Annotated in this window: 113 protein-coding genes, 1 tRNA gene, 1 other RNA gene and 1 riboswitch (2 of these 116 running past the window's edge); of the genes, 58 read left to right on the top strand and 57 right to left on the bottom strand. The window is 64.9% G+C overall.

The window, feature by feature from the left end; genetic code table 11:
- From GLR48_RS10110 to mgtE, 4 genes are all read right to left on the bottom strand, one after another.
- Positions 1-653, bottom strand: the 5' portion of a protein-coding gene (locus tag GLR48_RS10110) for a DMT family transporter (protein WP_237061137.1). 274 nt of this gene lie to the left of the window's left edge; the window shows 653 of its 927 coding nt (coding positions 1-653); it begins with the start codon at positions 651-653; its stop codon lies off the left edge, out of view.
- Positions 650-1,468 (bottom strand): TIGR00282 family metallophosphoesterase, encoded by an 819-nt coding sequence (locus tag GLR48_RS10105; RefSeq protein ID WP_237061136.1) that lies wholly within the window; start codon positions 1,466-1,468, stop codon positions 650-652. Before GLR48_RS10105 ends, GLR48_RS10110 begins: the two co-directional genes overlap by 4 nt.
- A gap of 73 nt (positions 1,469-1,541) precedes the next feature.
- Positions 1,542-2,102 carry a 5-formyltetrahydrofolate cyclo-ligase gene (locus GLR48_RS10100; RefSeq protein WP_237061135.1) on the bottom strand — a complete coding sequence of 187 codons (561 nt, stop codon included), beginning with the start codon at positions 2,100-2,102 and terminating at the stop codon, positions 1,542-1,544.
- On the bottom strand, positions 2,090-3,484 hold the full coding sequence (mgtE, locus tag GLR48_RS10095) for a magnesium transporter (RefSeq protein ID WP_237061134.1): 1,395 nt from the start codon (positions 3,482-3,484) through the stop codon (positions 2,090-2,092). The genes GLR48_RS10100 and mgtE overlap by 13 nt, the downstream gene beginning before the upstream one ends.
- Positions 3,485-3,589: 105 nt before the next feature.
- On the opposite strand from mgtE, the gene guaD reads away from it, so the two are divergent.
- Complete coding sequence (gene guaD / locus GLR48_RS10090) at positions 3,590-4,879, top strand: guanine deaminase (RefSeq protein WP_237061133.1); 1,290 nt, start codon at positions 3,590-3,592, stop codon at positions 4,877-4,879.
- Here the strand turns inward: guaD and GLR48_RS10085 are convergent.
- The 4 genes from GLR48_RS10085 to GLR48_RS10070 form a co-directional block, all read right to left on the bottom strand.
- Entirely contained in the window at positions 4,876-5,433 is a 558-nt protein-coding gene (locus GLR48_RS10085) for a CAP domain-containing protein (RefSeq protein WP_237061132.1), read from the bottom strand. The two genes, guaD and GLR48_RS10085, sit on opposite strands and share 4 nt — an antisense overlap.
- A 42-nt stretch (positions 5,434-5,475) precedes the next feature.
- A complete protein-coding gene (locus tag GLR48_RS10080; RefSeq protein WP_237061131.1) occupies positions 5,476-6,810 on the bottom strand; it encodes an 8-oxoguanine deaminase in 1,335 nt (444 codons plus the stop codon).
- The gene (locus GLR48_RS10075) at positions 6,803-7,633 is read right to left on the bottom strand and encodes an inositol monophosphatase family protein (protein WP_237061130.1); all 831 of its coding nucleotides are present in this window, start codon (positions 7,631-7,633) and stop codon (positions 6,803-6,805) included. The genes GLR48_RS10080 and GLR48_RS10075 overlap by 8 nt, the downstream gene beginning before the upstream one ends.
- Before the next feature lie 104 nt (positions 7,634-7,737).
- Positions 7,738-8,109 (bottom strand): helix-turn-helix domain-containing protein, encoded by a 372-nt coding sequence (locus GLR48_RS10070; RefSeq protein WP_237061129.1) that lies wholly within the window; start codon positions 8,107-8,109, stop codon positions 7,738-7,740.
- Between the two features lie 302 nt (positions 8,110-8,411).
- On the opposite strand from GLR48_RS10070, the gene GLR48_RS10065 reads away from it, so the two are divergent.
- From GLR48_RS10065 to GLR48_RS25930, 3 genes are all read left to right on the top strand, one after another.
- A complete protein-coding gene (locus tag GLR48_RS10065) occupies positions 8,412-9,383 on the top strand; it encodes an NADPH:quinone oxidoreductase family protein (protein ID WP_237061128.1) in 972 nt (323 codons plus the stop codon).
- A gap of 135 nt (positions 9,384-9,518) precedes the next feature.
- The gene (locus tag GLR48_RS10060) at positions 9,519-10,289 is read left to right on the top strand and encodes a Bax inhibitor-1/YccA family protein (protein WP_237061127.1); all 771 of its coding nucleotides are present in this window, start codon (positions 9,519-9,521) and stop codon (positions 10,287-10,289) included.
- Between the two features lie 279 nt (positions 10,290-10,568).
- Entirely contained in the window at positions 10,569-11,750 is a 1,182-nt protein-coding gene (locus tag GLR48_RS25930) for a GGDEF domain-containing protein (protein WP_237061126.1), read from the top strand.
- A 298-nt stretch (positions 11,751-12,048) separates the two neighbouring features.
- Here the strand turns inward: GLR48_RS25930 and rpmG are convergent, their stop codons facing one another.
- The 7 genes from rpmG to gatC all read right to left on the bottom strand — a co-directional run bounded on the left by rpmG (position 12,049) and on the right by gatC (position 16,442).
- Positions 12,049-12,216: a 50S ribosomal protein L33 gene (gene rpmG / locus GLR48_RS10050; RefSeq protein ID WP_072857731.1), complete on the bottom strand. Its 168-nt coding sequence runs from the start codon at positions 12,214-12,216 to the stop codon at positions 12,049-12,051.
- A gap of 293 nt (positions 12,217-12,509) precedes the next feature.
- The gene (locus GLR48_RS10045; protein ID WP_237061125.1) at positions 12,510-12,668 is read right to left on the bottom strand and encodes a hypothetical protein; all 159 of its coding nucleotides are present in this window, start codon (positions 12,666-12,668) and stop codon (positions 12,510-12,512) included.
- Between the two features lie 88 nt (positions 12,669-12,756).
- Positions 12,757-13,173, bottom strand: an RNA gene (rnpB, locus tag GLR48_RS10040) — RNase P RNA component class A.
- Between the two features lie 12 nt (positions 13,174-13,185).
- A complete protein-coding gene (locus GLR48_RS10035; RefSeq protein ID WP_237064507.1) occupies positions 13,186-13,809 on the bottom strand; it encodes an N-acetylmuramoyl-L-alanine amidase in 624 nt (207 codons plus the stop codon).
- A gap of 59 nt (positions 13,810-13,868) precedes the next feature.
- A complete protein-coding gene (locus GLR48_RS10030) occupies positions 13,869-14,642 on the bottom strand; it encodes a hypothetical protein (protein ID WP_237061124.1) in 774 nt (257 codons plus the stop codon).
- 31 nt (positions 14,643-14,673) lie between these two features.
- Positions 14,674-16,155, bottom strand: a complete 1,482-nt coding sequence (gatA, locus tag GLR48_RS10025; RefSeq protein WP_237061123.1) for an Asp-tRNA(Asn)/Glu-tRNA(Gln) amidotransferase subunit GatA — start codon at positions 16,153-16,155, stop codon at positions 14,674-14,676.
- Positions 16,155-16,442, bottom strand: a complete 288-nt coding sequence (gatC, locus tag GLR48_RS10020) for an Asp-tRNA(Asn)/Glu-tRNA(Gln) amidotransferase subunit GatC (RefSeq protein WP_237061122.1) — start codon at positions 16,440-16,442, stop codon at positions 16,155-16,157. Before gatC ends, gatA begins: the two co-directional genes overlap by 1 nt.
- A gap of 181 nt (positions 16,443-16,623) precedes the next feature.
- On the opposite strand from gatC, the gene lysM reads away from it, so the two are divergent.
- Both lysM and GLR48_RS10010 read left to right on the top strand, forming a co-directional pair.
- Positions 16,624-17,064, top strand: a complete 441-nt coding sequence (gene lysM, locus GLR48_RS10015) for a peptidoglycan-binding protein LysM (RefSeq protein ID WP_237061121.1) — start codon at positions 16,624-16,626, stop codon at positions 17,062-17,064.
- Between the two features lie 72 nt (positions 17,065-17,136).
- Entirely contained in the window at positions 17,137-17,826 is a 690-nt protein-coding gene (locus GLR48_RS10010) for a metal-dependent hydrolase (protein WP_237061120.1), read from the top strand.
- A 26-nt stretch (positions 17,827-17,852) separates the two neighbouring features.
- Here the strand turns inward: GLR48_RS10010 and GLR48_RS10005 are convergent, their stop codons facing one another.
- The gene (locus GLR48_RS10005; RefSeq protein WP_237061119.1) at positions 17,853-18,299 is read right to left on the bottom strand and encodes a nucleoside deaminase; all 447 of its coding nucleotides are present in this window, start codon (positions 18,297-18,299) and stop codon (positions 17,853-17,855) included.
- Positions 18,300-18,363: 64 nt separating this feature from the next.
- Between GLR48_RS10005 and GLR48_RS10000 the strand changes: the two genes are divergently transcribed.
- From GLR48_RS10000 to GLR48_RS09945, 12 genes are all read left to right on the top strand, one after another.
- A complete protein-coding gene (locus tag GLR48_RS10000; protein WP_237061118.1) occupies positions 18,364-19,221 on the top strand; it encodes a pseudouridine synthase in 858 nt (285 codons plus the stop codon).
- 91 nt (positions 19,222-19,312) lie between these two features.
- Positions 19,313-19,519 carry a hypothetical protein gene (locus tag GLR48_RS09995; RefSeq protein WP_237061117.1) on the top strand — a complete coding sequence of 69 codons (207 nt, stop codon included), beginning with the start codon at positions 19,313-19,315 and terminating at the stop codon, positions 19,517-19,519.
- Positions 19,519-20,385: a 5-bromo-4-chloroindolyl phosphate hydrolysis family protein gene (locus tag GLR48_RS09990; RefSeq protein WP_237061116.1), complete on the top strand. Its 867-nt coding sequence runs from the start codon at positions 19,519-19,521 to the stop codon at positions 20,383-20,385. The genes GLR48_RS09995 and GLR48_RS09990 overlap by 1 nt, the downstream gene beginning before the upstream one ends.
- Before the next feature lie 9 nt (positions 20,386-20,394).
- Complete coding sequence (locus GLR48_RS09985) at positions 20,395-21,564, top strand: toxic anion resistance protein (RefSeq protein ID WP_237061115.1); 1,170 nt, start codon at positions 20,395-20,397, stop codon at positions 21,562-21,564.
- A gap of 3 nt (positions 21,565-21,567) precedes the next feature.
- Complete coding sequence (locus tag GLR48_RS09980) at positions 21,568-22,533, top strand: DUF2927 domain-containing protein (protein ID WP_237061114.1); 966 nt, start codon at positions 21,568-21,570, stop codon at positions 22,531-22,533.
- Between the two features lie 20 nt (positions 22,534-22,553).
- Positions 22,554-23,663 (top strand): SPFH domain-containing protein, encoded by a 1,110-nt coding sequence (locus tag GLR48_RS09975; protein ID WP_237061113.1) that lies wholly within the window; start codon positions 22,554-22,556, stop codon positions 23,661-23,663.
- A 75-nt stretch (positions 23,664-23,738) separates the two neighbouring features.
- A complete protein-coding gene (locus tag GLR48_RS09970) occupies positions 23,739-24,227 on the top strand; it encodes a cytochrome b (protein ID WP_237061112.1) in 489 nt (162 codons plus the stop codon).
- A 119-nt stretch (positions 24,228-24,346) separates the two neighbouring features.
- Positions 24,347-25,444 (top strand): TFIIB-type zinc finger domain-containing protein, encoded by a 1,098-nt coding sequence (locus GLR48_RS09965; RefSeq protein ID WP_237061111.1) that lies wholly within the window; start codon positions 24,347-24,349, stop codon positions 25,442-25,444.
- 12 nt (positions 25,445-25,456) lie between these two features.
- Entirely contained in the window at positions 25,457-26,362 is a 906-nt protein-coding gene (locus tag GLR48_RS09960; RefSeq protein WP_237061110.1) for a carbohydrate kinase family protein, read from the top strand.
- Position 26,363: 1 nt separating this feature from the next.
- Entirely contained in the window at positions 26,364-26,801 is a 438-nt protein-coding gene (dtd, locus tag GLR48_RS09955; protein WP_237061109.1) for a D-aminoacyl-tRNA deacylase, read from the top strand.
- Between the two features lie 60 nt (positions 26,802-26,861).
- Complete coding sequence (locus GLR48_RS09950) at positions 26,862-28,025, top strand: alpha-hydroxy acid oxidase (RefSeq protein WP_237061108.1); 1,164 nt, start codon at positions 26,862-26,864, stop codon at positions 28,023-28,025.
- Positions 28,026-28,193: 168 nt separating this feature from the next.
- The gene (locus GLR48_RS09945; RefSeq protein WP_237061107.1) at positions 28,194-30,077 is read left to right on the top strand and encodes an alpha-amylase family glycosyl hydrolase; all 1,884 of its coding nucleotides are present in this window, start codon (positions 28,194-28,196) and stop codon (positions 30,075-30,077) included.
- On the opposite strand, the gene GLR48_RS09940 is transcribed toward GLR48_RS09945, so the two are convergent.
- Entirely contained in the window at positions 30,074-30,697 is a 624-nt protein-coding gene (locus GLR48_RS09940) for a YdeI/OmpD-associated family protein (protein ID WP_237061106.1), read from the bottom strand. The two genes, GLR48_RS09945 and GLR48_RS09940, sit on opposite strands and share 4 nt — an antisense overlap.
- Positions 30,698-30,859: 162 nt before the next feature.
- Between GLR48_RS09940 and GLR48_RS09935 the strand changes: the two genes are divergently transcribed.
- From GLR48_RS09935 to GLR48_RS09915, 5 genes are all read left to right on the top strand, one after another.
- Positions 30,860-31,522, top strand: a complete 663-nt coding sequence (locus tag GLR48_RS09935) for a 50S ribosomal protein L25/general stress protein Ctc (protein WP_237061105.1) — start codon at positions 30,860-30,862, stop codon at positions 31,520-31,522.
- A 108-nt stretch (positions 31,523-31,630) separates the two neighbouring features.
- Entirely contained in the window at positions 31,631-32,308 is a 678-nt protein-coding gene (gene pth, locus GLR48_RS09930) for an aminoacyl-tRNA hydrolase (protein ID WP_237061104.1), read from the top strand.
- Positions 32,308-33,342, top strand: a complete 1,035-nt coding sequence (locus tag GLR48_RS09925) for a DUF2332 domain-containing protein (RefSeq protein ID WP_237064506.1) — start codon at positions 32,308-32,310, stop codon at positions 33,340-33,342. Before pth ends, GLR48_RS09925 begins: the two co-directional genes overlap by 1 nt.
- 38 nt (positions 33,343-33,380) lie before the next feature.
- Positions 33,381-33,755, top strand: coding sequence for a DUF2237 family protein (locus tag GLR48_RS09920; RefSeq protein ID WP_237061103.1), 375 nt, complete (start codon positions 33,381-33,383; stop codon positions 33,753-33,755).
- Positions 33,752-34,411: a DUF4893 domain-containing protein gene (locus tag GLR48_RS09915; protein WP_237061102.1), complete on the top strand. Its 660-nt coding sequence runs from the start codon at positions 33,752-33,754 to the stop codon at positions 34,409-34,411. The genes GLR48_RS09920 and GLR48_RS09915 overlap by 4 nt, the downstream gene beginning before the upstream one ends.
- A gap of 26 nt (positions 34,412-34,437) precedes the next feature.
- Here the strand turns inward: GLR48_RS09915 and trpB are convergent, their stop codons facing one another.
- From trpB to miaB, 19 genes are all read right to left on the bottom strand, one after another.
- Complete coding sequence (gene trpB, locus GLR48_RS09910) at positions 34,438-35,664, bottom strand: tryptophan synthase subunit beta (RefSeq protein WP_237061101.1); 1,227 nt, start codon at positions 35,662-35,664, stop codon at positions 34,438-34,440.
- 64 nt (positions 35,665-35,728) lie between these two features.
- On the bottom strand, positions 35,729-36,370 hold the full coding sequence (locus GLR48_RS09905; protein WP_237061100.1) for a phosphoribosylanthranilate isomerase: 642 nt from the start codon (positions 36,368-36,370) through the stop codon (positions 35,729-35,731).
- Between the two features lie 3 nt (positions 36,371-36,373).
- Positions 36,374-36,742, bottom strand: coding sequence for a LapA family protein (locus tag GLR48_RS09900; protein ID WP_237061099.1), 369 nt, complete (start codon positions 36,740-36,742; stop codon positions 36,374-36,376).
- A 36-nt stretch (positions 36,743-36,778) separates the two neighbouring features.
- Entirely contained in the window at positions 36,779-37,060 is a 282-nt protein-coding gene (gene ihfB / locus GLR48_RS09895) for an integration host factor subunit beta (protein WP_237061098.1), read from the bottom strand.
- A 297-nt stretch (positions 37,061-37,357) separates the two neighbouring features.
- Entirely contained in the window at positions 37,358-39,037 is a 1,680-nt protein-coding gene (gene rpsA / locus GLR48_RS09890) for a 30S ribosomal protein S1 (RefSeq protein ID WP_272911391.1), read from the bottom strand.
- Between the two features lie 214 nt (positions 39,038-39,251).
- On the bottom strand, positions 39,252-39,884 hold the full coding sequence (locus GLR48_RS09885) for an NAD(P)H-dependent oxidoreductase (protein WP_237061096.1): 633 nt from the start codon (positions 39,882-39,884) through the stop codon (positions 39,252-39,254).
- 152 nt (positions 39,885-40,036) lie between these two features.
- Positions 40,037-40,555 (bottom strand): glutathione peroxidase, encoded by a 519-nt coding sequence (locus tag GLR48_RS09880; RefSeq protein ID WP_442915781.1) that lies wholly within the window; start codon positions 40,553-40,555, stop codon positions 40,037-40,039.
- A 176-nt stretch (positions 40,556-40,731) separates the two neighbouring features.
- Complete coding sequence (locus GLR48_RS09875) at positions 40,732-41,340, bottom strand: (d)CMP kinase (RefSeq protein WP_237061095.1); 609 nt, start codon at positions 41,338-41,340, stop codon at positions 40,732-40,734.
- Positions 41,337-42,689 (bottom strand): 3-phosphoshikimate 1-carboxyvinyltransferase, encoded by a 1,353-nt coding sequence (gene aroA / locus GLR48_RS09870; RefSeq protein ID WP_237061094.1) that lies wholly within the window; start codon positions 42,687-42,689, stop codon positions 41,337-41,339. Before aroA ends, GLR48_RS09875 begins: the two co-directional genes overlap by 4 nt.
- A gap of 121 nt (positions 42,690-42,810) precedes the next feature.
- On the bottom strand, positions 42,811-43,527 hold the full coding sequence (gene trmB, locus GLR48_RS09865; protein ID WP_237061093.1) for a tRNA (guanine(46)-N(7))-methyltransferase TrmB: 717 nt from the start codon (positions 43,525-43,527) through the stop codon (positions 42,811-42,813).
- A gap of 99 nt (positions 43,528-43,626) precedes the next feature.
- On the bottom strand, positions 43,627-44,808 hold the full coding sequence (gene metK, locus GLR48_RS09860; protein ID WP_237061092.1) for a methionine adenosyltransferase: 1,182 nt from the start codon (positions 44,806-44,808) through the stop codon (positions 43,627-43,629).
- 7 nt (positions 44,809-44,815) lie between these two features.
- A riboswitch (SAM-SAH riboswitch) is annotated at positions 44,816-44,866 on the bottom strand.
- Between the two features lie 32 nt (positions 44,867-44,898).
- On the bottom strand, positions 44,899-46,389 hold the full coding sequence (gene lnt, locus GLR48_RS09855) for an apolipoprotein N-acyltransferase (protein WP_237061091.1): 1,491 nt from the start codon (positions 46,387-46,389) through the stop codon (positions 44,899-44,901).
- Positions 46,390-46,410: 21 nt separating this feature from the next.
- Complete coding sequence (locus GLR48_RS09850) at positions 46,411-47,304, bottom strand: hemolysin family protein (protein ID WP_237061090.1); 894 nt, start codon at positions 47,302-47,304, stop codon at positions 46,411-46,413.
- A 31-nt stretch (positions 47,305-47,335) separates the two neighbouring features.
- The gene (gene ybeY / locus GLR48_RS09845) at positions 47,336-47,827 is read right to left on the bottom strand and encodes an rRNA maturation RNase YbeY (protein WP_237061089.1); all 492 of its coding nucleotides are present in this window, start codon (positions 47,825-47,827) and stop codon (positions 47,336-47,338) included.
- A complete protein-coding gene (locus tag GLR48_RS09840; RefSeq protein WP_237061088.1) occupies positions 47,824-48,627 on the bottom strand; it encodes an ORF6N domain-containing protein in 804 nt (267 codons plus the stop codon). The genes ybeY and GLR48_RS09840 overlap by 4 nt, the downstream gene beginning before the upstream one ends.
- Entirely contained in the window at positions 48,624-49,637 is a 1,014-nt protein-coding gene (locus GLR48_RS09835; RefSeq protein WP_237061087.1) for a PhoH family protein, read from the bottom strand. Before GLR48_RS09835 ends, GLR48_RS09840 begins: the two co-directional genes overlap by 4 nt.
- Positions 49,638-49,782: 145 nt before the next feature.
- On the bottom strand, positions 49,783-50,109 hold the full coding sequence (locus tag GLR48_RS09830) for a hypothetical protein (RefSeq protein WP_237061086.1): 327 nt from the start codon (positions 50,107-50,109) through the stop codon (positions 49,783-49,785).
- 12 nt (positions 50,110-50,121) lie between these two features.
- Positions 50,122-50,622 carry an OmpA family protein gene (locus GLR48_RS09825; RefSeq protein ID WP_237064499.1) on the bottom strand — a complete coding sequence of 167 codons (501 nt, stop codon included), beginning with the start codon at positions 50,620-50,622 and terminating at the stop codon, positions 50,122-50,124.
- Between the two features lie 259 nt (positions 50,623-50,881).
- The gene (miaB, locus tag GLR48_RS09820) at positions 50,882-52,192 is read right to left on the bottom strand and encodes a tRNA (N6-isopentenyl adenosine(37)-C2)-methylthiotransferase MiaB (protein WP_237061085.1); all 1,311 of its coding nucleotides are present in this window, start codon (positions 52,190-52,192) and stop codon (positions 50,882-50,884) included.
- Between the two features lie 118 nt (positions 52,193-52,310).
- Here miaB and GLR48_RS09815 point away from each other — a divergent pair, with 118 nt between their 5' ends.
- A complete protein-coding gene (locus GLR48_RS09815; protein ID WP_237064497.1) occupies positions 52,311-53,174 on the top strand; it encodes a hypothetical protein in 864 nt (287 codons plus the stop codon).
- 66 nt (positions 53,175-53,240) lie between these two features.
- Here GLR48_RS09815 and GLR48_RS09810 read toward each other — a convergent pair whose 3' ends face one another.
- Both GLR48_RS09810 and irrA read right to left on the bottom strand, forming a co-directional pair.
- Positions 53,241-53,774: an REP-associated tyrosine transposase gene (locus tag GLR48_RS09810; protein ID WP_237061084.1), complete on the bottom strand. Its 534-nt coding sequence runs from the start codon at positions 53,772-53,774 to the stop codon at positions 53,241-53,243.
- A 74-nt stretch (positions 53,775-53,848) separates the two neighbouring features.
- On the bottom strand, positions 53,849-54,283 hold the full coding sequence (irrA, locus tag GLR48_RS09805; RefSeq protein ID WP_272911390.1) for an iron response transcriptional regulator IrrA: 435 nt from the start codon (positions 54,281-54,283) through the stop codon (positions 53,849-53,851).
- Between the two features lie 176 nt (positions 54,284-54,459).
- Between irrA and fabA the strand changes: the two genes are divergently transcribed.
- The 3 genes from fabA to GLR48_RS09790 all read left to right on the top strand — a co-directional run bounded on the left by fabA (position 54,460) and on the right by GLR48_RS09790 (position 57,216).
- Positions 54,460-54,969: a bifunctional 3-hydroxydecanoyl-ACP dehydratase/trans-2-decenoyl-ACP isomerase gene (fabA, locus tag GLR48_RS09800; protein ID WP_237061083.1), complete on the top strand. Its 510-nt coding sequence runs from the start codon at positions 54,460-54,462 to the stop codon at positions 54,967-54,969.
- 226 nt (positions 54,970-55,195) lie between these two features.
- Entirely contained in the window at positions 55,196-56,425 is a 1,230-nt protein-coding gene (locus tag GLR48_RS09795) for a beta-ketoacyl synthase N-terminal-like domain-containing protein (RefSeq protein ID WP_237061082.1), read from the top strand.
- A 5-nt stretch (positions 56,426-56,430) separates the two neighbouring features.
- Positions 56,431-57,216, top strand: a complete 786-nt coding sequence (locus GLR48_RS09790) for an enoyl-ACP reductase FabI (protein ID WP_237061081.1) — start codon at positions 56,431-56,433, stop codon at positions 57,214-57,216.
- Positions 57,217-57,527: 311 nt separating this feature from the next.
- On the opposite strand, the gene GLR48_RS09785 is transcribed toward GLR48_RS09790, so the two are convergent.
- Both GLR48_RS09785 and GLR48_RS09780 read right to left on the bottom strand, forming a co-directional pair.
- A complete protein-coding gene (locus GLR48_RS09785; protein WP_237061080.1) occupies positions 57,528-57,710 on the bottom strand; it encodes a hypothetical protein in 183 nt (60 codons plus the stop codon).
- A gap of 50 nt (positions 57,711-57,760) precedes the next feature.
- Positions 57,761-58,195 carry an FKBP-type peptidyl-prolyl cis-trans isomerase gene (locus GLR48_RS09780; RefSeq protein WP_237061079.1) on the bottom strand — a complete coding sequence of 145 codons (435 nt, stop codon included), beginning with the start codon at positions 58,193-58,195 and terminating at the stop codon, positions 57,761-57,763.
- A 119-nt stretch (positions 58,196-58,314) separates the two neighbouring features.
- Here GLR48_RS09780 and GLR48_RS09775 point away from each other — a divergent pair, with 119 nt between their 5' ends.
- The 6 genes from GLR48_RS09775 (at position 58,315) to GLR48_RS09750 (ending at position 64,078) form a co-directional block, all read left to right on the top strand.
- Entirely contained in the window at positions 58,315-58,992 is a 678-nt protein-coding gene (locus GLR48_RS09775) for a haloacid dehalogenase type II (RefSeq protein WP_237061078.1), read from the top strand.
- Positions 58,992-59,807, top strand: a complete 816-nt coding sequence (locus tag GLR48_RS09770; RefSeq protein ID WP_237061077.1) for an alpha/beta fold hydrolase — start codon at positions 58,992-58,994, stop codon at positions 59,805-59,807. Before GLR48_RS09775 ends, GLR48_RS09770 begins: the two co-directional genes overlap by 1 nt.
- Positions 59,804-60,772, top strand: a complete 969-nt coding sequence (locus tag GLR48_RS09765; RefSeq protein ID WP_237061076.1) for a threonine ammonia-lyase — start codon at positions 59,804-59,806, stop codon at positions 60,770-60,772. Before GLR48_RS09770 ends, GLR48_RS09765 begins: the two co-directional genes overlap by 4 nt.
- 146 nt (positions 60,773-60,918) lie before the next feature.
- On the top strand, positions 60,919-61,722 hold the full coding sequence (pcaD, locus tag GLR48_RS09760; protein WP_237061075.1) for a 3-oxoadipate enol-lactonase: 804 nt from the start codon (positions 60,919-60,921) through the stop codon (positions 61,720-61,722).
- Between the two features lies 1 nt (position 61,723).
- Complete coding sequence (locus GLR48_RS09755; RefSeq protein ID WP_237061074.1) at positions 61,724-62,932, top strand: TCR/Tet family MFS transporter; 1,209 nt, start codon at positions 61,724-61,726, stop codon at positions 62,930-62,932.
- Between the two features lie 63 nt (positions 62,933-62,995).
- Positions 62,996-64,078, top strand: a complete 1,083-nt coding sequence (locus GLR48_RS09750) for a zinc-binding dehydrogenase (protein ID WP_237061073.1) — start codon at positions 62,996-62,998, stop codon at positions 64,076-64,078.
- 307 nt (positions 64,079-64,385) lie between these two features.
- Here GLR48_RS09750 and GLR48_RS09745 read toward each other — a convergent pair whose 3' ends face one another.
- From GLR48_RS09745 to GLR48_RS09735, 3 genes are all read right to left on the bottom strand, one after another.
- Positions 64,386-64,790, bottom strand: a complete 405-nt coding sequence (locus tag GLR48_RS09745; RefSeq protein WP_237061072.1) for a (R)-mandelonitrile lyase — start codon at positions 64,788-64,790, stop codon at positions 64,386-64,388.
- A 534-nt stretch (positions 64,791-65,324) separates the two neighbouring features.
- Complete coding sequence (locus tag GLR48_RS09740; RefSeq protein ID WP_237061071.1) at positions 65,325-67,460, bottom strand: S41 family peptidase; 2,136 nt, start codon at positions 67,458-67,460, stop codon at positions 65,325-65,327.
- Between the two features lie 13 nt (positions 67,461-67,473).
- Entirely contained in the window at positions 67,474-68,154 is a 681-nt protein-coding gene (locus GLR48_RS09735; RefSeq protein WP_237061070.1) for an iron-containing redox enzyme family protein, read from the bottom strand.
- Positions 68,155-68,350: 196 nt separating this feature from the next.
- On the opposite strand from GLR48_RS09735, the gene GLR48_RS09730 reads away from it, so the two are divergent.
- Together GLR48_RS09730 and GLR48_RS09725 are read left to right on the top strand one after the other, a co-directional pair.
- Positions 68,351-68,545 (top strand): hypothetical protein, encoded by a 195-nt coding sequence (locus GLR48_RS09730; protein WP_237061069.1) that lies wholly within the window; start codon positions 68,351-68,353, stop codon positions 68,543-68,545.
- A gap of 95 nt (positions 68,546-68,640) precedes the next feature.
- The gene (locus GLR48_RS09725; RefSeq protein WP_237061068.1) at positions 68,641-71,307 is read left to right on the top strand and encodes an ATP-binding protein; all 2,667 of its coding nucleotides are present in this window, start codon (positions 68,641-68,643) and stop codon (positions 71,305-71,307) included.
- Positions 71,308-71,407: 100 nt separating this feature from the next.
- On the opposite strand, the gene GLR48_RS09720 is transcribed toward GLR48_RS09725, so the two are convergent.
- A tRNA-Arg gene (locus GLR48_RS09720) sits at positions 71,408-71,484 on the bottom strand.
- Between the two features lie 264 nt (positions 71,485-71,748).
- On the opposite strand from GLR48_RS09720, the gene GLR48_RS09715 reads away from it, so the two are divergent.
- The 7 genes from GLR48_RS09715 to GLR48_RS09685 all read left to right on the top strand — a co-directional run bounded on the left by GLR48_RS09715 (position 71,749) and on the right by GLR48_RS09685 (position 82,240).
- On the top strand, positions 71,749-72,597 hold the full coding sequence (locus tag GLR48_RS09715; protein ID WP_237061067.1) for a putative selenate ABC transporter substrate-binding protein: 849 nt from the start codon (positions 71,749-71,751) through the stop codon (positions 72,595-72,597).
- Complete coding sequence (locus tag GLR48_RS09710; RefSeq protein WP_237061066.1) at positions 72,597-73,256, top strand: ATP-binding cassette domain-containing protein; 660 nt, start codon at positions 72,597-72,599, stop codon at positions 73,254-73,256. Before GLR48_RS09715 ends, GLR48_RS09710 begins: the two co-directional genes overlap by 1 nt.
- Positions 73,253-74,725 (top strand): PhnE/PtxC family ABC transporter permease, encoded by a 1,473-nt coding sequence (locus GLR48_RS09705; RefSeq protein WP_237061065.1) that lies wholly within the window; start codon positions 73,253-73,255, stop codon positions 74,723-74,725. The genes GLR48_RS09710 and GLR48_RS09705 overlap by 4 nt, the downstream gene beginning before the upstream one ends.
- Before the next feature lie 257 nt (positions 74,726-74,982).
- A complete protein-coding gene (katG, locus tag GLR48_RS09700; RefSeq protein WP_237061064.1) occupies positions 74,983-77,274 on the top strand; it encodes a catalase/peroxidase HPI in 2,292 nt (763 codons plus the stop codon).
- A 587-nt stretch (positions 77,275-77,861) separates the two neighbouring features.
- A complete protein-coding gene (locus GLR48_RS09695) occupies positions 77,862-79,124 on the top strand; it encodes an aromatic ring-hydroxylating oxygenase subunit alpha (RefSeq protein ID WP_237061063.1) in 1,263 nt (420 codons plus the stop codon).
- Positions 79,121-80,173 (top strand): flavin reductase family protein, encoded by a 1,053-nt coding sequence (locus tag GLR48_RS09690; RefSeq protein ID WP_237061062.1) that lies wholly within the window; start codon positions 79,121-79,123, stop codon positions 80,171-80,173. The genes GLR48_RS09695 and GLR48_RS09690 overlap by 4 nt, the downstream gene beginning before the upstream one ends.
- Before the next feature lie 9 nt (positions 80,174-80,182).
- On the top strand, positions 80,183-82,240 hold the full coding sequence (locus GLR48_RS09685) for an NADH:flavin oxidoreductase (protein ID WP_237061061.1): 2,058 nt from the start codon (positions 80,183-80,185) through the stop codon (positions 82,238-82,240).
- Positions 82,241-82,322: 82 nt separating this feature from the next.
- On the opposite strand, the gene GLR48_RS09680 is transcribed toward GLR48_RS09685, so the two are convergent.
- Positions 82,323-82,691: a response regulator gene (locus GLR48_RS09680; RefSeq protein ID WP_237061060.1), complete on the bottom strand. Its 369-nt coding sequence runs from the start codon at positions 82,689-82,691 to the stop codon at positions 82,323-82,325.
- Positions 82,691-86,203 (bottom strand): chemotaxis protein CheB, encoded by a 3,513-nt coding sequence (locus tag GLR48_RS09675; RefSeq protein ID WP_237061059.1) that lies wholly within the window; start codon positions 86,201-86,203, stop codon positions 82,691-82,693. The genes GLR48_RS09680 and GLR48_RS09675 overlap by 1 nt, the downstream gene beginning before the upstream one ends.
- A gap of 634 nt (positions 86,204-86,837) precedes the next feature.
- Here GLR48_RS09675 and GLR48_RS09670 point away from each other — a divergent pair.
- Complete coding sequence (locus GLR48_RS09670; protein WP_442915835.1) at positions 86,838-87,122, top strand: ArsR/SmtB family transcription factor; 285 nt, start codon at positions 86,838-86,840, stop codon at positions 87,120-87,122.
- Between the two features lie 88 nt (positions 87,123-87,210).
- Here GLR48_RS09670 and GLR48_RS09665 read toward each other — a convergent pair whose 3' ends face one another.
- From GLR48_RS09665 to GLR48_RS09650, 4 genes are all read right to left on the bottom strand, one after another.
- Positions 87,211-88,581, bottom strand: coding sequence for a glutamate--cysteine ligase (locus tag GLR48_RS09665; protein WP_237061058.1), 1,371 nt, complete (start codon positions 88,579-88,581; stop codon positions 87,211-87,213).
- 60 nt (positions 88,582-88,641) lie between these two features.
- Positions 88,642-89,160 carry a hypothetical protein gene (locus GLR48_RS09660; protein WP_237061057.1) on the bottom strand — a complete coding sequence of 173 codons (519 nt, stop codon included), beginning with the start codon at positions 89,158-89,160 and terminating at the stop codon, positions 88,642-88,644.
- Positions 89,153-89,983, bottom strand: coding sequence for a GNAT family N-acetyltransferase (locus tag GLR48_RS09655; RefSeq protein ID WP_237061056.1), 831 nt, complete (start codon positions 89,981-89,983; stop codon positions 89,153-89,155). The genes GLR48_RS09660 and GLR48_RS09655 overlap by 8 nt, the downstream gene beginning before the upstream one ends.
- A gap of 64 nt (positions 89,984-90,047) precedes the next feature.
- A complete protein-coding gene (locus tag GLR48_RS09650) occupies positions 90,048-90,764 on the bottom strand; it encodes a 16S rRNA (uracil(1498)-N(3))-methyltransferase (RefSeq protein ID WP_237061055.1) in 717 nt (238 codons plus the stop codon).
- An 11-nt stretch (positions 90,765-90,775) separates the two neighbouring features.
- Here GLR48_RS09650 and ubiA point away from each other — a divergent pair, with 11 nt between their 5' ends.
- The 4 genes from ubiA (at position 90,776) to GLR48_RS09630 (ending at position 94,870) form a co-directional block, all read left to right on the top strand.
- Positions 90,776-91,762, top strand: a complete 987-nt coding sequence (gene ubiA, locus GLR48_RS09645) for a 4-hydroxybenzoate octaprenyltransferase (RefSeq protein ID WP_237061054.1) — start codon at positions 90,776-90,778, stop codon at positions 91,760-91,762.
- A 69-nt stretch (positions 91,763-91,831) separates the two neighbouring features.
- Positions 91,832-93,724, top strand: a complete 1,893-nt coding sequence (locus GLR48_RS09640) for an OmpA family protein (protein ID WP_237061053.1) — start codon at positions 91,832-91,834, stop codon at positions 93,722-93,724.
- A gap of 18 nt (positions 93,725-93,742) precedes the next feature.
- A complete protein-coding gene (locus GLR48_RS09635) occupies positions 93,743-94,069 on the top strand; it encodes a hypothetical protein (protein ID WP_237061052.1) in 327 nt (108 codons plus the stop codon).
- Between the two features lie 126 nt (positions 94,070-94,195).
- Entirely contained in the window at positions 94,196-94,870 is a 675-nt protein-coding gene (locus GLR48_RS09630; RefSeq protein ID WP_237061051.1) for a type 1 glutamine amidotransferase domain-containing protein, read from the top strand.
- A gap of 71 nt (positions 94,871-94,941) precedes the next feature.
- Here the strand turns inward: GLR48_RS09630 and GLR48_RS09625 are convergent, their stop codons facing one another.
- From GLR48_RS09625 to GLR48_RS09615, 3 genes are all read right to left on the bottom strand, one after another.
- Entirely contained in the window at positions 94,942-95,325 is a 384-nt protein-coding gene (locus GLR48_RS09625; RefSeq protein ID WP_237061050.1) for a hypothetical protein, read from the bottom strand.
- 209 nt (positions 95,326-95,534) lie between these two features.
- Positions 95,535-96,485 carry a cation diffusion facilitator family transporter gene (locus GLR48_RS09620; protein WP_237061049.1) on the bottom strand — a complete coding sequence of 317 codons (951 nt, stop codon included), beginning with the start codon at positions 96,483-96,485 and terminating at the stop codon, positions 95,535-95,537.
- Positions 96,486-96,531: 46 nt separating this feature from the next.
- Positions 96,532-97,500 (bottom strand): L-threonylcarbamoyladenylate synthase, encoded by a 969-nt coding sequence (locus tag GLR48_RS09615; protein ID WP_237061048.1) that lies wholly within the window; start codon positions 97,498-97,500, stop codon positions 96,532-96,534.
- A gap of 80 nt (positions 97,501-97,580) precedes the next feature.
- Here GLR48_RS09615 and GLR48_RS09610 point away from each other — a divergent pair, with 80 nt between their 5' ends.
- From GLR48_RS09610 to GLR48_RS09590, 5 genes are all read left to right on the top strand, one after another.
- Positions 97,581-99,284: an acyl-CoA dehydrogenase gene (locus GLR48_RS09610; RefSeq protein ID WP_237061047.1), complete on the top strand. Its 1,704-nt coding sequence runs from the start codon at positions 97,581-97,583 to the stop codon at positions 99,282-99,284.
- A 184-nt stretch (positions 99,285-99,468) separates the two neighbouring features.
- The gene (locus GLR48_RS09605; protein ID WP_237061046.1) at positions 99,469-100,494 is read left to right on the top strand and encodes an MBL fold metallo-hydrolase; all 1,026 of its coding nucleotides are present in this window, start codon (positions 99,469-99,471) and stop codon (positions 100,492-100,494) included.
- Between the two features lie 35 nt (positions 100,495-100,529).
- Positions 100,530-101,909, top strand: coding sequence for an HD-GYP domain-containing protein (locus GLR48_RS09600; RefSeq protein ID WP_237061045.1), 1,380 nt, complete (start codon positions 100,530-100,532; stop codon positions 101,907-101,909).
- A gap of 85 nt (positions 101,910-101,994) precedes the next feature.
- Positions 101,995-102,129: an aa3-type cytochrome c oxidase subunit IV gene (locus tag GLR48_RS09595; RefSeq protein ID WP_237061044.1), complete on the top strand. Its 135-nt coding sequence runs from the start codon at positions 101,995-101,997 to the stop codon at positions 102,127-102,129.
- Entirely contained in the window at positions 102,129-102,743 is a 615-nt protein-coding gene (locus GLR48_RS09590; protein ID WP_272911388.1) for a hypothetical protein, read from the top strand. Before GLR48_RS09595 ends, GLR48_RS09590 begins: the two co-directional genes overlap by 1 nt.
- Before the next feature lie 58 nt (positions 102,744-102,801).
- On the opposite strand, the gene GLR48_RS09585 is transcribed toward GLR48_RS09590, so the two are convergent.
- Both GLR48_RS09585 and GLR48_RS09580 read right to left on the bottom strand, forming a co-directional pair.
- Positions 102,802-103,137, bottom strand: a complete 336-nt coding sequence (locus GLR48_RS09585) for an AzlD domain-containing protein (protein ID WP_237061043.1) — start codon at positions 103,135-103,137, stop codon at positions 102,802-102,804.
- Positions 103,134-103,829, bottom strand: a complete 696-nt coding sequence (locus GLR48_RS09580) for an AzlC family ABC transporter permease (RefSeq protein ID WP_237061042.1) — start codon at positions 103,827-103,829, stop codon at positions 103,134-103,136. The genes GLR48_RS09585 and GLR48_RS09580 overlap by 4 nt, the downstream gene beginning before the upstream one ends.
- 62 nt (positions 103,830-103,891) lie before the next feature.
- On the opposite strand from GLR48_RS09580, the gene GLR48_RS09575 reads away from it, so the two are divergent.
- The 5 genes from GLR48_RS09575 to GLR48_RS09555 all read left to right on the top strand — a co-directional run bounded on the left by GLR48_RS09575 (position 103,892) and on the right by GLR48_RS09555 (position 108,567).
- Complete coding sequence (locus GLR48_RS09575) at positions 103,892-104,770, top strand: formate dehydrogenase accessory sulfurtransferase FdhD (protein ID WP_237061041.1); 879 nt, start codon at positions 103,892-103,894, stop codon at positions 104,768-104,770.
- Between the two features lie 46 nt (positions 104,771-104,816).
- Positions 104,817-105,398 carry a molybdenum cofactor guanylyltransferase MobA gene (gene mobA, locus GLR48_RS09570; protein WP_237061040.1) on the top strand — a complete coding sequence of 194 codons (582 nt, stop codon included), beginning with the start codon at positions 104,817-104,819 and terminating at the stop codon, positions 105,396-105,398.
- A complete protein-coding gene (gene mobB / locus GLR48_RS09565) occupies positions 105,395-105,898 on the top strand; it encodes a molybdopterin-guanine dinucleotide biosynthesis protein B (protein WP_237061039.1) in 504 nt (167 codons plus the stop codon). Before mobA ends, mobB begins: the two co-directional genes overlap by 4 nt.
- A gap of 405 nt (positions 105,899-106,303) precedes the next feature.
- A complete protein-coding gene (locus tag GLR48_RS09560; protein WP_336886617.1) occupies positions 106,304-107,992 on the top strand; it encodes a molybdenum cofactor synthesis domain-containing protein in 1,689 nt (562 codons plus the stop codon).
- Positions 107,989-108,567 carry a GNAT family N-acetyltransferase gene (locus GLR48_RS09555; RefSeq protein WP_237061038.1) on the top strand — a complete coding sequence of 193 codons (579 nt, stop codon included), beginning with the start codon at positions 107,989-107,991 and terminating at the stop codon, positions 108,565-108,567. The genes GLR48_RS09560 and GLR48_RS09555 overlap by 4 nt, the downstream gene beginning before the upstream one ends.
- Before the next feature lie 87 nt (positions 108,568-108,654).
- Here the strand turns inward: GLR48_RS09555 and mbfA are convergent, their stop codons facing one another.
- Positions 108,655-109,632, bottom strand: a complete 978-nt coding sequence (gene mbfA / locus GLR48_RS09550) for an iron exporter MbfA (protein WP_237061037.1) — start codon at positions 109,630-109,632, stop codon at positions 108,655-108,657.
- A gap of 59 nt (positions 109,633-109,691) precedes the next feature.
- Positions 109,692-110,444: an NYN domain-containing protein gene (locus tag GLR48_RS09545; RefSeq protein WP_237061036.1), complete on the bottom strand. Its 753-nt coding sequence runs from the start codon at positions 110,442-110,444 to the stop codon at positions 109,692-109,694.
- A gap of 511 nt (positions 110,445-110,955) precedes the next feature.
- Here GLR48_RS09545 and GLR48_RS09540 point away from each other — a divergent pair.
- A protein-coding gene (locus tag GLR48_RS09540; RefSeq protein ID WP_237061035.1) for a sensor domain-containing protein crosses the window boundary here: on the top strand, positions 110,956-113,188 show its 5' portion. It continues 263 nt past the right edge of the window; 2,233 of the gene's 2,496 nt are visible here — the first part of the coding sequence; its start codon is at positions 110,956-110,958; its stop codon lies beyond the right edge, outside the window.

Raw genomic sequence — 113,188 nt, 5'->3', positions numbered from 1 at the left:
TCCTGTACCACGAAGGGCGGGCGCGGGACGAAGAACTGGCCGGTGGCCAGTGCCAGCGGCCCGGCGATCAGCACCCCGGCCAGACTGGCGCCGAAGAGGACCTGCAACGGGTCAAGGCCAGCCGTCCCCCAGCGCGCGACGCCGTTCGCCTCGATGGCGTAGCAGAAGGGCGCGACCAGCGCGAGCGGCAGGATCGCGACCATCGCCCGGTCCGGCATCGCAGCCTCTGGCAGCGCGATCAGGGCGACGCCCGACAGTCCCAACACCAGACCGGCCAGCCGTGCCATCGAAAACCTGTCGTTGCCCAGCATGAGCGCGATCGGAAAGGCAAACATCGGGACCGACGCAATGGCGATGGACATGATGCCAGACGGCAAATCGGCGGCGGCACGAAAACTGGCAGAGTTCGGCAGAACCGTGCCCATGGCTGCGATGAAGATCCAGACAGCCAGCGTGCGGCGCGTGACCGGGATGCGTCCCGGTCTGCGCCACAGAAGCACGCCCAACACGACCGCCCCGATCACCAGCTGCCAGAAGACCAGCCCCAGCGGCTGATAATCACCCGAGACGGAAATCTTGGTCAGCGGCTGCGTCAGGCCCCAGCCTGCGCCAAGGGCAATCAGCAACAGGCTCAGCCGGGTTCGTTCGTTCACGCAGTAGGTCCCGATTGTGCCAGACGTCCGCCCTGACGCACCATGAGGCAGGTCGTGGCGCGTCCTGTCCGGTCGTCGGTTTCGACGTAAAGGCCGGACAACGTCGCCTCGCCCTCGGCGGGGGTGAAGCGGGCCTTTGGCATGCCGGTGATGAAGCGGCGCAGGGGTTCGGTCTTTTCCATGCCAATGACGGAGTGATAATCGCCGCACATGCCAGCGTCGGACTGGAACGCGGTGCCGCCGGGCAGGACCATGGCGTCGGCGGTCGGTACATGGGTATGGGTGCCGACGACAATGCTCGCGCGGCCGTCGCAAAAATGACCGACGGCCATCTTCTCGGACGTCGCCTCGCAATGGATATCCACGAGGGACGCCTGCACCTGCCCGCCCATTGGATATTGCTTCAGCACGGCATCCAGCGCCGAGAACGGGTCATCGAAGGGCCGTTTCATGAAGACCTGCCCCAGCGCCTGCGCCACCAGCACCTTGCGGCCCCGGGCGTCGGTGAAGACGCGTGCGCCGGCACCGGGCGCGGATTTGGAGAAGTTGAGGGGCCGGATGATGCGTGGCTCTTTCTCGATGAAGCTCAGCATGTCCTTCTGGTCGAAGGCGTGATCGCCCAGGGTCACGACATCGGCCCCGGCGTCGAGGATGCCCTTGGCATGATCCGGCGACAGCCCGGACCCGTTGGTGGCATTCTCACCGTTCACGACGACGAAATCGAGTTTCCAGTCGGTCCGCAGACGGGCCAGATGATCGGTGATGGCGCTACGGCCGGCGCGTCCCATGACGTCGCCCAAAAAGAGTATTTTCATGGCACCCTGTTAGGGGCTGGCCGGAAAATCTTCTACAAGATTTTTCGGTTTCCGATGTTTCGCGGATCATCGCCTAGCGCCAGTCCTCAAGGATGCCGGTTTCGGTGACGATCATGTCGAGCGGCTGGTCTGTCGGCTCCAGCGGCAGGACCTCTGCCTGTTGCGCGGCGAAGGCATAGCCGATGGCCAACACGGGGCCCGCCTTGCGCAGGCCGTCCAGCGTGCGGTCGTAGAAGCCGCCGCCGTAGCCGAGCCGTCCGCCCCGTGCATCGAAGGCCACCAACGGCACGATCAGGATCTGCGGCACCATCTCGACCCCCGCCACGGGCAGCGACGTGCCGAAGGTCCCCGCCATGGTGGCCCCGCCCGGCTGCCATGTGCGAAAGACCAGCGGCTGACCCGCGGCGACGATCAGGGGCACGCCGACGGGGCCGTAAGCCGCCGCCTCTGCCATGGCGGGCAGCGGGTCGATCTCTGTCCGCATCGGCAGATATCCGGCGAGGGGCACGCCGCGGTATCCGGCAAGGACCTCGCTGAGGTATCCGGCCTGCGCGCCGCCCGCGGCATGGGCCACCGCGCGCCGGGCCAGCGCCGCCTTGCGGGCGGCGGCCTTTTCCGCGGTCAGAGCAGCCATAGCGCCGCGAGTCCGAGGAAGGCAAAAAACCCCACGATGTCCGTGACCGTGGTCACGAAGGCGCCGGAGGCCAGCGCCGGATCGACGCCCATCCGTTCCAGCACGATGGGCACACCGGTGCCCGCCAGACCGGCCACGACCATGTTGATGACCATCGCGCAGGCGATCACGATCCCCAGCATCGGAGAGCCGAACCAGGCGACGCCGACGATCCCCATGACGACGGCGAAGAGCATCCCGTTGATCAGGCCGACCAGCACCTCTCGGCGGATGACGCGCCAGACGTTGGACCCGGTCAGGTCGCGGGTGGCCAGCGCGCGCACAGCGACGGTCAGGCTTTGGGTGCCGGCGTTGCCGCCCATCGAGGCCACGATGGGCATCAGCACGGCGAGGGCGACCAGGGAGGAGATCGTGCCCTCGAAGAGAGAGATCACCATGGAGGCCATGATCGCGGTGAAGAGGTTGACCGCGAGCCACGGCAGGCGCTGCTTTGTCGTCTCGATCACGCGGTCGGACAGGCTGCCCTCGCCCACACCGGCGAGGCGCAGAAGGTCTTCCTCGGCTTCTTCTTCAAGGAACGCCATGGCGTCATCAATGGTGATGACGCCGACGATCCGGTCGTCGTCATCCACCACGGGGGCGGTGATCATGTGGTAGTGGTTGATGGCCTGCGCCACCTCCTCCACATCCTGTTCGACGTGGAAGGTGCGGAAGGTGTCTTCCATGATGTCGCGCAGCCGGGTGCCGCGCGGGTGGCTGAGGACACGACCCAGCGTCACGTAGCCCACGGCCTTCAGCCGGGGATCGACGAGGATGATGTGATAGAACTGGTCCGGCAGCACCACGTCAGAGCGCAGGAAGTCGATGGTATCGCCCACGGTCCAGTGCTCTGGCGCGCGCACCAGTTCCACCTGCATGTGGCGGCCCGCCGATTCCTCGGGGTAGGACAGCGATTGTTCCACCACGACCCGGTCGCCGGGGTCGAGGGCATCCAGCACCGCCTCTTGCTGTTCCTCGTCAAGGTATTCGACAAGGTCCACCACGTCGTCGCTGTCCAGATCGCGCACGGCGTCAGCCAGTTCCGACGGCGCGAGAGAGGCGATGATCTCTTCCCGCAGCTTTTCGTCGAGTTCGGACAGGATCTCGCCGTCGAGGCCGCCTTTCCACAGGGTCAGCAACTCGCGCCGCTGGCGGCTGTCGATCAGCTCGATCAGGTGGGCGATGTCGGCGGGGTGCAGCGGTTCCAGCAGGGCCGCGATCTCTTTGACATTGCGGTCGTCGATCGCCTGCAGCACGTCACTGACAACGCGGTCGGTAATGCCGAAGGCTTCTTCGTCATCGTCTGCTTCGACGGCGTCGGGGATCGTCTGGTCGTCGGTCATGGCGGTCCCTCTTGTGATCTGATCGGCAACATAGACGGTCCGGTGCAGTCCACAACCGCGTCGCATCCGATTGTAGACCGCTGCGGTGAACCATAAGGTGCGCGCATGAAAAAACATCTTCTTCTTGGCCAGACGCTGGCCTTTGACGGCAATCCCATGGACGACTGGCAGGGCGCCGTCCGGCATGACAGCGCGGGCGGCGTGCTGGTGGCCGACGGTGTGATTGTCGCGGTCGCTGGCGGTGCCGCGTTGCGGGCGGACCACCCGGATGCTGCCGTGTTGGACTATGGCGACGGGCTGATCACCGCAGGCTTTGTCGATGCGCATATGCACTATCCGCAGACGCCCATCGTCGCGTCATGGGGCAAGCAGCTGATCGACTGGCTGAACACCTACACATTCCCGCAAGAGATGCGGCTGGCGGATGCGGGCTATGCCCGGCAGGTCGCGGATACAACCCTGGATCTGGCGCTGGCGCATGGCACCACGACACTGTGTAGCTTTTGCACGATCCACCCCGGCAGCGTCGATGCCTGGTTCGAAGGCGCGGCTGCACGTGGCATGGCCGTCGTGGGCGGCAAGACCTGCATGGACCGCAACGCCCCCGACGGGCTGCGGGATACGGCGCAATCCGCCTATGACGACAGCAAGGCGCTGCTGGACCGCTGGCACGGTCAGAGCCGCGCGACATATGCCATCACGCCGCGGTTCTCTCCGACCTCGACACCGGAACAGTTGACGGCCTTGGGCGCGCTCTGGGCCGAGCGGCCGGACGCGCTGATGCAGACGCATCTGTCAGAGCAGTTGCCTGAAATCGACTGGGTCCGGGGTCTGTTTCCGCAGGCGCGCGACTACCTCGACACCTACGAGGCGTACGGTCTGCTGGGCGCGCGGGGCCTTTATGGGCACGCGATCCATCTTGCCCCGCGCGAGATCGACCGGCTGGCCGAGGTGGGGGCCGCCGTCGTGCATTGCCCGACGTCGAATACCTTCATCGGGTCGGGGCTGTTCGACATGGCGGGGCTGGCCGCGCGGGGCCTGCGGATCGGGCTGGCGACGGATACGGGGGGCGGGTCGAACTTCTCGATGCTGCGGACGATGGCTGCGGCCTACGAGATCGGCCAGCTGCGGGGCACCGCCCTGCATCCGGCGCAGCTGTTGTGGCTGGCAACCGAAGGGTCGGCGCGCGCGCTGCACATGGGGGGCCGGATCGGCCATCTGGGCGCGGGTGCGGCGGCGGATATCACGGTGCTCGACCTCGCCTCGACCCCGGCCATCGCGCAGCGTGTGGCGCGTGCGGCGGATATCTGGGACGCGGTGTTTCCGACGATCATGATGGGTGACGACCGGGCGATCCGCGACACCTGGGTCGCGGGCCGCAGGGTTGTGCGCTAGGCGGCGCAGGCCCGCAGCAGCACGATGACCCAGACGTCGGCCCCCCGCCCCGCGCGGTCGGCGGCATGGCCAAAACCATAGTTCGCGTAAGCCGGGTTCATCAGGCTTTTGCTTTGCATGGGATCCGACAGCCAGGCTGAGAGCGCCGCAGAGGCTGTGGGGTAGCCTTGGGAAATCACCTCGCCCGCCGGGCAGGTCGAGACGCCTGCCGCCTTGATCCGTGCGCTGGCCTTCGGACCCGTCGCCGTCCCCATCATCAGCTTGTCGCCCTGTGCCAGCTCTGCCGCGTATTGTGCCGCGACCCGGTCCAGACCGCTGTTGGACACCAGCGGGCCGCTGCCCGCCGCCGTGCGCGCCTTGTTCAGCGCCGCATCCACGGTCGCGGACTGCGGCTGGGTCTGGCCCAGACGTTCCACCGGTTGACCGTTCAGCGGCTGACCGGAGGCGGTGACGGGCACGATCAGCGGGATCGGCACCGGGACGCAGGCCGTCATGAGGTTGGCCGCAAGGGCTGTGAAAGCGAGGGCGCGAAATGACATGGTGATACCTGACATGCTGGGTTCGCTTTCCATAAACGCCGCAGTCGCGGCCTTCTGTCAACCGGCGAGTGCCCTGGCCAGCCGTCGCTGCCGGGCCATCAGGGCCTGCGTGTCCAACGTCGCCATGCGCCCCTGCGCCACGATTTGCCGTCCTTCGACGAAAAGATCGCGCACGCGGGTCGGTCCCGCAAGGACCAGCGCCGCGGCGTCCCAACTGCCAGCACTTTCGATGCCAGAGACATCCCAGACGGCCAGATCGGCGCGTTTTCCCACCGCGATCTGTCCCAGATCGTCGCGCCCCAGCACCGCGGCGCCGCCGCGCGTGGCCAGCCGCAGGGCGGCACGCGCGCTCATGCTGTCGGCGCCCCGCGCCACGCGGCTGAGCAGCATGGCCTGACGCGCCTCGGCGATCAGGTTGCCGCTGTCGTTGCTGGCCGATCCATCGACGCCAAGGCCGACATGCACGCCCGCGTCCAGCATGGGCCGGACCGGTGCGATGCCCGACCCGAGGCGGCAGTTCGAGCAGGGGCAGTGAGCAATCCCGGTGCCGGTCCGTGCGAAAAGGTCGATCTCTTGCGTGTCGAGTTTCACGCAATGGGCGTGCCAGACGTCGGGACCGGTCCAGCCCAGACCTTCGGCGTATTGCCCCGGGCGACAGCCGAACCGGGCCAGCGAATAGGCCACATCCTCGTCGTTCTCGGCCAGATGGGTGTGCAGCATGACGCCCTTGTCGCGGGCCAGCAGAGCGGTGTCGCGCATCAACTCTCTGCTGACCGAGAAGGGCGAACAGGGGGCGAGCCCGACGCGCACCATCGCACCGGGGCGCGGGTCGTGAAAGGCGTCGATCACGCGGATGCTGTCGTTCAGGATCGCGGCCTCCGCCTCGACCAGACTGTCGGGGGGCAGCCCGCCGCTGCTTTCGCCGATGCTCATCGACCCGCGCGTGGGGTGAAAGCGCAGGCCGACCTCTGCCGCGGCGGCGATGGTGTCGTCCAGACGCGAGCCGTTTGGGTATAGATACAGGTGGTCCGATGTCAGCGTGCAACCCGACAGCGCCAGTTCGACAAGGCCGGTCTGGGCCGAGGTGAAGACCTCTTCCGGTCCAAACCGGGCCCAGATCGGATAGAGGGTGCGCAGCCAGCCGAACAGCAGCGCGTCCTGTGCGCCCGGGACCGCGCGTGTCAGGGACTGGAAAAGGTGATGGTGGGTGTTGATCAGGCCGGGGGTGACGACGCAGCCCGCGACGTCATGGACCGTACCGGTCGTGGTCAGCCCCTGCCCCACGCCCGCGATCACGCCGTCGCGGATCAGGACGTCGGCCTGCGCGACCTCTGACCCGGCGTCGTCCATGGTGACGACGACGCTTGCCCCGCGCAGCAGCGTTTCAGCCATCAATGACCTCTTGCAGGATCGACAGCGCGACGGCGTGGATGTCGCGGTTCGCGGCGGCGATCACGCGCCCGCCGTGGTGCGCGGCCCCGCCCTGCCAGTTCGACACGATCCCCCCCGCAGCCTGCACGACGCAGATCGGTGCGTGGACATCGTAGGGTTGCAGGCCCGCCTCGATCACCAGATCGACCTGACCGGTGGCCAGTAGCGCGTAGCCATAGCAATCCATGCCGTAACGCGTCAGTTTCATCTGCGACGCCACGGCGTGAAACGCCCGGCCTTCGATCGCGGTGCCGACCTCTGGAAAAGTGGTCAGCACGATGGCCTGATCCAGCGGACGGCTGGGGCGGGTCGCCAGAGGATGGGTGCCGTGGGGACCGCGCACCTCTGACTGGCCAAAGCCGCCGATGAAGCGTTCCCCGATGAAGGGCTGGTCGATCAGGCCGAAGAGTGGCCCCGTCGCATCGGCAACCGAGACCAGCACGCCCCAGGTCGGCGTGCCACACAGGAATCCGCGGGTGCCGTCGATGGGATCCAGCACCCATGTCAGGCCGCTGGTGCCGGCGGTGACGCCCATCTCTTCGCCCAGGATGCCGTCGTCGGGCCGCTCGCGCGCGATCACCGCGCGCATCGCCGCCTCTGCCGCGCGGTCGGCGGCGGTGACAGGGTCGAAATGACCCTGCCCCTTGTCATCCGCCAGCAGCCCTGCGCTGCGAAACAGGCGCAGGGTTTCCGGCCGTGCCGCATCCGCTACAAGATGCGCCACGCGGATCAGGTCCGCCTTCAGGTTGTGATCCACGTCAGCGTCCCCGGTAAGTTCGGTCATGGCAGATCCTGCCGTTTCAGACTGAAAGGTAACGAATCCGCTACCGGATGCAAATGACGAACCGCGGGACGTTGCAGCGTCCCCGCGCGGTAACGCCGGTCGCGTCAGGCCGCTTCGCTTAGTACCCGGGCCAGATCGAACAGGCGGCGGCGCTGGTTTTCAGGGATCGCGTAGTAGGACCGCAACAGGTCGAGCGCCTCTTTGTCGGCCAGAATGTCGCCGGGCAGATCGCCGGCCTTCGGGGCCGTGACGACATCGCTTTCCAGCCCTTCGAAGAAGAACGCGACAGGAACGCCCAGCACATTGGCGATATCCCACAGCCGCGAGGCGCTGACACGGTTCATGCCGGTTTCATATTTCTGGATCTGCTGGAACTTGATGCCCACTGCCTCGGCCAGTTGCTGCTGCGTCGTGCCGTTCATCCAGCGCCGCTGGCGAATCCGCTTGCCCACGTGTACGTCAACTTCGTGCTTCATTTATATTTTCCTTGTAAAAAAACGCGGGTCGCCACAGTCGTCGACCGGATGTTCAGCTTTGTAACGCGTCGAATGTTTCGAACGTCCCGCTCAATATCTGGTAGCACGAGATATGCCAACCCAACGGAAACACGCAACGGTTGCACCCCCTGCGGCTAAACTAAAAGATAGCACCCGGGCCAGCCACTTAGCCAAAAGGTCAAATTTGACGCCCCGTCAGTCCCTTACCGGAACGGCTTGACATCGGGCCGCCGGATCGGCCGCATGGGGTGAGACATCCATTGTGAAAGGCTGCACACCTCATGCGCGCGTTCCAGGTTCAATCCTTCACCGCCCCTCCGCAGATCGTGACCTGCCCCGCACCTTCGCCCGGACCAGGAGAAGTCGCCTTGCAGATCGGGGCCTGCGGTATCAATTTTGCCGACATGCTGATGGCGAAAGGCAAATATCAGGACACGCCGCCCCTGCCCTTTACCTTGGGGATGGAGGTCAGCGGCACGGTGACGGCGCTGGGCGACGGTGTCACGGCGCCCGCCGTGGGCACCCGCGTCTGCGTGTTCGGCGGTCAGGGCGGCATGGCAGAGGCCGGCGTCTTTCCTGCCGCCCTGTGCCGGCCCGTCCCGGCAGAGATGCCTGACACCGTCGCCGCGGGCTTTCAGGTCGCCTACGGCACCTCGCACCTTGCATTGACACGGCGGGCGGGTCTGCAGGCCGGAGAGACACTGCTGGTACTGGGTGCGGCCGGCGGCGTCGGACTGACCGCGGTCGAGATCGGCAAGGCGCTGGGCGCCACGGTCATTGCGGTGGCACGGGGCGCGGACAAGCTGCAGGTGGCAAAAGCGGCGGGCGCGGATCATCTGATCGATTCCACGGACGGGGATCTGAAAACGCAGTTGAAGACACTCTGCAAGACCATCGGCGGCGTCGATGTCGTCTATGATCCGGTGGGCGGCGATGCCCTGATGGCGACGCTGTCCGTGTGCAAACCCGAAGCCCGCGTGATCGTGATCGGCTTTGCCAGCGGTGACATCCCGCAGATTCCGGCCAATATCCTGCTGGTCAAGAACATTGCCGTGATCGGATTTTACTGGGGCGGCTATCTGAAATTTCACCCCGCGGCGCTGACCGACAGCCTGGCCGAACTGATGCAATGGTATGTCGAAGGTCGCCTGAAGCCCCATATCAGCGATGTCTTACCGCTGGACCGCGCGCAGGAGGGGCTGGACCTGATCGCCAGCCGCGCCTCGACCGGAAAGGTGGTCATCACACCGTGAGGCAGATCGGTCACGCACACGGTTGCGTCAGGCGATCCGTATCCGCATCCCGCCTCTTGATATGAAGGACATGTGTCCCGATATTGGGCGTAAGCGTCGGACGACTGGCGCGTGTTTTTTCTAACGGAGGTCTCGATGGCTGAATATCAAACGATCCGGACCACGGGCACCGTCCGTGGCGCGGCAATCGACGAAGGGCTGCGCGCCCACATGAACAAGGTCTACGGCATCATGTCCGTGGGCATGCTGATTACTGCGGCTGCCGCCTGGGCGATTTCGGGCTTGGCCCTGTCTGACGTGCCGACGGAGGCACGGATCGGTGCAAACACCTATCTGACCGATTTCGGCGTGATGCTGTACACCAGTCCGCTGAAATGGCTCGTGATGTTCGCGCCGCTCGCCATGGTCTTCGCCATGGGTGCGATGATCAACAAGCTGTCGGTCGCCGGTGCGCAGACGTTCTTCTACGCCTTCGCGGCGCTGATGGGTCTGTCGCTGTCGTGGATCTTTGCGGTCTATACGGGCTTCTCGATCATTCAGGTGTTCCTGTTCACCGCCGTCGGCTTTGCCGGTCTGTCGCTGTATGGCTACACGACCAAGAAGGACATCAGCGGCTGGGGCAGCTTCCTGATCATGGGCGTCATCGGCCTGATCGTGGCCTCGATCGTGAACATCTTCCTCGGCTCCGGCATCGTGCAGCTGGCGATCTCGGCCCTCGGCGTGCTGATCTTTGCTGGTCTGACCGCTTACGACACGCAGAAGATCAAGACCGACTACATCGCACACGCCGCGAATGGCGATGCGGAGTGGCTGGGAAAGTCGGCGATCATGGGGGCGCTGAACCTCTACCTCGACTTCATCAATATGTTCATGTTCATGCTGCAACTGTTCGGCAACCGCGACTGAGCCTGACGATCTGAAGATGTGCAAAGGCCGGTCCCTGTGACCGGCCTTTTTCGTTGCGGGCACCTGCGGTCCCGACCCGTGGTGCAGCAAAGATCGCCGCAGCAAGCGGGTCACGGTCTGGACGTCCTTGCGATCCCGGCTGAAAAAAGTTCACCCAAAACTCATGAAATACGCGTTAGGCTGTCGCAGATGATATTTTTGGTCAGGCACCCCTTGCAAACGGCAACCCCATCCCACGGCAAGGCGACGCGCATGCGTCGCGCTGACCGGTCCTGACCCGTGCCCCAGTCCAGCTTGGCCGAAATAGAAGATGCCATCGCCAAGCGCCGGTATCTGGATCGCTTCCTCCCGGCGCTGGAGGCGGATTTCGAGGCGCGCACCGCAAATTACGAACGGCGACTGGTGCGCCTCAGCTTGTGGCCGACCATCGTGACCTACAACGCCTTCCTGGCGATGGACATGGTCCTGCTGCCGCAAACGCTCGTTCCAGCCGTCATCCTGCACGTCCTGGTGACGCTGCTGGTCGTGGCCGTGACCGCGATCTATCAGCGGACCAGCGCAGCCCGCAATCGGCGCTGGATGGTGGCGGCCATCCCGCTCGCCATGATCACCCAGATCATGATCATCTACCAGATGAACAAAACGGACATCTCTCATCATTATCAATACCTTGCTATCATGGTCGTGGTGTATTCGAATATCACGCAGCGCTTGGGTTCGGATTTTTCGCGCTTTGTCAGCGTTGGCGGGGCGACCATCTATCTGGCCTTTCTGCTGGCGGCCGACACGCCGGTCGAAATCGTCATGCTTGGCTGTGCGATGATGGGCGCGGCGGGCTACCTGACGACGGTTGCAAACATGCGGATGCAAAGCGATGCGCGCTTTGCCTTTCTGCAGCGCCTGCGTGAAGAATTGATGCGCCACGCGGCAGAGCAGCAGTCGATGCACGATCCCCTGACCAAGCTGCAGAACCGCCGCTTTTTGCAAGTCGAGGCGCAGCGCCTCTGGCACGCTTCGACAGAGGCGCCCTGCGCGGTGGCCGTCCTGCTGCTGGATATCGATAACTTCAAACTGTTCAACGACACCTATGGCCATGCCAGCGGCGATACCTGTCTGCAACACGTGGCCCGCATCCTGGCAGAGGCCGTCGCCGACACGCAGCATGTCGCCATCCGTTTCGGTGGCGAGGAATTCCTGATCCTGGCGGCGGGGGCCGATGCCGACGCGGGATGGGATCTGGCGGAAAGGGTGCGCCTGCGGATCGAAGCCACAGGCATACGCCATGCCGCGAACCTGCCCGCCGGCGTGGTCACGGCCAGTCTTGGCGTCGGCACCGGAATGGCCCCGGCGGTGCGTCTGGAAGACCTGATCGCGCAAGCCGACGCCGCCCTTTACGATGCGAAACGCGCTGGCCGGAATCGGACCTGCCTGCCGCGTCATGAGGCCAGGTTGCGCGCCTGACACCGGACAGTGACGTGGTCCGACCGTTGACGGGACTGCGGGCAGGACTTGCACCTGCCGCCTGAAACCGAGGGCCGACGGGATCGTAAGCACGTGCCGGGCTTCGACGCATCGGGCTGCACCCCTGGCACCGCCCCCGCGCCAACGGACCGGATGGGGTGCCGCTGCATCCGCAAACAGAACCGGACCGCCGCAGATGTCGCGCGCTGGTGGCGTCGGTCACGCCGACAGGTTCAGGCCGAAACGCAAAAGGCCTCGCATCAGCGAGGCCCTTCCGTGTTCAGCAATGGCGGATCAATTACTTGATCTTGCCTTCCTTGTACTCCACGTGCTTGCGCACGACGGGGTCGTATTTCTTGATAACCATCTTTTCGGTCATGGTGCGGGCGTTCTTTTTGGTGACGTAGAAGTGGCCCGTGCCCGCGCTGGAGTTCAGGCGGATCTTGATGGTGGTTGGCTTCGCCATGTGTGTTCTCCTGTTCGCGGCGCGGAATGCGTGCTGCGCATCAAATCTCTTGAAGTTTGCCTTCTACCCGCAAGCAGCCCCGAGTCAACCACAAAAGGACGCCTTCGGCGCTGCAAAGGTTACGTCGCACCGGGTGCCGACGGTCTGGGCCCGGTGCCAGTCCCGCGTGCCGCCCCTCAGCGCGGGCTGCCCTGCGCTGTCGGACAGAAGGCCAGATATCCGATCACTTGTCCGTTGACGGCACCTGCGACTGCGGACGTCAGGTGCTGCGTTTCCGCGGCAGGCCAAAGGCTCTACCAGCTTTGTCCGATGATTCTGTCATCGGGGCCGAGACCGGCAACGTCGCCGTCGATCACCAGCAATCCGACGGAGTCGCTTTCGCGCGGGATCTGCGTGTCCACCGAAAGGGACAGGGCCGGATCCTGCGCCTTGAACTCACCTATCGTGAACATCCCATCGTTTCTTCCCGTAAAATGACAAAAGACAGAACAGCCGCGCAGCGACGCTGCGTCAGACGTAAAACCATGACAATGACAAAGGGTGTGCGGATGGCCTGTAAGCCGGATTCTGTCCCCCACCTTGCGGCGGATGGACGATCATTCATCTAAAGCCGCCGTTACCGACGACCCTCTAGCTGCCAACCCGGGCCTTTCGGGTCAGGCGTCCCTGCCGGGATATCCATCGCTGGATCACACCGGCGCAAGGCCCCTATTTGGCATTGCTCCCGGTGGGGCTTGCCGTGCCGCTTCTGTTGCCAGTCGCGCGGTGGGCTCTTACCCCACCGTTTCACCGTGACCCTGATGTCTGCAATGCCGCACGCAGGGTGCGATCAGGGCCGTCTCTTCTCTGTGGCGCTTTCCCTGGGGTTGCCCCCGCCGGGTGTTACCCGGCACCGTTGCCGTCATGGAGTCCGGACTTTCCTCGAAGGTTGCCCCCCGCGACCGTCCAGCCATCCGCACGAAGCGTCGCCTAAGCGGTGGCAGTGTCTGCGTCAACGGGAAAGCGCTGCGCCAGATCGGCGACCAGTGCCATGTCGGCAGCGCAAAGCGGTCCCGTGGCACGCGGCCTGAACCGCAGCCGGAAGGCGGCGAGCAGGATGTCGTCCGCCACGTCGGCCGTATAGCCCGCGCGGGCCAGCAGGGGGCGGAACCGGTTGGTGTCGGGGATATCGGACACAGGTTCAGGCCAGACCGACAGGCCCAGCCGCGCCAGCCTGCGCCAGTCGAAGCGCACGCCGGGGTCGATCTTGCGACCCGGTGCCATGTCGGAATGGGCAATGATGCGGGCGGGCGGGACCGACCAGCGCTGCATGATGCCCCCCAGCAGATCGCAGAGCGCGTCCATCTGCGCGTTCGCAAAGGGACAATGGCCGGGATTTGCAAGCTCGATCCCGATGGACCGGCTGTTGACGTCGGTGACGGCGCCCCAGCGCCCTGCCCCGGCGTGCCAGGCGCGCATCTCTTCCGGCACGAGGCGCTGAACGGTGCCGTCTTCTGCAATCAGGTAGTGCGCGGAGACCTGCGTTTCAGGATTGCACAGGGTGTCGCAGGCCGCCGCCGCTGTCCGCATCGCGGTGTAGTGGATCACGACCAGATCGGGCCGCTGCCCGTCCCGGCGCGGGCCCTGATTAGGCGAGATGCGGTCCGTGTGGATCAGTTGCCACCCGCCGCCAGCAGGAAGGGCGCCGGATCCCAGCCGCAGGCAAAGCCGTCGCCATCGGGATCAAGACCGCGCGGATCCTTGTCAGGACCGCCACGCGCCAGAAAGTCACGCTGTGCGGCGTCGGGCGAGTTGTAGGCGGCGCAATTCCGCTCGAACTTGCCCTTGCCGGCAAAGATCGAGCGTGAATACCACTCCTGCCCCATCTTGTTGGGGGCGTTCAGGGCATATTCGACGATATTGGGGCCGGTATCCGCGGGACGTGTCGGCAGAGCCGACGGCATGACGACCTGACGCGCCGCAACCTGTCGCGCACGGCGCTCTGCATCGCTTTCGATGCTTTCGCGGTTCGAGACGGCCTCGAACGACTGCTCGTCCGAAAGGCCGGGGTTGTTGGCGATGATCGGTGCGGCATTAGCGGGCGAGGCATCGAGTCCCTGCGTGCGCAGGGGATCGCTGCCGGTATCCATCGGCTGCTGCATCGCCTGATCCTGCGCCAGACCGACCGGCCCGCCGCCGATTCCGAGTGCTGCAAGTTCAGAAGAGGCCACGACGCCGGTGGATTCGACCGGAACCGGCGGCATGGTGGATGGCAGGGTCGTCGCCTGAAGCGGTGAGGGCGGCGTGAAGGTCGCGGTGCGATCCGCATCGCGGGCGGCCTGTTCGCGCTGCGCTTGTGCAATGGCCGCAGGACGCCCGCTGTCGGGCACCCTTGGCGCGCAGGCAGCAACGGTCAGGATGGACAGCAGGACGACGGAACGGATCACGGCAAGGCCCTTTGCAAAGGTTAAAACGGTGTTACCACCAACGGTCCGGCTTTGCGACAAAACCGGCCGCACGTTCAAGTGAATACGCGACATTCAGCAGATCGCCTTCTTCCCAAGGGCGGCCGATCAGTTGCAGGCCCAGCGGCAGGCCCAGCGCATCCCGGCCCGCAGGCACGCTGATGCCCGGCAATCCGGCGAGGTTCACGGTCACAGTGAACACGTCGTTGAGGTACATCTTGATCGGATCGGCGTCAGCCATCTCTCCCAGCCCGAAGGCGGCAGAGGGGGTCGCAGGCGTCAGGATCGCGTCGACGCCGTTGGCAAAGACCTGATCGAAGTCGCGCTTGATCAGCGCGCGCACCTTGCGGGCGCGGTTGTAATAGGCGTCGTAAAAGCCTGCGGACAGCACATAGGTGCCGACCATGACGCGGCGCTGCACCTCCGGACCGAAGCCTTCGGCGCGCGTCTTTTCGTACATCTCGGTGATGCCATCGCCCTGCGCCAGCTTCGCGCGGTGGCCGAAACGCACGCCGTCGTAGCGGGCGAGGTTGGAGGACGCTTCGGCGGGGGCGATCACGTAATAGGCGGGCAGCGCGTATTTCGTGTGCGGCAGGGTGATGTCGCGAATTTCGGCGCCGGCGTCGCGCAGCATGGCGGTGCCGTCTTCCCACAGCTTCTCGATTTCCGCGGGCATGCCATCCATGCGGTATTCCTTGGGAATCCCGATGACCTTGCCACGGATGTCGCCGGTCAGTGCGGCCTCGAAATCCGGCACGGCGAGTTTGGCAGAGGTGCTGTCCTTGGGGTCAAAACCCGCCATGGCGCGCAGCATGATGGCCGAATCGCGCACATCCTTCGTCATCGGTCCCGCCTGATCGAGGCTGGAGGCGAAGGCCACCACGCCCCAACGGCTGACGCGACCGTAGGTCGGCTTGATGCCGGTGATGCCGGTAAAGGCGGCGGGCTGACGGATCGACCCGCCGGTATCGGTGCCGGTGGCACCAAGGCACAGATCGGCGGCCACAGCAGCGGCGGACCCGCCGGAGGAGCCGCCCGGCGTCAGCTGCCGGTCGTCCACCTTCCACGGGTTCACGGCGTTGCCATAGACGGAGGTCTCGTTCGACGAGCCCATCGCGAATTCGTCCATGTTCAGCTTGCCGAGCATCACCGCACCTGCATCGAACAACTGCGTCGTCACGGTGGATTCGTATTCCGGCTTGAAGCCTTCGAGGATGCGGCTGGCGGCTTGGCTGGGCACGCCCTTGGTGCAGAACAGGTCCTTGATGCCCAGGGGGATACCGCACAAATCAGGCGTATCACCTGCCTTCAGGCGCTGATCTGCGGCCTCGGCTTGGCTTTTTGCGATCTCGGGGGTCTTGTGGACGAAGGCGTTCAGGGCGTCGGCGCCGTCGATCGCCGTCAGGCAGGCGGCGGTCAGATCGGCGCTGGTGATTTCGCCCTTGCGCAAGGCATCGCGGGCGGCGGCGATGGTCAGTTTGGTAAGATCGGTCATCATTCCACCACTTTCGGCACGGCAAAGAACCCTTCGCGGGCGTCGGGGGCATTGGCCAGGACGGCAGCCTGCTGATTGCCGTCGGTGACCACGTCCTCGCGACGATAGAGCCGCTGCGGTGTCACGCTGGTCATCGGCTCGATGCCGTCGACATCGACCTCGTTCAACTGCTCGATAAAGCCGAGGATCGCGCTGAATTCCTGCGCCAGCGCAGGCAGTGCATCATCCTCGACCTTGATACGGGCGAGTTTCGCCACGCGGCGGGCGGTGTCTGTGTCGATGGCCATGCGCACTCCGATCGGATCGTTGCGGGATTGTTGCGCCCGCATTTACCCCGGCCTTGCCGCGGCTACAACCGTCTGGCCGCGTGGGCCGCGACATGACAACTTGTCGCACCTTGGTGTGGCGCTACCATCCCCCTCAGGACGCGGCCCGAACGGGGACGCGAAACAAGAGACTGGATAGACCATGGGACTGTGGAATTTCGTGAAGAACGCCGGCAAGAAGCTGACCGGCCACGGTGACGATGCCGCGACCGAAGAGGCGCTGCACAAGGAGGTCAAGGACCTTGGGCTGGACGCGCAGGACGTGGATATCAAGGTGAAGGGCGACAAGGTCACCATGACGTCCAAGGGCAAGGCCCTGACGCCGGAAGCGCGCGAGAAGCTGATTCTAGCGGTCGGCAATGTCGACGGCGTGGCCTCGGTCGAGGATGCGGTCGAGACGGCGGGCGGCGCAGAACCGGTCTTCTATACCGTCAAGAAGGGCGACACCCTGTCCGAGATCGCGCAGGCGACGCTGGGCAAGGCCAGCAAATATCAGGCGATCTTCGAGGCGAACAAGCCGATGCTGACGCACCCGGACAAGATCTATCCGGGTCAGATGCTGCGGATTCCGCAGGACACGTAAGCCACGCGCACTACAACGTCGATCAAGGGGCGGACCATCCCGGTTCGCCCCTTCCCATTTCGGAGAGACCCCATGAACATCATCTGGCTTGGCCACGCGAGCTTTCGCATCGAAATCGAAAACGCGGTCCTGCTGATCGACCCCTGGCTGGAAGGCAATCCGTCCTTCCCCACGGACCGCCGCGACGAGGCGCTGAAAGGTGCCACCCATATCGTGCTGACCCACGGCCACGGCGACCATGCCGCCAATGCCGGTGCCATCGCGAAAGAGACTGGTGCCAAATTGGTCGGTATTCCCGAACTCTGCGGCCTGCTGGGCGGCGACGGGATTGAGACGATCGAGTTCAACAAAGGCGGCACCGTCGATCTGAACGGCGCGAAAGTGACCATGGTGAACGCCACGCATTCGTCGTCCATCGGGACAGACAACGGGCCGCGCTATGCCGGGCACGAGGCGGGCTACATGATCGCGGGCGAGGGTCACACGATCTATCTTAGCGGCGATACGGACATCATGGCCGACATGGAGTGGATGGGCGACCTGCACAAACCCGATATCGGCATCCTGTGTGCCGGTGGCCATTACACGATGGACATGGCGCGGGCGGGCTATGCGGCGAAGCGGTATTTCAATTTTGCGACCGTGATCCCCTGCCACTACAAGACCTTCCCGGCGCTGGCGCAGGATGCGCAGGTGCTGATCGACGCCTTGCCGGGTGTCGACGTGAAGACGCCGGAGGTGATGGAAACCGTCAGCCTCTAGGCGACCGGACTTCCGACGAAAAATCGTCAGCGGCGCTGCGCGAAGAAGGTTTTCAGCAGCGCCTCTGACGCGGTGGCGTCGATGCCGTCGTAGACCTGCGGCACGTGATGGCACTGGGGCTGCGCAAAGATGCGCGGCCCCTGCGCCACGCCGCCGGATTTGGGATCGGCGGCGCCATAGTAGAGCCGTGCGATGCGGGCGTTCGCCACGGCTGCGGCGCACATCGGGCAAGGCTCCAACGTGACGTAGAGGTCGCAGCCGGTCAGGCGCTCCTGCCCCAGAGCGCGGCAGGCGGCGCGGATTGCCAGAATTTCCGCGTGGGCGGTGGGATCGGACAACTCGCGCGTACGGTTACCGGCTTGGGCCAATATCCCGCCCGGTCCCACGACGACCGCACCGACTGGCACCTCTTGCCGGGCGGCGGCGGCCTGCGCCTCGGCCAGCGCGATCTGCATATAGCTGCGAAATGTCATGGCCCGTCATGCCCGGCCCTGCCCCGCTCTGGCAAGAGCCTGCGAAAGGGTCTATGCGATGGGCATGACCGATACCCCCCCTGATGGCGACCGAATCGCCAAAGTCCTGTCGCGCGCCGGCATCGCCTCCCGCCGTGATGCGGAGCGTATGATCGAGGAAGGCCGCGTGTCGGTGAATGGCAAGACCATCACCAGCCCGGCCCTGAACGTGACAGACCGCGACCGCATCGTCGTCGACGGCAAGCCCGTGGGCCAGCCGGAGGCGCCGCGCCTGTGGCTTTATCACAAGCCCGCGGGCCTTGTGACCTCGGCCAAGGACGAAAAGGACCGGCAAACCGTGTTTGACGCCATGCCAGCCGACATGCCGCGGGTGATGTCGGTCGGACGGCTCGACATCAACTCCGAAGGATTGCTGCTGCTGACCAACGATGGCGGCATCAAGCGGCGGCTGGAACTGCCCTCGACCGGGTGGCTGCGCCGCTACCGCGTGCGGATCAACGGGTCCGTGTCAGAGGCTCGTCTGGATGAATTGCGCAAGGGGATCACGGTCGAAGGCGTGAAATACCAGCCGATGATCGTGACCTTCGACCGGCAGCAGGGCGCCAACGCCTGGCTGACGATCAGTATCCGCGAAGGCAAGAACCGCGAGATCCGCCGCGCAATGGAAGCGGTGAACGCGACCGTGAACCGCCTGATCCGCGTCAGCTACGGCCCCTTCCAGCTGGGCAAGCTGGAGGCGGGTGCCGTGGAAGAGGTCAAGGGCCGCGTCCTGCGCGAGCAACTGGGGCTGGAGACGCCCGCGCCGCAGAAGGCGAAGGTGCGCAAGCCGATCACGCGCGTGATGAAATCCGACGGTGCGGGTGCTGCACCTGCCCGCAAGGGTCCGGCCAAGCCCAGCGCGCCAAAGCGCGGTCCCCGGTAAGATGATGCAAATCCACGGGGCGGACGCTCGCAAAACGGCGCGGCCGCACCTACCTTTGTCGTGACGATCCGGAACGAGGGATGACACCGACATGGCACGACTGATCCTCTTTGTAGCGCTGCTGTCCGGTCTGGTGCTGGCCGGAATGGCGGCCCTTGCGGCCTTGCGCAACCTGAGCGCCGCGGACGCCGCGGCGGCGGACACGTCGGGGCTCCCGGCCCCTGTGCGCATGATCTCTTTCGGGTTCATGATCCTGCTGCTGCTGGGTGTCAGCACCGGCATGGTCGGAGCGGGCTGATGGCGAAATCCTATGGCGGCAAATATAGTCCCGGTGCGACACCGGCGCCGGATGGGCGCGAAAGGCCCGTGGTCGATCCGGTGGGTGCGCGTGCGAACCTGATGCTGGTGCCGCCGGTGATCCTGTTGTTCCGGTCGCTGACCGGCGGTCCGGCGCTGCTGGCAACCGGCCTTGCGGGGGCCGTGGCGATGGGGCTGGGCGCATGGATCCTGCGTGGGGGCCTGCGGGCGGATGCGGCGTGGCGGGCGCGGACGGTTGCGCGCCGGCCTGCGGTGCCGCGCAAGATTTTGGCGGCCCTGTTGACGGGCCTCGGTGTGGGGCTGGCCACAGTGACAGGGGCTGGCTTGGTCGGCTGTGTCATCTACGGCCTCGTGGCGATGCTGGCCCATCTGGCGGCCTTCGGGCTCGATCCCCTGCAGGACAAGCGTGCCGCGGGCGTCGATGCCTTTCAGCAGGACCGTGTCGCGCGCGTCGTCGAAGAAGCTGAGACGCTTTTGACGGCCATGACGGCGCAAGCCGCACGCCTGAACGACCGCCCCCTGCAGACCCGCGTGGCCGCGTTCCAGACGACGGCCCGCCGCATGATCCGCACGGTCGAGGATGATCCGCGGGACCTGACGGCGGCGCGCAAGTATCTGGGCGTCTATCTGCTGGGGGCGCGCGATGCGACGGCGAAATACGCCGACCTGTCCCTGCGCCGTGCCGCACCCGATGCACGCGACGACTACATGGCGCTGCTGGACGATCTGGACCGGAATTTTGCGGCCCACACGACACGTTTGTTACGTGATGACCGCAGTGATATGGATATCGAAATCAAGGTGCTTCGCGACCGGTTGGCGCGTGACGGCATCGCAGACGAGTAGGACACGACAATGGCCGATACGACCCGCGACCGCGCACAGGCGACCCTCGCCGACGTCGAGCGGATGACCGCCGTGGTGCTGCCGGAACCGGCTGGCGACGCGGTCTCACTCGAGACGGCAGACCGTTCGACCAGCGAGGCGATCACGCGCCGCATGGCGGAAATCGACTTGGGCGACACCAATTCCATCGTGAAATTCGGCACGGCCGCGCAGTCCGGGTTGCAGCAGATCTCTCAGGACATGCTGTCTGGGGTGCGCAACAAGGATGTCGGGCCTGCGGGCGACAGCCTGCGCAGCATCGTCACCACGATCCGCGGTTTTTCCGCCAATGAGCTGGACCCCGATGCCAAGCGCGGCTGGTTCGACAAGCTGCTGGGTCGTGCGACGCCGCTGTCGAAGTTCGTGGCGCGGTTCGAGGACGTGCAGACCCAGATCGACAAGATCACCGACGATCTGCTGGGCCACGAGACGACGCTGATGAAGGACATCGAGTCGCTCGACCGGCTTTATGCCAAGACGCTGGCGTTCTACGATGAGCTTGGTCTTTACATCGCTGCAGGAGAGGCGCGTCTGGCGCGCATCGACGCGGAAGAGATTCCGGCCAAGGAACGCGAGGTCGCCGCGTCCTCTGACGCCGACGGCGTGATGGAGGCGCAGGAATTGCGCGATCTGCGCACGGCGCGCGACGATCTGGAACGGCGTGTGCACGACCTGAAACTGACGCGGCAGGTGACGATGCAGTCCCTGCCCTCGATCCGGCTGGTGCAGGAGAACGACAAGAGCCTTGTCACCAAGATCAATTCGACGCTGCTGAACACCGTGCCGCTGTGGGAAAACCAGCTGGCACAGGCGCTGACGATCCAGCGGTCGGCAGAGGCGGCCGGTGCGGTGCGCGATGCCAGCGATCTGACGAACGATCTGCTGCGGGCCAATGCGAAGAATCTGCGCGAATCGAACACCGCGATCCGCACGGAGGTGGAGCGTGGCGCCTTCGACATCGCCGCCATCCAAGCGGCCAATGCCGACCTGATCGCCACCATCGACGAAAGCCTTGCCATTGCCGACGAAGGCAAGCGCAAGCGCGCCGCCGCCGAGGTGGAGTTGCAGAAGATGGAAGGCGACCTGAAGGCCACCCTGTCCGCCGCGAAATCGCGGACAACGCCTGCCGGGAGCGTCTGAGCCATGGTCTGCCGGGCCCTGTCGCTGCCGGTTGCAGCCTTGCTGGGTCTGTCGGCCTGTGCGGCGCCGCCCCCCGCCGCCGTGGCGCCTGCGACCCCGTCGGTCGTCGCGCGCCCCGTCAGCCGGACGATTGCCCCGGCGCCGGTCACCGCCCCAAAACCGAGTGCGGAAAGCGAGGCGCTGCGCATCTATTACCGGCGTTTGCAGAACGATTTGCTGACGCAGGGGCTGTTGCGGGGCGACGGTGGCGGACCGGATACGCCCTTTACCGACACCATGCTGGCGCGGGATTTCATCCGCATCGCGCTGTATGACGAATACGTCAGCGATGGTGACATGCTGCGCGCGCAGGCGACCGAATCAAAACTGCGGCGCTGGGATCAGCCGGTCCGCATGTCGGTGGAATTCGGCCCCTCGGTGCCGGATGCCCAGCGGGACCGCGACATGACCAGCGTGACCGCCTATGCGGCGCGGCTGTCAAAGATTTCCGGCCTGCCGATCCGCATGACGGACAGCAATGCGAACTATCACGTGTTGTTTCTGTCAGAGGACGACCGCGCCGGTTACGAGGCGCGTCTGCGCGAACTGGTGCCGGGTATCGGCGGCAGCAGCCTGCGCGCGATCATGAACCTGCCGCGCGACCAGCTGTGTATCGTGATTGCCTTTTCCGAAGGCGGATCCAGCAGTTACGCCAAGGCCATCGCCGTCATTCGCGCGGAACACCCGGATCTGTTGACCACGTCCTGCATCCACGAGGAGCTGTCGCAGGGTCTGGGACTGGCAAACGACAGCCCGCAGGCCCGCCCCTCGATCTTCAATGATGACGAGGAATTCGGCCTGCTGACCACCCACGACGAACTGCTGCTGAAGATGCTTTATGACAAGCGGTTCCGCACCGGCATGACCGCCGCAGAGGCCGCCCCCATCGCCCGCCAGATCGCGACGGAACTGGTCGGCGGCAACAGCTGACACCACCAAAGGAGCCACCCATGGGTATTCTCGATTTCCTGTCCGGCCAGTTCATCGACGTCATCGCCTGGACCGACGACACCCGCGACACCATGGTCTGGCGGTTCGAACGGCAGGGCCACGAGATCAAGTACGGTGCCAAGCTGACCGTGCGCGAGGGGCAGGCGGCGGTCTTTGTGCACGAAGGCCAGTTGGCCGATGTCTTTACCCCCGGCATGTATATGCTGGAAACCAACAACATGCCGATCATGACGTCCCTGCAGCACTGGGATCACGGCTTTCAGTCCCCGTTCAAGTCGGAAATCTACTTCATCAACACGACGCGGTTCACCGACCTCAAGTGGGGGACCAAGAACCCGATCATGCTGCGCGATCCGGAGTTCGGGCCGATCCGCCTGCGGGCCTATGGCACCTATGCGATCAAGGTCAGCGATCCCGCCGTCTTCATGCGCGAAATCGTGGGCACCGATGGCGAGTTCACGGCGGACGAGGTGTCGTTCCAGATCCGCAACGTGATCGTGCAGGAGTTCAGCCGCGCCCTAGCGGCCAGCGGCATCCCGGCCCTCGACATGGCGGCGAACACCAAGGATCTGGGCGATCTGGTGGCCAAGGCGATCGACGCCACGATGACCGCCTACGGGTTGTCGATCCCGGAGCTGTACATCGAGAACATCAGCCTGCCTGACGCCGTTGAAAAGGCGCTGGATGCCCGCACCTCGCGCGGAATCGCGGGCAATCTGGATGAGCACATGAAGTGGAAGGCCGCCGAGGCGATGACGCAGCCCGGCAGTGCGGCCGGTCAGGCGATGGGCATGGGCATGGGTGCGGGTCTGGGCATGCAGATGGGTCACATGGCCGGTCCATGGGGTCCGGCGCCACAGAATGTGCCGCCCGCAGCGGCAGCGGTTCCCCCGCCCCCGCCACCAACAGAGCATGTCTGGCATATCGCAACGGCCGGCGAGGTCAGCGGCCCATTTTCGCGCGCGGCCATGGGGCGCAAGGTGACCGAAGGTGCGCTGGCGCGCGACAGCATGGTCTGGACGCAGGGACAGGACGGCTGGAAGCCAGCGATGGACACGGAACTGGCGCAGTTGTTCACGGTGATGCGACCGCCACCGCCGGGCGCGTAATGCGCCCTCGACGGTAAAGGAAAGCGCGTTACATCGAGGTGAAGGTTTGACGCGACCCTTTGAAAGCACCTTACCATGGCCGATGCGACCCGATATTCACGCTTACAGATCGCGCTGCACTGGCTGGTGGCCGTTCTGATCGCGGCGACCTGGTGGCTGGGCGACGGCATGGGCCGCGCCCTGCGCACCCGGTTCCAGCAGAACCAGACCGGGTTCGAGGGCAACACCTGGCACGTCTGGCTGGGCACGCTGGTCCTGATCCTGGTTGTCGTCAGGTTCGTCGTGCGGCGGGTGCAGGGTGCGCCGGAACCCGTCAACGATACGCCGCCGCTCTTTCATGCCGCAGGCGCCTGGGGGCACCGGCTGCTCTATCTGCTGATGTTCGTTGTCCCGGCGATGGGCGCGTTGACGTGGTATTTCAAGATCGGCGCGCTGGGCGATCCGCACGCGATTGTTGCCAACGGTCTGATGATCGTGGCACTGGGCCACGCGCTGGTGGCCCTCTACCATCACTATATCCTGAAGGACGGCACGCTGCGCCGGATGACGCGCGGCAGGGTGTGACCGGGTGACCACCGGGGCGGTCTGATCGCCCGGTTCCGCCTTTCGCGGCGCTGAACGCTGGCAACCCTGCGCGGCGGAGGCTATCCATTCCCAGACCCCCATGACCGCCAGAGGCACCGATGCCCGACACCACGCCCACGACGCATCGCTTTCCCTGCGGCACCTGCGGGTCGGACCTGCGGTTCGATCCCGCATCGGCGCAGCTGGTCTGCGATCACTGCGGCAACACGGAACCCGTCGGTGGCACCGCAGGGCCTTTCGCCGTCGTGGCGGAACTTGATTTTCAACAAGCACTGTCGGCCAGCCTGCCACAAGCCGAAACGCAGGAGACCCGCGTCCAGTCCTGCCCGAACTGCGGCGCACAGTTCGAACTGTCGGGCGACACCCATGCCGCCGAATGCCCGTTTTGCGCGACGCCCGTCGTCACCGATACCGGCATCCAGCGCCAGATCAAGCCGCGCGGATTGCTGCCCTTCGCGCTCGATCAGACCCGCGCACGGGCGGCGATGACCGACTGGCTGGGCAGCCTGTGGTTCGCCCCCAACGGGTTGACCGAATACGCCCGAAAGGGCCGCGCGATGGACGGGATTTACGTCCCCTACTGGACCTTCGATGCGCAGACGGACAGCGCCTACGCGGGCCAGCGCGGCACCTATTATTATACGACCCACACGGTCATGCGCGACGGCAAGCCCCAGACCGTCCAGCAGCGCCACACCCGCTGGCGCAGCGTGTCGGGTCGGGTCGCGCGGTTCTTTGACGATTTGCTGGTCTTGGCGTCGCACAGCCTGCCCAAACAATATACAGACGGTCTGGAACCTTGGGACCTGTCGGAACTGGCGCCCTATCAGCCGCAATACCTCGCGGGGTTTCTGGCCGAGGGCTATCAGGTCGAACTGCAGGACGGCTTTACCGAGGCGCGCGCCTATATGGACCGGATGATCCTGCGCGATGTGAAGTTCGACATCGGCGGGGACGAGCAGATGGTCAGCGACGTGCAGACGCGGGTGTCGGACGTGACCTTCAAGCACATCCTGCTGCCGGTCTGGATGGCGGCCTACAAATACAACGGCCAGACCTACCGCTTCGTCATCAACGGCAGGACCGGCCGGGTGCAGGGCGAACGCCCCTATTCCAAATGGAAGATCGCCTTTGCCGTCCTCCTCGGGCTGGTGTTGGCGCTAACGGTCGGGTATTTCTACGCCCAGAACCAGTAGGAGGGACCGGCGATGATCATCTGTTGTGGCGAGGCGCTGATCGACATGCTACCGCGCGAGACTGCGGCGGGCGAGGCCGCCTTTGCCCCCTATGCTGGCGGTGCCGTCTTCAACACGGCGATCGCGCTGGGGCGCTTGGGTGCGCCGGTGCAGTTCTTTTGCGGATTGTCGTCGGACCTGTTCGGCGAACAGCTGCGCAGCGTCCTGTCCGACAGCCAGGTGGACAGCAGCCCGTCGCATATCTCGGACCGGCCCACGACACTGGCCTTCGTCCGGCTGACCAACGGGCATGCAAGCTATGCCTTCTACGACGAGAATACCGCGGGCCGCATGCTGACCCCGGCGGACCTGCCGACGGTCACCGCCGATGCGCTGTTCTTTGGCGGAATCAGCCTTGTCGTCGAACCGTGTGGCGAGGCCTACAAGGCGCTAATGCTGCGCGAGGCGCCCGCCAAGCTGACGATGATCGACCCCAATATTCGCCCCGGCTTCATCACCGACGCGGCGGCCTACCGCGCCCGCCTGAACGCGATGCTGGCCGTCGCGGATATCGTCAAGATCTCGGACGAAGACCTGCAGTGGCTGACCGGTGATACCGATGGCGCCAGCCTGCTGGACAATGCCGCGACACAGGTCGTCCTGCTGACCCGCGGCGCCGATGGCGTGACCGTCATCACGCGGCGCGGGCGTTTTGACGTGGCCGCAGAGCGCGCCGAGGTCGTGGATACGGTCGGTGCCGGTGACACGTTCAACGCGGGGTTCCTCGCCGGTCTGGATCAGGCAGGGCTGTTGACCAAGGCCGGCGTAGCGCAGGCCACCGACGACCAGTTGCGCACCGCCGCCGCACTGGGTGCAAAGGCCGCCGCGATCACCGTCGCCCGCGCCGGGGCTAACCCGCCGTGGGCGCACGAGCTGTGACATGCGCGCACTGATCCAGCGGGTCACACAGGCCTCTGTCGCCATCGACGGCAAGGTCGTGGGCGAAACCGGCCCCGGCCTGCTGATCCTGATCTGCGCCATGGCGGGTGACGGTCCCGACGCGCCAACAAAAATGGCTGCGAAAATCGCAAAGCTCCGCATCTTCAAGGATGACGCGGGCAAGATGAACCTGTCGCTGCTGGACACACACCGCAGCGCCCTGATCGTGTCCCAGTTCACGCTGGCCGGCGATACCAGCCGGGGCAACCGTCCCGGCTTTTCCTCTGCCGCGTCCCCGGTCGAGGGCCGCGCGGCCTATGAGTCCTTCGTCAGCGAAGTCGGCAAGTTGGGGATCACGACCGCGGCCGGCCGGTTCGGGGCCGACATGGCCGTCAGCCTGACGAACGACGGCCCCGTAACGCTCTGGGTCGAGGTCTAGGATTGCAACCCAGCCGGTGAATTGGCAAGGTAAGCTGACCAATTCAGACAGGTGCAGCCCATGCCGGTAATCACGACCATCGACGATCTCAAGCGGATGCACCGGCGCCGTGCGCCCAAGATGTTCTTTGACTACTGCGAAAGCGGCAGCTGGACCGAACAGACCTTCCGCGAAAACACCTCGGATTTCGACCGGTTGCGCCTGCGCCAGCGGATCGCCGTCGACATGTCGGACCGCACCCTGCGCAGCACGATGATCGGGCAGGACGTGACGATCCCCGTGGCCCTCGCCCCGGTCGGCATGACGGGCATGCAAAGCGCCGATGGTGAAATCAAGGCCGCCCGCGCCGCCCGCGACTTCGGCGTGCCTTATACCTTGTCCACCATGTCGATCTGTTCGATCGAAGATGTCGCCAAGGCGACCAAAGCGCCCTTCTGGTTCCAGCTTTACGTCATGCGCGACGAGGAATTCGTCGACAACATCATCCAGCGGGCCAAGAATGCGGGCTGCAACGCGCTCGTGCTGACGCTGGACCTGCAGCTGCTGGGCCAGCGTCACAAGGATCTGAAAAACGGCCTCTCCGCCCCGCCCAAGCTGACGCCAAAGACGATCCTGAACCTCGCGACCAAATGGTCCTGGGGGCTGGAGATGCTGCAGACCAAAAACCGCAGCTTCGGCAATATCGTCGGCCACGCGAAATCCGCCTCGGACATGACGTCGCTGTCCGCCTGGACCGCCGAACAGTTCGAACCGAAGCTGGACTGGGACATGGTCGCCCGGCTGAAGGAAAAGTGGGGCGGCAAGCTGATCCTGAAAGGCATCCTCGATGTGGAGGACGCCAAGAAAGCAGCAGACATCGGCTGCGACGCCATCGTCGTGTCCAACCACGGCGGCCGCCAGCTGGACGGCGCGCTGTCGGCGATCCGCATGCTGCCCGCCATCGTGGCGGCCGTGGGCGACCGGGTCGAGGTGCTGATGGACTCGGGCATCCGGTCCGGTCAGGACATCCTGAAGGCCCGCGCACTGGGCGCGCACGGCGTCATGATCGGCCGCGCCTATATCTACGGCCTTGGCGCAATGGGGCAGAAGGGTGTGACGAAGGCGCTGGAGATCCTGCAAAAGGAAATGGATTTGACCATGGCGCTCTGCGGCAAGCGCGACATCGCCGACGTCGACCGTGACATCCTGCTGGTCCCAAAGGATTTCGAAGGCGACTGGGCCTGACCGCCCGCGTGCGGCCTGTCGATCGGTCAAGACCTGTGCACGACCGACAAGGCCACCCTCGCTTTTTTCCAAATACTCCCCCGCGGGAGGCGTCCGGCACCCGCCACGCATCCCGCCCCTTGCAGCGACGCGCCGACCCGTCATAGTCGCATGCGCAAGGAGGACCGCATGGCCAGACCACCGCAGGCGACGATCACCGATGACGACCTCTTTGCCCTGCGCTGGGACCGGGGCCGTCGCGACCTGACCGGGCCGATCCGCAGGCTTTATGGCGATACCGTCGATGCCGATGCCTTTCTCGACCGGCTGAAGGCGCTGCTGCATCAGCATTGGCAGGACCGCCCCGCCGACCTGCGCCTGCTGGACCTGCAGCGCGACCTGAACCCCGACTGGTTCCTGTCGGAACGGATGGTCGCCTATGTCTTCTACATCGACCGCTTTGCCGGACGGCTGGCCGATCTGCCCGGCCGCATCCCCTATCTGGCCGACCTCGGCGTGACCTATGCCCACATGATGCCCTGCCTGAAGCCGCGGCGCGGCGCCAATGATGGCGGCTATGCGGTCATGGACTACCGTCAGATCAATCCGGACCTTGGCACGATGGCCGACTTTCGCGCGGCGACCGCGGCGTTCCGCAAGACAGGGATCAGCCCGGTGATCGACATGGTGGTGAACCACACGGCCAAGGAACACGACTGGGCCCTGCGCGCCCGCGCGGGCGATCCGTTCTATCAGGCCTTCTACCGCATGTTCGACGACGACACGCTGCCCAAAGCCTTTGAGGAGACGCTGGTCGAGATCTTCCCTGCGCAGGCCCCCGGCAATTTCACCTACTACCCTGACATGGGAAAATGGGTCTGGACCACCTTCAACGAATACCAGTGGGATCTGAACTGGGAAAATCCGGAGGTCTTCCTCGCCGTCCTCGACACCATCCTGTATCTCGCCAATCAGGGCGTCGAATGCTTCCGCCTCGATGCCGTGGCGTTCATGTGGAAGCGGATGGGGACCGGCTGCCAGAACCTGCCCGAAGTCCACGACCTGCTGCAACTGCTGACCCAGTCCACCCGCATCTGTGCCCCCGCGGTGATCCACAAGGCCGAGGCGATCGTGGGGCCATCCGACCTTGTCCCCTATCTTGGCACCGGGACGCATGCGGGAAAGGTCAGCCAACTGGCTTACCATAATAACCTGATGGTGCAGTTCTGGTCGTCGCTCGCCTCTGGCGATACCCGGCTGATGAATTACGTGCTGAAAACGCACTTTCCCGAATCCTTCCGCCGCGCGTCCTTCGCCCCTTACATCCGCTGCCACGACGATATCGGTTGGGCGATCACGCCAGAGGATACGGCCCATATCCCCGCGATGGACGCGAAGGCGCACCGCGATTATCTGTCGGACTTCTACAACGGCAGCTTTCCCGGCAGCTGGGCGCGCGGTGCCGACTTTCAGGTGAACGAGGAGACGGGCGACCGCCGCACCAACGGCAGCTTCGCCAGCCTTGCGGGGCTCGAATTGTCGGTCGCAGCCGGCGATGATACCGGGATCGACATGGCGATCGCGCGGATCAGGCTGGGGCACGCGCTGATCGCGTCCTACGGCGGGATTCCCCTGATCTACATGGGGGACGAGATCGGGCTGACCAACGACCACAGCTACCTGACGGAGCCTGCCTTGGCCGACGACGGACGATGGATGCAGCGTCCCGCGATGGATTGGGCCGTGGCCACCGCCCCGACAGGCCCCGCGGCCCGGATCAAGGCAGACCTGCGGCACGTCATGGCGGTGCGCAAGACCATGCCGCAGCTGGCGGGCGACGTGCCGACGCGGGTGATCGACACCGGCAACCCGGCGCTGTTCGTCTGGCAGCGGCTGGGGGATGACCGCACCGTGACCTGCATCGCCAACTTCACCGCCCGGCCGCAATCGCTGGCCGTGGCGGATGCGGGCCTTGATGCGGGCAAGCTGACGGATCTGTTGACCGGGCGACCACCGGAGGTCGCAGACGACCGGATCGCGATTCCGCCCTACGGGTGCCTTTGGCTGCGCTAACGCTCCTGCGCGCCCTTGCCTGCGATGATCCTGTCGCGCGCCTTCGCGATCCGCGCCAGTCGGGTCGCGGCAACCTTCGTCCCCTCCAGATGCAGCACCCACGACCTTTGGCGGCCGGGGGTCAGCGCGGCAAACGCCTCTGCCAGGTCCGGATCGTCGTCCAGAGCCGCGATGAGTTCGTCGGGCAACGCGAACGTCGCCTGCTGGCGGGGCACCTTCGTACCTGCCTCGGCGTGATGCATCAGGTCCGCCAGAAAGCCGCGGATCGCGGGTTCGTGTTCAGCAACACGGTCTGCATCGACAAACCGCAGCGTGCCCGCCGTCTGGCTGTTCTCGCCCTGTCGTTCCAGCAGCCCCTCGGGGTCGCTCAGCAGGCTGGCGTTCATGAGGGTCAGGCGGAAATCCTCGCGGAAGGCCCCGATGATCGCGATGTTGCGGCCCGCGTGCATGTAACAGGGATGCGCCCATTTCACCGTCTCTGACAATCCCATGTCGCGGCAGATGCGGCGCAGGGCGGTCAGACCAACGATCCAGCGGCGCGTGGAACAAGTAGGCTTCGCGAACCTGTCGCAGCGCCCGCACCCCAGCGTGAAATAATCCGCGACGTCCGTGGTCATCATGGCGTGTCCCCCGATCCTCTTCTAGACCTCTGCCAGTCCTGGCGCAAAACCGTTCAAACCGCGCGATCCCCCCTTCCAAAGCCGTGGCGTTGGCCCTATAGGGGCGACTTCATCGGACCGCACACCCTTGGAGGGCGGTCCCACTATAACTGGAGAATACCAATGGCTGACAAGATCCCTGATCTGCACGCCGAGGTTCGCGCGGGGACAGGCAAGGGGGCCGCCCGCACAGCTCGTCGTAATGGAATGGTACCCGGAGTCGTCTACGGTGGCGGGGCCGATCCGGTCGCGCTGCAGCTCGACTTCAACAAGCTGCTGACGCGCCTGCGCAAGGGCCGCTTCATGTCCACGCTGTTCAACCTGAAGGTTGAAGGCCACGACGACGTCCGAGTCATCTGCCGCGGCATCCAGCGCCACGTGGTGAAGGACCTGCCGACGCACATCGACCTGATGCGCCTGAAGCGCACGAGCCGCGTCGACATCTTCATCCCCGTCGAATTCATCAACGCAGACGACTGCAAGGCCCTGCGGTCCGGCGGCGGCGTGCTGACGGTCGTGCGGAACGAAGTCGAGATGAACGTGCTCGCCGGCGAGATCCCCGATCACATCACCGTCGATCTGGCAGGCCGCGCGATGGGTGACACCATCCACATCAGCGACATCGCGCTGCCCGAAGGTGCCGTGCCGGTCATCAGCGACCGCGATTTCGTCATCGCCAATATCCAGGCGCCCAAGACACTGGCTGCCGACGATGAGGACGAGACGGTCGAGGCCGACGAAGTGCCGACCACCGAGATGGGCCCGCCCGACGGCGAAGAAGCCTGATCGAACGACTGGAACGGGGCCCTGCGGGGCCCCTTTTCTTGTCTGACACCCGACAGATTGCACCGCGACCGCTTCACTCTGCCATGCGGGCGCGGTAGCCTTGCGGCCATGAAACTTATCGTAGGCCTTGGCAATCCCGGCGCGCAATATGCGGGTCACCGTCACAACATCGGCTTCATGGCGCTCGACCGGATCGCGGGCGATCACGGCTTTGGCCCGTGGCGCGCCAAGTTCAATGGCGAGGTGTCTGAAGGACGGTTCGGGTCCGACAAGGCGCTACTGCTGAAGCCCACGACCTTCATGAACGATTCGGGGCGGTCCGTGCAGGCGGCCTGCGCCTTTCACAAGATTGCCCCCGCCGACGTCATCGTCTTTCACGACGAGATCGACCTTGCCCCCGGCAAGGTGCGTCTGAAGACAGGCGGCGGCCATGCGGGGCACAATGGCTTGCGGTCGATCCATGCCCATATCGGGCCCGACTACGACCGCGTGCGTCTTGGCGTCGGGCATCCGGGCCACAAGGATCGCGTGCCCGGCTATGTGCTGCACGATTTCGCCAAGGCCGATCAGGACTGGCTGGACGACGAGCTGCGCGGGATATCCGACGGCATTGCCCAGCTGGTCGCGGGTCATGGCGACAGGTTCCTGAACGCCATCGCCCTGCGCACGGCCCCTGCCCGATCCTCGACCGCAAAACCCGATAAACCCGCCCCGGCCAAGGCAGTGGACGCGGCCCCACCGGACACCCGCAGCGCCCTGCAAAAGCTGACGGACCGCTTCAAGTGATGCCATCCGCCTTGGTCACGTCGTTCACGGATCAGGCGGTCCATTGCGACAATCTGGGATCAGCCTTCACCGCGCGGCTCTGCACCCTGCTCGCCACCCGCGACTGGCCCGCAGGTCCGCTGCGCGACCGCGTCTTTGCGTGGCCGGGTGACACCGGTTCACGCGGGCAAAGCGTGCCCCTGCGCCTGTGTGGTGCGCTGCACGCCCTGCAACTGGAGGGCGATCCGGCACTGACCGCGGTCTATCCGCCGCAGGCGGCAGAGGACGACGCCATCTGGCAGGCGGTCCATGCGGCGCTGAGGGATCATGCGGCTTTCATCGACCGCTTCATCGACAGCCCGCCCCAGACCAACGAGGTGCGCCGTGCCGCGGGCCTGATCGCGGCCAGCCACTGGCTGCACGCCCGCCACCCCCTGCCCTTCCGCATCACAGAGCTTGGGGCCAGCGGCGGGTTGAACCTGATGTTCGACCATTTCGCGCTGGCCCTGCCCGGTGCGACCCTTGGTCCCACGCGCGCGGCTTTGACGCTGGAGCCCGCATGGACCGGTGCGCTGCCGCCGACGGCACAGCCCCTGATCGTCGACCGTCTGGGGGTGGATCTGAACCCCCTTGACCCCGCAAATCCTGCGGATGCCTTGCGTCTGCAGGCCTACCTTTGGGCTGGGCAGCCCCACCGGCTGGCGCTGACCCGCGCGGCCATGGGCATCGCCCGCGCAGCGGTGATCCGTGCAGATGCCATTGACGGGCTGACCCCGCGCCTGCCCCATGTGCGGGGCCAATTGCACCTGATCTATCACACGATCGCCTGGCAGTATTTTCCGGCGGACCGGCAGGCCCTTGGCCGCGCCCGGATCGAGGCTGCCGGCGCCACTGCCACCGACGATGCGCCGCTGGCGTGGCTGGGGATGGAATCGGACGGCACAAATGCCGCGGGTGCCGCGCTGACCCTGCGGCTATGGCCCGGCGATGTCACGGTGCGTCTGGCGCGGATGGATTTCCATGGCCGCTGGATCGAATGGACGGCCCCCGACTGACCCTTTCGCACCGGCGCGTCCCGCGCTAGTGTCGGGGCATGGAAAAAGACCCCTCTTTCAACGTTCTTGGCAGCACGCTGCAAACCTGCTCCACCGCGCCCATGACCGGATTTTTCCGCAATGGCGCCTGCGACACCTGTGCTGCCGATCAGGGCATTCACACGGTCTGCGCGGTGATGACGGCAGAGTTTCTGGCCTATTCGAAATACGTCGGCAACGACCTGTCGACGCCGCGGCCGGAATTCGGCTTTCCGGGCCTGAAACCCGGCGATGGCTGGTGTCTGTGCGCCAGCCGCTTTCTGCAGGCCCACGATGAAGGCTGTGCACCGCAGGTCAGTCTGTACGCCACCCATGTCCGCGCGCTGGAGATCGTGCCGATCGACGTGCTGCGCCGGTATGCCGTGCCGGAATGATCCGCGCCGCCTGCATCGCGATCCTGTGCCTGCCGGGAATGGCCGTAGCGCAGCAAGATGACCTCGGATTGCATCCTGCCGATCAGGCGCGTCTGGACGGGTTCGATGCCACCGTGGGAAAGGCCCTGTTGCAAGCCTTCGCCGGCGGCCGTCTGGGCGACGTCGACCAGCTGCAAGAGGTCCTCTCGGGCCAGCCCGTGGCGCCGCTGGAAACCACGCTGCAAGGCAATTGGACCTGCCGGATGTTGAAGGTGGGCGGGGACCTGAACCCGCTTGTCGTCTATGCGCCCTTCGACTGCGAGATCGCGGCGGACGGGACGGGGTTCACGGTCGAAAAGGTGTCAGGATCGCAACGCCTGACCGGGCGGATCGCGCTGCTGGACGGTCAGATGGTGCTGACCGGCACCGGCTATGTCACCGACACGACACCTGTCGCCTACGCCGACCTGCCGCAGGATACGACCGGCGACGGCACGCTTTGGCCTGTCGTGGGCGTCGCGGAACAGGTCGCGCAAGACCGCATCCGTATCCTGATGCCAAAGCCTGTCTTGGAATCCGACCTCGATATCCTTGATCTGCGGCGCAAGCCGGCGCCAGAGGCCCCAGCCCCCGCGCCCGTGGACGACACCGAGACACCGGCACCGGCCAACGATTAGGCCGGCGCCACTGTCGCAGGATCCACTCAGATCTTCATGTCGAAACCGAGGTGCTTGGCCACGGTGAAGATGTCCTTGTCGCCGCGACCGCACATGTTCATCACCAGCAGGTGATCCTTCGGCAGCGTCGGCGCGATCTTCATGACGTGGGCCAGCGCGTGGGACGGTTCCAGCGCGGGAATGATCCCTTCCAGCGCACAGGACAGCTGGAAGGCCTCCAGCGCCTCGACATCCGTAATGCTGACGTATTGCGCACGGCCGATGTCGTGCAGCCATGCGTGTTCCGGCCCGATACCCGGATAGTCGAGGCCGGCCGAGATGCTGAACCCTTCGAGGATCTGGCCGTCGTCGTCCTGCAGCAGATAGGTGCGGTTGCCGTGCAGCACGCCGGGACGCCCGCCGGTGAGAGAGGCACAATGTTCCATCTTGGCGTTCACGCCCTTGCCCCCGGCTTCTACCCCAATGATGTTCACCGTGGAATCGTCGAGAAAAGGATAGAAGAGGCCCATGGCGTTCGATCCGCCACCGATGGCGGCGATCAGGGTGTCGGGCAGACGGCCCTCCGCGGCCTGCATCTGTTCGCGGACTTCCTTGCCGATGATCGACTGGAAATCGCGGACCATCGCGGGATAGGGATGCGGACCGGCCACGGTGCCGATGCAGTAGAAGGTGTCGCGCACGTTCGTCACCCAGTCGCGCAGGGCGTCATTCATCGCGTCCTTCAGCGTGCCGCGGCCAGAAGTGACGGGGATCACCTCTGCCCCCAGAAGGCGCATACGGAACACGTTGGGGGCCTGACGTTCCACATCGTGGGCGCCCATGTAAACAACGCATTGCAGGCCGAACTTCGCACAGACGGTGGCGGTGGCAACGCCGTGTTGCCCTGCCCCGGTTTCCGCGATGATCCGGGTCTTGCCCATGCGGCGGGCCAGAATGATCTGACCCAGCACGTTGTTGATCTTGTGCGCGCCGGTGTGGTTCAGCTCGTCCCGCTTCATGTAGACCTTGGCGCCGCCCAGGTGGTCGGTCAGGCGTTCGGCAAAGTAAAGCGGGCTGGGGCGGCCGACGTAATGGGTCCAGAGGTCCTGCATCTCGGCCCAGAAGCTGTCGTCGGTCTTGGCCTTCTCGTATTCCTCTTCCAGAGAGAGGATCAGCGGCATCAGCGTTTCGGACACGAAGCGCCCGCCGTAGTTGCCGAAGCGGCCCTTTTCGTCCGGGCCATTCATGAAGCTGTTGAAAAGATCGTCAGGCATCGCCGGTCCCCCGTGAAAAATGTTATTGCAGCAGTAAACCCAGCGGGCAGCGGGGTAAAGGCGGTCAGACGCCGCGGACGGCGGCGCAGAAGTCGCGGATCATGTCGGGATCCTTGATGCCGGGCGCGCTTTCGACGCCGGACGACACGTCGACCTGCGGTGCGCCGGTCAGGCGGATCGCCTCTGCCACGTTGGACGGACGCAGTCCGCCCGCCAGCATCCACGGCACAGGCCATGTGCGTCCTTCCAGCAGACGCCAGTCGAACGACAGGCCGTTGCCGCCGGGCAGCACACCGCCGCGCGGCGGCTTGGCATCCACCAGAACCTGTTCGCAGACGGCCATGTAATCGTCCAGCGCGTCGAGGTCGGCGGATTCGGCAATGCCGACGGCCTTCATCACCGGGATGCCGGTGCGCTTGCGAATGTCGCGCACCCGGTCCGGCGACTCGTGGCCGTGAAGCTGCAGCAGATCGACCGGCACCCGCGCCAGCAGGGCATCAAGGGTCGCGTCATTGGCGTCCACGGTCAGCGCGACCTTGCGGATGCCAACGGGCACGGTCAGGGCCAGCTCTGCCGCGGCGTCCAGCGTCAGGTGACGCGGTGAGCGGTCAAAGAAGACCAGACCGATGTCATCGGCGCCGCAGGCCACGGCGGCGGCCACGTCCTGCGCCGTGCGCAGGCCGCAAATCTTGATCCGGACGGGCAAGGATCAGGCGATCCGGCGCTTGGGCGCATCCAGAAGGGCGATGACATCGTCACCCTTCTTCGGGCTCGCGGCGGCCAGACGCAGCTGGGCCACTTCCTTGCGCAGGCTTTCGATCTCGCGCGCACGGGCGCGGGCCTCGACCCGCTCGGGATATTCGCGGATCCATTCCCAGATCAGGCCCAGCAAAAGACCAGCGCCGACCGCCAGAAAGATCACGATGAACAACGGCAGCGTGATCTGAGGAGAGATGTTGAACAGGTTGGCGAAGGCCGTCGGCATCGCCTGCAACGTCGTCGCATCCCGGTTGGCCAGACCCACCAGCACCAGAAGCACGGCCACGAGGGCCCAGAAGACGTATTTGAGAGTTTTCATCGCGGCGTGATCCTTGTTGGGTCCGGTGGGGCGAGGTTACGCGCCGTTCAGCCGGTCGCGCAACAGTTTGCCTGTCTTGAAGAATGGCACATGTTTCTCTTCAACCTCAACCGCTTCGCCGGTCCGTGGGTTCCGTCCGGTGCGTCCGTCACGCTTCTTGACAGAGAATGCACCGAATCCACGCAGTTCGACACGGTCACCACGCACGAGCGCGCCGGTGATCTCGTCGAAGATGGTGCTGACGATCCGCTCGACGTCGCGCTGGAACAGATGCGGGTTCTCCTCGGCAATCTTCTGGATCAGTTCGGAACGAATCATTGGAAACCCCGCAGGCATAAAACAGCAGATCAGGCATTCTTACCTTGCCGAGACTATAGGGGGGAACGCCGGTTCACGAAATAGGTCGCGGTGCCGTGATTGTGCAAAAACCCGCCGCTGCGGTTGCATAAATCGAACCACGACACGCCGATCAGTCCGGCACGGCCCGGTCGACGCGTCAGCGCGGGACCATCGCGGGGGCAGGTTGGACCGATTCGGGGACGGGAGGGCATAAAAAAGCCCCACCAGATCGCTCTGGCGGGGCCCAAATCGTTTTAGTGGTTCAGACCTGCGAACCTAGTTGTCGCCCTTCAGAGCGGCACCCAGGATATCGCCCAGCGAAGCGCCGGAGTCGGAGGAGCCATACTGGTCGATGGCCTCTTTCTCTTCGGCGATCTCGCGAGCCTTGATCGACAGGCCCAGCTTGCGGGTCTTGGAGTCGATGTTGGTCACACGCACGTCGACCTTGTCGCCCACGCCGAAACGCTCGGGGCGCTGCTCGGCACGGTCACGGGACAGGTCAGAGCGACGGATGAAGGACTTCATGCCCTCATACTCGACCTCGATGCCGCCGTCTTCGATCTTGGTCACTTCAACCGTGATGATCGAACCGCGCTTCACGCCGCCGATGGCATCCGCAAAGGGATCGCTGTCCAGCGCCTTGATCGAGAGCGAGATACGCTCTTTCTCGACGTCGACTTCGGAGACCTTGGCCTTGACCATGTCGCCCTTGCGGAAGTCGCCGATGACGTCCTCGCCACGGCCGTCCCAGGTCAGGTCGGACAGGTGAACCATGCCGTCGATGTCGCCGGGCAGGCCGATGAACAGACCGAATTCGGTGATGTTCTTGACTTCGCCTTCGACTTCGGTGCCCTCGGGGTGCGTTTCAGCGAACACTTCCCACGGGTTGCGCTGCGTCTGCTTCAGACCGAGCGAAACGCGACGTTTTGCGCTGTCGATCTCCAGCACCATCACTTCGACTTCCTGAGAGGTCGAGACGATCTTGCCGGGGTGGACGTTCTTCTTCGTCCACGACATCTCGGAGACGTGAACCAGACCTTCGACGCCCGGCTCCAGCTCCACGAATGCGCCGTAGTCGGTGATGTTGGTCACGCGGCCGGTGTGCACGGAATCAAGCGTGTACTTCTGCTCGACCGCATCCCACGGATCGGCCTGCAGCTGCTTCATGCCGAGGCTGATGCGGTGCGTTTCCTTGTTGATCTTGATGACCTGCACCTTGATCGTCTCGCCGATCGAGAGGATCTCGGACGGGTGGTTCACACGGCGCCACGCCATGTCGGTCACGTGCAGCAGGCCGTCAACGCCGCCGAGGTCAACGAAGGCACCGTATTCGGTGATGTTCTTGACCACGCCGTCGACTTCCTGACCTTCGGTCAGGTTACCGATGACTTCGGCACGCTGTTCGGCACGGGATTCTTCGAGGATCGCGCGGCGCGACACGACGATGTTGCCCCGGCGACGGTCCATCTTCAGGATCTGGAACGGCTGCTTCAGACCCATCAGCGGGCCGGCATCGCGCACGGGGCGGACGTCAACCTGAGAGCCGGGCAGGAAGGCAACAGCGCCGCCGAGGTCGACGGTGAATCCACCCTTCACGCGGCCAAAGATTGCGCCATCGACACGCTCTTCGTCGGCATAGGCTTTTTCCAGACGGTCCCACGCTTCTTCGCGGCGGGCCATTTCACGGGAAATGACGGCTTCGCCACGGGCGTTTTCCACCTGACGCAGGAACACTTCGACTTCGTCGCCAACCTTGATGTCGGGCTCTTCGCCGGGTTCTGCAAATTCTTTCAGATCGATGCGGCCTTCCATCTTGTAGCCGACGTCGATGATGGCCTGTCCGGCTTCGATCGCGATGACCTTGCCCTTGACGACCGAGCCCTCTGCGGGCGTATCGATTTCGAAGCTTTCGTTCAGAAGGGCTTCGAATTCTTCCATGCTTGTGTTGCTTGCCATGTGGCGCTGATTTCCTAATCTTGGTGTTTTATACGGGCCGTGCGGTTGTCTCCGCCGGTCTTTGGATTGCGGTTTGGCGTCAGCCACGAGTCGAACATAAAACAACAGGGCCGGTTCAGAACCGACCCTGCTCGAGTCTCATGCCCGCACCTGTCTCGGTGCTTCAGCCCGCTTTGTATATCCTGCGGGCGCGACAATCGCAAGGCCCGCAGGGTCAGTCGATGCGGGTGAAGAGCTGGCTGCGGTCGCGGCGCACCTTGGGTGCGTCCTTCAGCCAGTCGCCCTCGGCCGCGCGGTAGCCCAGCGGCAGGATCACGACGGACCGCAGGCCCTTGTCACGCAGACCGAGGATGTCGTCGAACCTGTCCGGATCGAAGCCTTCCATCGGGGTCGCGTCCACCTGCTGCTCGGCCGCGGCGATCATGGCCACGCCAAGCGCAATATAGACCTGACGGGCGGCGTGCTGAAAGTTCACCTCGGCGTCGCGGGCGGTGTAGTTGCTTTTCAGGTTCTTGTAGTAGTCCATCAACCTGTCGGTGACTCCACCACGGGCGACACCGGTTTCATCGCGAACCATGTCGATGCGGTCATCGGTATAGTTGTCCCAAGCTGCGAAGACGAGCAGATGGCTGCCATCGACCAGTTGTTCCTGTCCGTAGGCCGCATCCATCAGCTTGGCGCGGATGTCCCTGTCGGTGATGACGAGGACTTCGAACGGCTGCAGGCCGCTTGAGGTGGGGGCGAGACGCAGGGCGTCAAGGATCGCCTCGACCTTCTCTTCGGGGACGGATTTGTGGGCGTCCATCTTCTTGGTGGCGTAACGCCAGTTCAGCAGGTCGTTCAGCATGAGATGACTCTTTCAGGATATGTCGATCACCCGAGACGGGCGATATCCTGATCCAGATAAACGCAGGCGCCGGCACGAGAAGAGCCTGTGCCGCACAGCACCTGTGCAGCGCCGCACCCGGCGTTACGGTCGCGCTGATCCGCGTCCGGGGGCTAGTTCAGCAAAGCCTCGACCGGGTCGGTGATCGCCTGTGACATCGGCCCGACCGGCGATCCCCAGGTGCCCACGACATTCCCCTGCCCGTCCAGCAAGATCTTATTGAAATTCCAGCCCGGTGCGAAGCCCGCCTCGGCGGCCACCGCCTTGTAGAACGGATGCGCCTGATCGCCACGGACATGGGTGATGTCCGTCATCGGCATGTCGATGCCGTACTGGATTTCGCAGAAATCCTTGACCTCTGCCGCCGTCCCCAGTTCCTGATTGAAGTCGTCCGACGGGACCGCCAACACGACAAGACCGCGGTCGCGGTAGGTATCGTACAACTCCTGCAGGGCGGTGAATTGCGGGGTATAGCCGCACATGGATGCAGTGTTCACCACAAGAACCGGCTGCCCCTTCCAGTCGTCGAGGGACAATGTCCCGCCGTCGATATTGGAAAATGTCACTGCATCCGCGGCAGCCCAAAGCGGCGAAGCCGCACAGATCATCAACGCCGAAATCGTCAACCGCATGGCACCCTCCTGTTGCGACCGTACCGCCAAATTAGTGGTCGTGAATGCAAAAGAAAGAGGATCGTTCGTCGCAGCCTGAGTGCGCGCTTGGAGAGGTCGGACCGGGGGTTTCACACCCCCGGACCCCCGTGAAGTATTTTCGACCAGAAGAAAGGCGGACCGGATGCCGCTCCCTCTCAGGGTCTGCGGGTGTCCACCACCGCAATCGCTTGACGCACCGCCTGGGCGGCCGTCAGGTCGGACGTGTCGATCAGCGTCGCATCGGGCGCTGCGACCAGCGGCGCGGTGGCGCGGTCCTGATCGCGGGCGTCTCGGGCCAGCACCTCATCAAGAATCGCCTCGCGCTGCGCTGTAACGCCCCGCGCGACAAGTTCGAGGTAGCGACGTTCTGCCCGGATCTTTGGACTGGCCGTGACGAACAGCTTTACCGCGGCGTCCGGGCAGATCACCGTCCCGATGTCGCGCCCGTCAAGGACAGCGCCCCCGTCGCGGCGGGCAAAGTCGCGCTGAAAGGCCACAAGAGCGGTGCGCACCTCGGGGATCACGGCGACGCGGCTGGCGGCATCGGCCACCGCCTGCGTGCGCAGGGCATCGTTTTCCAGATCGGCGGGGTCCAGCGCCAACGCCACCTCAAGCGGCGTGCCGCCCGCCAAGACACCTGCGCCCACGGCGCGGTAGAGCAACCCGGTATCGAGGTAGGCAAAGCCGAAATGCGCGGCCAGCGCGCGCGCCAGCGTCCCCTTGCCGGCCGCTGCGGGCCCGTCGATGGCGACGGTAAAGCTCATGCGCCAGACCGGTCGATCTGTGCACCAAGGCTGGCCATCAGCGGGCCGAAGATCGGAAAAGAGGTGGTGATGGGACTGCCGTCATCGACGCTGACGGGCTGCTGCGTGGCCATGCCCATGACCATGAAGGCCATGGCGATGCGGTGATCGAGCCGGCTTTCCGCGGTGATGCCACCGGGGACATTGCCGTGACCGAGGCCTGTCACCGTCCACCAGTCGTCACCTTCATCCACCTTAACGCCAGCCGCGCGCAGCCCCTTGGCCATCGCGTCGATCCGGTCGCTTTCCTTGACGCGCAATTCCTTGACGCCGCGCATCTCGGTCACGCCCTGCGCAAAGGCTGCGACCACGGCCAGCACCGGGTATTCGTCGATCATGCTGGCGGCCCGGGCGGGCGGGACGACAACACCCCGCAGGTCAGCAGAGAACCGCGCACGCAGGTCGGCGACAGGCTCACCGCCCTCCTCGCGCGCGTTCTCATAGGTCAGATCCGCCCCCATCTCGCGCAGCGTGGTGAAGAGGCCGGCGCGTGTCGGGTTCAGACCGATCCCGGGCACCAGCACGTCGGACCCCGGCACGATCAGGGCGGCACAGACCGGAAAGGCCGCGCTGCTGGGATCGCGCGGGACGGCGATCACCTGCGCTTGCAGGTCCGGCTGGCCCTGCAAGGTGATGACGCGACCTTCGTCGGTCTGCTCAATCTCGATCTCGGCGCCGAAACCCACCAGCATCCGCTCCGTATGATCGCGCGTCGCTTCGCGTTCGATGACGACAGTCTCGCCGGGTGCATTCAGACCGGCCAGCAGCACGGCGGATTTCACCTGTGCCGAAGGGACCGGTACGACGTAGCGTACCGGCACCGGGTCTGCCGCGCCCACCAGCGTCATCGGTAACCGCCCCCCCTGCCGCCCGACGGCCCGGCACCCAAAGAGCGCCAATGGGTCGGTGACTCGCCCCATGGGCCGCGCGCACAGGGACGCATCACCGGTGAAGGTCGCCGTGATGCCGGTCGTGGCCATGGCCCCCATGATCAGCCGGACGCCGGTGCCGGAGTTGCCGCAGTCGATCACGCCCGCAGGTTCGGCAAAACCGCCCACGCCGACGCCCTGCACACTCCACGCGCCGCCGCCGAGATCCGTCACGGTCGCGCCGAAGGCCCGCATTGCCCGGGCCGTGTCCAGAACGTCGTCGCCTTCCAGCAGGCCGGTGATCCGCGTCTCGCCGATGCTCAGCGCACCCAGGATCAGAGACCTGTGAGAGATCGACTTGTCGCCCGGCACCTCTGCCACGCCGGTCAGCGGCCCGCAGGCACGAGAGGTCATCGGGACGGGGGTGCCATGGCCGGACATTGGTCAAATTCCTTTGTGGATGCTGGGTCCGCTTTAACGCAGCCGCCGATCCGGGTCGAGAGGTCAGGGGACGGCGGGCGGGGCGCCTTGGCCCGGCACGGGCCAACAGCGCCGTACGGCGTCACGCGGGCTTGTGAAAGGTCATGTAGTGCGGCCTGCGGCCCTCGCGCAGCGCCTTGATTTCGTAACGGGTCGAGATCCAGTCGTCCCAGGCGACAGCCATGCCGTCCGGCAGCGCCGTCTGCAGGACGAACCCTGCTTTCGGCACCTCCGCCAGGGTCTGGCGCACGTAATCGGGAATATCCGTGGCCACGCGGAATTCCGCGCCCGGCTTCAGGACGCGGAACAACGGCACCAGATGTTCAGCCGTCACGAAGCGGCGCCGGTGGTGGCGGGTTTTGGGCCAGGGGTCGGGATAGTTCAGAAAGGCCTTCGCGATGCAGGCCTCGGGCAGGACGTCGAAGAGGTCGCGCACGTCGCCGGGATGCACCGCGAGGTTCGCGACATCGGCGTGGCGGATCTTGCCCAGCAGCATCGCCACGCCGTTGATGAAGGGCTCGCAGCCGATCAGGCCGATGTCCGGATAGCGCTGCGCCATCGCGATCATGTGCTCGCCGCCGCCAAAGCCGATCTCCAGCCACAGCGGTTTCCCCCCCACGATCGCGTCCGGATCCAGCTTGACCCGGTCGGGGTTCACGTCCCAACCGACGGGTCCCGGCGACAGCGCGTCGAGGTCGTTGTCGAGGTAATCCTTCTGACTGGCCCGGATCGTCTTGCCACGGAACCGGCCATAGAAATTGCGCCACGGGGCGCCGGAGGGGTGTTTATCGTTTTGCATGCGCGCGCTTTAGCGCCTGACGCCCCGCCCCGCAACCGTGCCGCTGCAAAGCAAAGGGGCGGACCACTGGCCCACCCCCTTTTCACGTTATCAGTCAGATCAGACGGCGCGCTTCAGCGCGTCCACCAGATCGGTCCGTTCCCAGCTGAAACCGCCGTCCGCCTCGGGCGCGCGGCCAAAGTGACCGTAGGCCGCGGTCCGGGCATAGATCGGACGGTTCAGACCCAGATGCGTGCGGATGCCCTGCGGCGTCAGATCCATCGTCTGGCGGATCGCCCGTTCGACCGCCGCCGGATCGACCTCTCCTGTGTCGTGCAGATCGACATAGACCGACAGCGGCTGCGCGATGCCGATCGCATAGGACAGTTGCAGCGTGCATTTGTCGGCCATGCCCGAGGCCACGACGTTCTTGGCCAGATAGCGCGCGACATAGGCGGCAGAACGGTCGACCTTGGTCGGATCCTTGCCCGAGAACGCGCCGCCGCCGTGGGGGGCTGCCCCGCCATAGGTGTCCACGATGATCTTGCGGCCCGTCAGACCTGCGTCGCCATCGGGCCCGCCGATCACGAAGGTGCCGGTCGGGTTGACCCACCATTCCGTCGCATCGGTGATGAAGCCGTCGGGCAGGACCTCGCGGATGTAGGGCTCCACGATGGCGCGGATGTCGGCGCTGGACTGGCTTTCGTCCGCGTGCTGGGTGGACAGCACGATCGACGTGACCTCCACCGGCTTGCCGTCCGCATAGCGCAGGCTGATCTGGCTTTTCGCGTCAGGGCGCAGGGTCGGTTCCGCGCCCGATTTACGCACCTCGGCCAAACGCCGCAGGATGGCGTGGGCATACTGGATCGGTGCGGGCATCAGGTCCGGCGTTTCGGTCGTGGCGAAGCCGAACATGATGCCCTGATCGCCGGCCCCTTCGGGCTTGTTGTCGCCGGCATCGACGCCCTGCTTGATGTGGGCGGACTGCTCGTGCAGCAGGTTGGTGATCTCGCAGGTGGCGTGGTGGAACTTGTCCTGCTCGTAGCCGATGTCCTTGATGGCGGCGCGGGCGATGTCCGGCACACCCGCCAGAAAGGCGTGCGTCTTGTCCATCGTGCTCAACCCGACCTCGCCGCCGATGACGACGCGATTGGTGGTGGCGAAGGTCTCGCAGGCGACGCGCGCCTCCGGCTCTTCGGTCAGAAAGGCGTCGAGGATGCTGTCAGAGATGCGGTCGCACACCTTGTCAGGGTGCCCCTCCGACACGGATTCGGAGGTGAAGATATAGTCTTGGCGTGCCATGGGGACGTGCTCCAGTCAAAAAATATCCCGCCACGTCAGGAAGCCGTTGTGGCGGGTCAGCCGATTGGTTACGCAGGCCGCCCGCCGTGGTCAACGCAATTCGTGCCGCATCCGGCGGTTGTGAAGGGCGGTCGCGATCATCCCCAGCAACACCAGAATCATGACGGGCCAGTCACCCCACCGCACGTAGGGCGTTGCGGCGCGCGCGACCGGCAAGGGTGCGTCGACATAGCCTGCCCGGTCCAGCGGGATCATCGCCTTGATCCGGCCGCGGGCGTCGATCATCGCGCTGATGCCCGTATTGGCCGACCGCACCATCGGCAGCCCCTGCTCGATCGCGCGCAGCCGCGCCTGCATCAGGTGCTGGGTTGGTCCCGCCCCCTTGCCGAACCACGCGTCGTTGGTGATCATCATCAGCAGACGGGGGCGTTCGGGGGTCGTGATCTCTTCGGCAAAGATGCCTTCGTAGCAGATCAAGGCACGAGCCTTGCCCACCCCTGGCAAGTCGATCAGCGGCTGCGGCACGGCGCCCTTGGCAAAGCCACCGCCCTCTGACGTGGCGATGCCGTGGACGCCGAATTGCTTCAGCAGCTCTCCGAAGGGCGTGTATTCCCCGAACGGCACCAGATGCGCCTTGTCGTAGGTCTGTTCCACCTGCCCCATCCGGCCCAGCAGGATGAGCGAGTTGTAATAAAGGCCGTTCTGACTGCGGTTGATGCCGGTGACCACCGGTGTGCCCTGTGCGGCCTCCGAGATCTGCTCCAGCTCTGGCTGGGCGTAGTCCAGCAGGTCGGGCACGGCGGTTTCCGGCCAGACGATCAGGGCGGGGCGCGGGGCGGCCTGCGTGTAGGCGATCATGCGCTGGAAGAAGATCAGGTTCTGGTTGGGATCCCATTTCTGATCCTGCGGCGCGTTGGGCTGCACGATGCGGATGACGGGGGCCGCAGGATCAACCGGGTCAGGCCCCGGGATCAGCAAGGGCGCCACCGCCACCGCCGCAATCAAGGGGATCGCCCCGGTCCAGCGCCGTTGCGCCATCCAGACCAGCCCCGCCGCCACGGTCAGCGTCAGCAGCGTCAGCAGGTGCGGACCGCCGAAGGCCGCCAGTTGCGCCCAAGGCGTCGGGATCAGCACGTGGCCGATCAGGGCCCAGGGAAAGCCGGTGAACAGGTAGCCGCGCAACGCCTCTGCCAGCGTCAGGGACAGCACCAGCGCCGACAGGTGGCGTGGTGCGATCAGGCGAGCGACCAGCGTGCCCGCAACCCAGAACAGGCTTTCGCGCAAGGCCATCAGGCTGACGGCCAAGGGTGCGGCCCAGCCCCATGCCGCGGCATCCACGAGGAACGGATCGACCAGCCAGCGCAGGGTGAACCCGAAATACCCCAGCCCGATCAGCAAAGCGGACCAGAGCGCGGGCCGCAGGCCGGGCGCTGTGATCAGCACGCAAAGGACGGCGGCCCAGGCCGGCACGGCGATGAACCACCAGTCCAGCGGCGCCATGCCAAGGGCCACGACGACGCCGAGGACGATCAGCGCAAACACGCGCGGCCAGCGGCGCAGCCGCCACAGGCGATCTGTCATGCCTGTCATGTCAGCCTCGTGTCATGCCTGCGGAAGCCGCACGCGCAATCGCTTGATCCGGCGCGGATCGGCGTCCAGCACCTCGAATTCGGGGCCGTCAGGGTGGATGATGACCTCACCGCGCACCGGCACATGGCCGGACAGCATCATGACAAGACCGCCAAGGCTGTCGATTTCTTCCTCGTCGATATCCTCGTGATGGGTCAGGTCCATGCCGATTTCGGCCTCGAAATCCTCCAGCGCGGTCTTGGCCTGCGCGATATAGACGCCGGGGGACTCGAGGCTGAAGCTTTTCACCTCGTCCACATCGTGTTCGTCTTCGATGGCGCCCACGACCTGTTCGATCAGATCCTCGATCGTGACCAGACCGTCCGTGCCGCCATATTCGTCGATCACCAGCGCCATGTGCGTGCGGTCGGCCTGCATCTTGGTCAGCAAGATGCCCAGCGGCATCGACGGCGGCACGAACAGCAGGGGCCGCAAGAGCGCGCGCAAATCGAAGGCCATCGCGTCGCCTTCGAACCCGTATTTCAGGGCGAAATCCTTGAGGTTCACGAACCCCATCGGCGTATCGAGCGTGCCGTCGTAGACCGGCAGGCGCGTCAGACCGCTGTCGCGGAAGGTGGCGACGAGGTCGTCCTTGCTGGTGGTCACGGGGGCGGCCACGATATCGGCCTTGGGGACCGAGACGTCCTCGACCCGCATCCGGCGCAGGTTCAGCATACCGGGCATCGGAATGGTCGGCGGCATCTGGCGCGCCCCATCCGCCGTGTCATCGTCGCCTTCGCCGTTGGGCGACAGCGCATCGAACAGGCGGCTGAAGAAATTACCCTTCTGTTCGTCGCTCTGGTCTGGTGTCTCTTCGGACTGCGCGCCCTGCGCTGCCCCCCTGGACCCGTCGTCGGTATCGCCCATCGTCTCCCTGCCTATGTTGTGCCTTGCGGCGTCAAGTCCGGTATGGATCATCAAGACCCATCTTGCCAAGTATCTGCGTCTCCAATCCCTCCATCAGGGTGGCGTCGGCGTCGCGATCGTGATCGTAGCCCAGCAGATGCAGCGTCGCGTGAACGATCAGATGCGTCACATGTTCCGCCAGCGGCTTGGCCGCCGCCCGCGCCTCCGCTTCGCAGGTCTCAAAAGCGATGGCAATATCCCCGAGTTCCGGGTCGGCGGGATCCGGTGCGACGGGCATTTCGCCCGCAACGGCCACGCCGCGCTCCTCTGACGGCCACGACAGCACGTTGGTCGCTTGCGGCTTGCCACGGAAATCGGCGTTCAGGGTGGCGATGCGGGCGTCGTCACAGCCCATCAGGCTGATCTCCCAGACCGACGGCTCCAGCCCGAGTTCCGCAAGGGCGGCGTCAGAGGCGGCTTCGGCCAGCGTCTCCAGATCCAGCGCCTCCCAGCGCGGGTCTTCGATCAGGCAATCCACGGTCATTGATCGTCGTCCCTTGGCAAGGCGTTCAGCGGAACCGGCTGGCCAAAGCTTGCGTCCAGCAGCCCGCTCAGATCGTCGCGTTCGATCTGCTGCACCATCAGGCGCAACTGCCGCACCGCGTCCAGCCGTTTCAGCACCGTATCCGCCCACAGGTTCGCGGTTTCCGCATCCGTCCGGCGCACCTCGGCATAGGCCCGCTGCGTGTCGGCGGCGAGTTTGGCAATTTCGGCGTCCAGCTTGGTGTTCTGCTTGCCGGGCTGGTCCAGCCAGGCCCGCACCCGGCCAAGGGCGGCTTGCGTCGTCTGATCGAGTTCAGTCAGCACCGTGGACCCGCCGGGCAAGGGCATCGCGGCGATGGCGGACAGCATGTCGGAGAGTTGACCGCGCAACGAGTTGCGCAGGCCCGTGTCGGCCTTGTCGAACACCCGCTCCATCGGCAATTCACCGCGACGGTAGGCCACGAAGGTTTCCGCGACCGTGCGGGCAATGCGATCCGCCTCGGGCCCGCGAAACCCGGTGGCGAGCATGATGAAACCCTGTTCGGAATAGGCCCAAGGCCTGCCCCGCCGCCCGCCGTGGGCACTTGAGATCACATCTTGTGATTTCAAGTTGCGCCATTCATCGAGGCTCAGCTGAAAGGCGTAGTCATCCAGAAACCGCCCGGCGTTGCGGCTGCGGTGCTGGTTCACCGCCGATGTCGTGCGCCCGAAGATCGCGGCGACATCGGCGTCAAGAATGACAGGCTGGCCCCGCAGGCGAAAGATCGCCTGCGCCACGCCCGCCGCAAGGGCGTCGGTCATCCCGTCTTTTCCGCGTCCGCCTCGTAAGCCTCGATGATGCGGGCGACGAGCGGGTGGCGCACGACGTCCTTGGACGTGAAATAGTTGAAGCTGATCTTGGGGATGTTCTTGAGCAGGCGCTCCGCCTCCCACAGACCCGAATTCACGCCGCGCGGCAGGTCGATCTGGGTGCGGTCGCCGGTGATCGCCATGCGAGAGCCTTCACCCAGACGGGTCAGGAACATCTTCATCTGCATGGTCGTGGCGTTCTGCGCCTCGTCCAGCACGACAGCGGCATTGGCGAGCGTGCGGCCCCGCATGAAGGCGAGCGGTGCGATCTCGATCCGCTTCTCCTCGATCAGTTTGGCGACCTGCTTGGAGGGGAAGAAGTCGTTCAACGCATCGTAAAGCGGCTGCATGTAGGGGTCAATCTTGTCCTTCATGTCGCCGGGCAGATATCCCAGTTTCTCTCCGGCCTCGACCGCAGGACGCGACAGGATGATCCGGTCGACGTTCCCGCTGATGAAGTGGTTCACCGCGACGGCGACGGCCAGATAGGTCTTGCCGGTGCCCGCAGGCCCGATGCCGAAGCAGAGTTCGTTGTCGAACAGGGCGCGCACGTAGGCCTTCTGCGCCTCGGTCCGGGGTTCGACCAGCTTCTTGCGGGTCTTGATCTCGACCCGGTCGGCCAGCTCGCCCTTGAACAGTTCCTTCTGCTCGCCGGTCATCAGGCTTTCGTCCGGGTGCATTCGCAATTCGCGGTCGATGTCGCCGGGTTCCAGCGTCTTGCCCGCCTCAAGCCGCTGGTAGAGCGATTTCAGGATATCCAGCGCGTCCTTGCGCGGCACCTCTTCACCGATCACCTCCAGCCGGTTGCCGCGGCGCAGGACCTGAACGCCCAGCGCGCTTTCGATGGCGGTGAGGTTGCGGTCGTACTGGCCGCACAGGTCAATCAGCAGGAAGTTATCGGGAAATTCCAGAACGGATTCCGAAACATTTTCAGCGGTGGGGGTCAGCGCGCCTGTGGGCAATCAAATCTCCGGGGTGAAGCATCGTTGCGTTCAAAGTGGCGACCGGGGCGGACAATGACAACCCTCGGGGTGACATTGCGCGGGATTTGACCCGGCAGCGCCCAAGAAAGAAGCCGCAGAGGTGATCTGCGGCTTCTTGGAAGGATCATGCGGGGGGGAAGTCATCGGGCCGTGTCGGGTCATAGATCGGCGACCCGGACTTGAACGGCCCCACGACCGTATTGGGCGGGGCGACACCGGAACAGACCGGGCGGCCATCGGGTGTCAGACGCTCTGACAGATAGCCTTCGACGCCGTCGTCGATGATCCAGTGATCGCAACCTTCAGGGTCGACCCAGATACCTGCGACCATGGTCGACAGGCTGTGGGCATTGATCCCGCGGTCAAAGCCCTTGTTGGGGCCGACGGCCTGATCGCACGCGGTCAGGGCCAGACCGGCACCCAGAAGACCGAGCAATTTCATCGTGTTCATGTTCGATCCCCTTCAGCGGATGCAGTAGATTTCGACGCGGCGGTTCTGCTGCATCCCGGCGGCGGTGTCATTGGTTGCGCGGGGCATGCGCTCGCCGAACCCCTTCAGATCGACGACGCGCGCGCCGACGCCTTGTGCCACGTTGCCGACGGCTGCGGCGCGGTTGTTCGACAGACGGATGTTATATTCATCCGACGCGCGGCTGTCCGTGTGCCCATAGATCATGAACCCAAAGGCATTCGCCGTCTGGAAGAAGTTCTGCAAGGTCGCACGCGCCGAGGCGCTGAGCGCATATTTGTCGGTCGCAAACAGCTGGTCCGTCGGGAACACGCCGCAGATTTCGGACCGGTGGCACACCGCGCTGCCGTCGCGACGGCGGTGCGGCGACATGAAGCCTTCGGCACCGTCGTCCATCGCCCAATGCTCGCATCCATCCGGGTCGATCCAGATCGTCGGTTCATAGATTTCCGGCCGGCTAGTCTGCTGGGCGGAAACGGTGGATCCAGCGATCATGGTCAATGCCAGAACGCCCGCAAATGCGGTCCTTGCAAATTGGGACGGTGTGGTTGCCACGGCGAAATCCTCTTGATTGTACGGGCACACCATCTCAGGTGTGCGGTCGCACTAATGACACTCAATACGACGCATCATAGCAAGCTTCACCACATCATAAAGAAAAAAACACCAGATATTGTGTCTCAAAACGCAACAATAACCGCCAGTGGCCGCAATTTCATAACATGGCATTAACACAGACCCGTGTGGGCTTATTTCAGCCCAGCAACTGCCCGCCCAGCGAATTCGTGCCGGCGCTGATGATTCTGATCGGCATCACCTGACCCAGAACCGTGGCGGGCGCCTCGGCGTGAACCGCGTGCAGGTAGTCAGACTTGCCAATCATCTGGCCTGCGATGCGGCCTGGCTTTTCAAACAGAACCCCCACGGTCCGGCCGATCATGCTGTCCTGTATTGCGCGCTGCTGCTGCGTCAGCAGGACCTGCAACCGCGCAAGGCGTTCCGACATGACCTCTTCGGGCAATTGTGGCTTTTCGGCGGCCGGCGTGCCGGGGCGCGTCGAATATTTGAAGGAATAGGCCTGACCGAATTCGACCGTGCGGATCAGATCCAGCGTGGCCTCGAAATCGGCATCGGTCTCTCCTGGGAAGCCCACGATGAAGTCGGACGACAGCATCAGGTCGGGGCGTGCGGCGCGGATCCGTTCAACCAGTTTCAGGTATTGCGCCGCCGTATGCTTGCGGTTCATCGCCTTCAGCATCCGGTCCGACCCCGACTGCACCGGCAGGTGCAGATAAGGCATCAGTTTTTCGCAATCGCCGTGCGCCGCGATCAGGGCGTCGTCCATGTCGTTCGGGTGGCTTGTCGTGAACCGAATCCGCTGCAGCTCGTCGATCTTTGCCAGATCGCGGATCAGACCGGCCAGCCCGCCGTCATGGCCATGATAGGCATTCACGTTCTGGCCCAGCAACGTGATCTCGACGACCCCCGCCTCGACCAGATCGCGGGCCTCGCGCAGCACCCGGTCTGCGGGGCGGCTGACCTCTGTCCCGCGGGTGTATGGCACGACGCAGAAGGCACAGAACTTGTCGCAGCCTTCCTGCACGGTCAGAAAGGCCGCCGGCGCCCGGCGCGCCTTGGGGCGTGCTTTCAGCGTGTCGAACTTGTCATCGAGCGGGAAATCCGTATCCAGCGCCCGCTCTCCTGCCCGCACGGCGCGGTCCATCGCGGGAAGGCGGTGATAGCTTTGCGGCCCGACCACCAGATCGACCAACGGCGCGCGGCGCATGATCTCTTCGCCCTCGGCCTGCGCCACGCAGCCGGCAACGCCGATCTTGAGGTCAGGATTGGCATCCTTCAGCACCCGCAGGCGACCCAGTTCGGAATAGACCTTTTCCGCCGCCTTTTCGCGGATGTGGCAGGTGTTCAGCAGGATCATGTCCGCATCGTCGGCCCGGTCGGTCGGAACATAGCCTTCGGCCCCCAGCGCCTCGGTCATCCGTTCGGAATCATAGACGTTCATCTGGCAGCCGTAGGTCTTGACGAAAAGCTTGCGGGGGGCGGTCATGATCGGGGTGCCTGACTGTCGGGAAAGGAGACGGCCCTGTCCTTACCGCGCAGGGGCCGGGCTTGCAATGCGAAGCGATTTCGCGGACCTTGCGCGCGACCTGATCCGGACGCCTGCGATGATTTTCCCCAGCCTGCGCGATTTTCTGACCAACGGTCGTGGCCTGCTGGCCAAGGGTCCGATCGCGCTGATCCTGCTGGAAGATCAGATCGAGGTCGACAGCAGCCTGCGGCACGCGATCAAGGCGGGATTTCACCGCGTCGTGGCGGTCGGTGCGCCGCGGATCGCTGTGGACGCCGATCTGGCCGATCACGTCGTGCGCGTGCATCACGACATGCAGGCCGACAACGCACTGGAAGATATCGTAAACGGTGTCATCGCCGCAGCCCCCGGCCAGTGGATCCACTACGCCTACAATGCAGAGTATCTGTTCTTTCCGTTCTGCGAGACGCGCACCGTGGGCGAGATGGTCGCATTTTCGACCGAGGAGCGGCGCTACAGTCTGCTGACCTTCGTGGTGGACCTTTACGCCGACGACCTTGATGCGCACCCGACGGCAGTCAGCCTGAGTGACGCGTACCTCGACAAATCAGGCTATTACGCGCTCGCCCGCAAGGACAAGGACGATACCCTGCTGGAGCGGCAACTGGATTTCTTCGGCGGACTTCGGTGGCGCCACGAGGAGCATGTACCGCCGCCGCGGCGCCGGATCGACCGCGTGGCGTTATTCCGTGCGCAGCCCGGCTTGCAGCTGCGCGGCGACCACACGTTTTCGGACCCGGAATACAACACCTACGCCTGCCCATGGCACAACAGTCTGACGGCCAGTCTTTGCTCGTTCCGCACGGCCAAGGCGCTGCGGCGCAATCCGGGGTCAGCGCCGCATATCAAGACCTTTAAATGGCACAATTCGGCGCCGTTTCACTGGCGGTCGCAGCAGTTGCTCGATCTGGGGCTGATGGAGCCGGGGCAATGGTTCTAAATCGGCCCAACTGATCAGAGATGGGTCAGCGGCGGTACGTTCAGACCCTGTGCAAACCCTGCCCTGTCATCCCTTGACCAGACGCAGAACGGGTGCCTTTGCAGGCAGAACTGGCGCCTTGGCTGTCTGCCGTACTTGCGCAAGCAACCGCGCGTCGCGGGAATAGGGCCAGGCCGCGGGATCGTCGACCAGTCCGGCCTGAACCGGCGCCATACGGATCATGTCACGGCACTCTTCCATGGCCTGGCGGGACAAGATCGGCCGGTCCCAAAAGCGGCGCTGCCAGATATTGACCCGCGGTGCGGTCGAGGCATCCGCGCCAGACTGCCGCGGCAGGTTCTGGACAAAGGTTGCCTTGATGACCTTCCAGCGCTTGGCATACTCCTGATCGTCGCGCGGCAGGGACCAGATCATGTGCACCCGGTTCGGCAGTATCACGGCATCGTCGATCGTGAACGGATACCGAAGCTGACACAGACGCACGGAAAGGCGCAGGATTTCAATGTGACGCACCAGCAGGTCTGCGCTGTCATCGCGCAGACGGACCGTGAAGAAGACTGAATGGCGTGTCGGTGTGGGAATCGGGTTAATCAGCATCATGCATCCACCCTGTATCGAAGAGGGTTAACGCACGATTAACAGATCATTGCATGATCCGCTGATGCGGCCTGTCCTCAGACGCGCCGCAGGCGGATCACGACATCGACAGCCACGACCTTTGCGCCCGCCGGCGCCTGCGGCAGGCGCCGGATTTCCAGCGCCTCGCGCGGTGCGTCGGTCAGTTCGGCCGTATCTTCCCAATAGAAATGCGGGTGATCGCACATGTCGGTATCGAAATAGCTTTTCGCGCCGTCCACCGTGATCTCTCGCAGCAGGCCGGCGTCACAGAAGGCACGCAAGGTATTGTAGACCGTCGCCAGAGACACCCGTTCGTCACGCAGTGCCGCTGCAGCGAACAATCCTTCGGCCGTGGCATGCCGATCCATGCCGTCCCCTATCAGAAGCGCGGCGAGGGTCAGGCGCTGGCGTGTCGGTCGCAAACCGGCAGCGGCCAGCCAGCGGCTGCCGTGATCGGTTGCGTCGGATGTCAGTGTCGCAAAATCGGTCATATCCGCATACATATGGGATGGCAGGGACATGGATCAATGGTTTTTCCGACCGCAGTGCCGGTCTGCTGCTGGTCACGGGCCGCAGGCTTGCACGCACAAAGCCGCCGGTGCTAGACGTCACGCGCAACAAAGTCCGCGTGCCACAGGGTGCCCGGATCCGGATCAGAAGGACCGCCATGGCCGATTTCCCCTCGCATTTCGACAAAGACGCCCTCTTGGCCTGTGCCCGCGGCGAACTCTTCGGACCTGGCAATGCCCAGCTTCCAGCCCCGCCGATGCTGATGATGGACCGGATCACCGAGATCTCGGGCGATGGTGGTGCCCATGGCAAGGGCCATGTCGTCGCCGAATTCGATATCACGCCGGATCTGTGGTTCTTCGACTGTCACTTTCCGGGCAATCCGATCATGCCCGGCTGCCTTGGCCTTGATGGATTGTGGCAGCTGACGGGGTTCAACCTCGGCTGGCGCGGCTGGCAGGGGCGTGGCTATGCGCTTGGCGTCGGAGAGGTGAAGCTGACCGGCATGGTGCGCCCGGACCGCAAGTTGCTGACCTACAAGATCGACTTCACCAAGGCGATCCAGACGCGCCGTCTGACCATGGGCGTCGCCGACGGGATCGTCGAAGCGGACGGCGATGTGATCTATCAAGTCAAGGACATGAAAGTGGCGCTGAGCGAGAGCTGAGCGCAGCAACCTTCCAGCCGGACGGACTGTCCCAGATCGTCTGGTTGAAAAGACGTTTGGGGGTCAGACCGCTGGCCCCCTGAAGTTCGGCAAAAGGGCATGAACCGCGCCATTTCCCGCGATCAGACCCCACAATCTGGCCCCACACACCAAGGCAAGCGCCCTATGTGGTTGCGGCACGGCCCCTCGCTGGCCTAAACAGGACACGTCATTGAAGGAGTGCGTCATGCGTCGCGTCGTCATCACCGGGCTCGGTATCGTCTCGCCCATCGGGAACACCGCCGCCGAGGTCACCGCCGCGCTCAGGGCCGGGACCAGCGGAATCGAAGCGTCGCCCGAGATGGCGGAGCACGGCTTTCGCAGCCGCATCGCCGGCACGCTCAAGATCGACGTGGCCGATCACGTCGACAAGCGGACGCTGCGGTTCATGGGACCGGGTGCTGCCTATGCCCATATCGCGATGACCCAGGCCATCGCCGACGCGGGCCTGACCGAAGCGCAGGTCGTGAACCCGATGACGGGCGTCATCGCTGGCTCTGGCGGGCCGTCCACGTCCGCCATGTTCGCCGCCCACCAGTCCGTCCTGGCGACCGGTGCGACGAAGCGAATCGGACCCTTCGCGGTGCCCAAGACGATGTCCTCGACGATCAGCGCCAACCTTGCGACGGCCTTCAAGATCAAGGGTATGAACTTCTCGATCACCTCCGCATGCTCCACCTCGCTGCATTGCATCGGCATGGCGGCCCAACAGGTGGCGCTTGGCACGCAGGACATCATGTTCGCGGGCGGCGGTGAGGAACTGGACTGGACCCTATCCTGCCTCTTCGATGCCATGGGTGCGATGAGCAGCAAGTACAACGACACCCCGACCAAGGCCTCTCGCGCCTTCGATGCGGGCCGCGACGGCTTTGTCATCGCGGGCGGTGGTGGCATCGTCGTGCTTGAGACGCTTGAATCAGCGCAGTCCCGCGGCGCGAAGATCTATGCGGAAGTGACCGGCTTTTCCGCCACGTCCGACGGGGCCGACATGGTCGCCCCCTCTGGCGAGGGCGGCGAACGGGCCATGCGGCTGGCCTTGGCGACGCTGCCAGAGGGCCGCAAGGTCAGTTACATCAACGCTCACGGCACCAGCACGCCTGTCGGCGACGTGGGCGAGGTCGAGGCCGTGCGCCGCGTCTTCGGGCGTGGTACAACGCCACCGATCAGTTCGACCAAGTCGATGACGGGGCACAGTCAGGGCGCCACCGGCGCGCAGGAGGCGATCTATTGCCTGCTGATGCTGCAGGACGACTTCATCGCCCCCTCGATCAATGTCGAGACGTTGGACCCCGCACTGGATCCGGCGGAAATCGCCACGGTGCGCGTCGACGACGCGGGTCTCGATACGATCATGACGAATTCGTTCGGGTTTGGCGGCACCAACGGGTCGATGCTGTTGTCGCGGTTCAAGGGGTAATGGGTATGATCGGATTGCAAGGCAAACGCGGGCTTATCATGGGGGTCGCGAACGATCGGTCCATCGCATGGGGCATCGCGAAGGCGATGGCGGACGCAGGCGCGGAACTGGCCTTCACCTATCAAGGCGAGGCGTTCGGCAAGCGGCTTGCTCCCTTGGCGGAAAGCGTCGGGTCGGACATCATGATCGACGTCGACGTGACCGATGACGACAGCATGGACGCGGCGTTCCGGACGCTGAAGGACCGCTGGGGCAGCCTCGACTTCGTCGTCCACGCGATCGCCTATTCGGACAAGTCGGAACTGGCGGGCCGTTTCATCAATACCAGCCGCGCGAACTTCAAGAACTCGATGACGATTTCCTGCTACTCGCTGATCGATGTGGCAAAGCGGGCGTCCGAATTGATGCCCGAGGGCGGCACGATCCTGACCCTGACCTACCAGGGCAGCAACCGGGTCACGCCGTTCTATAACGTCATGGGTGTCGCAAAGGCGGCGCTGGAAAGCGCCGTGCGCTATCTGGCCAATGATCTGGGTCCGCAAGGCATCCGCGTGAATGCAATCAGCCCCGGTCCGATGAAAACGCTCGCGGGATCGGCCATCGCCGGTGCGCGACGCACCTTCAAGCACACGGAAATGAACACGCCGGCGCGGTCGAATGCCACGCTGGAAGCGGTGGGCGGCACGGCGGTCTATCTTGCGTCCGACGTGGGCAAGTTCACGAACGGAGAGATCATCCGCGTCGATGGCGGCTTCCACGTGTTGGGCATGCCTCAACCGGATCATCTGTAGCGTCTCTCCGATTTTTCGCGAAAAATCGGCGGGGGGCCAGCCCCCCGTCGCGGTGCGACTCCCCCCGAAGTATTTGTGACCAGAAGAAGATGGGCGGGTGAGCGTCGGCGCATGGTTTTCAGGAGGTGCAAGCCCATGCGCATGACCTTCGTAAATCTGCCAATGAAAGACATCGCCGCAGCCGGGCTTGCTACGACGGACTGGGATTTTCCGTAAATCCTCAGTTTGCCGATGAGACTGCGGCCTGCGTCGTGAGTGCGGACTCTGTCCATGTCATGATTACCGAGGCGGCCAAATTCAGCGGCGGTTCACTAAAACCGATCGCCGACACGCAGGCCACGACAGGGGCTGTGTTCGCGCCGTCTAGCGACTGACGCGCCGCTGTTCTGGCGGTGGTGGATGCCGCACTGGCCGACGGCGGCAGTGACACCGGCAAGGTGCAGGACATGGACGGCCTCATGGACGGTCGCACGATCTGCGATCCCGACGGCCACGTGTTCGAATCCTTCTGGATGAACCCCGCGGCCGTCGAAGGGCAGCCGGATCAGGCGGCCTTGATCTCGACCATCTGGATGGCGAAGGTCAGATCCTTGCCGGCCAGCGGGTGGTTCGCATCCAGCGTCACTTCGCTGTCGGTGACATCGGCCACGGTGACCGGCACGACCTGCCCCTGCGGTGTCTGCATCTGCAGTTGCGTGCCGACTTCGACAGGAATGTCCGCCGGAATGTCGGTGCGCGGGATCGCCTGGCGCGCCTGATCGTTGACCGGGCCGTAAGCCTGTTCGGCAGGCACGTTGACGGTCTTTTCATCGCCCACGGTCATGCCGGGGATGGCGGCGTCCAGACCGGGGATGATCGTGCCGGAGCCGACCTCGAATTCCAGCGGATCGCGGCCTTCGGATGTGTCGAAGACGGTCCCGTCGGTGAGGGTCCCCTTGTAGTGGATGCGGACCGTGTCGCCCTGTTTTGCAGTCGTCATGTTGCGTCCTTTCATTACAAAATCGGGCAGACGGTAACGAATCATGGGCCGGGATGCAAACCGCTTTGCCCGCGCCCGCGTGGCGTGCCACTGTCCGCCCCAGAGCGACAGGAGATCACATGACCATCACCACTTGCATATTCGATGCCTACGGCACGCTGTTCGACGTCAATTCCGCCGCCCGACGTGCTGCGGAAGAACCGGGTCAGGACAAGCTGGCCGCGGTCTGGCCGCAGCTGGCGCGCGACTGGCGGCAAAAGCAGCTGGAATACAGCTGGCTGCGCGCCATTGCTGACCGGCACTGCGATTTCTGGCAGATCACGCAGGACGGCCTCGACTGGGCGATGGAGGCTGCGGGACTGGAGGATGACGCGCTGCGCAAGCGTCTGCTGGCGCTGTACTGGGAACTGGAGGCTTACCCGGAGGTGCCGCAGATGCTGCGGACCCTGAAGGATCGCGGGTTGCAGACCGCGATCCTGTCGAACGGGGCGCCCGACATGCTGCGGGCAGCGATCACGCTGGCCGGGCTGACGGACCTTCTGGATGATGCGCTATCGGTCGAGGATGTCGGCGTCTTCAAGCCGCATGCGCAGGTCTACGACATGGTGGGCAAGCGGTTCGGCTGCCGGCGCGATGACGTTCTTTTTGTCTCGTCCAATGGCTGGGATGCGGCGGGCGCCGCAGGCTACGGCTTTCACACGGTCTGGGCGAACCGCAATGGTGCGCCCGTCGACCGGCTCTATGCCCGGCCCGCACACATCCTGCCCGACCTGACCACGATCCCGGAGATCATCTGATGCCCCATTTCAACGCCCCCGATGGCACATCGCTCTATTACGAGGAGGCCGGTGAAGGGCTGCCGGTCCTTGCGCTGGCTGGCCTGACGCGCAACGGCACCGATTTCAATCATGTGGCGCCGCATCTGCGCTGCCGGTTGATCCGGCTGGATTACCGGGGACGCGGCAAGTCGGACTGGGCCGCGCCTGCGACCTACACCGTGCCGAACGAGGCGGCTGACGCGCTGGCGCTGCTGGATCACCTCGGGCTGGAGAAGGCTGCAATCCTTGGCACCTCGCGCGGCGGGCTGATCGCGATGATGCTGGCCGCCACGGCGCACGGACGGCTGCTGGGCGTGGCACTGAACGACATCGGACCGGTGATCGACCCTGCCGGACTGAAGGTCATCACGGGATATGTCGGTCATAACCCGGCGCAGAAGACCTATGCCGAAGCGGCGGCTGTCCGTGCCAAAACATGGGCCACTTTCAAGGATGTGCCGATGGCGCGCTGGTTGGCGGAGGTGGAACAACACTATGCCGAGACCGGGGATGGTCTGGTGATCCGCTATGACCCGGCGCTTGCCACAACCCTGGGCGACGGTAAGACCGGCATGCCGGACCTGTGGCCTATTTACGACGCAACGGCGGGCCTGCCGCTGTCGGCGATCCGGGGGGCGAACAGCGATCTGTTGTCTCAGGCCACATGGGACGAGATGCAGCGCCGTCGCCCCGACGGGATCTTTGCCCAGGTGCCGGACCGCGGCCATGTGCCGTTTCTTGATGAACCGCCCGCCGTTGCGGCGCTGCAAAGCTGGCTGGAGTCCATGGCATGAACATCGACCTGATCCGTGCCGCGGCCCGGCGCCTTGATGGCCATGTGCGCGTGACACCGCTGTTGTCCTCGCCCTTTCTGGACGAGATCGCCGGGCGGCGCGTGCTGGTGAAGGCCGAATGCCTGCAACACACCGGCAGCTTCAAGTTCCGGGGCGGCTGGGCGGCGGTCTCTGCGCTGACGGACGCGCAGCGCAGCAGCGGGGTCATCGCCTTTTCGTCCGGCAACCATGCACAGGGCGTGGCGCTGGCGGCCCGGATGCACGCAGCACCTGCCGTCATCATCATGCCCGCCAACGCCCCGGCGGTGAAGATCGCCAATACCCGCGCGCTGGGGGCGGAGGTCGTGTTGTACGACCGCGCCACCGAGAGCCGTGAGGCCATCGGCGACCGTCTGGCGTCAGACCGCGGCCTGACCCTGATCCGACCCTACGACGACCCGCAGGTCATCGCAGGTCAAGGCACCTGCGGGCTGGAGATCGCGGCGCAGGCCGCCGAAGCCGGCGTCACGCAGGCCGATGTGCTGGTCTGCTGCGGTGGCGGCGGGCTGACCTCTGGCGTGGCGCTGGCCCTGCAGGCCGACGCCTCGGGCCTGCGCGCACGGCCCTGTGAACCGGAGGGGTTCGACGATGCGACGCGCAGCCTCGCCGCAGGGACGATCCAGCGGAACGACCGTGCCGAAGGGTCGATCTGCGACGCCATCGTGACGCCGCAACCGGGCGATCTGACCTTTCCGATCATGAAGAACCTGTGCGGACCGGGCATCGCCGTCAGCGACGATGACTGCCTGCGCGCCATGGCGCTGGCCTTTCATCGCCTGCGTATCGTGGTGGAGCCGGGCGGTGCCGCAGCCCTTGCCGCGGCGCTGTTCCATCCGGACAGGGTCGAGGGCGAAGCCGTGATCGCCATCGCGACCGGCGGCAACGTTGACCCCGCGCTGTTCGCGGAGACGATCAGGCGGTATTAGGACAGGGTCTGCCCGTCCGATCGCGTGACCAAGCCTCCCCTACCGGAGTCCTGCCCGATCGCGGGACGCCAGTCCCCTATGCGTCACCGCTTGACCGCGCCGCCTATTGCGGGTCTGTCTGCAGGATCACGCGACAGGAGACTTCCATGACCGATCACCGCATCACCCGCGACGGCATCACCCTGCACGCCCGCACCGACGGGTCCACCGATGCCGGCGCGCCGACAGTGGTCTTTGCCAATTCTCTGGGGACGACGCTCCACCTGTGGGATCCCATCATGGACCTGCTGCCGCAAGGTCTGCGCTATGTCCGCTGGGACAAGCGGGGGCACGGTCAGTCTGACGCACCCGACGCGCCCTATACCATGGGGCAACTCGTGTCGGACGCCGAGGCGGTCTGCGATCAGCTTGATGTGCGCAACTGTGTGTTCGTGGGCCTCAGCGTCGGCGGCATGATCGCCCAGGGTCTGGCGGTCAAGCGCATGGACATCGTGCGCGCCATGGTGCTGTCGAATACGGCAGCCAAGATTGGCAACCCCAAGCTCTGGTCCGACCGGATCGCCGCCGTGACCCGCGATGGCATGGGACCGATCGCCGACAGCGTCATGCAACGCTGGTTCGGCCGCGACTTCAACGGCACCGCGGCCATGGCCCCTTGGCAGGCGATGCTGGAGGCAACGCCGGTGCAGGGCTATACCGGCGTCTGCGCCGCGATTTCGGGTACGGATTTCATGACGCCGACCAGCGGGCTGCGCCTGCCCACCATGGGAATCGCGGGCAGCGACGACGGGTCCACGCCCCCCGATCTGGTCAGAGAAACCGTCGACCTGATCCCCGGCAGCAGCTTTCACATCATCCGTCGCGCGGGGCACCTGCCCTGCGTCGAACAACCAGAGGCCTATGCCCGCCTGTTGACGGACTTCCTGACGCGCACCGGCACCATCACCTGAGATGCCGCTGCCGGTCCTGTTCATCCTGATCACTGTCGTCATCGATGCGATGGGCATCGGGTTGATCCTGCCGGTGATGCCGGACCTGATCAGGGCGGTCGAGGGCGGCAGCCTTGCCAATGCCGCCCTGTGGGGCGGTCTGCTGGCGACGATCTTTGCGGTCATGCAGTTCCTGTTCGGCCCACTGATCGGCGCTGTGTCCGACAGCCGTGGCCGCAGACCCGTCCTGCTGCTGGCGCTGGCCGTGATGGCGCTGGACTACCTGCTGATGGCGGTGGCGCACACGATCTGGCTGCTGATCCTCGGGCGCATCATCGGCGGCATCACCGCGGCGACGCAATCGACCGGGGCGGCCTACATGGCCGACATCTCGAAACCCGAAGAGAAGTCCGCAAACTTTGGCCTGATCGGCGCGGCCTTCGGCGTGGGCTTTGTCATCGGCCCGCTGATCGGCGGACTGCTGGGCGTCTGGGGCGTGCGGGCGCCCTTCTATGCCGCGGCGATCCTGTCGGCGCTGAACTTCACCTTCGGCTGGTTCATCCTGCCAGAGACCGTGACCGACCGCATCCGCCGCCCGTTCCGCTGGTCGCGCGCCAATCCCGCAGGCGCGCTGCGCCACATCGCGGCGCTGCCGGGACTGGGCCGCCTGCTGACGGTCAGCTTCGTCTATGCCATCGCCTTTTTCGTCTATCCGGCGGTCTGGGCCTACTTCGGTCAGGCGCGCTTTGGCTGGGGGCCGGGGATGATCGGTCTGTCGCTGGGCGCCTTCGGCGTCGGCATCGCCATCGTGCAGGGCCTGCTGATCAGGCCGATCATCGCCCGGTTTGGCGAGCGGAACACGGTGATCTTCGGGCTGTCGCTCGACGTGGTGACGTTCCTGTTCCTCGGCCTTGTCAGCAACGGGTGGCTGGCGCTGGCGCTGACACCGCTGACAGCGCTCGGGTCCGTCGCGGGGCCCGCGCTGCAGGGCATCATGTCCCGCACGGCCGCCGACAACCAGCAGGGCGAGTTGCAGGGTGTGCTGACGGGCGTCAACGCCATCGCCACGATTATAGCTCCCCTCTTGATGACTCAGACCTTCTGGCTGTTCACCGCGTCGACCGCACCCATCTACCTGCCCGGCGCACCGTTCCTGCTGGCGGCAGGGCTCGTCGCTGTCTGCATCGCGGTCTTCGCTGCGACGCGGCCCAGCAGCGCCACCTTGCAATAGGGGGTTGCGGGGGCCTTTCTGCCGACACAGGATGGGCGCAGAAATCAGCCCGAGAGAACACCCATGACCCAGATCAAGGCCGCCGTCTGTCACGCCCACGGGGCCCCGCTGCAGATCGAGACCGTCAACCTGCGCGCGCCCGGCATGGGCGAGGTCGAGGTCACACTGAAGGCCTGTGCCATCTGCCATTCGGACATCCATTTTGCCGAAGGCGCCTGGGGCGGCAAACTGCCGGCGATCTTTGGCCATGAGGCGGCGGGACACGTCACCGCCATCGGCGAGGGGATCCGGGGCGTCGCGGTCGGCGATCCGGTGGTCGTGACGCTGATCCGCGCCTGCGGTACCTGTGCGACCTGCGGCGGCGGAATGCCCGTGCTTTGCGCCACCCCGCCGCGCTATGACGGCCCGTTGACGACGCTGGACGGCGGTCCGATCGTCCAGGCGATGGACAGCGGCGCTTTTGCCGAACGGGTCGTGGTCGACCAGAGCCAGATCGTGAAGCTGCCCGCCGACATGGACATGGTCTCGGCTTCTCTGCTGGCCTGCGGTGTCATCACCGGTGTCGGCGCCGTGGTGAACGCGGCCGGGTTGCGCGCCGGGCAGGACGTCGTCGTGATCGGGGCCGGCGGCGTCGGCCTGAACGCCATCCAGGGGGCGCGCATCGCGGGCGCCCGCCGCATTATCGCCGTCGACATGACTGAAGAAAAGCTCGCTATCGCCCGCGACTTCGGCGCCACCGACGGCGTGCTGGCGACCGAGGAGAAGCCTTGGCGCGTCGCCAAGAAGGCGATGGGCAAAGGCGCCGACGTCGTCGTCGTAACCGTGGGTGCGATCCCCGCCTACGACACGGCGCCGCAATACCTTGCGATGGGCGGCAAGGTCATCATGGTGGGGATGCCGCATTCGGGGGCCACGTCCACCTATGAACCGGTCATGATCGCCGCCACCGGACAGGGCATGATCGGGTCCAAGATGGGTGACGTCGTCATCGCGCGCGACATCCCGTGGCTCGTCGACCTTTACCGTCAGGATCGTCTGAAACTGGATGAACTGGTCAGCAAAACCTGGCCCCTCGACCAGATCAACGAGGCCATCGCCGACACCAAGACGGGTGCTGCCAAGCGCAACGTCATCGTATTCGACTGACGGCCTGACGGCATGTCATAGGCTGCCACAGGGGCCTGAAAGTCGTCGGCATCGATCCTCCCCTTGCCCCGCGCCGGACTGAACCGGTCGCGGCATGATCGGGGTGGCCATGGACACGACCATCACCGCCGCGGCAAAACCAACGATCTGGCCTCGGAAAAACGGACAGCCAAGTAAATCGCCCTGCGGCGGCCCCTCTGCGATCCGCATTCACTTTAAAAGATGAACGCCCGTCGGAGGCTCCAATGGGGTCAACCGGGTCAATCACGGCTCGAAAATGCGGTCACTGCCCGGCGCCCCGCGACCCTCACCCACTCTCACCTGCGTAGTCCGCATCGGTGACCGGCTCAGCCCATGTCACGGCGCTGCCGTCCACCGCTTCGTGGATCGCGATATGGCTCATGCTAGTGTCGGGTGCCGCGCCGTGCCAGTGCCGCTCGTCGGGGGCAAAGCGGATGACGTCGCCCGCGCTGATCGCCATGACCGGACCACCCTCCCGCTGCACCCGCCCCTCGCCTTGCGTGACGATCAGGATCTGGCCCAGTGGGTGGGTGTGCCAGTTGGTGCGGGCGCCGGGCTGAAAGGTCACCTCTGCCCCGGCCACACGGGACGGTGCATCGTCGTGAAACAGCGGACTCATCATGACATCGCCGGTGAACCAGGCGCTGTTGGCAGGCTTGACGGGAAGGTCGGCGCGGGCAGTGATCTTCATGGTGATGTCCTGATGGGGTGCGGCCATCATCGCTACCGGAGCGGTCCAATGTAAACCCTGTACGACGCGCCACGCCATCAGATCGTCCGAGCGATAAGCCGGCGACCCGCCGCATCTGATGTCCCTGCGATACATGCGGTCCGGCAGTACTGTCGTCGTCGCGCCCAGGTGTCAGTTTGCGCCGGGAGTCGGAAAGGGCTCGTCTCATCGTTCTGCAGCGCATCCCACACCCACGGGTTCCCCCCTCCATGCAATTTGCCAGCCTGATCCCGAGAGGTGGTTTCATTGGCAGACCTTTCGATTGGGACGCTGCGGATGGAAGGGAATTTCTGGGATAACACCTGAGGCTTCATCAACCTCACTTGCGTCTCCGAAAGGCTCGCCGATGATGGCCTGAGCCATTGCGATGATTGCTCTAACGGGCGATGCCGTCTTGTGTGTGCGACGGCGGCCGCGTGAGCAAGACGCGACGCCATTCGACCGTCCCGCGGCGGCGGTCACTCAGACATCTGGCGCTCAGTCAGACGGTCCGGGTCACGCGTTCTGGGCCTGAGCCCCGGACACTTCCGACTCGCACGGGCTGGCTGGCGGCCTTCGCAGCAGGGCACAGTGATTGGCCACGACATGGCCCCGGCGATAGGCCTCGACGCGCATTGCGACGGGGCCGGCCGACGGCGCGGACGGCAGCGCCAGGGTCACAGACAGCGGCGCCGCCGCATAGTCGAGGCTGGCGAGGATCCGGCCATCGATGATCACATCCACCCGGTCAATCGGCGCACCTGAAATGCAAAGGTGCAGGCCCTGCGCGTCGGCCTGCGCTGTCACGTCGAGCGATGTGGCCTGAAGACCGGCGAGCGTGGTGCAGATCATCGCCTTCAGGTCGGCGTTATTGTCCAGCAGATCCCGCGGCGTCGGATCATGGATCAGATCGGCAGAGACGCCCAGTTCCTCCAGCGGGACGCCGTCGCTGGGACCGATCCGCACGCAGCGCCGCGCGGAAAAACGGATTCGCGCCCCGCTGGGCAGTGGCAGGATTCCCAAAAGCGCGTCCGCGGCCGGACCGAGCCCGGTCAACTGGTCGAAGGTCCAGCAATTCGCGCCTGCACCGCCCGTCGTCGGATCCGCGCCGATCACCGGACCGATACCGTGATCCTGAAACCCGGCCGCGAACATCTCGGCAGAGCTGAAACTGGTCGCATCGATGACGACGGCGCAAGGGCCATAGTATTCCTGACCGAAGACATTGGTGTGATCGGCATCGCTGAGCGCGATGCTGTGGGAATAGATCGCACCGGTGGCCATGGCGATATCGACCGCCCGGACCCAGCCGTCTTCCGCCGTTACAACCTCCTCGATCGGGGCTGCAACGCCGCCGCCCGCCGGATCGGCCAGCAGCCGCGAAATCTCGGTGCCCAGACATTGGAACTTCAGTGGCTGAATGCGGCAGGGGCTGATGAACTGCAGGATGCCCTCTGCGCACTGAATGACCCCTCCGGGGTTTCCGCGCACGTCGATGGCAAGCCCGCTTGCCGGCATCAGGGCCAGCAGCCGCCGGAACTCTGCCGCGAATTCAAGCCAGTCCTGATGCTCGAACGACCGGATGCCGATATAGCCATAGGACCGCCCGTCGTCGCTTGCGATGATCTCGGCCTCAAAATGGCGCGGCAGGGTCGAGGTCAGATCCGGCGCAATCGCCAAAAGGTCTGCGCCTTTCGTGCCCTCCGCGATGGCGCGACCCAGTTTCTGCCGGTTTTCGCGTCGGGCGGGTGCGTCTTCGGCATAGATAAGGTCGGTGTCCCGCGTCACGCCTGTCCTGAACAACCGCCGCCGTGTTTTCGTCTCGACCTGAGAACGCAGGGAGACGCTTCTGATTCCCGGCGCCCGGCGCAAGACGACAGGTGCCTCATCTTCGACCTTTGCGGCCATGTCTTCCAGCATCCACACCGCCTGCGACCCGAACATGAAACCGGCGTCGGCGTCGATGTTCAGGACACGCCACGGCATGCGTATCTCGTAGGCCCTGCCATCTTCGCCCCGGTATCCCACCGCCACCCAGCGGGCATCCGGCAGGCGGTTCGACCCCAGCCAGCGCACGGTCATGAACTGCAGCGCCAGTGCCGCACGGGAGTAGTGGTTGTTGCCACCCTCGACGTCGGCCATCTGCCCCAAGGCCCGCTGAATGGGTGTGCCGTCCCAGCTGATGATCTCGACCCCGGGACGAAACGTGGGGTGGGCAAATTCTGCGACCAGCCGCGTGACGTAAAATCGGGCCGCAGGGTCAAGGGACCTGCCCGTCCTTTCCATCAGGAACGGCAGGAACGCCACCAGCGCGTCGTAGGGCGCAGGCGGCGTATAGGCCAGATGCACGTCCCGCAGCGAATCCAGGATGGCGATCAGGCGGCTTTGAAAGATGTCGTCGGGCAGGACCGGCGATTCCCGGCGCAGCAGGCGCAACGTGGCGACAGGATCGACCGCGTAACGGGGCCGCTTCATCGGCAGATGGACATAGAGGTCCGCAATCACGCGGATGGCCTGATCTATCGTTTGCAGACGCTCGTCCGGTGTCATCGTGGCCGCCATCGCCTCGGCCTCTTCGACGGTCAGGATCTGCCCGAGCGAGACCAGCGCCGCATCGAGTGCCGCAAGGTCGAGGTCCTGTCGCTCGTACATGATGCGCCTCCGTTCAATCCAGATCGTCGAGCAGCCTGTCCACGCAGATTTTATAGCTTTGCAGGGTCTGGATGGCAGAAACGCCGATCCAGCCAATCTCGCGCTGGGTCAGCGGCAGGCTGTCCAGCAGCGCGTCCAGATCGTCCTTGTGATGGGGATCGACACCCGCGTGATAGCGATAGGTGCGGAACGCGGCGTCTGGCAGACCGCTGCGCGCCTGCACCCGGTCGATATGTGCAACGGACGGCGGCTGCCCTTCGAGAACGGAAATATAGCCCAGCAAGGCGACCGGATGGTGGTGATGGATCCAGTAATACTGCGCGCCGACCATCTGGGCCACGTCCGCCTTCGGCATCGCCCGGGCGATCGCATCGGTATCCTGGCCGATCGCGCCAAGATCCTCCAGCGTCCAGACGTCGTGGTGCCGCTCTTCGGGGATATGCTTGGCGAAATAGGCGGCCAGCGGTCCGCAGATGGCATCCGCGCCGCTGCGCCGTTCCGCCTCCAAGCGGGCAGCTTCCATCAGGGGGACGCTGGCACGGATGATCTGGTAGACCATGCCCAGAAAGGCCGGATAGGCCACGTTCAGATCGTCGCGGGCCCAGACCTCGGCAAAGGATTGTCCCAGTCCGGTCCGGAACATCTCGAGCTTGGTGCGGATCTGCACGCTGGCCGGTCGGGTGGTTCCATCCATCGTCTCACTCCCCTTTTGAATATATACACATTTTTGGAAGATTAATGTATGTTAATCTTTGACGCAGCGATATTGCGTTGGCCGCATGCGACCGGCCTGTACCGACCGGCCTTGTCACCGAGGCATCAAGCGGTTGTTTTACAAAGTCTTTGCTGATCCGTTTTCCAATCACATTGATTTCAAAGGGAGCATGAGCATGTCCGAAGAAAAATCGAACGTCACGAAATTGCAGGAAGCCGGCGTTCTGGACACGAGCGAGATGACAGAGGAGCACCACCGGGCCCTGAATTCCGAATTGTCGGATGACGAGGTCAAGGCACTGATCAAGGCGCGCGACCTGCTGGGGTCGAAGCATCCCCTGAAGCCGTCGAGCGAAGGCGGCTTTTTCTAGGCAGCACCGCCGCTTGCAAGATGTCCTCCGGCGCGGCGAGCAAGTCGCCGCGCGGGGCAGACGGGATTGGACTGAACGTGACGGGACTACAGATCATGACGCCGGTCAGTGCGACCGCTGAACCATCCGAACGTCAGTTGGAACTGTCGTTGCTGTTCACCGATATCGAGGGATCGACGCGGCTGCTGCAGCGGTTGGGGCCGGCATATGACGCCGCACTGACGCTGCATAACACAGTGATCCGCAAGGTCCTGAAAACCCACGGCGGCACCGAAGTCAGCACCGCCGGAGACTCGTTCTTTGCGGTCTTCTCTGATCCCGGACGGGCCCTTGCCGCGACGGTGGCGGCGCAAAAGGCGCTGGCCCGGCAGGACTGGCCCGGCGACATGCCGTTGCGGGTCCGCATGGGCCTGCATCTGGGAGAGGTCCGCTATTCACCCGAACAGGGCTACCGGGGGTTGGACGTGCACCGCGCCGCCCGGATCAGCGCCGCCGGACACGGCGGACAGGTGCTGATCTCTGCCTCGCTGCTGTCCGCCATCGGGCCGGACGGCCTGCCGAACGGCGTGTCGGCCGCAGACCTCGGGCTGCATTACCTCAAGGATCTGCGGTATCCCGAACACCTTTACATGCTGACGATCGACGGGCTGGAGGATATCGCGGCATCGATCAAGACGAACCGCAACAGTCCGAACAATCTGCCGACGTCGAATAACCTGCCCATCGGCCGCGATGACGAAATGGCCGTGCTGCACCACCTGTTCAGCAAGGACGCAACCCGGCTGGTGACCCTGACGGGACCCGGCGGTGCGGGCAAGACCATGCTGGCGCTGGAAACCGCGCACGGACTGCTGGATCACTTTCCGTCGGGCGTGTTCTTCGTGCCCCTCGCCCCCATTCAGGACCCGGCGATGGTCCCGATCGCGATCGCGCAAGCGATGGGCGTGCGTGAATTCCCCGGCATGCCGCTCGACCGCAGCCTGCGCGCCGCCCTGACCCAGGGGCCCACCCTGCTCGTGCTCGACAACATGGAACACGTGATCGAGGCCGCAGGCACCGTGGGCAACCTGCTGGCCGATTGCCCCGATCTGAAAATCCTCGTGACAAGTCTGGAGCCGTTGAACATCAGGCACGAGCAGCTTTACGACGTGGGCCTCTTGCCGTCCCCGCCGGTCGACGCGTCCATCGGGGCCGACGCCGCCCTGTCCTATCCGGCCGTGCGCCTGTTCGTTGAACGCGCCGCTGCCGCGCGCAAGGGCTTTGCGCTGACCGCCGAAAACCTGCAATCCGTGCTGTCGATCTGCAACCAGCTGGACGGCCTGCCGCTGGCAATCGAACTGGCAGCCTCGCGGATTCGTCTGATGACGCCACAGATGATCGACCACCGGCTGGAACAAAGTATCGACGTGCTGGCTGGCGGTCGCCGCGACGAGGAGGGACGGCACCGCACCCTGCGTGACACGATTGCATGGAGCTATGACCTGCTGGACCCACCGGAACAGCAGGCCCTGGCCGCTCTGTCCGTGTTCGGCGGCGGCTTCACCGTCGATTCTGCAGTGGCCGTCTGTGCCGATCACAATGTGGGCGCCGATACCTTCGATCTGATCGTCTCCCTCCTGAACCGCAGTCTGTTGCGAGAGGACGAGGTCAGCGGCGAGACCCGCCTGCGCATGCTGGAAACGGTCCGCAGCTTCGTCACCGACGAACTGGAAAGCGGACACCATGCCGACACCTTGCGCGCGCGACACGCCGCGCATTACCGCGACATGGTGGTCGCACTGGCGGACGATCTGGTCGGCGCGGCGCAACGCGCGGCGGTGACCCGGCTGCATGACGAAATGGCCAATCTGCGGGCGGCCCTGCGCTGGGCGACACAGCAGCCGACCGCCGATCTGACCGCCGATCTGCTGCGCGGTCTGTTGTGGTTCTGGATCCCGCAGGGCCTCTATTCCGAAGGCCGGACTTGGATCGAGGCGGCGCTGACGCAGGCCAAGACCCAGCCCGATGGCCGCGCCAAGGCGATCATCCACGACGTCGCCGGCTGGTTCCGCATCTTTTCGGGCGATTACGAAGGCGCGCTGGAAAGCTGCGAAATGGCGCATGCCCTCTATGCCGATCACGGACAGGCGCACGAGCATGGGCGTGCAAAGGCGACCTACGGCATCACCCTCGCCGCCTCCGGCCAGTTCCCGGCGGGGCCGGAGATGATCATGGCCTCGCTGGAGGCCGCCAAGGCGAACGCGGACGACGAGGGTGTCGCCATCGCGCTGGTCGCGCTTGGCGAAGGCGCCCGCTATGGCGGCGATGTCGCGACCGCCGAGTCCTGCTATCACGAGGCACTGACCATTCTAGAGCGGCTGGGCAACACGTGGTGGCCCGGCGGTATCCTGCAGAACCTCGCACATTTTCGCCTGAGAGAGGGACGCTGGGAAGACGCCGTGACCCTGCTGAACCGGACCTATGCCTTGGCCGGGACGAACGGCTACCACATTCTCGTGCTGCTGTACCTGATGGGGATGGGCGGTGTCGGGGTCGTGCGGGGCGAACATGCCCAAGCCGCGCGCCTGCTGGGCGCGACACGCGCGCTTCTGGAACGCGCCGGTGCGGCCTTCGAGCCAAGTGACGAGGCCGAGTTCCAGAGGTACGAGGCCGAGGTGGCGCAGGTCCTTGGCGACGCTTCTTCCGCGCTGGTGCGCGAGGGTGCGGGTCTGACGCAAGCCGAAGCCGTCGTGATCGCGCGCCGTTTGGCTGCAGTATCCTGACCCCGTGCAGATACACGACGCCGAACAGCTTGGACTTGCCAGAAAGGACCGCTGTTTTCGCATGAGTATTCAAACAACGGGCTTTGCATCCGTGCCGTCGTGGCGATCCCGGGAGGACTCGAACCCCCAACATCCTGATTAGAAGTCAGGTGCTCTATCCGGTTGAGCTACGGGACCGGTAGGGTCTGATACCCGCTCGAAATTTGCGGCGCAATGCCTCGTGCCATTTCAGCGGACTGTCCTTTCGAGTCGCCCCTGCAGGTCATTGACGGCAGGTTGCCGCGGATCGTGGCGGTCCATGACCCGTGTTGCCTCACCACGGACACAGACGACGATTGCGGCGGGAACACCGGCTGCTGTTCAGGATTGAGCTTGGCCGGGCATGGTCAATGCTGAGGCATTCCGCTAGGCAACGGCGGCAATTATCAGGAGTTCGCGACGATGCGCACACTATTCGTTTGTCTGCTTGCGATCATGGCTGGTCAGTCTGCCGCGGCGCAAACACTCTATTTCTCGGCCATCCCCGACGACGACGAATCACGGCTGGTCGAACGCTTCGGCGCGGTGGCCGACTATCTGTCAGAGGCACTGGACGTCGATGTGCAATACGTGCCGGTGAAAAGCTATGCCGCCGCCGTGACCGCCTTCGCCAACGACCAGATCCAGCTGGGCTGGTTCGGCGGGCTGTCGGGCGTGCAGGCACGCATTGCCGTGCCCGATAGCCACGCGATTGCGCAGGGGGCGGAGGACGAGACCTTCGTCACCTATTTCATCGCCAACACCGACACCGGTCTGACCAGAACCGAGGATTTTCCGGATCTGGCAGAGCGCAGCTTTACCTTCGGGGCCGAAACCTCGACCTCTGGTCGTCTGATGCCGGAATACTGGATCCGCGAGGCAACGGGCGAGGCGCCGTCCGATCTGTTCAGTGCCGTCGGCTTTTCCGGCGACCACGGTCAGACGCTGCGACTGGTCGCGTCCGGTGCCTATGAGGTTGGTGCGCTGAATTATGCGGTCTACGACACCGCCGTCGCCGATGGCACCCCCGAGGCTGCGGCCACAACGATCATCTGGCAAACCCCGCCCTACCCCGACTACAACTGGACGATCCGTGGCGATGTCGATGCCCGGTTCGGTGCCGGGTTTGCGGACAAGGTACAGGCCGCGCTGATCGCGATGGACGATCCCAATCTTTTGGCATCGTTCCCCCGGAGCGCCTTCATTGCCGCCGACGACGCGTTGTATCAGCCGATCGTCGACACGGCGCGGGCGCTGGACCTGATCGACTGATGACACCGCCGCTTGTCGCGCTGACGGACCAGACGCTGGGCTGGGGTGGGCAGGCGGTGCTGCGGGGCGTGACCCTGCGGATCGAGGCGGGCGAGCGTATCGTTCTGCTGGGGCGCAGCGGCGTGGGCAAAAGTACGTTGCTGGCCACGCTGCACGACCGGATGGCCCTGCGCACCGCACTGGTGCCGCAGGATCACGGGCTGGTCGGCAGCCTGTCGGTCTTTCACAACATCTGGATGGGCGTGCTGGACGATCACGGCACGGCCCAAAACCTGCGCTGTCTGCTCTGGCCGCGCCGGGCAGAGCGGGCGCGGGTCGAAGACACACTCGACATCGTCGGACTGTCCGGAATGGGGCGGCGCCGTGTCGCGCAACTGTCCGGCGGGCAGCGCCAGCGCGTGGCGCTGGGGCGCGCGCTGCTGCGCGGTGGCGCCGTGGTGCTGGGGGACGAACCGGTGACGGCGCTGGATCCCGCGCAGGGGGCGGCGCTGCTGGATCATCTGGGCGCACGGTTCAAGACCTCGATCCTGGCGCTGCACGATGTGGATCAGGCGCTGCGGGTCGCCACGCGCATCGTCGGCCTGCGGGCCGGGGGCATCGCCGTCGACGCGCCTGCAGGCGATTTGACCGAGGCCGACCTGCTGGCGCTTTACCGATGATCCGCCGTCGCGACGTTCTGGCGGGGTTTGGGCTGGCGACGGTCGCGGCGCTGTGGCTGGCGGACCTGAGTGCCGCACGGCCCGATCCGTGGATGACATTGGCGGCCATCGGGCGCGGCGTGCTGCACCCGGATTTCAGCGATCCCGGCGGCATGCTCTGGGCTGCGGCGTTGACCGTCGCCTTCGCATTCTGCGGCGTCGCCCTTGGCGCCGTGGCGGGCCTGTTGCTGGCACCGTTTTATGCCGTGACGCCGGTGCGGCTGGCCTGCATCTGCCTGCGTGCGGTGCACGAGCTATTCTGGGCCTTGCTGCTGTTCAGCGTCACGGGCCTGTCGCCGCTGACCGGCGTGCTGGCCATCGGGCTGCCCTACGCGGGGATTTTCGCCAAGGTCTTTTCGGAATACCTCGACGACACGCCCGCCGCGGCCCGCCTGCCGGGGACGGTGCCGCGCCTGACCCGGCTGCTGTGGGTGCAACTGCCACAGGCCTTGCCACAGATGCAGACCTATACCCTGTACCGTCTGGAATGTGGCCTGCGGTCCTCTGCCGTGCTGGGTTTCATCGGTTTGCCGACGCTGGGGTTCCAGTTGGAGACGGCGTTCAAGCAGGCGCAGTACGGGCAGGCCGTCGCGGTTCTGGCGCTGTTTCTGGCGCTGATCCTGCCCTTGCGGATCTGGATGATCTGGCGGCTGGTGCCGGTGTTCCTTCTCGCTTCTGTCGCCGCACTGATGACGGTCGCCGTGCCGCCTATGGGCGATGGTACCGTGCTGCGGTTCCTGACCGACATCGTGCCCGCACCGCTGCGCAGCGGTGCGGACTGGGGCGACTGGCTGCACAAGGTCTTCGTCGCGCAGGCGCTGCCGGGGTCGGTCGCGACGCTGGTGCTGTCGCAGATCGCGCTGGCCGGGGCGGCAGTGCTGGCCGCGCTGGCCTTTCCGGCCATCGTGCCGCGCATCGTGGGCCGGGCGGGTGCGCTGGTGGGGCACGGTGTTCTGGTCGTCCTGCGATCGATCCCGGATTACATGCTGGCCTTCGTGTTGTTGCAGATCCTCGGGCCGTCGATGTTGCCGGCCGCCCTGGCGCTCGGGCTTCACAACGGCGCGATCATCGCGCATCTGCTGGGCCGCGAGGCGCGCGGCCTGCCGCAGCGTCCAGACGCGCCGCGGGGCCTGACGCTTTGGGCGTGGGATCTGCTGCCGCGTCTGACGCCATCGTTCTGGGCGCTTTGCCTTTATCGGTGGGAGATCATTCTGCGCGACAGCGCCATCATGGGCCTGCTGGGAATCGGCACCTTGGGATTTTACATCCAGAGTAATGTGCAGACGCTGCGGATGGACCGGGTGATCGCGCTTCTGGTGGTGTCAGTCGCGCTGACACTGGCGGTGGACACGCTGTCACGTCGCCTGCGCCGCGCCATGCAGGACGGCCCCGCCCTGCGGATCGAGGCATCGCGCGCCGTGGCGTCCTGACCCTGCGCAATTCCTCACCCGCACCGGAGTTCACGCCGCCACCACGTCCCCCGGACAGTGTGTCGCGCCGCGCAAACGATCCTCGTCCGACATGAAGAGGAACTTTGCCTGTCCCGGTCGCGTTTCAACCCGCAACCGGACGGCCGGACGATCTGCAGATGTGACCGGAAACGGGCCAATCCTACGGACTGCCCGATGTACCCGGATGCTGGCGGGTCCCGACCCGCAACCGAAATTGAGATCAGGAAAGTGACATCATGAAAGATCATGCAGCAACTCAGGGCGCGTGCCCCTTTCGCGGCACCCGCGTCGGCGGCGCCTTGGGGTCCGAACCGCAACTGGACCATTGGTGGCCGAACCGGCTGAAGGTCGAGTTGCTGCATCAGGACCCGCCTTTCGCAAACCCGATGAAGGACGAGGACTATGCATCGCGGTTCTTGGAACTCGACCTTGACGCGATCAAGGCCGATATCAAGGACTTCCTGACGACCTCCGTCGAGTGGTGGCCGTCCGACTATCACAACTACGGTCCGCAGATGGTCCGCATGGCCTGGCACTCTGCCGGGACTTACCGGATCGCCGACGGTCGTGGCGGTGCCGCACAGGCCATGCAGCGTTTTGCCCCGATCAACAGCTGGTGGGACAACGGCAACACCGACAAGTCGCGCCGCCTGCTGGCGCCGATCAAGCTGAAATACGGCTCCAAGATCAGCTGGGCCGACCTGATCGTTCTGACCGGCAATTGCGCGCTGGAAATCATGAACTTTCCGACCTTCGGCTTCGGCGGCGGTCGCATCGACGCTTGGGAAGCCGACAAGGCGACCTACTGGGGCCCCGAAGGCTGGAATGGCAAGCGCCCGCAGGACACGCCTGCCGGCCCGCACGAAGGTCACCCGGACCAGATGGTCACACGGACCCTGCGCTGGAAGGGTGACGTGAAAGAGGATTACTACGACCTCGAAAACCCGCTGGCCGCGTCGAACCAGTCGCTGATCTACGTCGACCCCGAAGGCCCGAACGGCAACGGCGTGCCAATGGATTCCGCCCGCGACATCCGCGAAACCTTTGCCCGGATGGCGATGAACGACGAGGAAACCGTCGCCCTGATCGCCGGTGGCCACGCGTTTGGCAAATCGCACGGCATGACCTCGCCGGACGAGATCGGTCCCGCACCAGAAGGTGCGCCGATGAAGGCGATGGGCATGGGCTGGCAGAACCCCAAGGGTACCGGCTTCGGCCAGTATACGATGACCAACGGTATCGAAGGATCCTGGACCCCGAACCCCGTGGCATGGGACAACGATTATCTGACGAACCTGTTCAGGTTCGAATGGGAGCAGACGAAATCCCCCGCCGGTGCAACCCAGTGGAAGCCTGTCGATCCGAACGCACCCAAGACGCCCGACGCCCATGTCGAAGGTCAGATGAACACGCTGATGATGATGACCTCTGACATCGCGCTGAAGGTGGACCCCGCCTATAACGCGATCTGCCAGCGGTTCCTGAACGACTTCGACTACTTCACGGAAGCCTTCTCCAAGGCGTGGTACAAGCTGGTGCACCGCGACATGGGTCCGAAGGTCCGCTACCTCGGCAAGGAAGTGCCGGCGGAAGAGTTCCTGTGGCAAGATCCGATCCCTGCGAACGACGGCTACAGCCTGTCCGATGCGGATGTCGCGACCCTGAAGGACAAGATCCACGCAACGGGCCTGTCCGTGCAGGACCTCGTCTCGTCCGCATGGGCCGCAGCCTCGACCTACCGCAAGTCGGACAACCGTGGCGGTGCCAACGGCGGCCGTCTGCGGCTGGAACCGCAGCGCAGCTGGGAGGTCAACAATCCCGGCCGTCTGGGTCACGTGCTGGACACGCTGGAAGGCGTGAAGGCCGACTTTGGCCGCGTGTCGATGGCCGACCTGATCGTGCTGGCCGGTTGCGCCGGGGTCGAAAAGGCCGCGCGCGATGCGGGTGTCGAAGTGACCGTGCCTTTCATCGGTGGCCGCATGGACACCACGCAAGAGCTGACGGACGTGGAGCAGTTCAACTGGTTGCAACCGGTCGTCGACGGCTTCCGCAACTACATCAACGAAGCCGTGGGCTATAACGTCGCTCCCGAGCACATCTTCCTCGATAAGGCGCATCTGCTGAGCCTGACGGCCCCCGAATGGACGGCCATCACCGGCGGTCTGAAGGTGCTGGCGGGCAACTACGACGGGTCGTCCGCCGGTGTGTTCACCGACCGGCCCGGCGTGCTGACCAACGACTTCTTCAAGACGCTGTGCAGCATGGAGTATTCGTGGGAGCCGCAAGGCGACGACGAGATGATGTTCGACCTCGTGACCCGTGAAGGCGGTCAGTCCCGCCATACGGCAACGCGCTGCGATCTGGTCTTCGGTGCCAACGCGCAGCTGCGTCAGGTGGCAGAGGTCTATGCCGCTGATGACGGTCACGCCCGTCTGGTCAAGGACTTCGTGAAGGCCTGGCACAAAGTGATGATGCTCGACCGATTCGACGTACCGGAAGAGCGCGCGAAGGCCGTCGCCGTCTGCTGAGCCGATGCCGGACGATGAGTCTGGCCCGTTGGGGCCAGCCTCTGACCTGACTATTGAAGCCTCCCCTGCAAAAGGGGAGGCTTTTCTGATTGCGGGTCGCGGTCCATCGTCTTCGTCAGGAGGTGGATCCATGCGGTGGACGATTGCAGCGCTATCTTTGCGTGTTGGCGTTGACCTGCCCCGCGGTCATCCGCCAGGTCGAACGCGCGTCATTGGGTTTGACAGACATTTCTTTCGACGGTGGCAAGCGAGCCCCGCGCGGTGCCGTCAAATCGCTCAGGCACATGGCGCAGGTTGGACGGGGGTTTGCTGCCGCGCGATGAATGGCGCCGGATGCTGTTGGCATCGTAACATCAGGGTGCCAGCGTTCAGTGGGCATTGCCCGGGCTGTCGAAGCTGCCGGTCACCGTGGTCGACACGCGGGGACCTTGCGACCACGTTCGGACGGCACGACAGTCACGCAAGAGACACTGCGTGGCGCACCATCTGAAACGGGCGCGGACGCAAACGACACGCAGCCGTCGTATTCTGTCACATGGATTGTCCGGAATAGATCATGATCCCTCGTGAAACAGAGGGCTCCTCCCATGCTTGACGATCGTTCCGACGTCTCCACCGTCACCACACTGCTTGCAGCCAGAAAATCAGGCCACACCCTGCCTGCGCCGCTTTACACGTCGCAGGCCGCTTTCGAGGCCGATTGCGCCAAGATCTTCGGTCGTCACTGGATCGCGGTGGGCGTCGCCTGCGATGTCGAAGAAGCGGGCGATGTCATGGCACTCGACATCGGTGCGGCCTCGATCTTGATCCTGCGCGATGACGACAATCAGTTGCGCGCCTTTCACAACGTCTGTTCGCACCGCGGCGCACGACTGGTGCCGCCGGGGCGGTCCGTCGTTGGCAAGCTGGTGTGCCCCTATCACCAGTGGACCTACGACCTTGACGGGGCGCTGGCGCTGGCCCCGCACATGGGGGTGGATTTCGCCCGCGACCTGCACCACCTGAAACCGGTGGCGCTGCGCGACGTGGGCGGCATCCTTTACGCCTGCCTGTCGGACACTCCGCCAGACGATATTGCCGAACTGGCGGCGGTGATGGAACCGCGCCTTGCCCCCTACGACCTGCGCAACGCCCGCATCGCGTTTGAGCAGGACGTCATCGAAGACGGCAACTGGAAGCTGACGATGGAGAACAACCGCGAGTGCTATCACTGCGCGTCGAACCATCCGCAACTGTCCCTGTCGTTCCACGCCGCCGACTTCGGCTATGACCCCGACAACCTGACCGACACCGAAAAGGCCGAGGCCAACGGCCTGCTGGACGCCTACGCCCGCCACGGTGCGATCTGGGATGCGCAGGGCCTGCCCCATGCGGCCGTCGAACACACCGTCGGATGGCCCACGAATTTCCGCACTCAGCGTCTGATCATTGCGGGGCTTGGCGAAAGCCAGACCCCCGACACCCGCGCCGCCGTCAGCGTGCCGCTTGGCGACACCGACCGCCCCGGCATGGGCGACGTGCACCTGTGGGGGATCAATTCGTGGAACCACGTCATGTCGGACCATGCGGTGATCTTCACGGCCTTCCCGATCGCGCCCAACAAGACGCTGGTGCGGACGAAATGGCTGGTCAATCGCGACGCGGTCGAAGGTGAGGATTACGACCTCGACAACCTCACCGCCGTCTGGAAGCAGACCAATGCCGAAGACGCGCATCTGGTCGCCCTTGCCCATCAGGGCGCCTTGTCGCCGGGCTATCGCCCCGGCCCCTACTCGCGCTTCACCGAACGCGCGCTGGACGAATTCGCGACATGGTACGTGGACCGCATGACCGCCGGGACGGGGGCATGATCGCCGTCGATCCCGCCGACTGGGGGTCCCGTCGCCGCCGCCGCTTTCCCCCCGAAAAATGGGCAAGCCTGATCTGCAAGGCGGTCTGGGACGAAACCCCGGACGTCCGCACCTTTCTGCTGACCCCCGAAGACGGCAGCCGGATCGAACATGACGCGGGTCAGTTCATGACGCTGCGCATTGCCACCCCGGACGGCATCGTCGAGCGGTGCTATACTATCGCATCCTCTGCCGCCCGCGACGCTGGTATCGAGATCACCGTCAAACGTCAGGCCGGCGCCGCCTCGGGCCATCTGCACGACAGCCTGATCCCCGGCGCGCGTATCGAAGCCTTCGGCCCGTCGGGCCGCTTTGGTCCGGTGTCCTGGCCCGGCGCGCGCTATGCGCTGATAGCGGCGGGCAGTGGTGTGACGCCGATGCTGTCGATGCTGCGCACGGCAGCGGATCGCGGGATCGTCCTAGATGCGGTGCTGGTGCAGGTGTCGCCGGACCACACGGACATGATCGCAACGCAGGACATTGCCCTGCTGACGCGCCGCCTGCCGGGGCTCGCGCATATTCCCGTCACCACCCGGACGCCCGGTGCCCTGCGGCCCACGTCCGACCTGCTGACCAGCCTGATCCCCGATCTGGCGGACCGCACCGTGCTGTGCTGCGGGCCGCAACCTTTCATGGCGATGGTCCGCGCGATGGCCCGGGACGCAGGCGTGCCGCAGGAGAGCTACGGTGAGGAAAGCTTCGACTTTTCCTCGCCCGAGGCCGAGATCACGCCCACCGCCGACACGCCCCTGCGCAACGTGACCTTTGCCCGCAGCGGCAAGGTCTTCGCCTGCGCCGAGACGACGATGATCCTCGCGGCGGTCAAGGCGGCGGGTCTGCCGCTGCCATCGTCCTGCGCGCGGGGTATGTGCGGCACCTGCAAGACGTTCAAGCACAGCGGCGAGGTCACGATGGCCCACGACGGCGGCATTCGCCAGCGCGAGATCGACCGCGGTTTCATACTGCCCTGCGTCAGCCGTCCGCTGACCGACATCGTCCTCGACTGTTAGGAAGAGATCATGAAAGACGGCGCCACCACCGATCCCCTGCTGCAGCCGTACCGGCTGAAGCACCTGACGCTGAAGAACCGGATCATGACGACCAGTCACGAACCGGCCTACCCCGAGGACGGGATGCCAAAGGGACGCTATCGCGCCTATCACGCGGAACGGGCCAAGGGCGGCGTGGCGCTGGCGATGACGGCGGGATCGGCGGCGGTCAGCCGCGACAGCCCGCCGGTGTTCAACAATGTCCTCGCCTACCGCGACGAGGTCGTGCCGTGGATTACGGAACTGACGGACGCCTGCCATGAACACGCCTGCGCGGTGATGATTCAGCTGACGCATCTGGGTCGCCGCACGACATGGTCAAAGGGCGATTGGCTGCCCGCTGTCAGCCCCGGCCCGCACCGCGAACCTGCCCACCGTGCCTTTCCCAAGGTGCTGGAAGATTGGGACATCGCCCGCATCATCACCGATTTCGCCGACGCCGCCGAACGGATGCAGGCGGGCGGCATGGACGGGATCGAGCTTTATGCGGGCGGCCACCTGCTGGACAGTTTCTGGTCGCCGCTGACCAATACGCTGACCGGGCCCTACGGGGCTGACAGCATCGAAAACCGCGTGCGATTCACGCTCGACGTTCTGACCGAGGTCCGCAAACGCGTGGGCCCCGATTTTATCGTCGGCATCCGCGGCACGGCGGACGAGATGCAGGCGGGCGGAATCACCGCGGCCGATGGCGTGCGGATTGCGACACTGCTGCGTGACAGCGGCATGGTCGATTTCTTTAACGTCAACCGGGGGCGCATCCATACCGACCCCGCGATGACGCAGATGATCCCGGTGGGCGGCATGCGCAGCGCGCCGCATCTGGACTTCGCAGGCCAGATCCGTGCCGCGACCGGCTTGCCCACGTTCCACGCCAGCCGCATTCAGGACGTGGCCACGGCGCGGCACGCCATCGCGGACGGCCTGCTGGACATGGTCGGGATGACCCGCGCCCACATGGCGGACCCGCATATCGTGCGCAAGATCATGGAAGGGCGCGAACAGCATATCCGGCCCTGCACAGGGGCCAACTACTGCCTTGACCGCATCTATCAGGGCGGCATGGCATTGTGCATCCACAACGCCGCGACCGGGCGCGAGGAAACGATGCCGCACGACATCCCGCCCGCTGCTGTGCCGCGCCATGTCGTCATCGTGGGTGCCGGACCGGCCGGGCTGGAGGCCGCGCGCGTGGCGGCGGCCCGCGGCCACCGCGTCACGGTCTTCGAGGCGGCGGACGCGCCCGGTGGCCAGATCCGCCCGACCGCCCGCACCCCGCGCCGGTCGGAACTGATGGGCATCGTCGACTGGCGCATGGCCCAATGCGAGGCGATGGGCGTCACGTTCCATTTCAACACCTATGCCGAAGAAGCGGACGTCATGGCCCTGACCCCCGATGTCGTGATCGTCGCGACCGGCGGCATGGCGCATACGCAGCTTTACGAAACCGCGCAGGACCAACCCCTCGTCGTGACAAGCTGGGACATCCTGTCAGGCGACGTCAAAGCCGCGGGCCACGTCCTGATCTATGACGAGGCGGGCGATCACGCGGGCCTGCAGGCGGCAGAAGTCGCGCTGACCGCCGGTGCCAAGGTCGAGATCATGACCCCCGATCGCACCTTTGCGCCAGAGGTCATGGCGATGAACCTCGTGCCCTACATGAAGGCGCTGCAGCACGATGACGTCACCTTTACCGTGACGCAGCGCATGCTGGGGGTAGAGCATGTCGGCAACCGGCTGCGCGTGGCCATCGGTACGGATTATTCCAACCGGGTGACCCATGCGGACTACGATCAGGTCGTGCTCAACTATGGAACGATGCCGCTGGACGCGCTTTACCATGCCCTGCGACCGCTGTCGGTGAACGACGGTGCGGTCGATCAGGATGCATTGATCGCAGGCCGACCGCAGACCATCACGACGCGCGCCGACGGCACCTTTCAACTGTTCCGCATCGGCGATGCCGTGGCGTCCCGGAACACCCACGCGGCGATTTATGACGCGCTGCGCCTTGTGAAGGATCTGTGATCGGTCGCGTGCCCGAGGGACCATCGCTGGGCATCGGACGCAAACGGCACGGCTGCCACATCCGTAACGGTACCACCTAGTATCAATTTGGCGTATTCGCCTGCAGTTTTTTTGCAGCCAAAATCAAATCAGCACCCTTAAAGGGCTTTGACATCCGGGCGACATGGCTCATGTCGTCGGGCAGATCGACTGTCGCCCGCGTATATCCGGTTAAAAAGACGAACGGCACTTGCAATGTCAGCAGCGCGCGCGCAACCGGCAGACTGGTTTCCCCGTGACCCAGATTGAGGTCGAGAAACGCGAACCGAGGGCGGGCTGCGTCGATCTGTTTCAGCGCCTCATGCGTATCGTGGCAGATGACGACGGGTGTGAATCCACCGCCTTCCAGCGTGTCTTCGATGTCGAGAGCAATAAGGGCTTCGTCCTCCAGCACCAGGATGGGAGCCTGCATCAGACGTTCTCCTCGAGATCGAAGATGATTTCGTAGCGCAATCCGTCCGGCCTGTAATCGACCGTAATCGTCGCCTTCAAATCGCTTTTCAAAACGCGTTTCAGAACGATGCTGCCAAAGCCCTGACGTGTCGGCGGGACGTCGATCCGTGGTCCACCCACCTCTTGCCAGATGATGTGCGCCCGATTGTCTTCACCGCTGGCATCGTGAATCGTGCGGACCTCGACACGGCCGCCCTCGACGGACAGCGCGCCATACTTGACGGCATTGGTGACAAGCTCGTGCGTCGCCATGCCCAACGATGTGGCAATCCGCGGCACCAGCGGCAGGTCAGGGCCGCGCATCGTCACGCGATCACCTTGCGGATAGGGCAGCGTTTCATTGGCCAGGATCTGGGAATACGTGGTCGATTTCCAATCGCCATCCGTCAGCAGATCATGGGTCCGGGACATCGCCGCCAGCCGATCTTCCAGACGGCCCTGATACGCCGACGGATCGTCGATTCCCTTCAGAAGCAGTTTCGAGATCGAACTGACCGTGGCGAGCGTATTCTTGACCCGGTGCTGCAACTCGGCCAGCAGCATCTTCTGCTGAGCGTTCTGCGCCCGGATCCGCTCGACCATCCGCGCCTGCTCGGTCACCTCCCGGACACAGACGCCGACCGCAAAGACGTCACGTCCCTGCCAGACGGGGTAGAAATCGCCGATCCAGTGGCGCGTCTCTCCAGGGACGGCATGGGTCTCGCCGACGATTTCCAGACCCTGAACGGGCTTTCCGGTGCGAAACACCTCTTCGTAAGGTGGCGTCAGCGTCTCCGCCAGCTCTGGCAGCAGGTCATGAAACGACTTGCCGATATGGTCGGCCGCCGGAAAACCGTTGATCCGGGCCAGTGTGTCGTTGATCCTGACCCAGCTCAGATTGCGATCGACCAGGGCGAGGCAGACCGGTGTCGTGTCATAGAGGTTTTCCAGTTCCGCATATTGCCGTTCCAGCGCCCGTTCGTTCCGTTTCAGCGTCTCCTCGTAATTCTTGCGCTGAGTAATATCCACGAATGACAGAACATAGCCTTCCAGCCGATTGTCGGTCGTGCGGTAAGGCTTGATGCGCAGGATGTAGGTCTCGCCGGTCGCCTGGATCACGACCTCGCGCTCGAAGGACTCCAGCGTTTCGTCGACCCGGTCGGCGTCCTCCTTCAGATCTGGGTAATCGATCCGCGATGCGAGGTCAGAGATCGGCCGACCGATATCACGCACGCGTATACCAAACAGTTTTGACACACTGGGGGTAAAGCTTCTGACGCAGAGCTGTCCGTCGAGGAACAGCACTGCCAGATCGGTGGATTCAAAAAGGTTCTTCAGGTCGGAATTGGCCCGCGTCAGTTGGCGGTTGTTCTCCTGAAGCTCCGCGTTGACGGTTTCGAGTTCCTCGTTGATCGACTGCAATTCCTCGCGCGAGGTCTCCAATTCTTCGTTCGACGACTGCAATTCTTCATTCATGCTCATCAGCTCTTCATTGAAGCTTTTGAGTTCCTCGCCCGAGACTTCCGTCTCTTGCAGGGTTTGCGCCAGTTGCTTGCGCAACTGAATGACCTCTGCCTCGAGGATGTCCCTATCGACCGCTTCACGCTGCTCGATCACATCGCCGATGCGACCGACTTCGATGGCGCGCGCCTCCGTGACGGACAGAATGTAGTCGGCACCCGACGGGCCTATCCTGATGTCGAAGATTCGCGGATTTGTATCCGTCTGCACGACGATATTCTCGACGCTCTGGACCTCTCCGGTATCGACGCAGTGTTGCAGCGCAATGCGCACAGGAAGACGCAGGTCCGGCATCAGAAACGCGTCGATCGAAGTCGACGGCGTCCCGCTGGACGGCTGCACGAAGGCCGTCATCCGCTGCGAGAGATAGATGACGTCTCCTCCGGCCGTGAGCAGCGCAAAGGGCTGTGCGTAGTTGCGCAAGAATTCACGCTCTACCCCGGTTTCCCGCGACAGATCGCGGTTCATGCTTGCGGGCAGCGGCAGCCTTGGCGGGGCGGCCGTCTGTGACAGCGCGCGCCGGGGTTTGTCGAGCAATGCGGAATAGCTGGTCTTGGCCTTCGCGTTCTTGATGAAGATGCGGTGCGTCTTGTCGACGAAGTCGAACAGGTGGTCTTCGCCCGACAACCCCTCGGACGGACCCAGAAACAGATAACCGGTGTCACGCAGGGCAAAGTGGAAACGGGGCACGACCTGCCGCTGCAATTCGGACGACAGATAGATCAGCAGATTGCGGCAAGAGATCAGGTCGATCCGTGAAAACGGCGGGTCCTGGATGATGTTGTGCGGCGCAAAGATGCAGGCCTCGCGCAACAGCGGAACGGCGCGATGTTCGTCCTGCTCGTCCATGAAGTATTTTTCGACATAGGCCGGATCCAGACCGGAAATCGCCGCTGCGGAAAACCGGCCATACCGCGCGGCCGTCAGCGACGCCGTGTCGATATCGGTGCCAAAGACCTGCAGGACCCGTCTGTCCTGACGCGCCTCCATCTCCTCCAGAAACAGGATGGCGATCGAATAGGCCTCCTCTCCGGTCGAACAGCCGGGCACCCAGACGCGCAACGCCGCTTGACTGCCATCCAGCAGGGCCGGGATGACCGTGTCACGCAGTGCAGCGAAGGCATCGGGGTCACGAAAGAATTGAGTCACGCCGATCAGGAATTCCTGCGACAGCAGCTGCGCTTCGTCTTCGTCCTTCAGCACATCCAGAAAGGCATCGACTTTGGTGATGCGGAGGACGGACATCCGACGTTCGATCCGACGCACCAGTGTGCCGGGCTTGTAGGACGAGAAATCGTGTCCGACGACATCCGACAGACGGTCGGCAAAACGCGGCAAGGCCTTTTCGATGGCCAGCTTGATGTCGGGTTCGATGTTTTCGTTGGACAGGCGCTGGCGATGTCTGATGATTTCCGCCAACTGGGTTGCAATGCGTTCGACCGGCAGGATGAAATCCACCAGTCCTGTCGCGATCGCGCTGTCCGGCATGCCCGGAAACCGCGCGCCATCACTTTCCTGCACGAAGGCATAGCCGCCGTTGTTTTTCACCGCCCGCAGCCCTGCGGACCCGTCATTGCCGGTGCCGGACAGCACCACGCAATAGGCATCGCGCCCGCGTGCCTGCGCCATCGCCTGAAAGAACGTATCGATCGGGCGATGCGGCATCTCTTCCTTGACGCGGGCGGTCAGGTGCAGTCGGTCTTTTTTGATGTCCACCACCATGCCCGGTGGCACGACGAAGATATGATCCGGCAGGATGCTGTCGCCGTCCCGGATCTGCGTGACGGGCACGTCGACGTGGTCCTGCAACAGTTCATGCAGGATCGATTTCTGCTTGGGCGACAGATGTTGGACAATGACATAGGCTGCACCTGTGCGCGGCCCGATATGGGCCACCATCGCAAGCAACGCTTCCAACCCGCCAGCCGATGCACCGATACCGACAAGAGGAACTGTAGAGCGCGTGGGCAAGGTGGGCTATCTCGATCTGAATGGGCTTTTTGAGGATCGTATAAGCACCGGGCGCCCGAGTCCCCCATCAATTATCCAGCATCTTAGGTTTTCTGAAACCACTTTCTCTTGACTGACCCGCCGAAATTGAAAGCCTTTAGGTTGCCCCTTCTTTCTGTCGCCTCACGCGGCAGAGCTGGATAAACTGCGGCATCCCCGATGGCAGGCAATCAAGCTTCGTGCCCCGACATCGGCAGCCATCGTGCTGTGCCTCGTCATGATTGAACGATACGCTGCCATGCTGACGACGCGGCTGTAATAGACCGGGGACGCCGCGTTGCATGCCACCCGCCGGATCGACCTGCAGGCGTTGAACCAGACCATCCGACACCTGAGGCAACCGACGACCTTTACACCGACAATCGTTTCAATCTTGAATGGATCCGATTGTCAGTCATAACCGGACAAAATTCGTTCGGGCCGTTTCTGGACAATACGCTGGCCAAGGTGGCAGACGGGGACGGCAATCAGACGCCCGACGGCTTGCATTTGTTCGGTTAAAGGTCATCTAGACGCAGGTAGGCTTGAAATGATGGGCGGGTCCGTGGGCATTGCGATCATCGATGACGATAGTCGTGCAAAAAATCTCGACAAGATGACGACGAATGCGACAGAGGCGGCAAACTTCCTCAAGGCCATTAGTCACGAAGGGCGGCTGATGATCCTGTGCCATCTTGCGAGCGGCGAGAAGTCGGTGACCGAGTTGGATAACCTGCTGTCTGCCAGACAGGCCGCAGTTTCGCAGCAACTCTCTCGCCTAAGGCTTGAAGGATTCGTCGTCCCCCGTCGTGACGGCAAGGCCATTTATTACAGCCTTGCGGATGATCGGTCCCGCCGGATCATCGACCTTGTCTATGACCTGTTCTGCGGCAGGGATTGATATCGCTGCAGACCACCGCTTTTAACGCTCTCCGCTGCGGTGCGGTCCGGACGGAAGGCCACCGCAGCGGAGCGGTCGCTGATGGTCCTCAGTAAGAGTATTCCGGATAGATGCGGCTCAGATCGCCGTGCCACTCGCCGTGGTATTTCGCCAACAATTCGTCCGCCGGCACCTGCCCGCTTTCGATGCTTTCTTGAAGGGCGTTCAGGAAATGCGTCTCATCGGCCACGAGGCCTCCGGCACCGGGCTTTGCCCGCGCCTTGAGCCCGCCATGGGCAATGTTGACGCAAGCGCGGGCCAGATCATGCATGTCGATACCGTCGACCTTCGCCTGCAAGCCGTCGACCGAGGACGCGACCAGCAGCGCCTGCCGCTGTTCCGCGGTCCAGTCCTTGCACAGGTCCCATGCCGCATCGAGCGCACCCTGATCGTAGGTCAGACCGACCCAGAACGCGGGCAGCGCACAAAGCCTGCGCCACGGGCCACCGTCGGCGCCGCGCATTTCGATGAACTGCTTGATCCGCGCTTCGGGGAAGACCGTCGTCAGATGGTCGGCCCAGTCGGACAGCAGGGGCTTTTCACCCGGCAGTGCGGGCAATTCGCCTTTCAGAAAGTCGCGGAACGACTGGCCCAGCGCGTCGATGTATTTCCCGTCGCGGTAGACGAAATACATCGGCACATCGAGGACCCAGTCCACCCAGCGCTCGAACCCCATGCCATCTTCGAAGACCCAGGGCAGCATGCCGGTGCGCGAATTGTCGAGGCCGCGCCACACCCGGCTGCGCCACGATTTGTGGCCGTTCGGCTTACCCTCGAAAAAGGGCGAGTTGGCGAAAAGCGCCGTTGCCACCGGCTGCAGGGCGATGGCGACCCGCAACTTCTGCACCATATCGGCTTCGGAACTGAAATCGAGGTTGACCTGCACGGTGCAGGTCCGGCGCATCATCTGCGTGCCATGCGTGCCGACAGTGCCCATATAGGCGTCCATCAGCTTGTAACGGCCCTTGGGCATCAGCGGCATCTGCTCGTGCGTCCATTCAGGCGCAGCGCCCAGCCCGATGAACCCCGCCCCCATCTCGTCGGCGATCTCCTTCACCTCTGCAAGGTGATCGTTCACCTCGTCACACGTCTGGTGGATCGTCTCCAGCGGCGCGCCGGAGAGTTCCAGCTGGCCGCCAGGTTCAAGGGAGACGTTCGCGCCATCCTTGGTCAGGCCGATGATCTTGCCGCCCTCTTCGACCCGGTCCCACCCGAATCGCTGGGCCATGCCGTCCAGCATCGCCTTGATGCCGACGTCGCCCTCGTAGGGCAGCGGCAGATGGGTCGCCTTGATGTAGCCGAACTTCTCGTGCTCGGTCCCGATCCGCCATTTGTCCTTGGGCTTGCAGCCCTTTGACAGCATCTCGGCCAGTTGGTCATGGCTCTCGATGGGGCCGCCACCGGTTTGGGGAATGGACATGGGGCAGCCTCTTGCAACGACAGATTACACGCGTCTATCTGGCGTGACCCACACCCGTCGTCAATGCAAGAGGGTCCGCGTCTTTTCCCAGACCGTCACCCGCGCACCCGGTGTGCGTTCCAGCACATCCAGCATCTGATTGCTGCGAATGCCGGGCAAGGCGGCAAAGACATCGAACAGCGCCTCTGCCCCTTCTGCATTCACGGGGATGGCCAAAGTCTGCCCGCCGATGCCGGTCATGACCCAGTGCGGTGCGGGAAGTGCGGCAGGTTCCAGTTCCAACCGTGTCATGTCCGCCACGTCCATCGCGCCACCCGTGAGCGGCCCCATGTAGACCAGCCTGCGTTCGTCCAGCATCACGATCCCCGGCCCCTGCCCGTCCTGACGGAACCGCGCGCGCTGGACCCCGGCAAAGCCGAGGCCGGTCGCGATCAGGACCAGCGTGACCCCCAGCCAGCGGACGATTCCCATGCTCTCGATCGCCCACCACAGGCCAAGCGCCTCCAGGGCGCCCGCTGCCAGAACCTCGCGCCAGCGCCAAAGGGTCGCACGTGCTTCCGGTCTCAGAAAATCAGCCACCAACCGTCACCCCGTCATCCTTGAACAGCAACAGGGTCCAGTCCCCCACCTGCGCGAACCCGATCGCCGCATAGGCCCGGACCGCCGCAGCCCCCGAGGCGAAAAGCGTTGCCCGCGCGACCCCAGTCGCACGCGCCTGCGCCAGATGCAGCGCGACCGCGCGCCGGGCATAGCCGCGCCCGCGCAGCGCAGGTGGCGTAAAGACGCCGCCAACCTGCACGATGGCCGGCTGCACCGTGTTGAAACCGGTCATCGCCACAGGCTGGTCGTCGACCAGCAGCACCCGGTGGCTGTCAGCCTCCAGATAGGCATCAAGGATCGCGCTGCCCCGCGCCAAGGCTGCCGCTTCGGTGTCGCCCAGCGCCTCGACGTCGTAGGCGACACGCCACGATTCCATCATCGGCCGTGGTGCATCTGCCAGCGGGATCAGGTCACCTGCCCCGGCGGGGACGCGCAAGGCGTCGAGCGACAACAGAAATTGCGGCTCGTCCTCATCCATCTTGGCCGGGGCGTCACAGAGGCTGGCGGCGCGTTGCACCGCGCGGGCAATATCCCGCCCGCCGATGATTCCACGGACCCTGCGCCCTGCCAGCACGCGGGCCATCGCTGCAGCACTGTCAGGCGGGCCGAACGGCATCACCATCCCCTCGCGCGTGACGCACAGCACTGCGGCCCCATCGGACCATAGCATCGGCGCACGTGGTGCATCGCCGTCCAGACCGTATCGGTCAAGATTGCCGAGCGGGAACATCGCAAGATGCGGCGATACCTCCAGCCGCGCGCGCACCGCCGGCAGATTGTCCGCCGTCACTCGCCACATCATGATCGCCCGTCGCCAGTCCGGGGCGCCTCCCATGGATTGTCTAAAAACAACACTTTGGAAACAGTCATCGCCAATCCCCAAGGCGCGCCTGCCACAGCGTCAGCGCCGCAACCGCGGCCGTGTCCGCCCGCAGGATCCGTGGGCCAAGGCTGACGGCCTGCGCCTGCGGCATGGCGTGCAATCGGGCGCGCTCATCGGCAGAAAACCCGCCCTCGGGACCGATCAGCACGGCCCACGGCCCGGGAGTCAGCGCGTCCAGTTGCGCCGCAGTCCCTGCCAGACCCTCGTCGCAGAACAGGATCCGGCGGTCGTCCCAGCCGTCCAGCACGGCCGACAGGCGCGCGACCTCTGCCACCTGTGGCACGAAGGTGCCGCCGCATTGCTCTGCCGCTTCGACCGCGTGGGCCTGCAACTTGTCCTGCCGCGCCTTTTCGTTCGTGTGATCCGTCACGATCGGCAGGATGCGCGCGACACCCAGTTCCACCGCCTTTTCCACGATGAAATCCGTGCGCACCTTCTTGATCGGCGCGAACATCAGCCACAGGTCCGGCGGCGCGATCTGGGGGGCCGTCCGGCGATCCGCGCGCAAGACACCGCCCCGCTTGGACCCTTCGATCACTGTCGCATCCCAGGCCCCGTCACGGCCGTTGATCAGGGTCAGCACGTCGCCGACACCCAGCCGCATCACGGCAAAGAGATACAGCGCCCGATCCCGATCCAGCGGAACCGTTTGCCCTTCCCCCAAGGGGTGCTCTACAAAAAGGCGAACTTTGGAAGCCATGGACCAGACATATGACCCAGACCACCGGGATGCCAGAGGCCCCATCTCCGAAAGGCGCGTCCCCGAAAGGACAGGTCGCCGATTCCGCCGGCAACTGGGTCGACACCCGCGCACCGTCGTCGTGGCAACCCTACCTGCGCCTGTCGCGCCTCGACCGGCCGATCGGGACGTGGCTGCTGCTGCTGCCCTGCTGGTGGGCCGTGGCGCTCGCGGCTCTGGCGACCGACAGCTTTAGCTGGTTCGACGTCTGGCTCATTGCAGGCTCCGCCGTGGGGGCCGCCCTGATGCGGGGCGCGGGCTGCACCTGGAACGACATCACCGACCGGCATATCGACGGCAGCGTCGCGCGCACGCGGTCGCGCCCCATTCCATCGGGTCAGGTCAGCGTGAAACAGGCGCTGGCGTGGATGATCGTGCAGTGCGGCGTGGCCTTTGGGATCCTGCTGACCTTTCCGCTGGCCGCCATCGCATTAGGCTTTGCCGCGCTGATCCCGGTCGCGGTCTATCCCTTCGCCAAGCGGTTCACATGGTGGCCACAGGTCTTTCTGGGCCTTGCGTTCAACTGGGGCGCGCTGCTGCTGTGGACAGCACACACCGGATCGCTCGGGTGGCCCGCGGTCGTGCTTTATATCGGCGGGATCAGCTGGACGCTGTTCTACGACACGATCTACGCCCATCAGGACACGGAAGACGACGCCCTGATCGGCGTCAAGTCCACAGCGCGCCTGTTTGGCGGGAACAGCCCGCGCTGGTTGCGCGGCTTTCTTGTCGGGACACTGGCGCTGGTGACGGTCGCCGTGGTCGGGGCCTGCATCGACCGGTCGCTGCCGTCCTTGTTGGTGGCATTGCTGGGACCTTGGGCGCTGGCCTGGCACCTGACCTGGCAGCTGACCCGATTCATGCCAGACGACAGTGCTGTCCTGCTGCGCCTGTTCCGGTCGAACCGCGATGCTGGCCTGCTGCCCCTGCCGTTTTTCGCCTGTGCGCTGCTGTTGTGACGCCTTTGATTGCCACGCCCCGCAGCGCCGCTTAGTTAACCGCCAGACCCAGTCCGAGGATTCCGCCCCATGCGTCTGTCACACCTGTTCGCGCGCATCGGCGTCTTTCTGATCGCCGCTGTCGCCTGCACGTTCGCCGCCCGCGCCACCGTCGCCGTGGTCGAGGACGTGTCCGTCATGTCCGTGCAAGAGGATCTGGTCGACGGCGACATGTCTTGGGCCAGCGTGCTGGGAGACGGGCTGCAAGTCATCCTCGAAGGACAGGCCCCGACCGAAGCAGGCCGGTTCCGTGCCATTTCGGCCGCGGGCCGCGTCGTGGATGCCAGCCGGGTGATCGACAACATGACCGTGGCCGACAGCGCCAGCATCGAAGCACCGGAGTTCGCGGTCGAGATCCTGCGCGGCGACAGCGGCATTTCGATCATCGGCCTGATCCCCACCGCGACGGACCGCGCGGCCCTTGATGCGCGGGTGAAAGAGATCGCCAAGGGCGCGCCGGTCACGGACCTGCTGGAAACGGCGGATTATGCAATCCCGCCCCATTGGCGCGACGCGATGACCTATGCCCTGCGCGCGCTGGACCAGTTGCCGCGGTCCAAGATTTCGGTCGGCTCTGACCGGGTGACGATCAGCGCCATCGCCGACAGCGCCGCGCAGAAATCCAGCTTCGAGACGGCTTTGGCCCGCAATGTGCCCGACGGCGTCAAGCGGTCCGTCCGGATTACCGCACCGCGCCCTGTCATCTCGCCGTACACGACGCGCTTCACCATCGATGCGGACGGCGCGCGCTTTGCCGCATGCGCCGTGGACAGCCCTGAGGCCGAACAGAAGATCATGGCCGCCGCTGCCGCTGCGGGCTTTACCGGGCGGTCGACCTGCGTGGAGGCGCTTGGCGTGCCATCGCGGACGTGGGGCAATGCCGTGGCGCTGGCGATCAAGGCTGTGGCCGACATCGGCGGCGGGACCGTGACAATTGCCGACACGGACGTCACACTCGTCGGCACCGAGGAAACCGATCAGGACGCCTTTGACCGCGTGGCTGGCGTTCTGGAAAATGCGCTGCCCGACGTCTACGCCCTGACTGTGGACCTGCCACGCAAGGCCGAAGCAACGGCCGAGGGTCCGCCGACCTTTTCGGCCACCCGCAGCCCGGAAGGTGCCGTGCAGTTGCGCGGCCGGGTCACGGACGATCTGTCAAACACAACGGCGCAGAACTATGCTGCCGCCAAGTTCGGCGCAGCCAATGTCACGATGGGCACCCGCGTCGTCGCGGACCTGCCGCAGGACTGGAACGTGCGCGTCCTGGCCGGGATCGAGGCGCTGGCACAATTGTCCAACGGGGCCGTGACCGTCACACCGGACCGGATCACGGTCACGGGAAACACCGGCGATTCAAAGGCCCCCGCCATCGTCACCAACCTGTTGATCGACAAACTGGGGCCAGAGGCAGAGGCCGACCTCGACATCACCTACGTCAAGGAACTGGACCCGATCGCCGGCCTGCCCACGCCCGAGGAATGCATCGCCAACATCGGCAACGTCACCGACGGGCGCAAGATCCTGTTCGATCCCGGCTCTGCCACCCTGACGTCGGACAGCCAGCCTGTGCTGGACGACATCGCCGAAATCCTCCAACGCTGCCCGGACATCCAGATGCGCATTGCCGGCTACACCGACAGCCAAGGCGGCGAGGACATGAACCAAGAGCTGTCGAAAAACCGTGCCGATGCCGTGCTGAATGCCTTGCGCATCCGCCGCGTGTCGGTCGGCACCTTCGATTCCGTGGGTTATGGCGAGGCCGACCCCATCGCCGACAACGACACCGCCGAGGGGCGCGAGGCCAACCGCCGCATCGCCTTTTCGCTGATCCAGACGGTCGAGGATCCGACCACGCTGGAAGAGGTCGAGACGACAACCGAACCCGCCGCAGCCGATGACGCCGCGACAGAGACCACCGAATAACAAGAACAGGACATTGCCGTGAACCGTACTGAATTCATAGTCGCCACGGCGATCATCCTCTTTGCCGCTTTCGTGATGGGCTGGTTCGCGAGCTGGCTTGTGAACCGGGCGACGCGCGTGACCAAGGCGGAAATCGGCGAACTCGACCGCATGGCCCAAGCCCTGCACGAGGCCGAGGAGACGCGTGACGAGGCGATCACCTATCTGCAGCAGCGCGAGGCCGAAATTTCCAATCAGTTGTCCCAGACCGAAGCGGAACTGCGGGCTGCGATGGACGGTCTGCGCGATGCGCGGCGCGAAGCGGAAGAGTACCGCACCTACATCGAGCGTCAGAACGCCGGCTGACCGGCGCCACACCCTGCCCCGCATGACGGAACGGGACAGGGAACCAGCCCTGCCCTTTCACGGTTACCTCAATATCACGGACCGCGATCACGCGGTCCGTTTTGGTTTTCGCTGAAAGGACACCGCATGAAAGTTCTCATGATCCTCACCTCGCATGACAAGCTGGGCGATACGGGCAAGAAAACGGGCTTCTGGCTCGAAGAGTTTGCCGCGCCCTACTATGTGTTTAAGGACGCCGGTGCCGACATCACGCTGGCCTCGCCCAAGGGCGGGCAACCGCCGCTCGATCCCTCGTCGGATACTGAAGACGCCCAGACCCCCGCAACGGACCGTTTCAAGAAAGACGATCACGCGCAAACACTGCTGGCCCATACGACGAAACTGTCAGAGATCGATGCAGACGGTTTCGACGCCGTCTTCTACCCCGGTGGCCACGGTCCGCTGTGGGATCTGTCCGAAGACGCCGACAGCATCGCGCTGATCGAAACCGTCACCGCTGCAGGGACGCCGCTGGGCGCCGTCTGTCACGCACCTGCCGTATTCAAGAACACTAAGGGGACCGACGGCAAGCCGCTGGTCGCGGGTCGCACGGTGACCGGGTTCACCAATACAGAGGAAGAGGGCGCGGGCCTGACGGCCGTCGTGCCGTTCCTTGTCGAGGACATGCTGATCGCCAATGGCGCAAAGTATGAAAAGGGCGACGATTGGGCGTCGTTCGTCGTGACCGATGGCAAGATCGTCACGGGCCAGAACCCGGCGTCCTCCGAAGAAGCCGCCAAACGTCTGCTGACGCTGATCTGATCGCGGCACGACCGCGCATGATGCGCGTCAGCAATGGCCGACAAACCACTGGTTTGTCGGCCATTCGTGTTTCAGGCGTCCGGCGTCAGGGCTGTCAGGCAGGACTCGGCCAGCGCGCGGTCCGGGTTTTCGGACCCCAGCGGCGTCGCCCAGCCCGCCTTCTCGACGATGCCACGCCGTTGATAGCTGCTGGCATCCGCGATGTCGGCCATCACGGTCTTCGACGTTGGATCGTTCTGTGCAGATTGCACGCAATACGGTGTCAAAGCCGACGCGACGGCGGCTGTCGCAAGTGTGTCAGACATTTCTGACGCGGTGCTGCCTGTCACCCAGCCGCCCCAGTTGAAACCAAGTATCGCAAGCGCAATCGCGCCGACACCCGCGCCCAGAAGGCCGGGTTTCGTCCATGTAGGAGTTTGCATCGTAAAACCGATCTTGGTCAGGAAAGTACGCATGATCACGCACTGCTATGAGGCTAACACACTGTGCGGAAATCCGCGCATGAATTGCCCCGCGCACGATTCTGACGTCAGCGCGGGACAGCAAGGCTGCGGACGGTCACCGATACGCGGCGTTGCGCAGGATACCTTCGTTTGACGATTCGTTTGTCCCGGTGAAGCGCCGATAGAACCGCATCCGCACCCGTCGGCGCCTTGAACTGCCCTTAGTGGACGTGTGCATGCACGGCACCATGTCCGGCGCGCGCTGCAGGCTTTGAGCCGAACAATTGCTGATCGCGGCAGGCGTGGCGACTGCACTCGATTTCGAGCGTGGCATGCGAAACACCGTGACCTGAGAGCGCGGCACGCACCGCGTCCTTTACTGCGTCGGCCCGGTTCCAGTCACCCTCTGCCACGACGACATGAGCATCGACGGCGTTGCGCGCCTCGTCGATCATCCACAGGTGGACATGGTGGACATCCGCCACGCCGTCCACGGCGCGCATGTCGGCCACGATGGCGTCCGCATCCGCCTCGACCGGGCTGCCCAGCATCAGCAGGCGGATCACGGGACCGATCTCGGTCAGGGACTGCCACAAAATGTAGCCGGCGATTGCCAGCGTCACGACGGGGTCGACCCATGTCCAGCCGAAGGTCAGGATCAGCACGCCCGCCACGATCACGCCGACCGATCCCAGCGCGTCAGAGACATTGTGCAGGAACGCCGCGCGGATGTTCATGCTATCCTTGCTCATGGCGAAGGTGAGTGCTGCCGTGACCAGGTCGATCACCAGCGCGAGCGCCGCGATCCAGATCACGAGCCAGCCATCGACCCCTGCGGGCGTGATCAGCCGCGCGATGCCTTCGTAGACCAGCCAGATCCCGATCACGATCAGCGTGGTGTAATTGATCAACGCCGCCACGACCTCGGCCCGGGCATAGCCAAAGGTCATTGCCTTGTCCGCAGGCCTGCGCGCGATCTTGCGCGCCCCGAACGCGATCACGAGGGCCAGCGCGTCGGACAGATTGTGGATCGCATCGGCAATCAGCGCGAGGCTGCCGGAAAAGATGCCACCAACGATCTGCGCCACGGTCAGCAGCAGGTTGACGCCGACGGCAGCCACGATACGGCGGTCGCCTGCACCCGGGTCGACGTGATGATGATGTCCGGCCATGAAACAGCTCCCCTTTTGGCAACAACGCCGCGCGGCGGCATGAAGTTCAGTCCCGTGGCGCCGCCGCCCGCCGCAGACGGTCGTTGATCGCGGCCCCAAGCCCGTGATTGGGCACCGGCGCCACGGCAATCGCCGTGGCCGCCATGGCATCCAACCGGTGCAGGCAGTCGAACAGGTTTGCCGCCGCCTCGCGCAGATCGCCGCTGCGCGACAGGGTCAGATCCCCTGCCACAGCGCCAAAGCCAAGCAACACTTCGCCCGGCAATGCCGCCGTCGCGTTCAACCGCACGGCCCCCTGCGGCGCATAGTGGCTGGCCATCATGCCGGGGGCCGCGATTGTGCCCTCTGCGGACGGATGCGCAAGCGGAGCGCCCAGCGCCTCCGCCAGCACCTCTGCCGGGATGCCACCGGCGCGCAACAGCACGGGGTCGCCGGTCACGTCAACGATCGTCGATTCGACCCCAACGCCGCAGGCACCGCCATCGACAATGCCCGCGATCCGTCCGTTCAGCCCGGTCAGGACATGCGCCGGGGTCGTCGGACTGATGCGGCCGGACGGATTGGCGCTCGGTGCCGCCACCGGACCGCCGAACGCGCGCAGAAGTCCCTGCGCCACGGGATGATCCGGCACCCGCACGGCCAGCGTCGCAAGACCCGCTGTCACCAGCGATGACACGCCCGAACCCGCCCGCAGTGGCAGCACAAGTGTCAAGGCGCCGGGCCAGAAGGCCTGCGCCAAACGGTAAGCCTGCGGGGTAAACGTCACCAGCGCCTCTGCCGCCGCAAGGTCCGCCACGTGCACGATCAACGGATTGAAGCTCGGCCGGCCCTTGGCCGCAAAGATGCCCGCAACCGCGTCCGATTGCCGCGCATCGGCCCCCAGACCATAGACCGTCTCGGTCGGAAAGGCGATCAAACCCCCTGCCCGCAGGACCTCTGCCGCGCTGGCCAGCCCCGCCGCATCTGTCGAAAGCACGACCGTCTCTGACGTGGCGTTGTCATTGCGCGATTGCATGGGGCGGCTACCTTGGTCAGGATCGCGTGTGCATAGCGCAGCGCACCTGCCTTGCCAAGCAGACCCCAGGAGGAGCCCCCATGCCGTACCGTGCCCCCGTCGCCGATTTCCGCTTTCTGCTCGACCACCTCGCAGGTTTCGACGCCGTGACCGCGACCGACAGGTTCAGCGAGGCGACCCCGGACATGACCGACGCCATTCTGACCGAGGCCGCGAAGATGTGCGAAGAAGTCCTCGCGCCGCTGAATCGCGCCGGCGACCTGCACCCGGCGCATCTGGAAAACGGAATCGTGCGCACCTCCCCCGGCTTTGCCGACGGCTACAAGGCGATTGCGGAAGGTGGATGGATCGGGATGTCCGCCGACCCCGCCAATGGTGGCATGGGCCTGCCGATGGCATTGACCACCGCCGTCAACGACATGATGTCGGCGGCCTGCCTGTCGCTGCAACTGAACCCGTTGATGACCCAGGGCCAGATCGAGGCGCTGGAGCACCATGCATCGGACACGCTGCGCGACCTGTATATCCCCAAGCTGATCTCTGGCGAGTGGTGCGGCACGATGAACCTGACCGAACCGCAGGCGGGCTCCGACGTGGGCGCGTTGCGCTCAAAGGCCACGGACAACGGCGACGGCACCTACGCGATCACGGGACAGAAGATCTACATCTCTTGGGCTGACAACGACTTTACCGACAACGTCTGCCACCTTGTCCTCGCTCGCCTGCCCGACGGCGTGCCGGGCACCAAGGGGATCAGCCTGTTTCTGGTGCCGAAGTTCATTCCCGATGCGGATGGCAAGCCCGGCAAAGCCAACGACCTGCGGGTCGTGTCGCTGGAACACAAGCTGGGCCTGCACGGCAGCCCAACGGCTGTCATGGAATATGCCGGGGCCACCGGCTGGATGGTGGGCGCGGAAAACGGCGGCATGGCGGCGATGTTCACCATGATGAACAACGCCCGCCTAGGGGTCGGCACGCAAGGCATCGGTGTCGCCGACGGCGCCTACCAGCACGCGCTGCACTACGCGCAGGACCGAAAACAGGGCAAAGTCGGCGGCACCGGCAGTATCATCGAACACGCCGACGTGCGCCGGATGCTGGCCGAGATGAAGGCCGACACCTTCGCCGCCCGCGCCATCGCCCTGATGTGCGCCTGCGCCATCGACATGACGACCGCCACGGGCGACGCCGCATGGCGCGCCCGCGCCGCCTTTCTCACGCCCATCACCAAGGCGTTCGGAACCGACACCGGCATCAAGGTCGCCTCGATGGGGGTGCAGGTCCACGGCGGCATGGGCTTTGTCGAGGAAACGGGGGCCGCCCAGTATCTGCGCGACGTCCGTGTCACGGCGATCTACGAAGGCACCAACGGCATTCAGGCGATGGACCTCGTCGCCCGCAAGCTGATGGACGGCGGCGACGCCGCCCGCCTGCTGATCGAGGAAATCCAGACCGGCGCCGAAGCCGCACGATCGACCCACGCGGACCTGACAGAAGCGGTCTGGCAGGCGGCGGAGGACCTGCGCGAAACGACGGACTGGCTGGTTGCGCAGACCGACCTGCAACAGCGGTTCGCGGGCGCCGTGCCCTACCTTGCGGCTTTCGCCCGGGTCCTCGGTGGCCACGCGCACCTCGCAGCGGCGATCCACGGCGATACCGCCCGCGCCCGCCTTGCAACCTTCTACATCAAGCGACTGCTGCCAGACGTGACCGGCCTTCTGGCACAGGTGCGCGAAGGGTCGGACGACCTTCTGGCGATTTCTCCCGACGATCTGGCTGCGTGACTTGCGGATGTCCCCGTTCGGCCCTGCGGGCCGAATGCCTCCGGCGGAAGTATTTTAGACCAGAAGAAGCAGCTGGCCGCAGGCATGGGGGACGGTGGGCGGGGCGCCTTGCCCGCGCAGCGGGCAACAGCGTCGCGCACCGACCCCGCTTTACGTTCCGCGCAGGATCCGTCAGGCCGTTCGCATGAAAATCACGACACCCTTTCCCGATCCCCCCACCCCCGGCACGGCGATCGAAGTCGCGCCCGGTGTGCTCTGGATGCGCCTGCCCCTGCCGATGGCGCTCGATCACGTCAATATCTATGCCTTCGACGAGGGTGACGGTTGGACGATCGTCGACACCGGCTTTGACAGCCGCACGACGCGTGCCCTCTGGCAGGACCTGCTGGACGGTCCCCTCGCGGGCAAGCCCGTCACGCGCCTGATCGTCACGCACCACCACCCGGATCACGTCGGCCTCGCTGGCTGGTTCATTGAAAAGGGGGCGGTCCTGCTGATGCCGCGGACCGCCTGGCTGATGGCACGCATGCTGACCCTCGACGTTCAGGACCGGGCGACGCCGGCGCAGATCGCCTACTGGCAGGCGGCCGGCATGGATCCCGCGACCCTCGCGCAGCGCCGGCACGACAGGCCCTTCAATTTCGCGGATTGCGTTCACCCGCTGCCCTTGGGCTTTACCCGACTGGTCGACGACGCCACGATCCGCATCGGCGGCCGGACGTGGGACATCCGGATGGGCGACGGGCATGCGCCGGAGCATGCCACATTCTGGTCCCGCGACGATCACCTCGTGATCGGTGGCGACCAGCTGCTGCTGTCGATCAGCCCGAACCTCGGCGTCTACCCGACGGAGCCCGATGCCGATCCCGTCGGTGACTGGATCGCAAGCTGCCAGCGGTTCCAGCCCCACGCCCGCCCGGACCAGCTGGTGCTGGGCGGACACAAACTGCCTTATACCGGCCTGCCCCTGCGGTTGACCCAGATGATCGACAATCACCACGCGGCCCTCGCCCGTCTGCACGGCCATATCGCCACGCCGCGCACCGCAGGGGACTGCTTTGCGCCACTCTTCAAGCGCACCATCGGTCCAGAGACCTACGGCCTCGCACTCGTCGAGGCGGTGGCCCACCTGAACCACCTGCACCAGACCGGTCGCGCGACACGGACCAAAGGTACCGACAATGCATGGTACTATCGTGCCATTCCCTGACGTGGCATTAATGATCACATGTGAAGTGTGGCGCCATGACAATGCACATCCTCCCCCATACGTCCGGTCACGCCTCGGCACTGCGCCTGGCCGATATCCTCGGTCCGCTGTCCCACGCCCTTGATCTGACCGAAGGTCAGGCGCCCGGTCATTGCATCCGGTGCTGCCACATCGGCACCCGCATTGGCGAGATGATGGGCCTGAATGACGCCGAGATGGACGATCTTTACTACACCCTTCTGCTCAAGGATCTCGGCTGCTCCTCCAATGCCGCCCGGATCTGCGAGCTGTATCTGGCAGATGATCTGTCCTTCAAACGCGACTTCAAGTCGATCGACGGCAGCCTGTCTGCGGCCCTGCGGTTCGTCTTCGCAAAGACGGGGCTGGAATCGGGCCTTACCGAACGGATCGGCGCCATTATCAACATCCTGCGCAACGGTGGCGAGATCGTCGACGACCTGATCGAGACCCGTTGCCACCGTGGCGCTGACATCGCCGCACGCATGCGATTTTCAACTGCCGTTCAGGACGGGGTCCGATGCCTTGACGAACACTGGGATGGCGGCGGTCGCCCTGCGGGACTGGCGGGGGAGGCGATCCCGCTCAATGCGCGCATCGCCCTGTTATCGCAGGTCGTCGACATCTTTCACAGCAGCGGCGGGCGTGCCGCCGCCCTGCTGGAAGTCCAGCGCCGTGCGGGATCGTGGTTCGACCCGGATCTGGTTTCCACCTTCACACGACTTGCCGCCGATCCCGGGTTCTGGGCCGATCTGACATCGCCGTTTCTTCAATCGCTTGTCCTGTCGCAGCCTTCGGGACACCGGCTTGCGGTGGTCGATGCCGGATACCTGGACGACATCGCGCAGGCCTTTGCCGATGTCATCGACGCAAAAAGCAATTTTACCGCCGACCACTCCCGCCGCGTCACCTTCTACGCGGATATCATTGCGGAACAGATGGGACACGATCCCGCCGGCCGTCGCTGGCTGCGGCGTGGCGCGCTTCTGCACGATCTGGGCAAACTCGGTATCAGCAATCAGATCCTCGACAAGGCGGGCAAGCTTGATTCCAGCGAATGGACCGCCATCCGCCAGCATCCCGATACCGGTGCGGATATCCTGTCCAACATTGCGGTGTTCGGCGACATCGCGCCCCTCGCCCGTGACCACCACGAAAGGCTGGACGGCAAGGGCTATCCCAGCGGCTGTGACGGCGACAGTTTGCCACTCTCCACCCGCATCGTCACCGTGGCGGATGTCTTCGATGCCTTGTCGGCCAAGCGTCCCTACCGCGCGGCGATGCCCATTGCCGAGGTCTTTACCATTCTCGACCGGGACCGCAGCACCGCATTCGATCCCGATTGCATTGATGCGCTTCGCAGCGGTCTGGACCGCATGGCGCGGACGGCAAACTGACGTGGGACGGTCTTGCCACGGGGGCGTGACAGGCGTCCGTGGATCGGCTAGGACAGGGTCGACACATCAGACAAGGACGATGCAGATGGCAGACCACAAGCATGGCGAAATGGACGTCACCGTTCAGGAAAAGACCTTCGACAGCTTTATCTGGTTCGTATCACGCGGTGCCATCGCGATCGTCGTCCTTCTGATCCTGCTCGCCCTCGCGAACGGCTGATGATCTCGCGTCGCGCGCTGGTCTGCGGTCTGCCGCTGGCGGCAGTCGCCGCCTGTGCTGCGCCGCAGACGTCTTCCCCACCAGAGATGATCGCGGAAAAGCGGTTCGCAGGGCCCGGTCCTCGGGTCCTGACGCTGTTCACGATGCGCAGTGTCAGCTCGGACAGCGGCGCGCACTCCAGCCTGCTGATCGACGCGCCCAGCCAGCGGGTGATCTTTGATCCTGCCGGCAGCTTTCGCCACAGCACGATCGCGGAACGCAACGACGTCCTATTCGGTGTGACCCCCCAGGTCGAAGCCTATTACATAAGCTACCACGCCCGAGAGACCTTCTACGTGCTGGGCCAGACCCTGCCGGTCACCGACGCGGTCGCGGAACAGGCCCTGCAACTGGCGCTGACCAACGGGCCCGTGCCCAAATCGTTCTGCACCAACGCAACATCGCGACTGTTGCGACAATTGCCCGGTCTGTCGGACCTGCCGCAGACCTTCTTTCCCAACACGCTGGCCGAAGCGTTTGGCCAGTTGCCCGGTGTGACGACGCGGGAATGGCGCGAGAACGATCCGGACAACAAGGCGCTGGCGCTGGCGGAAATCGAGATGCAGCTGCGCTGAGGGCCAAGGCCGATTTTCTGTGAAAAATCGGAGAGGCGCCAACCTGTGGTGAAGACGCTCAGAAGGCGCCGGCCACGAAAAGCCCGATATAGAGCGCCGCAAACCCCGACAGAATCGCCCAGATGACCTGGCGGGTCCATAGCCCGACAGCGAGTGCGACCGCCGCAGCGACCAATCGCACCGCATCGGGCTGTCCGCCCGTCGCTGCCGGCCACAGCACCAGCGGGGCCACCAGCCCCGGCAGGACGGCCACCGGCGTATAGCGCAGCAGGCGCAACACGATCGGGGGCATCGCCCGGTTTCCGATCAATCCAAGGAACGAGAACCGGATCAGGAACGTCGCCACCGCCAGTGCCGCGATGATGCCCCAGATCTCTGCCGTGCTGTAACTCATGTCCGCTCCTCCACCAGCACGCCGACCGCCATGGCGCAGGCCGCCGCAATCAGCAGGCCAAAGCCCGACGGCAAACCGCTCAACGCCAGTGCCACAACGACGGATGTGCCCGCCGCCGCCACGTGCGCAAGCGTGCGCAGCATCGGCGCCACCATGGCCAGAAAGGTGATCGGCAAGGCGAAATCGAGTGCCATCGCAGGCGGGATCGTGGCCCCGACCAGCACCCCCACGGCCGTCATGCCGCACCAGATCGGGGTGATCGGTGTCGCGACCCCGAAGAAATAGACGATGCGCTCGCGCACCGTCAGGGATGGCCGCTCCTCGTAGGCCTTGACGCTGGCAAGATAGGTCTGGTCGAACAGCAGATAGGCGACGCATGCCCGCTGCCACAGGGGTGCCGGTCCCAGCGACGGCACGAGGGCCGCCGAATACATCGCCATCCGCAGGTTGACCGCCAAAGCTGCCAGCAGCACCAGCGCGATCCCCGCATGATCCACCATCATCTGCAGGGCGGCAAACTGCGATGCCCCTGCGATCACCAGCACGCTGAACCCCATCGCCTGCCCCAGTGTCAGGCCAGCCTCTGTGGCGGCCACGCCGAACAGCAGCGAAAACGGCACGACCACGATCACGAAAGGGGCACCCGCCCGGACCCCCTCCCAATAGACGGATTTCGTGGTGGCAGAGGTCATGTGTTTGGCCTAGGTCTGGAAGTAATCGCGCAATGCCTACCCCTGTGCCAGAGGATTGACAATTGGCCACCCTCACCGACACGCCCTACATCATCGCGCCGCAACCGGCCCTGCCCCGCCTGACACGCGCCGTCACCGGCACCGATCAAACGGGCCGCACGGTCGACTTGCGCGTGGTCGAAGAGCGGCCTCTGACCATCTACCTCAACAGTCGTGAAATCGTCACGGCCATGACGATCGGCGACTATCCGGTCTATCTGGCGCTGGGGTTTCTGCGCAATCAGGGGATGCTGTCGGACGACGACACCGTGACCGGCGTCGATTACGACGAGGAGCTGGAGGTCGTGGTGGTCCGCACCGCCGTCGTGACCGACCACGAAGCGAAGCTGCAGAAGAAGACACGGACGTCCGGCTGCGCAGTGGGCACGGTCTTTGGCGACATGATGGCGGGGCTGGACGATCTGCAACTGCCGGAAACGCCGGTCAGGACGTCCGACCTTTACACGCTTGCCGCCACGATCAACCGCACGCCGTCGCTCTACCTCGAAGCGGGGGCGATCCACGGCACGGTGCTGTGTCAGGCGGATCAGCCGCTTGTCTACATGGAGGACGTCGGCCGTCACAACGCCGTCGACAAGATCGCGGGCTGGATGTTCGCCGAAGGTGTCACAGCGACCGACAAGCTGCTTTATACCACCGGCCGTCTCACCTCTGAAATGGTCATCAAGACCGCGCTGATGGGTATCCCCACCCTCGTCTCCCGCTCCGGCTTTACCGCCTGGGGGGTCGAGATCGCGAAGACGGTCGGCCTGACCCTGATCGGGCGGATGAAGGGCCAGCGCTTTACCTGCCTCGCCGGCGAACAACGCCTGATCCGCGACATGGACCCGGCAGAGGTCGCTGACGAGCCGCATCGCCAGTCACGCAAGGCCGCCGAATGACGACCTTCAGCAAACCGGAGACTACCAAGTGCCGCGCGGTGCGTCCGTGATCGCCCCCCTCGGACTGATCCTGATGGGCGGTCAGGCGACCCGCATGGGCGGCGGCGACAAGGGGTTGCTGCCGCTTGGTCAGACGACAATACTCGGCCATGTGCTCGACCGACTGGCGCCGCAAACGGACGGCGTTGCCCTGAATGCCAACGGCGATCCGGCCCGGCTCGCCCATCTGCACCTGCCGGTCCTACCCGACACGATCCCCGATCACGCCGGCCCGCTGGCTGGGATCCTCGCAGGTCTCGACTGGGCTGCGGCGCAGGGTGCCACCCATATCGTTACCGCCGCCGCCGATACGCCGTTCCTACCCTGCGACCTCGTCCCGCAGCTTCTGCTGGCCGGTGGCGACGCGGGCTTTGCCCTTGCGGCGTCGCCGGGTGGGCGTCAGCCGACCTTCGGCCTCTGGCCGGTATCCCTGCGCGCGGACCTGCGGCAGGCGCTGAACGACGGGTTGCGCAAGATCGTGCAGTTCACCGCGGCGCGCGGGGCTGGAACCGCAAGGTTTCCCGACGACGCCGCCTTTTTCAACGTCAACACGCCGCAGGACCACGCGGCAGCGCAGGCCATGCTGTGAACATCTTCGGCATTACCGGATGGAAGAACGCGGGCAAGACCGGCCTGATGGAACGTCTTGTCAGCGATATCACCGCGCGCGGCTTTACCGTCTCGACCCTGAAGCACGCGCATCACAGCTTTGACGTGGATCATCCGGGCAAGGACAGCCACCGCCACCGCATCGCGGGTGCGTCGCAGGTCCTCCTCGCCTCGCAGACCCGCTGGGCGCTTATGACGGAACTGCGCGACAAGGCCGAGCCGCCGCTCAGCGCATTGCTTGCCCATCTCGATCCTGTCGACCTGATCCTTGTCGAAGGCTACAAACGCGACACCCACCCCAAGATCGAGGCCTTCCGCGCTGCGACCGGCAACCCGTTGATCGCCACGGACGACCCTACGATCGTGGCGGTTGCGACGGATACGCCGCTGGCGCTGGCGCGCCCGCAGTTCGACCTGAACGACACCGCCGCCATTGCGGACTTCATCCTCGGGCAGGTCGGCCTGCCCGCGCGACCGTGAGCTTCGATACCGTCATCGCCGTCGACTGGTCCGGTGGCAACGACCGCGGGGCCAGCCCCAAGCGTGACGCGATCTGGACCTGCATCGCGCGCGCGGGCCGGGCCGAGGCGCCGCTTTACCACCGCAACCGGCAGGTGGCCGAGCGCTGGATCATCGACGCGCTGACCGCCGAGCACGCAGCCGGTCGGCGCACCCTGGCCGCTTTCGACCTTTGTTTCGCCTACCCGACCGGTTTCGCCGCACAGCTTACGGGCGCTGACGACCCCCCTCGCCCTCTGGGACTGGTTCGCCGCCCGCGTCACCGACACGCCCGCGCAAAACAACCGCTTCGATCTGGCCGGACAGATCAACGCCCGGTTTCCGGGCGTCGGCCCCTTCTGGGGCAATGGCCGTCCGCATCACGACGTGCCGCATCTGCCGCGCAAGGGACGCGCCCGCGCGGATCACGGCCTGCCAGAGTTTCGCGCCACCGACCGTGCCGCGCCGGGTGCCTTTTCGCCGTGGCAATTGTCAGGGGCCGGTGCTGTCGGCGGTCAGGTCATCATGGGTCTGCCCACGCTGTCGCGGTTGCGGCATCATTTCGGGCAGGCCCTTTCTGTCTGGCCATTCCAGCCCCCGGACAGGCCGATCGTTCTGGCGGAAAGCTATTTTTCCCTGCTCGCCAGCGCCCATCTGACCGATCACGCGATCCGCGACGCGGCACAGGTCTCGCTGTACGCCCGTGCCTTTTCCAACCTGACCCCCGGCGGATGGGACAGCCTCCTCGCCGTGGACCCCACGCCAGAAGGCTGGGTTCTGGGGCTCGGTCAAGCCACCCTGTTGCAAGAGGCCGCCATGCCCGACCTGACCCCACCGCCCCTGCGCAACGATTGCTTTGCCATGCCGCAGGGCGCGCACTGGACGCCGGTGGACGAGGCCCTCGCACATCTGCGCACTAACCTGACGGCTGTCACCGGCACAGAAGAGATCCCGCTGCTGCAGGCCGCCGGGCGCATTCTGGCCACACCCGTCACCGCCAACCGCAGCCACCCACCATACGCCAACGCCGCCGTCGACGGCTACGCTTTTGCCGGCCCCTTGTCCACGGGCGCTCACACGCTGCCACTGCATCCTGGTCGTGCCGCCGCGGGCAGCCCCTTCGCAGGCACCGTCCCGCCCGGTCACGCCATCCGCATCCTGACCGGCGCCAACATCCCCGACGGCACCGACACCGTCGTCCTGCAAGAGGACACCGCCGCCAGCGCGACCCACATCGCCCTGCACGGCCCCCTCAAGCGTGGCGCCAACGCTCGCCGTGCGGGCGAAGACATGCAAGCCGGTGACGATATCCTTCCCGCCCGCCACCGACTGACGCCCGCAGACCTTGCCACCCTCGCCGCCTGCGGCACCGGCACCGTCGCGGTCCACCGCCTTCTGCGGGTTGGCGTGTTGTCCACCGGTGACGAGTTGCGCGCGCCGGGTGGGACTGCGGCCCCCGGTCAGATCTTTGACGCAAACCGGGCGATGCTGCTGGCCGATGTCGCACGCTGGGGCCACCAGCCGGTCGACCTCGGCATCGCGCCGGACGATCGCCAGCGCCTTGGCAAAATCCTCGATGACGCGGCATCCCGCTGCGACGCGATCCTGACCTCTGGCGGTGCATCCGCGGGGGACGAAGATCACATGTCCGCCCTGCTGCAAGGCACCGGCAGCCTCGCCCTGTGGCGGATCGCGATGAAGCCGGGTCGCCCGCTGGCGCTGGGGCTGTGGCAAGGCAAACCGGTGTTCGGCCTGCCCGGAAATCCCGTTGCCGCACAGGTCTGCGCGCTGATCTTTGCCCACCCGGCGCTCGCCGTGCTGGCCGGGGCCGACTGGCCGGCGCCACAGGGCTTTACCGTCCCCGCCGCCTTCACGAAATCAAAGAAGGCAGGTCGCCGCGAATACCTGCGTGCCCGCCTCACCGACGGCGCGGCAGTGGTCTTCGCCTCCGAAGGCTCCGGCCGGGTCAGTGGGCTCAGCTGGGCCACCGGCCTTGTCGCACTGCCCGACGCCGCGGCAGAGATCGCGCCGGGCACTTCCGTCACCTATTTGCCCTTCGGCAGCTTCGGCCTGTGATCATTTCCGCCGGTCTGCCCCCCGGCCAGACCGAGGCGGCGGCGCGCCTTTACTGGCAAGCCTTCAGCGGCAAATTGCACCGGGTGCTCGGGCCCGACGACCGCGCCTTGGCTTTCATCACGCAGGTCATCGATCCCGGCCACGCCATCAGCGCCACCGATGCCGCCGGCACCCTGATCGGCATCGCCGGATTCAAGACCTACCACGGTGCCTTCGTTGCGGGCGGTCTGACCGACCTCGCCCGCAGCTACGGTCTGCCGGGCGCCCTGTGGCGCAGTGCGACGCTGTCGCTTTTGGCGCGCGATACGGAAAACCGACGTCTTCTGACCGACGGTCTTGCGGTCGCGGAAGCCGCCCGCGGGCGCGGCGTCGGTACCGCCCTGATCGATGCGCTGTCACAAGAGGCGCGTCGCCGCGGCTACCCGGCCCTGCGCCTCGATGTAGTCGATACCAACCCACGCGCGCAGGCACTTTACACCCGCCTCGGCTTCCACGTCGAAAAGGAAACCTCGATCGGCCCGCTGCGCCACATCTTCGGCTTCCACCGCACGATCACGATGATCCGCGCTGTCTGATCTTCTTCTGGTCGCAAATACTTCGGGGGGCGGCCGCAGGCCGGGGGGCTGGCCCCCCTCTGTGCCGATCACGCGGCGAAAGATCGACTACCCCGCGCCGATCAAAGCGCCCGCGCCAAAGACGAGCGCCCCACCGACCACGACCTGAAACGCCGCCCGCAGAAAGGGCGTCTGCATGTAGCGGTTCTGGATCCACGCGATGGCCCAGAGTTCGATGAACACCACGACCATCGCGATCGTCGTCGCTGTCCAGAAGTCCGGGATCAGATAGGGCAGTGCGTGACCCAGACCGCCCAGCGTCGTCATGACGCCCGCCGCGATCCCCCGCTTGATCGGGGATCCGCGCCCGGAAATCGCGCCGTCGTCCGACGCCGCCTCTGTGAAACCCATCGAAATTCCGGCACCGATACTGGCCGCCAGACCCACGAGGAACGTCGTATGCGTGTTCTGCGTGGCAAAGGCCGTTGCAAAGATCGGCGCCAGCGTGCTGACCGACCCGTCCATCAGGCCCGCCAGCCCCGGCTGCACCCATGTCAGCACGAACTGGCGATGCGCCGCCGCCTCTTCCTCGGTTTTCGCCTCCGGACCGAGGTTCTTTTCGATCAGCTGGTCGGCCTTCTCGACATGTCCGCTCTCGGCACTCGCCAGATCGCCCAGCAGCTTGCGCGTCTCTGCGTCCGATGTCGCCTGCGCCGCCGTGTGATAGAACCGCTCCGCGTCGCGTTCCATCTGGCCCGCTTCTTCGCGAATCCGCTCCAGCCCCAGGTTCGCGGTCAACCACACCGGTTTGCGGGCGTAGAAACCCGAGACATGCTCGCGCCGGATCAGCGGGATGACGTTGCCGAACCGCTGCTGGTGCAGGTCGATCAGCCGTTTGCGGTGCTGGTCCTCTTCCTCTGCCATACCGTCAAAAACCGCGGCCGAGGCCGGATATTCAGCGCGCAGCATTTCGGCATAGCTGCGGTAGATGCGCCCATCGTCCTCTTCGGACGAAATCGCCAAGGCAAGCACCTCCTGCTCGCTCAGGTCGGAAAAACGGCGTCGGTTGGCAAAACCCGGAATCATCGTGGCACATCCTGTTTAGAATGATTCCAAACTACGCGGATTTGTTGCCGTGACAAGACCTAGTCAAGGCGGCGCACGTCCAGATGATTGCCGCCCTGCCGTTGCGCCACTTCGAAACGCCCCGACTTGCGCAACAGGTCCGACAGTTTGGCGCTGCCGTAGGTGCGCGGATCGAATTCCGGATTCGCGCTGACCAGATACTGGCCAAGTTGTCCCAGAGAGAACCAGTCGCCGTCCGGGTCGATGCTGTTCATCGCGGAAATCACCAGTGGCACGACCTTGCTGGGCTGCTCCTTGGTATTGACCTCTGATGGTTGCGCGGGTCGCGGAGCCGCTGCTTCGCCGGGTGCCGCGGGTACCGGGTCCGTCGTGTCGGCACCGAGGTTTTCAACAAAGATGAATCGCTTGCAGGCCCGGCGAAAGGCGTCCGGCGTCTTTTTCTGCCCGATGCCGTAGACATCCAGCCCCTGCTCTCGAATTCGGCTGGCGAGAGAGGTGAAATCGCTGTCGGAACTGACGAGGACGAAGCCCTGGAACCGCCCGGTGTGCAGCAGGTCCATGGCGTCAATCACCAGCGCGATATCGCTGGAGTTCTTGCCGGTCGTATAGGCCGGGCTTTGCTGCGGGTTCAGACCGTGTTCCAGCAGGATCTTGTTCCAGCCGCCCAGTTGCGGGCTTGAGAAATCGCCATAGATCCGGCGCACGCTCGCCTCGCCGAAACTCGCGACCTCCTCGAAGATCGCTGCGGCAAATTTCGGCGAGGTGTTGTCGGCGTCGATCAGCACGGCCAGCAGAGGGCGTTGTTCGGGCATGGCATGTCCTTTCAGGTTGTCACTGACCTAGCCCAGCCCGGTGCGGCGGACCAGCCCATGCAGGCTGTGGTCCGTCGAAGCGGATTTTGAACTGAAACGGCGGGCAACGAGGTGTTGCAAAGGCGCGACAAGTCAGCGCGGACCCCAACCGGGCCACCCCTGACGTTTACGCCACCGGACCGGACCCGCAGGCGTGCTGTCTGACCGATGTTGACCGGACGGCCTATGCCCTGCGGTTAAAACATCCCATCGGAAAACGTTCTACCTCAAGACGTTACGACCCAGAAAAATCAACCCAAGCGTGTTGACCGGCCGATCGGATGTCGGCGTCACGGCTGCAGGCGCGCCCGCTGCGCAAAGCGGGCATGGACAGATGCAACGTATGACTGCTCAAATCCTGTTTTCATCTTAAAGACGATCCTCGCGCGGACGCTCATCTGTCCTTGACTTATTCGTGCAACACCTGACGCACTAACAACGTCCGCTATGGACCTTGACGTTGGTGATGAAGGTGAATTTCAAATCTGGTTTCGTGTTAAGCGGTTTGGCGGACAGCCTGATTGCTAGCCTGAGGGCGCCGACGTTTCTGGTCGGTCTGAACGGAAAGATCGTCTGTGCGAACGAATCTGCCGCCGATCTGCTGACCGGCACCGGTGCGCACGCGTTGCGCAACATGCCGATCGCGGATTTCGTCGCCGGTGATGCCTCTGCCGGGGTGCAAACCCGGGTAACGCACGATGGGTCGGATCACCCGATCGCGCCGAACCGGACGATACATCTGAAACACGCCACGGGCGACGGCGTGTGGCACGTAGCATCCCTGGCGGATGACTATGACAAAGTCATCGGGATTATCTATCAGTATGCGGCGCCGGTGTCGCCGGAGCAGTCGGACAAGGACGCAGCACGGGCCGCCGGCCAACGCTTTGACGTGCTGGCCGAAACGGAATTGCGCTGGAAAACCGCCGTGCTCAGCGCCAGTCAGGGTGTCTGGGATCACGATTTCGAACGCAACCGGCACTACCTGTCGGAATCCTGGCGGACCATGCGCGGCCTTGCCCCTGATGCCACGGCCCCCGAAACGACCGAAGACTGGCTGCTGACCATCCACCGCGACGACATTCAGAAGGTCCGTGAACAGCTGCATCTGCAGGAAACCGGCCTGACGGATATCGTTGACTACACGTTTCGCCAGCGGCACGCGGCAGGGCACTGGATCTGGATCCTCAGCCGCGGACGGGTGATGCGCCGGGATGCGGCCGGCTTTCCCGTCCACATCATCGGCACAGACACGGACATTTCCGACATCAAGGCCGTCGAGCAGGAACGCAAGAGGCTGGCAGAGCGCCTTGCCCTTGCAATGGAAGTCGCCGAGATGGGACAGTGGGAGTTCGATATCGAGACTGGCCGCACCAGTTGGGACGCCCGCGCCGCCGCAATGCTGGGCGTGAACGCGCAGGCCATCGCGCGGACCGGCCCGCACTGGAGCGATCTGATCCATCCCGATGACCGGCAGGGCGTGATCGACTACAACGCGGCCCGCCTGCGGGACCGTGAGGATATCGCCTACGACTACCGCGTCCTGACGGACGACGGGTCCGAGCGGTATATCCGGACGCGCGGCAAGTTCCTGCCCTCGGTCGAAGGCAGCGGCGCCTATGTCGGCGTCGACTTCGACCTGACACCGGAATACCGCAAGACGCGTGCGCTGGAACAGGCCCGCAGCCAGCTGCAATACGAGAGTCGCCACGACGCCCTGACCGGTCTGGCCAACCGGCGCAGTCTGGACGAAGTGTTCGCCGCAGCGATCGACTCGGACCCGGCACCCGCGATTGCCGCCATGCATTTTGACATCGACCGCTTCAAGCAGATCAACGACAGCCTTGGTCACGATGCCGGTGACATGGCTTTGCGGCACGCCGCGACGATCCTGCGGGACCACATGCCAAAGGATGCGCTGGTCGCGCGCGCGGGTGGCGACGAGTTCGTGGCGCTGTTCGTGGATGCACCGACCGACGCCGCCCTGCGCGCCATCGCGGACCGCATCACCAAGGCTCTGGCCGCGCCCTTTGCCTACAACGGGGCGCAGATCAGGACCTGCATGAGCATCGGCATCGCGCGTACCGATCCACAGGACGGGGCGCGGGGAAGCCTGTTCATCCTTGCCGACATGGCGCTCTATCACGCCAAGAAAGACGGGCGCGCGGCCTGCCGGTTCTACCGCCCCGCGATGATGGAGGAGGCCAATCACCGCAAGCGTCTGGAAGACGCGCTGTCGCTGGCCTTCGCGCAGGATCAGATCATCTGTCACTACCAGCCCCAGTTTGACGCCCGCACCCTGAAACTGACGGGACTGGAGGCGCTGGTGCGCTGGCAATGCCCGATCTTTGGCCTGATCATGCCGGACCAGTTCCTGAACATCGCGTCCGACATGGGCCTGATGGCCCGTCTGGACGATGCGGTACTGCGGCAGGTGCTGCGCGACACGAAGGCCTGGACGGCCGCGGGCCTCGTCGTGCCGCATGTGTCGGTCAACATCTCGGCCGAACGGCTGACCGATCCAAAATTGGGTCCATCCCTGCGGGCATTGGATATCACGCCGGGCACGATTGTCTTCGAGCTTCTGGAATCGGTCTTTCTGGATGGTGCAGACTCGAGGATCGATGAAAATCTGGCGATCATAGCCGATCTTGGCATCGATATCGAAATCGACGATTTTGGCTCGGGTCACGCCTCCATCATCA

Source organism: Loktanella sp. M215, assembly GCF_021735925.1.
Lineage (GTDB): Bacteria > Pseudomonadota > Alphaproteobacteria > Rhodobacterales > Rhodobacteraceae > Loktanella.
The sequence above is the reverse complement of the archived record's forward strand: the minus strand, read 5'-3'. Positions and strand labels throughout refer to the sequence as shown.

Bases quoted from the DNA above. Each gene is read 5' to 3' on its own strand.
- mbfA (WP_237061037.1), bottom strand. From the start codon at position 109,632: ATGATTCCGGGTTTTGCCAACCGACGCCGTTTTTCCGACCTGAGCGAG.
- GLR48_RS09730 (WP_237061069.1), top strand. From the start codon at position 68,351: ATGTCCGAAGAAAAATCGAACGTCACGAAATTGCAGGAAGCCGGCGTT.
- GLR48_RS09825 (WP_237064499.1), bottom strand. From the start codon at position 50,622: ATGATCGCTGGATCCACCGTTTCCGCCCAGCAGACTAGCCGGCCGGAA.
- GLR48_RS09790 (WP_237061081.1), top strand. From the start codon at position 56,431: ATGATCGGATTGCAAGGCAAACGCGGGCTTATCATGGGGGTCGCGAAC.
- GLR48_RS09780 (WP_237061079.1), bottom strand. From the start codon at position 58,195: ATGACGACTGCAAAACAGGGCGACACGGTCCGCATCCACTACAAGGGG.
- GLR48_RS10065 (WP_237061128.1), top strand. From the start codon at position 8,412: ATGCGCGCGTTCCAGGTTCAATCCTTCACCGCCCCTCCGCAGATCGTG.
- ubiA (WP_237061054.1), top strand. From the start codon at position 90,776: ATGACCCAGACCACCGGGATGCCAGAGGCCCCATCTCCGAAAGGCGCG.
- pth (WP_237061104.1), top strand. From the start codon at position 31,631: ATGAAACTTATCGTAGGCCTTGGCAATCCCGGCGCGCAATATGCGGGT.
- aroA (WP_237061094.1), bottom strand. From the start codon at position 42,689: ATGTCCGGCCATGGCACCCCCGTCCCGATGACCTCTCGTGCCTGCGGG.
- GLR48_RS09640 (WP_237061053.1), top strand. From the start codon at position 91,832: ATGCGTCTGTCACACCTGTTCGCGCGCATCGGCGTCTTTCTGATCGCC.
- GLR48_RS10005 (WP_237061119.1), bottom strand. From the start codon at position 18,299: ATGACATTTCGCAGCTATATGCAGATCGCGCTGGCCGAGGCGCAGGCC.
- GLR48_RS09670 (WP_442915835.1), top strand. From the start codon at position 86,838: ATGACGACGAATGCGACAGAGGCGGCAAACTTCCTCAAGGCCATTAGT.
- GLR48_RS09815 (WP_237064497.1), top strand. From the start codon at position 52,311: ATGATTTTCCCCAGCCTGCGCGATTTTCTGACCAACGGTCGTGGCCTG.
- GLR48_RS09945 (WP_237061107.1), top strand. From the start codon at position 28,194: ATGGCCAGACCACCGCAGGCGACGATCACCGATGACGACCTCTTTGCC.
- GLR48_RS09990 (WP_237061116.1), top strand. From the start codon at position 19,519: ATGGCGAAATCCTATGGCGGCAAATATAGTCCCGGTGCGACACCGGCG.
- GLR48_RS09600 (WP_237061045.1), top strand. From the start codon at position 100,530: ATGACAATGCACATCCTCCCCCATACGTCCGGTCACGCCTCGGCACTG.
- guaD (WP_237061133.1), top strand. From the start codon at position 3,590: ATGAAAAAACATCTTCTTCTTGGCCAGACGCTGGCCTTTGACGGCAAT.
- GLR48_RS09985 (WP_237061115.1), top strand. From the start codon at position 20,395: ATGGCCGATACGACCCGCGACCGCGCACAGGCGACCCTCGCCGACGTC.
- GLR48_RS09710 (WP_237061066.1), top strand. From the start codon at position 72,597: ATGACACCGCCGCTTGTCGCGCTGACGGACCAGACGCTGGGCTGGGGT.
- GLR48_RS09950 (WP_237061108.1), top strand. From the start codon at position 26,862: ATGCCGGTAATCACGACCATCGACGATCTCAAGCGGATGCACCGGCGC.
- GLR48_RS09690 (WP_237061062.1), top strand. From the start codon at position 79,121: ATGATCGCCGTCGATCCCGCCGACTGGGGGTCCCGTCGCCGCCGCCGC.
- GLR48_RS09625 (WP_237061050.1), bottom strand. From the start codon at position 95,325: ATGCGTACTTTCCTGACCAAGATCGGTTTTACGATGCAAACTCCTACA.
- GLR48_RS09940 (WP_237061106.1), bottom strand. From the start codon at position 30,697: ATGATGACCACGGACGTCGCGGATTATTTCACGCTGGGGTGCGGGCGC.
- gatC (WP_237061122.1), bottom strand. From the start codon at position 16,442: ATGGCCATCGACACAGACACCGCCCGCCGCGTGGCGAAACTCGCCCGT.
- GLR48_RS09975 (WP_237061113.1), top strand. From the start codon at position 22,554: ATGGGTATTCTCGATTTCCTGTCCGGCCAGTTCATCGACGTCATCGCC.
- katG (WP_237061064.1), top strand. From the start codon at position 74,983: ATGAAAGATCATGCAGCAACTCAGGGCGCGTGCCCCTTTCGCGGCACC.
- GLR48_RS10045 (WP_237061125.1), bottom strand. From the start codon at position 12,668: ATGTTCACGATAGGTGAGTTCAAGGCGCAGGATCCGGCCCTGTCCCTT.
- GLR48_RS09980 (WP_237061114.1), top strand. From the start codon at position 21,568: ATGGTCTGCCGGGCCCTGTCGCTGCCGGTTGCAGCCTTGCTGGGTCTG.
- GLR48_RS09680 (WP_237061060.1), bottom strand. From the start codon at position 82,691: ATGCAGGCTCCCATCCTGGTGCTGGAGGACGAAGCCCTTATTGCTCTC.
- GLR48_RS09900 (WP_237061099.1), bottom strand. From the start codon at position 36,742: ATGAAAACTCTCAAATACGTCTTCTGGGCCCTCGTGGCCGTGCTTCTG.
- rpsA (WP_272911391.1), bottom strand. From the start codon at position 39,037: ATGGCAAGCAACACAAGCATGGAAGAATTCGAAGCCCTTCTGAACGAA.
- GLR48_RS09740 (WP_237061071.1), bottom strand. From the start codon at position 67,460: ATGTACGAGCGACAGGACCTCGACCTTGCGGCACTCGATGCGGCGCTG.
- GLR48_RS09850 (WP_237061090.1), bottom strand. From the start codon at position 47,304: ATGGGCGATACCGACGACGGGTCCAGGGGGGCAGCGCAGGGCGCGCAG.
- ihfB (WP_237061098.1), bottom strand. From the start codon at position 37,060: ATGATTCGTTCCGAACTGATCCAGAAGATTGCCGAGGAGAACCCGCAT.
- GLR48_RS09775 (WP_237061078.1), top strand. From the start codon at position 58,315: ATGACCATCACCACTTGCATATTCGATGCCTACGGCACGCTGTTCGAC.
- GLR48_RS09920 (WP_237061103.1), top strand. From the start codon at position 33,381: ATGGAAAAAGACCCCTCTTTCAACGTTCTTGGCAGCACGCTGCAAACC.
- pcaD (WP_237061075.1), top strand. From the start codon at position 60,919: ATGACCGATCACCGCATCACCCGCGACGGCATCACCCTGCACGCCCGC.
- GLR48_RS09765 (WP_237061076.1), top strand. From the start codon at position 59,804: ATGAACATCGACCTGATCCGTGCCGCGGCCCGGCGCCTTGATGGCCAT.
- GLR48_RS09935 (WP_237061105.1), top strand. From the start codon at position 30,860: ATGGCTGACAAGATCCCTGATCTGCACGCCGAGGTTCGCGCGGGGACA.
- GLR48_RS09585 (WP_237061043.1), bottom strand. From the start codon at position 103,137: ATGAGTTACAGCACGGCAGAGATCTGGGGCATCATCGCGGCACTGGCG.
- GLR48_RS09810 (WP_237061084.1), bottom strand. From the start codon at position 53,774: ATGATGCTGATTAACCCGATTCCCACACCGACACGCCATTCAGTCTTC.
- GLR48_RS09915 (WP_237061102.1), top strand. From the start codon at position 33,752: ATGATCCGCGCCGCCTGCATCGCGATCCTGTGCCTGCCGGGAATGGCC.
- GLR48_RS09620 (WP_237061049.1), bottom strand. From the start codon at position 96,485: ATGGCCGGACATCATCATCACGTCGACCCGGGTGCAGGCGACCGCCGT.
- rpmG (WP_072857731.1), bottom strand. From the start codon at position 12,216: ATGGCGAAGCCAACCACCATCAAGATCCGCCTGAACTCCAGCGCGGGC.
- GLR48_RS09705 (WP_237061065.1), top strand. From the start codon at position 73,253: ATGATCCGCCGTCGCGACGTTCTGGCGGGGTTTGGGCTGGCGACGGTC.
- GLR48_RS09830 (WP_237061086.1), bottom strand. From the start codon at position 50,109: ATGAACACGATGAAATTGCTCGGTCTTCTGGGTGCCGGTCTGGCCCTG.
- GLR48_RS09610 (WP_237061047.1), top strand. From the start codon at position 97,581: ATGCCGTACCGTGCCCCCGTCGCCGATTTCCGCTTTCTGCTCGACCAC.
- GLR48_RS10100 (WP_237061135.1), bottom strand. From the start codon at position 2,102: ATGGCTGCTCTGACCGCGGAAAAGGCCGCCGCCCGCAAGGCGGCGCTG.
- GLR48_RS09655 (WP_237061056.1), bottom strand. From the start codon at position 89,983: ATGATGTGGCGAGTGACGGCGGACAATCTGCCGGCGGTGCGCGCGCGG.
- GLR48_RS09665 (WP_237061058.1), bottom strand. From the start codon at position 88,581: ATGTCCATTCCCCAAACCGGTGGCGGCCCCATCGAGAGCCATGACCAA.
- fabA (WP_237061083.1), top strand. From the start codon at position 54,460: ATGGCCGATTTCCCCTCGCATTTCGACAAAGACGCCCTCTTGGCCTGT.
- GLR48_RS09925 (WP_237064506.1), top strand. From the start codon at position 32,308: ATGCCATCCGCCTTGGTCACGTCGTTCACGGATCAGGCGGTCCATTGC.
- GLR48_RS10085 (WP_237061132.1), bottom strand. From the start codon at position 5,433: ATGTCAGGTATCACCATGTCATTTCGCGCCCTCGCTTTCACAGCCCTT.
- GLR48_RS09965 (WP_237061111.1), top strand. From the start codon at position 24,347: ATGCCCGACACCACGCCCACGACGCATCGCTTTCCCTGCGGCACCTGC.
- GLR48_RS09650 (WP_237061055.1), bottom strand. From the start codon at position 90,764: ATGGCTTCCAAAGTTCGCCTTTTTGTAGAGCACCCCTTGGGGGAAGGG.
- GLR48_RS09595 (WP_237061044.1), top strand. From the start codon at position 101,995: ATGGCAGACCACAAGCATGGCGAAATGGACGTCACCGTTCAGGAAAAG.
- GLR48_RS09880 (WP_442915781.1), bottom strand. From the start codon at position 40,555: ATGCGGTTGACGATTTCGGCGTTGATGATCTGTGCGGCTTCGCCGCTT.
- GLR48_RS09745 (WP_237061072.1), bottom strand. From the start codon at position 64,790: ATGAAGATCACTGCCCGCGCCGACCTTCCCGTCAAGCCTGCCAACAGC.
- irrA (WP_272911390.1), bottom strand. From the start codon at position 54,283: ATGACCGATTTTGCGACACTGACATCCGACGCAACCGATCACGGCAGC.
- dtd (WP_237061109.1), top strand. From the start codon at position 26,364: ATGCGCGCACTGATCCAGCGGGTCACACAGGCCTCTGTCGCCATCGAC.
- miaB (WP_237061085.1), bottom strand. From the start codon at position 52,192: ATGACCGCCCCCCGCAAGCTTTTCGTCAAGACCTACGGCTGCCAGATG.
- GLR48_RS10105 (WP_237061136.1), bottom strand. From the start codon at position 1,468: ATGAAAATACTCTTTTTGGGCGACGTCATGGGACGCGCCGGCCGTAGC.
- lysM (WP_237061121.1), top strand. From the start codon at position 16,624: ATGGGACTGTGGAATTTCGTGAAGAACGCCGGCAAGAAGCTGACCGGC.
- GLR48_RS09590 (WP_272911388.1), top strand. From the start codon at position 102,129: ATGATCTCGCGTCGCGCGCTGGTCTGCGGTCTGCCGCTGGCGGCAGTC.
- GLR48_RS10075 (WP_237061130.1), bottom strand. From the start codon at position 7,633: ATGACCGAACTTACCGGGGACGCTGACGTGGATCACAACCTGAAGGCG.
- mgtE (WP_237061134.1), bottom strand. From the start codon at position 3,484: ATGACCGACGACCAGACGATCCCCGACGCCGTCGAAGCAGACGATGAC.
- GLR48_RS09715 (WP_237061067.1), top strand. From the start codon at position 71,749: ATGCGCACACTATTCGTTTGTCTGCTTGCGATCATGGCTGGTCAGTCT.
- GLR48_RS09545 (WP_237061036.1), bottom strand. From the start codon at position 110,444: ATGCCCGAACAACGCCCTCTGCTGGCCGTGCTGATCGACGCCGACAAC.
- GLR48_RS09795 (WP_237061082.1), top strand. From the start codon at position 55,196: ATGCGTCGCGTCGTCATCACCGGGCTCGGTATCGTCTCGCCCATCGGG.
- GLR48_RS09750 (WP_237061073.1), top strand. From the start codon at position 62,996: ATGACCCAGATCAAGGCCGCCGTCTGTCACGCCCACGGGGCCCCGCTG.
- trmB (WP_237061093.1), bottom strand. From the start codon at position 43,527: ATGCAAAACGATAAACACCCCTCCGGCGCCCCGTGGCGCAATTTCTAT.
- GLR48_RS09755 (WP_237061074.1), top strand. From the start codon at position 61,724: ATGCCGCTGCCGGTCCTGTTCATCCTGATCACTGTCGTCATCGATGCG.
- GLR48_RS10010 (WP_237061120.1), top strand. From the start codon at position 17,137: ATGAACATCATCTGGCTTGGCCACGCGAGCTTTCGCATCGAAATCGAA.
- GLR48_RS09995 (WP_237061117.1), top strand. From the start codon at position 19,313: ATGGCACGACTGATCCTCTTTGTAGCGCTGCTGTCCGGTCTGGTGCTG.
- GLR48_RS09735 (WP_237061070.1), bottom strand. From the start codon at position 68,154: ATGGATGGAACCACCCGACCGGCCAGCGTGCAGATCCGCACCAAGCTC.
- GLR48_RS09695 (WP_237061063.1), top strand. From the start codon at position 77,862: ATGCTTGACGATCGTTCCGACGTCTCCACCGTCACCACACTGCTTGCA.
- GLR48_RS09885 (WP_237061096.1), bottom strand. From the start codon at position 39,884: ATGCTGAACGACCTGCTGAACTGGCGTTACGCCACCAAGAAGATGGAC.
- GLR48_RS10080 (WP_237061131.1), bottom strand. From the start codon at position 6,810: ATGGCTGAAACGCTGCTGCGCGGGGCAAGCGTCGTCGTCACCATGGAC.
- GLR48_RS10000 (WP_237061118.1), top strand. From the start codon at position 18,364: ATGACCGATACCCCCCCTGATGGCGACCGAATCGCCAAAGTCCTGTCG.
- ybeY (WP_237061089.1), bottom strand. From the start codon at position 47,827: ATGACCGTGGATTGCCTGATCGAAGACCCGCGCTGGGAGGCGCTGGAT.
- GLR48_RS09685 (WP_237061061.1), top strand. From the start codon at position 80,183: ATGAAAGACGGCGCCACCACCGATCCCCTGCTGCAGCCGTACCGGCTG.
- GLR48_RS10060 (WP_237061127.1), top strand. From the start codon at position 9,519: ATGGCTGAATATCAAACGATCCGGACCACGGGCACCGTCCGTGGCGCG.
- GLR48_RS09875 (WP_237061095.1), bottom strand. From the start codon at position 41,340: ATGAGCTTTACCGTCGCCATCGACGGGCCCGCAGCGGCCGGCAAGGGG.
- GLR48_RS09970 (WP_237061112.1), top strand. From the start codon at position 23,739: ATGGCCGATGCGACCCGATATTCACGCTTACAGATCGCGCTGCACTGG.
- GLR48_RS09605 (WP_237061046.1), top strand. From the start codon at position 99,469: ATGAAAATCACGACACCCTTTCCCGATCCCCCCACCCCCGGCACGGCG.
- gatA (WP_237061123.1), bottom strand. From the start codon at position 16,155: ATGACCGATCTTACCAAACTGACCATCGCCGCCGCCCGCGATGCCTTG.
- metK (WP_237061092.1), bottom strand. From the start codon at position 44,808: ATGGCACGCCAAGACTATATCTTCACCTCCGAATCCGTGTCGGAGGGG.
- trpB (WP_237061101.1), bottom strand. From the start codon at position 35,664: ATGCCTGACGATCTTTTCAACAGCTTCATGAATGGCCCGGACGAAAAG.
- GLR48_RS09960 (WP_237061110.1), top strand. From the start codon at position 25,457: ATGATCATCTGTTGTGGCGAGGCGCTGATCGACATGCTACCGCGCGAG.
- lnt (WP_237061091.1), bottom strand. From the start codon at position 46,389: ATGACAGATCGCCTGTGGCGGCTGCGCCGCTGGCCGCGCGTGTTTGCG.
- GLR48_RS09580 (WP_237061042.1), bottom strand. From the start codon at position 103,829: ATGACCTCTGCCACCACGAAATCCGTCTATTGGGAGGGGGTCCGGGCG.
- GLR48_RS10070 (WP_237061129.1), bottom strand. From the start codon at position 8,109: ATGAAGCACGAAGTTGACGTACACGTGGGCAAGCGGATTCGCCAGCGG.
- GLR48_RS09630 (WP_237061051.1), top strand. From the start codon at position 94,196: ATGAAAGTTCTCATGATCCTCACCTCGCATGACAAGCTGGGCGATACG.
- GLR48_RS09770 (WP_237061077.1), top strand. From the start codon at position 58,992: ATGCCCCATTTCAACGCCCCCGATGGCACATCGCTCTATTACGAGGAG.
- GLR48_RS09840 (WP_237061088.1), bottom strand. From the start codon at position 48,627: ATGACCGACGCCCTTGCGGCGGGCGTGGCGCAGGCGATCTTTCGCCTG.
- GLR48_RS09725 (WP_237061068.1), top strand. From the start codon at position 68,641: ATGACGCCGGTCAGTGCGACCGCTGAACCATCCGAACGTCAGTTGGAA.
- GLR48_RS09615 (WP_237061048.1), bottom strand. From the start codon at position 97,500: ATGCAATCGCGCAATGACAACGCCACGTCAGAGACGGTCGTGCTTTCG.